Source organism: Dysgonomonas mossii DSM 22836 (genome assembly GCF_000213575.1).
Lineage (GTDB): Bacteria > Bacteroidota > Bacteroidia > Bacteroidales > Dysgonomonadaceae > Dysgonomonas > Dysgonomonas mossii.
The window spans coordinates 1-93,164 of the sequence record NZ_GL892013.1; the positions used below are offsets into that span (position 1 = coordinate 1).

Annotated in this window: 82 protein-coding genes, 1 tRNA gene and 1 pseudogene; 40 read left to right on the forward strand and 44 right to left on the reverse strand. The window is 40.2% G+C overall.

The features are described from left to right. Positions 1-108 precede the first annotated feature (108 nt). The 4 genes from HMPREF9456_RS15880 to HMPREF9456_RS15895 are packed head-to-tail and all read left to right on the forward strand — an operon-like array spanning position 109 to position 4,603. Positions 109-3,060 carry a hypothetical protein gene (locus HMPREF9456_RS15880; RefSeq protein WP_006844585.1) on the forward strand — a complete coding sequence of 984 codons (2,952 nt, stop codon included), beginning with the start codon at positions 109-111 and terminating at the stop codon, positions 3,058-3,060. Positions 3,061-3,114: 54 nt separating this feature from the next. Next, positions 3,115-3,618, forward strand: coding sequence for a phage holin family protein (locus HMPREF9456_RS15885; RefSeq protein ID WP_006844586.1), 504 nt, complete (start codon positions 3,115-3,117; stop codon positions 3,616-3,618). A gap of 14 nt (positions 3,619-3,632) precedes the next feature. Then, positions 3,633-4,154 carry a glycoside hydrolase family 108 protein gene (locus tag HMPREF9456_RS15890; RefSeq protein ID WP_006844587.1) on the forward strand — a complete coding sequence of 174 codons (522 nt, stop codon included), beginning with the start codon at positions 3,633-3,635 and terminating at the stop codon, positions 4,152-4,154. Beyond that, positions 4,151-4,603, forward strand: coding sequence for a hypothetical protein (locus HMPREF9456_RS15895; RefSeq protein ID WP_006844588.1), 453 nt, complete (start codon positions 4,151-4,153; stop codon positions 4,601-4,603). Before HMPREF9456_RS15890 ends, HMPREF9456_RS15895 begins: the two co-directional genes overlap by 4 nt. A gap of 105 nt (positions 4,604-4,708) precedes the next feature. On the opposite strand, the gene HMPREF9456_RS15900 is transcribed toward HMPREF9456_RS15895, so the two are convergent. The 9 genes from HMPREF9456_RS15900 to HMPREF9456_RS15940 all read right to left on the reverse strand — a co-directional run bounded on the left by HMPREF9456_RS15900 (position 4,709) and on the right by HMPREF9456_RS15940 (position 18,266). Continuing rightward, positions 4,709-6,007 carry a tyrosine-type recombinase/integrase gene (locus tag HMPREF9456_RS15900; RefSeq protein WP_006844589.1) on the reverse strand — a complete coding sequence of 433 codons (1,299 nt, stop codon included), beginning with the start codon at positions 6,005-6,007 and terminating at the stop codon, positions 4,709-4,711. A gap of 285 nt (positions 6,008-6,292) precedes the next feature. Then, entirely contained in the window at positions 6,293-6,463 is a 171-nt protein-coding gene (locus HMPREF9456_RS17430) for a hypothetical protein (protein ID WP_006844590.1), read from the reverse strand. A 186-nt stretch (positions 6,464-6,649) separates the two neighbouring features. Continuing rightward, positions 6,650-7,054, reverse strand: coding sequence for a barstar family protein (locus HMPREF9456_RS15905; RefSeq protein ID WP_006844591.1), 405 nt, complete (start codon positions 7,052-7,054; stop codon positions 6,650-6,652). Positions 7,055-7,066: 12 nt separating this feature from the next. Then, a complete protein-coding gene (locus HMPREF9456_RS15910) occupies positions 7,067-7,969 on the reverse strand; it encodes a ribonuclease domain-containing protein (protein ID WP_006844592.1) in 903 nt (300 codons plus the stop codon). Positions 7,970-8,361: 392 nt separating this feature from the next. Beyond that, positions 8,362-9,273 (reverse strand): hypothetical protein, encoded by a 912-nt coding sequence (locus HMPREF9456_RS15920; RefSeq protein ID WP_245531041.1) that lies wholly within the window; start codon positions 9,271-9,273, stop codon positions 8,362-8,364. Positions 9,274-9,300: 27 nt separating this feature from the next. Then, positions 9,301-9,957 carry a hypothetical protein gene (locus HMPREF9456_RS15925; RefSeq protein WP_006844595.1) on the reverse strand — a complete coding sequence of 219 codons (657 nt, stop codon included), beginning with the start codon at positions 9,955-9,957 and terminating at the stop codon, positions 9,301-9,303. Positions 9,958-9,969: 12 nt separating this feature from the next. Beyond that, positions 9,970-16,203, reverse strand: a complete 6,234-nt coding sequence (locus HMPREF9456_RS15930; RefSeq protein ID WP_006844596.1) for a polymorphic toxin type 23 domain-containing protein — start codon at positions 16,201-16,203, stop codon at positions 9,970-9,972. 11 nt (positions 16,204-16,214) lie between these two features. Then, a complete protein-coding gene (locus tag HMPREF9456_RS15935) occupies positions 16,215-16,631 on the reverse strand; it encodes a T9SS type A sorting domain-containing protein (RefSeq protein ID WP_006844597.1) in 417 nt (138 codons plus the stop codon). Positions 16,632-16,919: 288 nt separating this feature from the next. Then, on the reverse strand, positions 16,920-18,266 hold the full coding sequence (locus HMPREF9456_RS15940; protein WP_006844598.1) for a DUF3329 domain-containing protein: 1,347 nt from the start codon (positions 18,264-18,266) through the stop codon (positions 16,920-16,922). Positions 18,267-18,596: 330 nt separating this feature from the next. On the opposite strand from HMPREF9456_RS15940, the gene HMPREF9456_RS17290 reads away from it, so the two are divergent. After that, on the forward strand, positions 18,597-18,848 hold the full coding sequence (locus HMPREF9456_RS17290; protein WP_147591778.1) for a hypothetical protein: 252 nt from the start codon (positions 18,597-18,599) through the stop codon (positions 18,846-18,848). Positions 18,849-18,858: 10 nt separating this feature from the next. Here HMPREF9456_RS17290 and HMPREF9456_RS15945 read toward each other — a convergent pair whose 3' ends face one another. Beyond that, positions 18,859-19,206, reverse strand: a complete 348-nt coding sequence (locus HMPREF9456_RS15945; RefSeq protein ID WP_006844599.1) for a hypothetical protein — start codon at positions 19,204-19,206, stop codon at positions 18,859-18,861. Positions 19,207-19,366: 160 nt separating this feature from the next. On the opposite strand from HMPREF9456_RS15945, the gene HMPREF9456_RS15950 reads away from it, so the two are divergent. Continuing rightward, the gene (locus HMPREF9456_RS15950) at positions 19,367-19,801 is read left to right on the forward strand and encodes a hypothetical protein (protein ID WP_006844600.1); all 435 of its coding nucleotides are present in this window, start codon (positions 19,367-19,369) and stop codon (positions 19,799-19,801) included. 33 nt (positions 19,802-19,834) lie between these two features. Here HMPREF9456_RS15950 and HMPREF9456_RS15955 read toward each other — a convergent pair whose 3' ends face one another. The 7 genes from HMPREF9456_RS15955 to HMPREF9456_RS15980 all read right to left on the reverse strand — a co-directional run bounded on the left by HMPREF9456_RS15955 (position 19,835) and on the right by HMPREF9456_RS15980 (position 27,889). Continuing rightward, on the reverse strand, positions 19,835-22,447 hold the full coding sequence (locus HMPREF9456_RS15955; RefSeq protein WP_006844601.1) for a hypothetical protein: 2,613 nt from the start codon (positions 22,445-22,447) through the stop codon (positions 19,835-19,837). Between the two features lie 86 nt (positions 22,448-22,533). Further along, a complete protein-coding gene (locus HMPREF9456_RS15960) occupies positions 22,534-23,706 on the reverse strand; it encodes a PBSX family phage terminase large subunit (protein ID WP_006844602.1) in 1,173 nt (390 codons plus the stop codon). A gap of 170 nt (positions 23,707-23,876) precedes the next feature. Further along, positions 23,877-24,014: a hypothetical protein gene (locus HMPREF9456_RS17295; RefSeq protein WP_157182008.1), complete on the reverse strand. Its 138-nt coding sequence runs from the start codon at positions 24,012-24,014 to the stop codon at positions 23,877-23,879. An 89-nt stretch (positions 24,015-24,103) separates the two neighbouring features. Beyond that, positions 24,104-25,828, reverse strand: a complete 1,725-nt coding sequence (locus HMPREF9456_RS15965; RefSeq protein WP_006844603.1) for a hypothetical protein — start codon at positions 25,826-25,828, stop codon at positions 24,104-24,106. 219 nt (positions 25,829-26,047) lie between these two features. Next, positions 26,048-26,512, reverse strand: coding sequence for a hypothetical protein (locus HMPREF9456_RS15970; RefSeq protein WP_006844604.1), 465 nt, complete (start codon positions 26,510-26,512; stop codon positions 26,048-26,050). A gap of 13 nt (positions 26,513-26,525) precedes the next feature. Continuing rightward, positions 26,526-27,074 (reverse strand): hypothetical protein, encoded by a 549-nt coding sequence (locus tag HMPREF9456_RS15975; protein ID WP_006844605.1) that lies wholly within the window; start codon positions 27,072-27,074, stop codon positions 26,526-26,528. A 122-nt stretch (positions 27,075-27,196) separates the two neighbouring features. Beyond that, on the reverse strand, positions 27,197-27,889 hold the full coding sequence (locus HMPREF9456_RS15980) for a hypothetical protein (RefSeq protein WP_006844606.1): 693 nt from the start codon (positions 27,887-27,889) through the stop codon (positions 27,197-27,199). A gap of 120 nt (positions 27,890-28,009) precedes the next feature. Between HMPREF9456_RS15980 and HMPREF9456_RS15985 the strand changes: the two genes are divergently transcribed. The 4 genes and pseudogenes from HMPREF9456_RS15985 (at position 28,010) to HMPREF9456_RS16000 (ending at position 30,535) form a co-directional block, all read left to right on the forward strand. Beyond that, entirely contained in the window at positions 28,010-28,747 is a 738-nt protein-coding gene (locus HMPREF9456_RS15985; RefSeq protein WP_006844607.1) for a hypothetical protein, read from the forward strand. Between the two features lie 207 nt (positions 28,748-28,954). After that, complete coding sequence (locus HMPREF9456_RS15990; protein ID WP_006844608.1) at positions 28,955-29,575, forward strand: DKNYY domain-containing protein; 621 nt, start codon at positions 28,955-28,957, stop codon at positions 29,573-29,575. A 478-nt stretch (positions 29,576-30,053) separates the two neighbouring features. After that, a pseudogene (locus tag HMPREF9456_RS17300) lies at positions 30,054-30,290 on the forward strand (DNA translocase FtsK); the annotation flags it as partial. Beyond that, the gene (locus HMPREF9456_RS16000) at positions 30,290-30,535 is read left to right on the forward strand and encodes a hypothetical protein (RefSeq protein ID WP_006844610.1); all 246 of its coding nucleotides are present in this window, start codon (positions 30,290-30,292) and stop codon (positions 30,533-30,535) included. The pseudogene HMPREF9456_RS17300 and the gene HMPREF9456_RS16000, both read left to right, overlap by 1 nt. A gap of 145 nt (positions 30,536-30,680) precedes the next feature. Here the strand turns inward: HMPREF9456_RS16000 and HMPREF9456_RS17585 are convergent, their stop codons facing one another. Continuing rightward, positions 30,681-31,070, reverse strand: coding sequence for a hypothetical protein (locus HMPREF9456_RS17585; RefSeq protein WP_245531046.1), 390 nt, complete (start codon positions 31,068-31,070; stop codon positions 30,681-30,683). Here HMPREF9456_RS17585 and HMPREF9456_RS16005 point away from each other — a divergent pair. Together HMPREF9456_RS16005 and HMPREF9456_RS16010 are read left to right on the forward strand one after the other, a co-directional pair. Further along, positions 30,978-31,817 carry a phage portal protein gene (locus HMPREF9456_RS16005; protein ID WP_245531044.1) on the forward strand — a complete coding sequence of 280 codons (840 nt, stop codon included), beginning with the start codon at positions 30,978-30,980 and terminating at the stop codon, positions 31,815-31,817. The two genes, HMPREF9456_RS17585 and HMPREF9456_RS16005, sit on opposite strands and share 93 nt — an antisense overlap. 162 nt (positions 31,818-31,979) lie before the next feature. Next, positions 31,980-32,522 (forward strand): DUF6712 family protein, encoded by a 543-nt coding sequence (locus tag HMPREF9456_RS16010; protein ID WP_006844613.1) that lies wholly within the window; start codon positions 31,980-31,982, stop codon positions 32,520-32,522. Between the two features lie 111 nt (positions 32,523-32,633). On the opposite strand, the gene HMPREF9456_RS16015 is transcribed toward HMPREF9456_RS16010, so the two are convergent. Beyond that, on the reverse strand, positions 32,634-33,407 hold the full coding sequence (locus HMPREF9456_RS16015) for a hypothetical protein (RefSeq protein ID WP_006844614.1): 774 nt from the start codon (positions 33,405-33,407) through the stop codon (positions 32,634-32,636). Between the two features lie 287 nt (positions 33,408-33,694). On the opposite strand from HMPREF9456_RS16015, the gene HMPREF9456_RS16020 reads away from it, so the two are divergent. After that, positions 33,695-35,902: a hypothetical protein gene (locus HMPREF9456_RS16020; RefSeq protein WP_006844615.1), complete on the forward strand. Its 2,208-nt coding sequence runs from the start codon at positions 33,695-33,697 to the stop codon at positions 35,900-35,902. A 221-nt stretch (positions 35,903-36,123) separates the two neighbouring features. On the opposite strand, the gene HMPREF9456_RS16025 is transcribed toward HMPREF9456_RS16020, so the two are convergent. Both HMPREF9456_RS16025 and HMPREF9456_RS16030 read right to left on the reverse strand, forming a co-directional pair. After that, complete coding sequence (locus HMPREF9456_RS16025; RefSeq protein WP_006844616.1) at positions 36,124-36,630, reverse strand: hypothetical protein; 507 nt, start codon at positions 36,628-36,630, stop codon at positions 36,124-36,126. A gap of 164 nt (positions 36,631-36,794) precedes the next feature. After that, positions 36,795-37,016: a hypothetical protein gene (locus HMPREF9456_RS16030; RefSeq protein ID WP_006844617.1), complete on the reverse strand. Its 222-nt coding sequence runs from the start codon at positions 37,014-37,016 to the stop codon at positions 36,795-36,797. Positions 37,017-37,786: 770 nt separating this feature from the next. Here HMPREF9456_RS16030 and HMPREF9456_RS16035 point away from each other — a divergent pair. The 11 genes from HMPREF9456_RS16035 (at position 37,787) to HMPREF9456_RS16080 (ending at position 46,355) form a co-directional block, all read left to right on the forward strand. Next, positions 37,787-38,953 carry an XkdF-like putative serine protease domain-containing protein gene (locus HMPREF9456_RS16035; protein WP_006844618.1) on the forward strand — a complete coding sequence of 389 codons (1,167 nt, stop codon included), beginning with the start codon at positions 37,787-37,789 and terminating at the stop codon, positions 38,951-38,953. 132 nt (positions 38,954-39,085) lie between these two features. Beyond that, positions 39,086-40,033 carry a hypothetical protein gene (locus HMPREF9456_RS16040; protein WP_006844619.1) on the forward strand — a complete coding sequence of 316 codons (948 nt, stop codon included), beginning with the start codon at positions 39,086-39,088 and terminating at the stop codon, positions 40,031-40,033. Between the two features lie 454 nt (positions 40,034-40,487). Beyond that, entirely contained in the window at positions 40,488-41,024 is a 537-nt protein-coding gene (locus tag HMPREF9456_RS16045; protein ID WP_006844620.1) for a hypothetical protein, read from the forward strand. Positions 41,025-41,331: 307 nt separating this feature from the next. Next, positions 41,332-41,895, forward strand: a complete 564-nt coding sequence (locus tag HMPREF9456_RS16050; protein WP_006844621.1) for a hypothetical protein — start codon at positions 41,332-41,334, stop codon at positions 41,893-41,895. Between the two features lie 247 nt (positions 41,896-42,142). Further along, positions 42,143-42,559 (forward strand): hypothetical protein, encoded by a 417-nt coding sequence (locus tag HMPREF9456_RS16055; protein WP_006844622.1) that lies wholly within the window; start codon positions 42,143-42,145, stop codon positions 42,557-42,559. Beyond that, a complete protein-coding gene (locus HMPREF9456_RS16060; RefSeq protein ID WP_006844623.1) occupies positions 42,556-42,759 on the forward strand; it encodes a cupredoxin domain-containing protein in 204 nt (67 codons plus the stop codon). The genes HMPREF9456_RS16055 and HMPREF9456_RS16060 overlap by 4 nt, the downstream gene beginning before the upstream one ends. Then, positions 42,746-44,629 (forward strand): hypothetical protein, encoded by a 1,884-nt coding sequence (locus tag HMPREF9456_RS16065; RefSeq protein ID WP_006844624.1) that lies wholly within the window; start codon positions 42,746-42,748, stop codon positions 44,627-44,629. Before HMPREF9456_RS16060 ends, HMPREF9456_RS16065 begins: the two co-directional genes overlap by 14 nt. A 1-nt stretch (position 44,630) precedes the next feature. Continuing rightward, a complete protein-coding gene (locus HMPREF9456_RS17435) occupies positions 44,631-44,798 on the forward strand; it encodes a hypothetical protein (protein WP_006844625.1) in 168 nt (55 codons plus the stop codon). A gap of 204 nt (positions 44,799-45,002) precedes the next feature. Continuing rightward, entirely contained in the window at positions 45,003-45,437 is a 435-nt protein-coding gene (locus tag HMPREF9456_RS16070) for a phage holin family protein (RefSeq protein ID WP_006844626.1), read from the forward strand. Beyond that, entirely contained in the window at positions 45,424-45,945 is a 522-nt protein-coding gene (locus HMPREF9456_RS16075; protein ID WP_006844627.1) for a glycoside hydrolase family 108 protein, read from the forward strand. The genes HMPREF9456_RS16070 and HMPREF9456_RS16075 overlap by 14 nt, the downstream gene beginning before the upstream one ends. Next, positions 45,942-46,355, forward strand: coding sequence for a hypothetical protein (locus HMPREF9456_RS16080; RefSeq protein WP_006844628.1), 414 nt, complete (start codon positions 45,942-45,944; stop codon positions 46,353-46,355). The genes HMPREF9456_RS16075 and HMPREF9456_RS16080 overlap by 4 nt, the downstream gene beginning before the upstream one ends. Positions 46,356-46,835: 480 nt before the next feature. On the opposite strand, the gene HMPREF9456_RS16085 is transcribed toward HMPREF9456_RS16080, so the two are convergent. The 3 genes from HMPREF9456_RS16085 to HMPREF9456_RS16095 all read right to left on the reverse strand — a co-directional run bounded on the left by HMPREF9456_RS16085 (position 46,836) and on the right by HMPREF9456_RS16095 (position 49,300). Continuing rightward, positions 46,836-47,036, reverse strand: a complete 201-nt coding sequence (locus tag HMPREF9456_RS16085) for a hypothetical protein (RefSeq protein ID WP_245531042.1) — start codon at positions 47,034-47,036, stop codon at positions 46,836-46,838. 356 nt (positions 47,037-47,392) lie between these two features. After that, positions 47,393-47,644, reverse strand: coding sequence for a hypothetical protein (locus HMPREF9456_RS16090; protein WP_006844630.1), 252 nt, complete (start codon positions 47,642-47,644; stop codon positions 47,393-47,395). Positions 47,645-48,562: 918 nt separating this feature from the next. Next, positions 48,563-49,300, reverse strand: a complete 738-nt coding sequence (locus HMPREF9456_RS16095; RefSeq protein ID WP_006844631.1) for a LexA family transcriptional regulator — start codon at positions 49,298-49,300, stop codon at positions 48,563-48,565. 285 nt (positions 49,301-49,585) lie between these two features. Here HMPREF9456_RS16095 and HMPREF9456_RS16100 point away from each other — a divergent pair, with 285 nt between their 5' ends. The 4 genes from HMPREF9456_RS16100 (at position 49,586) to HMPREF9456_RS16115 (ending at position 51,919) form a co-directional block, all read left to right on the forward strand. Next, positions 49,586-49,921: a hypothetical protein gene (locus HMPREF9456_RS16100; protein ID WP_006844632.1), complete on the forward strand. Its 336-nt coding sequence runs from the start codon at positions 49,586-49,588 to the stop codon at positions 49,919-49,921. A gap of 70 nt (positions 49,922-49,991) precedes the next feature. Further along, the gene (locus HMPREF9456_RS16105; RefSeq protein WP_006844633.1) at positions 49,992-50,591 is read left to right on the forward strand and encodes a helix-turn-helix domain-containing protein; all 600 of its coding nucleotides are present in this window, start codon (positions 49,992-49,994) and stop codon (positions 50,589-50,591) included. Beyond that, entirely contained in the window at positions 50,578-51,165 is a 588-nt protein-coding gene (locus HMPREF9456_RS16110; RefSeq protein WP_006844634.1) for a P-loop NTPase family protein, read from the forward strand. The genes HMPREF9456_RS16105 and HMPREF9456_RS16110 overlap by 14 nt, the downstream gene beginning before the upstream one ends. Before the next feature lie 148 nt (positions 51,166-51,313). Further along, positions 51,314-51,919 carry a hypothetical protein gene (locus HMPREF9456_RS16115; RefSeq protein WP_006844635.1) on the forward strand — a complete coding sequence of 202 codons (606 nt, stop codon included), beginning with the start codon at positions 51,314-51,316 and terminating at the stop codon, positions 51,917-51,919. 171 nt (positions 51,920-52,090) lie between these two features. On the opposite strand, the gene HMPREF9456_RS16120 is transcribed toward HMPREF9456_RS16115, so the two are convergent. Beyond that, positions 52,091-52,969: a hypothetical protein gene (locus HMPREF9456_RS16120; protein WP_006844636.1), complete on the reverse strand. Its 879-nt coding sequence runs from the start codon at positions 52,967-52,969 to the stop codon at positions 52,091-52,093. 572 nt (positions 52,970-53,541) lie between these two features. Here HMPREF9456_RS16120 and HMPREF9456_RS16125 point away from each other — a divergent pair. The 4 genes from HMPREF9456_RS16125 (at position 53,542) to HMPREF9456_RS16135 (ending at position 55,948) form a co-directional block, all read left to right on the forward strand. Then, positions 53,542-54,786 carry a hypothetical protein gene (locus tag HMPREF9456_RS16125; RefSeq protein WP_006844637.1) on the forward strand — a complete coding sequence of 415 codons (1,245 nt, stop codon included), beginning with the start codon at positions 53,542-53,544 and terminating at the stop codon, positions 54,784-54,786. A gap of 123 nt (positions 54,787-54,909) precedes the next feature. Further along, positions 54,910-55,188, forward strand: coding sequence for a hypothetical protein (locus HMPREF9456_RS17305; RefSeq protein ID WP_147591780.1), 279 nt, complete (start codon positions 54,910-54,912; stop codon positions 55,186-55,188). Further along, positions 55,185-55,466, forward strand: a complete 282-nt coding sequence (locus tag HMPREF9456_RS16130) for a hypothetical protein (RefSeq protein ID WP_006844638.1) — start codon at positions 55,185-55,187, stop codon at positions 55,464-55,466. The genes HMPREF9456_RS17305 and HMPREF9456_RS16130 overlap by 4 nt, the downstream gene beginning before the upstream one ends. Next, positions 55,466-55,948, forward strand: a complete 483-nt coding sequence (locus HMPREF9456_RS16135) for a terminase small subunit (RefSeq protein WP_006844639.1) — start codon at positions 55,466-55,468, stop codon at positions 55,946-55,948. The genes HMPREF9456_RS16130 and HMPREF9456_RS16135 overlap by 1 nt, the downstream gene beginning before the upstream one ends. A 112-nt stretch (positions 55,949-56,060) precedes the next feature. On the opposite strand, the gene HMPREF9456_RS16140 is transcribed toward HMPREF9456_RS16135, so the two are convergent. Beyond that, entirely contained in the window at positions 56,061-60,071 is a 4,011-nt protein-coding gene (locus HMPREF9456_RS16140; RefSeq protein WP_026177154.1) for a hybrid sensor histidine kinase/response regulator transcription factor, read from the reverse strand. A gap of 434 nt (positions 60,072-60,505) precedes the next feature. Between HMPREF9456_RS16140 and HMPREF9456_RS16145 the strand changes: the two genes are divergently transcribed. Both HMPREF9456_RS16145 and HMPREF9456_RS16150 read left to right on the forward strand, forming a co-directional pair. Beyond that, on the forward strand, positions 60,506-61,519 hold the full coding sequence (locus HMPREF9456_RS16145; protein WP_006844642.1) for a family 43 glycosylhydrolase: 1,014 nt from the start codon (positions 60,506-60,508) through the stop codon (positions 61,517-61,519). 217 nt (positions 61,520-61,736) lie between these two features. Then, positions 61,737-63,545, forward strand: a complete 1,809-nt coding sequence (locus HMPREF9456_RS16150) for a glycoside hydrolase family 2 protein (RefSeq protein ID WP_006844643.1) — start codon at positions 61,737-61,739, stop codon at positions 63,543-63,545. 294 nt (positions 63,546-63,839) lie between these two features. On the opposite strand, the gene HMPREF9456_RS16155 is transcribed toward HMPREF9456_RS16150, so the two are convergent. The 8 genes from HMPREF9456_RS16155 to HMPREF9456_RS16190 all read right to left on the reverse strand — a co-directional run bounded on the left by HMPREF9456_RS16155 (position 63,840) and on the right by HMPREF9456_RS16190 (position 73,837). After that, positions 63,840-64,370 carry a hypothetical protein gene (locus HMPREF9456_RS16155; protein ID WP_006844644.1) on the reverse strand — a complete coding sequence of 177 codons (531 nt, stop codon included), beginning with the start codon at positions 64,368-64,370 and terminating at the stop codon, positions 63,840-63,842. Next, entirely contained in the window at positions 64,339-65,052 is a 714-nt protein-coding gene (locus HMPREF9456_RS16160) for a DUF3800 domain-containing protein (RefSeq protein ID WP_006844645.1), read from the reverse strand. The genes HMPREF9456_RS16155 and HMPREF9456_RS16160 overlap by 32 nt, the downstream gene beginning before the upstream one ends. A 75-nt stretch (positions 65,053-65,127) precedes the next feature. Next, entirely contained in the window at positions 65,128-65,910 is a 783-nt protein-coding gene (locus tag HMPREF9456_RS16165; protein WP_006844646.1) for a Cof-type HAD-IIB family hydrolase, read from the reverse strand. A gap of 123 nt (positions 65,911-66,033) precedes the next feature. Continuing rightward, positions 66,034-66,456, reverse strand: a complete 423-nt coding sequence (locus HMPREF9456_RS16170) for a hypothetical protein (protein WP_006844647.1) — start codon at positions 66,454-66,456, stop codon at positions 66,034-66,036. A 271-nt stretch (positions 66,457-66,727) separates the two neighbouring features. Continuing rightward, on the reverse strand, positions 66,728-68,440 hold the full coding sequence (locus tag HMPREF9456_RS16175; RefSeq protein WP_006844648.1) for a SusD/RagB family nutrient-binding outer membrane lipoprotein: 1,713 nt from the start codon (positions 68,438-68,440) through the stop codon (positions 66,728-66,730). A 20-nt stretch (positions 68,441-68,460) separates the two neighbouring features. Next, positions 68,461-71,628, reverse strand: coding sequence for a SusC/RagA family TonB-linked outer membrane protein (locus tag HMPREF9456_RS16180; protein ID WP_006844649.1), 3,168 nt, complete (start codon positions 71,626-71,628; stop codon positions 68,461-68,463). 352 nt (positions 71,629-71,980) lie between these two features. After that, on the reverse strand, positions 71,981-72,763 hold the full coding sequence (gene lptB, locus HMPREF9456_RS16185; protein WP_006844650.1) for an LPS export ABC transporter ATP-binding protein: 783 nt from the start codon (positions 72,761-72,763) through the stop codon (positions 71,981-71,983). Between the two features lie 54 nt (positions 72,764-72,817). Next, positions 72,818-73,837, reverse strand: coding sequence for a branched-chain amino acid aminotransferase (locus HMPREF9456_RS16190; RefSeq protein ID WP_006844651.1), 1,020 nt, complete (start codon positions 73,835-73,837; stop codon positions 72,818-72,820). A 253-nt stretch (positions 73,838-74,090) separates the two neighbouring features. Between HMPREF9456_RS16190 and HMPREF9456_RS16195 the strand changes: the two genes are divergently transcribed. Further along, on the forward strand, positions 74,091-74,831 hold the full coding sequence (locus tag HMPREF9456_RS16195; protein ID WP_026177153.1) for a CPBP family intramembrane glutamic endopeptidase: 741 nt from the start codon (positions 74,091-74,093) through the stop codon (positions 74,829-74,831). Positions 74,832-75,296: 465 nt separating this feature from the next. On the opposite strand, the gene HMPREF9456_RS16200 is transcribed toward HMPREF9456_RS16195, so the two are convergent. Beyond that, complete coding sequence (locus tag HMPREF9456_RS16200; RefSeq protein ID WP_018075143.1) at positions 75,297-75,935, reverse strand: peptide deformylase; 639 nt, start codon at positions 75,933-75,935, stop codon at positions 75,297-75,299. A 256-nt stretch (positions 75,936-76,191) separates the two neighbouring features. Between HMPREF9456_RS16200 and HMPREF9456_RS16205 the strand changes: the two genes are divergently transcribed. The 3 genes from HMPREF9456_RS16205 (at position 76,192) to HMPREF9456_RS16215 (ending at position 78,363) form a co-directional block, all read left to right on the forward strand. Continuing rightward, on the forward strand, positions 76,192-76,680 hold the full coding sequence (locus HMPREF9456_RS16205; protein WP_006844655.1) for a sigma-70 family RNA polymerase sigma factor: 489 nt from the start codon (positions 76,192-76,194) through the stop codon (positions 76,678-76,680). 9 nt (positions 76,681-76,689) lie between these two features. Beyond that, entirely contained in the window at positions 76,690-77,298 is a 609-nt protein-coding gene (locus HMPREF9456_RS16210; protein ID WP_006844656.1) for a hypothetical protein, read from the forward strand. A 147-nt stretch (positions 77,299-77,445) separates the two neighbouring features. Continuing rightward, on the forward strand, positions 77,446-78,363 hold the full coding sequence (locus HMPREF9456_RS16215; protein ID WP_006844657.1) for a TraB/GumN family protein: 918 nt from the start codon (positions 77,446-77,448) through the stop codon (positions 78,361-78,363). Positions 78,364-78,456: 93 nt separating this feature from the next. Here HMPREF9456_RS16215 and HMPREF9456_RS16220 read toward each other — a convergent pair whose 3' ends face one another. From HMPREF9456_RS16220 to HMPREF9456_RS16260, 9 genes are all read right to left on the reverse strand, one after another. Beyond that, positions 78,457-78,840, reverse strand: a complete 384-nt coding sequence (locus HMPREF9456_RS16220; RefSeq protein WP_006844658.1) for a DUF2752 domain-containing protein — start codon at positions 78,838-78,840, stop codon at positions 78,457-78,459. Positions 78,841-78,875: 35 nt separating this feature from the next. Further along, on the reverse strand, positions 78,876-79,433 hold the full coding sequence (locus tag HMPREF9456_RS16225) for a CD225/dispanin family protein (protein ID WP_006844659.1): 558 nt from the start codon (positions 79,431-79,433) through the stop codon (positions 78,876-78,878). 28 nt (positions 79,434-79,461) lie between these two features. Beyond that, complete coding sequence (locus HMPREF9456_RS16230; protein WP_006844660.1) at positions 79,462-81,846, reverse strand: transglycosylase domain-containing protein; 2,385 nt, start codon at positions 81,844-81,846, stop codon at positions 79,462-79,464. Positions 81,847-82,029: 183 nt separating this feature from the next. Further along, entirely contained in the window at positions 82,030-84,468 is a 2,439-nt protein-coding gene (gene priA, locus HMPREF9456_RS16235; RefSeq protein ID WP_006844661.1) for a replication restart helicase PriA, read from the reverse strand. A gap of 9 nt (positions 84,469-84,477) precedes the next feature. Further along, on the reverse strand, positions 84,478-85,095 hold the full coding sequence (locus tag HMPREF9456_RS16240) for an outer membrane beta-barrel protein (RefSeq protein WP_006844662.1): 618 nt from the start codon (positions 85,093-85,095) through the stop codon (positions 84,478-84,480). 545 nt (positions 85,096-85,640) lie between these two features. Then, on the reverse strand, positions 85,641-87,422 hold the full coding sequence (locus HMPREF9456_RS16245) for a TonB-dependent receptor (RefSeq protein ID WP_245531043.1): 1,782 nt from the start codon (positions 87,420-87,422) through the stop codon (positions 85,641-85,643). 27 nt (positions 87,423-87,449) lie between these two features. Continuing rightward, positions 87,450-90,446, reverse strand: coding sequence for a tetratricopeptide repeat protein (locus HMPREF9456_RS16250; protein WP_006844664.1), 2,997 nt, complete (start codon positions 90,444-90,446; stop codon positions 87,450-87,452). Beyond that, a complete protein-coding gene (locus HMPREF9456_RS16255) occupies positions 90,443-90,964 on the reverse strand; it encodes an NUDIX domain-containing protein (protein WP_006844665.1) in 522 nt (173 codons plus the stop codon). Before HMPREF9456_RS16255 ends, HMPREF9456_RS16250 begins: the two co-directional genes overlap by 4 nt. 68 nt (positions 90,965-91,032) lie before the next feature. Further along, positions 91,033-91,620, reverse strand: coding sequence for a DUF3109 family protein (locus tag HMPREF9456_RS16260; RefSeq protein ID WP_006844666.1), 588 nt, complete (start codon positions 91,618-91,620; stop codon positions 91,033-91,035). Between the two features lie 206 nt (positions 91,621-91,826). Here HMPREF9456_RS16260 and HMPREF9456_RS16265 point away from each other — a divergent pair. Both HMPREF9456_RS16265 and HMPREF9456_RS16960 read left to right on the forward strand, forming a co-directional pair. Continuing rightward, positions 91,827-91,898: transfer RNA gene (locus HMPREF9456_RS16265), tRNA-Arg, on the forward strand. Between the two features lie 167 nt (positions 91,899-92,065). After that, positions 92,066-93,164, forward strand: a 1,099-nt coding sequence (locus tag HMPREF9456_RS16960) for a tyrosine-type recombinase/integrase (RefSeq protein ID WP_006844667.1), incomplete at its 3' end; no start/stop codon positions are given.

Below are 93,164 nucleotides of genomic sequence, written 5' to 3' on the forward strand. Positions count from 1 at the left end.
GAAGGAACACAACACGGAAGGTAACAGAAAAATAACAATAACTCTGACAAGTAGATATATCCGGTAATGTATTAACTCAAAATATAACATTTCAAAATATAACATAATATGGGAATCTTTGATAGTGGCTTTATAAAGGCTATAAATGCAACAAAACGATCAGTATTGCTGGATAAAGTAAGTTCGGTATCATCGGCTCTTACGATCACATTAGAACCCGATAAAGGTTTAGTTCTTGAAGTTGGTGTAGATGGGGGTGCTAATGGTGATATAACTCTAAGTTTTACAGGTAAGGACTTAAAAGGAACGCCAGGGTTTTTTATAACAAATTCCAGTTGGCTAATTGATAATCCTAGCGTAACGTATAATGCGTCAACAAACAAATTTTCACTTCCGGCAGGTATATCAAGATTTGTAATGGCTACCAATATAGCCAACCAATGGCAAACGGTTAGTATTTCGGTAACATTTGCCGGCGCAACTTCTGCCAAACTATCTCTATTTGAGAGAAAGGTCGCTGATATATTATCGTCTACTGTTGAAATCACAAATCCAATCCTAACGACTGTTACATCAAGGGAGAAATACACCGTAAGTGTAGATAGTAATTCTGTCACTCGAACACTAGGTGGTAATAAAAATTATAAAATTACTTGCCTATCTGCTACTGATACAGTTGATAATTATGTTTCTTTCATACCAAGATTAGCGGGTGGAGTATTTGATTTAGCGAGGATAATAAGTAATAATACCTCTCGTATAGATGCTTCGTCTTATGTGAAAGTCAGGTCAGGAGAAGTTTATTATCTGAAGGGTTTTTCGGTTCAAGATATAATATTCAGGGGTGTTGGTACAGGAGTAGGATCTTTCATAGTAGAAGAAATAGATGTCATTCCTCTTGATGGGAATAAATATACTTCAATCCTAAATACGTCAAATGCTGTAGGTGTATCGGGTATATATACCCGAAAGGAAACAGATAAGACTGTCATTATAGTTGTTGATACATATTTGGCATCAGGGTCACAGAGTGCAATCGTTATAACCCCTCGTGCGTCAACAGGAATCATCGAAACAGATGTAATCCCTCTTGGACGCACAGGATTCACACAGACCACATCGGGCAGAAGTATATATGCCGTACGTGTTGTCGATCTTCTAGACAATGTACATATAGCGGGAATAGTGACAGGGACAGGCAGGCTTCATGTAAATGCCATAGGGATAGACAAAAGCATTGCAGATACTATATTGAAAGCTCCATTTTATGAGGATAAAGATATTGTAGTTTCAGAATATAAGAAATCCATATCCTATTTTACCCGCTTTGAAAATTGGGAGGCTTATATAGACGCATACACTCAGTTAAATATTGAGAAAGACGGAGTTTCGTTAGGTAAACTAGCCCTGACATCTCTACCGGGGTGGAAATCAGGTGACATAATTGGAGCAATGGGTTTCATTCCTTATATGCAAGGTGGACCTCTATCTTCAGGATATTCAAGGGAGACAAGCACTAGATTATGTATATTCACTCGTGATGGTAATATATATCATAACTATGCTGCTGCGGATGCTGATGATAAAACTGTGCACGGTGTTCTTGATTTTGACTTGGGAGCTATATACTATCCTGCGTATACAGGTACTACAGCTCTTACATCTGAACGTATTCCTAAATCATCACTAGCAGAAGTTACAAATGAGTTGTTGCATCGTTATGAACCTGGATTACCTTCATGGAATTATTTGCAACATACAGATAATATAGGAGGTACAGGCTATGGGAATGGTGGGCTACCGCCAGTACTTACAAAGAATGATGTAGTACATATCCGTTATGCTCCCGCACAGCCGTACGGAACGAATACACAATCATCTTCTAATCCGTATGCTCTTGGAGGGCATCTTTCTTCAGCTTTTTCTACACATCCTAAAATGACAGTATTTACACCATATGTCGGAGTGAATGCAAAACGTAATATAGTGTTGGGTACTACTGATGGAGGTCGTACATGGTGCGTTTTGCATGAATTTGGTATCGGTCAAATGATGAGTGGATGGGGAAACAGTTTGAATCTACCATCAGGAAGCTACTCCAGTGGTGCGCTATCCGTTAGTATACGCGAATATAACCACCCATCTGAGGCAGATAAAGAGCCAGCTAATGCATTCAAATACAAAAGCCCTGTTGCTGTTACTTCTATATCAACATCAGGCGGTAAGACTATTATAACTACATCGGGTGATTATGGAAGTGGTGGTATAACGAAAGGGTATATAGCATTTAAGAAAAATAGTCCCGGAGACTATGACTATCTTGCTAATACAGTATTAGATGGTGTATCAACAGATACAGATACTAATTCGGTAGGCAATGGTCGCTTCTATGCTGCTAGATATATAGCTAACAACCAATTTGAATTATTGCAATGTATGGGCGGTGTAGATGAAAAGATAAAAGCCCACCACGTACATAGTAGCAATCTTATAAAAGATGGCGTAATAGTAGCAACAGGCGAACAATATCCTGACGGATGGATTTGTTATATTCCTATTCATCAGATAGATGATTTTGAGTCGTATGATATATGGAAACACAAGATAAACCATCCGTATATCATAAGACTTAACTCAACTCAACACTCTTGCCAAAGAGCTGTAGGATGTATATTGAATGATGACGCTGACCAATCTTTCTATTTTTCATCAGACGAAGCGCATATTGACAGAGGCGATGTTACCATATCGGGTCGTACAAGTCTTTTTAAAAGAAATTCCGCAGGAATATTCAAGGGAAGATTGTCGGAGATAGACGATCTTTCTAAGGCTGTATGTGTGCTAGAAACAAATGAGTCGTCATTAGGATTTGAACGACAAAACGGCATATCAATATTTGTTGGAATGAGCAGATGTACATATTTGAATGCTTCTGATGCCGAAGACAAAAAGAGGTGGGTGAAGCTTAAACTGCTAATACGTAAATATGGCGGAGCATCAGATAAAAGTATATTCTTCACATCAACAGACGGTATTGTTTACAAGGTAGATAAAAAATAATTTATAATTAAAAATATTATGGGAGAAATAAGACCATACTAAAAACTAAACAAAATGAATGAACTACTAAACAGAGCATTATCTCAATCATTTAAGATAATGCAGCACATAGGAAAACTATTTGATTCCGTTTACGGATATTTATTGTTTTGCATATCACTGGTTACAAGTTTTATGGCTGGTGAAAAAAAAGCTATAACAATAGTATTGTTAGCAATATTCGCTGATCTTATATTTGGAATATGGACTTCTATAAAACAGAAGAAGTTTGCCACGTCTCAGCTAATACAAGATACATTTATAAAACTAACTGTGTATGGTATTCCTTTGTTGCTTATAGGTCTTTCAGGACAAATGTTTAGTGAGTGGGGTATTGCTTTCTATGTTGGATGTGCTATAGCTGTTGCTTGCGAATTGTGGAGTATCTCTGCACATCTATTAATAATAGCACCTAAATTACCTTTTGTTAAGTTGCTAAGGTTTCAGCTACAAGATGAGATAAAGAGCAAAACAGGTAAAGATATAGAGGAATTAACGCAAAAAGAAGATAATAAATAATACATCGCATTGATATGGCTAATATAAATAAACTAATTCCGATAATATTAAAATGGGAAGGCGGTTTTGTAAACGATCCCGACGATTTAGGCGGTGCCACAAATAAAGGTATAACGATAGGTACCTATGAGTACTATTGTAAACTTAAAGGCTATCCTAGACCGACCGTGGAGCGTCTAAAGAATATATCTGACGAACAATGGAAAGATATACTTAAAACCCTGTATTGGGATAAGTGGCAGGCTGATAATATAAATAATCAGTCAATAGCGAATATTCTTGTTGATTGGGTTTGGGCATCTGGAGGATATGGTATTAAGCTACCTCAAAAAATACTAAACGTTCAAATAGATGGTGTTGTTGGCAATAAAACATTGCAAGCACTAAATAATTATCCGAATCAAAAAGAACTATTCGACAAGATAAAGCAAGAGCGCATCGATTATATTGATCGGATTATTGCGAGTAGACCGGCCAATAAGAAATTCCGCAATGGTTGGCTAAATAGGATTAATGATTTTAAATATACGCCATGAAAAAAGCAACAAAAATACAGATAATATGTATAGTCGTTTTATTGATTGTTTTGTGGCTGTTTACGAGTTGCAAGAGCAAAACGGTATATGTGCCTGTTGAGACTATAAAAACAGAGTACAAAGAACGCCTGCGTGTCGATTCGATATATAAATACGATTCTATATTTCAGGATCGATATATGAAGGGTGACACAGTATTCTTTACCAAAGAAAAGTATAAATATTTGTACCGAGATAAACTAAGAGTAGATACTGTCAGTAGAGATAGTATCGTTCAAGTTCCATATCCTGTAAAAGGAGATACCGTTTACATAAATAGGCTTAATTGGTATCAAGAAGCTTGTATTTGGTTTACCTCTCTAGTGTTAGTTGCTTTGGCTCTTTATTTAGGGATAAAATACAGAGGCGTTATATTCTCATTCTTTAGAAAGTTAATATTTAAGATATAGTGTTTTTCATATAGGTATTAGATTTAAGGTTAACTCGGAACCGCTTGTCTGTGAAGATAGGCGGTTTATTTCACAATAGCTTCTTCATGTCGTCAATTACTTTCTTTAATCCATAGATCTATTAACCGCATTTATTTGTAGCTGTTCCGGTCTTCTTCTATATCTATCAAATGCTTTTGAGTTTTCGGAATGCCCGGACATTGAGGCTACAACATGTATAGGTTCTCCGGCTTGACATAGTATATCTACAAACGTACGGCGTGCAAGATGGGAAGATGCTAATTCGTAAAGCTTTTTGTATTCTTCTATTTTTTTTTCTCGATTATATAATACTACAATCCTATTTAATTTCGCTTCTTCGAAAACTATTTTTAATGATGAGTTGTATTCTACTGAGTTCATAAAAGGCATTAGCAAATCACCTCGTGAATGTCCTTTATATTTATTAATAATATCCATTGCTCTTTTTGATAATGGTACAATTACCTTCATCATATTACCATCTATCTTTTTAGGGAAATAGATCAATTTGTTATCTTGAATATTAGAATATGTTAGCCTAAGAAAATCACCGACCCTACATCCTAAAGATGCCTGCAAACAAAACATATCTTTAATTACTTCTTTATGTCTATTGCTAGGGTTATAGTAATATAGTTTTGTTAGCTCGTCTCTTGTCATACATATAGGCTCTTGATATGTCTCTATCCCGATGTCCTTTGAAAATATAATATCATCAAAAGGATTATGATCTATTATCTTTAGTCTATTTTTACAATAATTGAAAAATGCTTTTATTCTTTTACTTATAATAACAAGTGTATTTTCAGATATATTTGATTTTGAAATTAAGAAATTCCTAAATTTCAGCACATCAAAATTATCAAAATTTATTTTACCGTTATTTTCGTCTATATAATTAGCAATTCTCTTTCTATCGCTTTTGTACTGCTTCTTCCTGCTATCTGATACATTAGACTCTATATAATATTTATCGTATGCTTCTAAAATCGATAATTTGGGAAATTCAATGTCTTCTTTATATTCTCCTAGTTCTATTTGTAGATATTTTTTTAATTCTTTTTTATCTATTGGCAAATCTTGATCTTTATAATATCGGTCAAATACTGTTTGTACGGCAAGTGCTAGTTTCTTTAATCTATTATTTATTCTTGTAGATGAATCGCCCGATTTATTAAATGTATTCTTTTTTGCTTGTTGTATGTATACAGTTTCTCCAGATAATTCTGTTTTTTCTTTTATAAAGTTCTTTGGATATATTCTGTATCCGGAGTAATAAAAATTTTCTATACCATCTATAGTATATACTAAGAATATTTGTTTTTCATCACTTTGCTTTCCTGATGAAATTAAGCTAAATCTTATCTTTATTTTAGAAGCCATAATTATAAGCCTAAGTACCTATCAAAAGTACTTAGAAAATATGTATTAACCAAAAGCAACTATAAAACATCAATAAAAACCAAAAATGCTGTTTAGTTATTATTTTATAATATATTGCAGTTGTTGTTTAGTGTAATATGTTTATTTATAACAATATATGAATATGCAATTATGTTCCCGCCAGGGTCACAAAGAGGAAAAATGCAATCCCCGTAAAAGCAGATACTTTTATGGGGATTGGTGTTATATGTACTTATTATATTGCAGAGGGTTTGTATTAGCCTCTTATTTTTTCTTATACTGTTTCTTTATTTGCTCTACATGTTGCATATAATTTTTCCAGTCTGACTCATTGCGCCAAATCCATTTATTTTCTTTTAGCCAATTGTCAGAAGAGGGGAGAGAGTCGGCTGGCGTAAAATGTAGAGGGGAGCCTTCTCTCCATGGACTTTCCATAGATTGACTATAATATTTATAATAAGTATATATGCTAATATTTTCATTAATATCCACATTTTCTTTATTGAAATAATTTCACTGGGTGAAGAATACTTTGGTTCAGAGGTTTCGTATGATCAGTAAAATCTATTTGTTATTTAGGGCTCATAGCAACACTCCTCATGTTATCGTCTACAATATTTATTATTTACTTTTAAATTTCTCATGCTTATTTATGACTTCCTTTAATAAGAGAGTTAAGATAGGTTCCTCACTTATCGGGAAGATTACTTCAAACTGATGCTCTTCATCATCTTTCCAAACTGTAATAGCATCAAATAAAACGTCCACATATATTTTATATAGCTCCACTCCAATAGCGAGAGAATAATCATGAACCAATATTATCCGTTTTTCCTCTATCCAACTAAAATCACACAAACAATCGTAAACGGCATTCCAATTAAAACCGAAGTAATCAGGAAATTCCAACTTTTTATATAATTCAGTAAATAATTGCTCTTCGTCTTTAATAGTACCAATATGAGCAATAAAAGCATTTGCATTTATATGCAATTTAGGTTTTTCAACATATTTAAATATATTCATAATTCTAATATTTTATTTTATTTGAATAAATGTTCTATAATGATCGGGAGTAAACCAAAAATTCGTTCCATTCGTTACTATACGCAGAGGTCCAACACCTCTCATTCCTGGAGTTGGAGGTACTACATATTCTTTATAAGTACCAAGAGGTCGATCTGGCAATAAAGGCTTCGTCTGGTTTCTGGGTATTCGGTTTTCAAAAACAGAACCATCATTTCTGTGGGGGTACGTTTCCCCAGATTGTATTCTATCCATAGTTGGTTTCATGTCATATGTAGAACCGTCTTCTGTTGTTACAAAACGAGTATTGATATTGGGTAGAGGCTCATTGCTATATTCTCCTGTCCATAAATTTTTGCCCTCTCCCCAATTTTTATACATCTGTCCTCCAGCGCCATAGGCGAATCCAGTTCCAAAGCCTAAGGCTGCACCTTTCCACATACCATCTATAGCACCGTCCCACTCTCCTGTGGTCGCGTATCCCATGCCTCCCCCTACTGTGACACCAGTTATTGCACCAGTAGTTCCATATGTCAGACCTTTCTGTAATACTTCATTAGTTACATTTCTAAATAAGCTTTCTACATACGGCGTAATAGCTCCTGAAAATTGGTATGCTAAAAATGCTGATATTCCTCCTACAATGGTGGACGTTCCTACTTCCCACCAATCAATAAACCCATTCGCACTGTATTGAGATATAGCAGAATTCGATCCCGCAGTAAAAGCTGCTCCCGAGATTATACCGATAGGTTTTCCGGTTGCAATAAGAGCCCCTCCTACTGCACCAGCCCCAAAATATTTGAGCCCCTCCATATTAAATTTAAAACCATTAAATCCCCAATTTATGATTCCTCCAGCTACAGCTCCAATGACGTATTGCCAAAACTCCCCATTCGGATCGGTAAACCTCAACGGATAACTAAATATTCTTTATTCTATTTTTATTTGCTTATATTTTTCTGTTTTTCAAACCATGATTCTGTGACTTTAAGAATATTGTTTTTATTTTTTAATAAGCTATCTGTTAACTGTCTATATTCATTTCCGAAAAGATATATAGTATCATTATCTAATGATATCTTTAAGTAGGTATTGATATTAGTCCTATTATTTATTACTATATCAAAAATATTCAGAGAATCAGGTTTCAATATTGGAGACTTTATTCCCATATTTTCAACTTGAAAATATAGTATCTTGTCTGTATCATTTCTTAAATAAAAGGTTGTTTTTGTCACACAACCGGAAAACAATAATGTTAGTATAAAAATATAGATTAATCTCATCACATAATTAATTAAAAATTACCAACTCCATATTCCTCTTCCATATTGAATCTTAGTAGCTACATCCTCATAGTTTCCAGGCAAATATCTCCCATTATATAATGGACTTGTACTTTTAAAGTGTCTGATTGAATTTATATAATCTTTAGCAATAGTTCCATAAAAACGAGCAAAGCCATCTCTTTGTTGTTGTCTCCAATGAGTGCCTTCATGATTATACAAAGCAGTTCCATCTGTTTCAGCTATATTAGCCCATGATGTACGTCCCCAAGAAATACCTACATTCTCTGGTGCTAAAAAAGAAGCGATACCTCCATTTCTATAAACAGGTTTAGATCCTTTGTTACCGAAAACAGCTAGATCATCATAATACTTCCCTGTCCCAAAGATTATATTAGTTGCAAGTGTTGTAGATGCTCCATTCATTGCACCACCTAAAACTTTTTGCCAGATTGCACTGCCTTTTTCATTCATTATTGTAACATCTGTTAATCCAGCAGCAAACCCTGAAACTGCTCCTCTGCCTACATTTATTCCAACCTCTGTAGCTAAATTCCTAAACCATCCTCCTTGTACTGCATTATAATTGGGCAAGAAAGATGAAACTAAGCCTCCAGCAATCATTCCGGGAATAGCTTTTATGGATAAATCATTTCCGAAAATAGCATTAGTTGCAACATTTCCTCCTGTCTGACTTAGGATATTATACCCTAAACTATTGGCAAAAGTGCCTCCAATACTGGATAAGCCTCCTCCGATCATACCTCCTATAGCTCCCATACCCACAGATTGCCAAAATGAACTGGAATTCCAACTGCCTGTTATAGTTGCAGATAATCCATAAGAGACAGCACTTGTTCCAGCACCAATAACAGCACCCCAACACATCGCATCTAAAACAGTTTCTAAATATATCCGACATTGCGTCAAGATTATACTTAGGGCATAAACCCCCTCTTATTTTTTCTTATACTGTTTCTTTATTTGCTCTACATGTTGCATATAATTTTTCCAGTCTGACTCATTACGCCAAATCCATTTATTTTCTTTTAGCCAATTGTCAGAAGAGGGGAGGGAGTCGGCTGGCGTAAAATGTAGAGGGGAGCCTTCTCTCCATGGACTTTCCATAGATTGACTATAATATTTATCATCTTCTTTTGATTTACTCCTGAAATAAATTAGCTTTATTGTATTTTTATTTATGATCTTATACCTCATTTCGCTTAGTGATAGAGGTACAAGAAAAGCGGGTTCGTCATAAGAATGCGCAACAATGGTATCATTTTTAATTTTATAAACGCCCCAAAAGACACCCCATCGTAATTGCTTCTTATTGACCCAGCTTTTAATGGATTTAGCCATATTCTTTTTTCTATCATTCTCCGAAATATCGCTTTTAAAGTGAAATTGAACCCAAGTTCCATCTTCAAAAAACATATAACTTGCGTATCTTAAAGAGTCAACGTTGGAATAGAATCCGTCGATATTGATCAAGTTGCGAATATTCGTGTTCTTGCCTTCAAATTTAATAGCTGATTTAGTGATAACATCTTTTTTTTGTGAAACACAAGAAAAAGAAAATAATAAGCAAATAATAAAAATAAAATATTTCATATGCAAATTTTATTATCGTTCCCATAAAGAGAACGGATCTCTGTATCCTGAATAAAAATATCCACCTGATTTAAAATTATCGTAATTTAAGAAATAAGGCGTAGGAGTTAAGTATTTATGTATAAAATTTTGTGATAGATTCTGAACTGTCGGATGGCTAAATCCAATACGGTTTATTTGTCCATTTTTACTTTTATATCCTATCCATGCTGGAGCAAAGTATACTTGACCTTTTGTCCATGCTTCTTTTTTGTTTTTACGCCATAAAGGGGCTGCTAAGTCAATGGTTTCTCTCTCGCTTTCTGTTCTGCCATCATTAGTATAAAGATATGTACCTAGCGAATATTTTCCTATATTGAGTTCGACTGCACTTGAACGCCAACGATCTTTTCCATCACCGAGCGCATCATTAGCAAAAGTGAAAGAATTATGATTGAAATATGTAGTGAGAGAACCCACTGTTTGTGCTCCAAATTTCTGTCCCATGACTTCTGATTCTAAATAAGAAGTTCTTCCATATCCGAGGCCCCAACCTTTATAAGTTCCTGAAGCATTCCATCCTTCATGATTGTTGCCCACTCCCACTCCAGCTCCGAACTCAAAATCCCCAGCAAGATAATGAGCTCCATAATTTAAACCTACTGTTAGTCCATTTGTTCCAATACCAATACCTGGGGAAATAGAAAAGTGAAAATTTCCTATAGGAGGAGGATTAAATGATGGCATGAACGTATTAGCAACCATAGACGCAGTAAAACGACCAAAGGTACCCCATGTTAAGTTCGCCCCTATATAACTAGAGGCTGCAACCCCCGTCATTACACCAGAGACAACAGCTGATAATCCCCAGTTTCCCGAACTAATACCATGCATTGTATAGCCTAGTCCAAATCCTATAGCAAAAGGTATCCAAAAGAACTCCCCATTCGGATCGGTAAACCTCAACGGGTTATTCAATGCATAGGTGTATCGATTGAAATTCTGGCTGAAATCCGGTGCTTGCACATACGGATCGGGAGATAAGAATCGCCCCGAAACAGGATCATAAAGACGGGCGTTCATATTGATAAGTCCAAACATTGGCAGATGTTCGTGCCCGGTATACCCACGTGCAAGGAATAAGACGGGCTCAGATCCTATAGCATAATTTTGTTGATTAGAAGGATCTCGTAAGCGTCCCCACGGATCGTAGCTTAATTCCTGCTTTATGGTTCCGTTAGTATTTATGAGGTGAGTAATACTACCCAGGTAATCTCTTCCTATGTAATATATCGTCCATGCTCCGGCACCCTCTTTTACGTATACTGCTGCTGCACTATAAGCGTCTCCACCCAGGTATAGCTTTTGTATAGTTTGCGAAGCCACAGAATCCATCTCATATTGCCCACCTATATAGTAGCGTACAAGGTCATCTATATTGTTCTTTTTTATGCTCATTTTCACCCTATCGCCATCGGCGTTGTAGGTTAGAGCAGAGGCATACGCATCTTCGATGATCGAGCTTGGACGCATCATGCCATTATAGGTTATGGTTTGCTCTCTAAGTGGAATTTCTGTTCCGTATGGAGTTATTTCAGTTACGGCGTACGGCTTCGCTGAATTTGTATACCCAAATTTACCGACTGTGGCAAAATCTGTTATATTACCCTTTACATCATAAACTATACTTTTTCCTCCAAATCCTGTCAGGCGATTAAGATTGTCGTAGGTAAAGTTCTCTTGTATATTCCGAGTATTATCCTTCCGCCAATTTAGGTTTCCTGTTGTAGCATTGAAGTTGTAGCCAAAGTTTTGGATAACGGTTGAACCATTTTTTATAACTCTGCTTGTTGGCAATCCATAAGCATCGTATCCATAGGTACGAGTCAGGATGCCTGTTTTTGATTCTAACGGCATTCCCAAATTGTTTTCCTGCGACAGTTTCCAGATCGAAGTTGTATTGTTTAGCTTCGTCTCCGACATGTGTCCGTTGCTATACGTATAGTTTTCGGTGGCAATATCTCCATTGTTTGATTTGTAAGCGATGGAGGCTATATTTCCATTAACATAAGTGTATACTTTTTGTAGCCATTTATTGTCTAATCCATTTTCTTTTTCAGCACTTATACGCAAGAGGTTGTCATAGGTAAATGTTTGGCCTGTGCCGTTATTCGATGATATTGAAGCTAAAAGACCATCCGTATTGTAGGCGTAAGTAGTGGTTAATTCTCCCACTACATTTTTGCTTATAATACGATTGTATTTATCGTATGTTGTTTTGGTAATTCTTCCTTCAGCATCTGTTTCTTGATTGATGTTTCCTGCGGCATCGTAAGCAAATAGCTTGGTTCCCGCACTAGGGTCTATAATCTTTGTCTGACGTCCGTAAGAGTCGTATTCAAAACTTGTAGTTATATCACCCGGAGCAACGACAGAGGATAGCTCCCCGTCAGCTCTGAAATTGTAGGTTATGGTTCCGGCAGGATCCGTTATACTCTTTGTTTTTCCCGAAGCATCGTAATTGGTTGTTCTTTCTACATTATCTATGATTGTTTTGACGCTATTATTGATATAATAGCAAGAGTCTTTTTTGCCTGAAGCATAAGATAGCAGGGTTAGTCTATTGTAACTGTCATAATTGTAGGTGTTCCATGCAGTTGGTGCCGTTCCTTTAAAGGGTAATGATTTCTTTTGTACTCTGCCTTTATTGTCGTACACTACATCGGTATATAGATAACGTCCGTCAAAGCGGAGTTCTCCTTCGCGTAATGTACGTCCCAATGCATCATAATGAGATTGTGTGGTAGAACTGCCGGTTTTCTTTATTGTAGTAAAATATAAAGGTACATTATATGGCGTTTGGCTTGGAGGAGTTGAGCATACGTTGGGGTCTATTCCCAAAATTAATGATCCTTTGTCGGCTGCCTTGTGCGAAAAACCCGGAGTCAGAGAAATAGAACGACACGCCATAAGGGTTGTTCCTTGTGACAATGGGGCTGCTATTTTTACATCTCCGTAATTTTTATTCGGATCGAGATCTCCTAAGCCGGCATCGTATGATGTCCACTCCATATTTAGTGATTCTACAGTACTGTCGGGATAAGTTGTCTTTACTTTGCGTCCCCAGATATCATACTCGTATTTGGTTTCGTGTCCTTTGTGATTCTTCACAGACGACAACTCTCCTTTGGTATTGTATGCATAATCGATATACAACCCCAACGGGTCGGTTTTACGTTTTACTCGCCCTATATTGTCATATTCATACTTTGTACTGAGCTGGTCAGCAGACGTATATGATTTCGTTTTAGATTCGTATAAATTGTTCTGGGTATCATAAGTATAAGTGTCTTCTGATACCTGAAGACTTTCATAATAATTTTTTTGAGATGTAAGCTGTCCTTTGGTGTTATATACCAAGGTCGTTTTTGTGGTGGATAAAGAACCGTTGCGTTCATTTGTTTCCGTTTTCTCAGCCAATTGTCCCAGAATATATGGACTTCCGGTGAGATTGTTGTACTTAAAATCTGTGGTTTTCTTTATTCCATCTCCCAAAGAAATTATTTCTTTGGTTGGGCTGCCATAAGTATCATAAGTATAACTTGTAGTTGTTGATATGTTTTTTAAAAAATCTTTTTCAGTTTTCTCTTTTAATGTTATGACTCTTGCCTTATTTGATGCTATTGTATTGGTATATTGATAAGAATTCTGAAAAAGTTTATAAGATATATTTCCCTGTGCAGGACAAGATTCTTCACTTTTTAAAACAGACCAATTCAATGGATCAAATTTCTGAACTTTAGATCGTGTATTGTCAATATTATCAGTTGATGTTACTTCTTCGAATCCTCTGAACCCTAGTCCTAGCATATGTACTAATCCATTTTTATACTGATAGGTCTGAGAACTTACTATTGTATTGTCAATACTAGAATTAAGCGATTTTAATAAAGCGACCGAGCTTGGTATATAAAACCAAGGATAAGTTGGAATGCCTGATTGGTTGTAGACAGATGTTGTGCTTGTAAAATTCTCGCTATTGACTTTCCCGTATTCAATTTTTGTAGTAGCACCCAAGCTTGATACCGATTTAGAAAGCAATAAGGAATTATTCTCCTGGTTTTTGTTATAAATAAGGGAGACGGTCGTTGATCTGACAAAGGCAATGCCTTTATTGTGTCCAAATCTGGAGGAACCCTTGCTTGTAACAAGTCTTCCGTCTTCATTCTGAGCTGTGTAGTCTGCGATAGTACTAAATGCCCCTCCTTTGTTGTAATAGATATCGAATTTTTTATCAATAGAAGAGTTTTTAATTAAGTCTAAGAACCCATCATTGTTAATGTCGCAAAGAATGTAGTCATCATAATTATTCCCATAATACTTGTTGTGCAGGAATGTAGAGGTAGTAAACGCATTTTTTCCGTTTGAAAAATAAACAGTCCAAGTATTACCGCCATCGTCCTTCAAATAATCTTCAACTCCAATAATTCTACATTGACTTCCCGGAGGACCCATATACACAGGGAAATTTCCCGTTCTTTCCAACTCTTCGGGGGTCGTTGCAGTATGTTCACAATAGCCATAACAGGTACCTGAATGCACGTAACGTTTGCTCTTTGTAGATGTACTGGGTGAAAACATTAAATCTGTTTTCCCATCATTATTAATATCTCCGATAAGTAACTTATTATACCTGAAAGTCGGATAAGCGAATGAGAAAGCTGCTAAAACCGGATATCCTCCCGAAGGAGACACCTTATATACTTTAACACCTGTTTGATTAATATGCAATAATTCTACAGATCCGTCTCCGTCAAAATCGATTAGCTGTAGATTATCTTCGGGTAGTATTGTAAAATAGTCTTTATTGATATGCAGTATTTTTTTGTTTTCTATATCCAAAAAAGCTACTTCTGTTTTTCTTGATGCACCACTAGTGCTTTTTCCGTATGATATTGCCATTATAATAGCTTTACCATTCCCCTGAAAATCTCCCAGCAAATAACGTCTGTTATCTGCTATCGGTATATCAAGGGAATACTCATATTTTCTTGATATAGTTTTTGGCCCTGAAATCAAAGTTAAAAATATAGAACTTGGTTTATCAGGATGTAGTTGGGTAATCCTTACAACATCTTCATTTGTGTCTCCATCTACATCACCAACCAATAAGGCCCGAAATAGTATGCCAGCAAGTCCATCAGGATATGATTGTGGAATTCTTTCGGAACTGATCCAATCCACTCCTATCCAGGATGAGTTTGGGTCTTTAAGTAATATTGCATAACCTTCGTTTGGAGACTGAGAATCCCAATTAACACCAATTGTTCCCGTTATTTCGTATCCTGAACGTCCTGATGGTAAGGTTTTGGATTCGCTTACTATTGTAGGCGTTGTTCCATCTCCATACTCAAAAGTCAGAGGATTGAGATATTTTCCGGATGAAGTACAATCCAGTTTACTTAAAAAATAATTGTTGTCATCCTTTTTATAATCAATTCTATATGATTTTAGTAGTGTGTTGCCAAAATAAGAATCGATCTTATTTATTCTCTTTGTTGTTTTTATCAGTTGTGCATCTATATAAGCAAATCTCTCGAAATCGTTAGTTGCATACGAAAATTTTATTTCTCCTATTTTTATATTTTGGTTCGAGCTGTATGATATTTGTTCTATATAAAACCTATTATCACTAATACTATAAGTGTAATCTATATAGTTTCCTAAAGGATCCACCAATTTAGTTATTGGATAAGAATATTTATGGGAACCATTGCCGTAATATGCAATCGTTCCATTTGGGTAATATACTTCAAATTTAGTATAGTCCGCATTCTTTTTTACATATATATGATTTTGTTCTGTCTGATAGGCATAATTTGGATTACTTGAATTTACTAATCGAAGTCCGTCCAAAGAGAACGCATTTATCTCTGCTGAGATTGGGGATGAATTAAGTACGTCGTCATAATAATTGCTTAGCTGACATCGACTTATTTCGGATAAACCTCCAAGCGACCAGCCTAAGCCGAGCACAGAGAATTGACTTAGATTTTGACTGTTATATACTAGTTGTAAATTCGGCTGTGTACCGTCCTTACCCGGATATATTTCGATGGGAATAGTATAGTTTAATGCTCCATTAGGAGATGGGGTTATACTATGTGGTATCTCTCCTACGTCTTTTGTCTTATCTACTGTTTGAGAGAAAAGAGCTATACTTAAAAATAGCGCACAAATTTGAGTAAAAGCATAACGTATTTTCATACTTTTATATCTTATTGTTTAATGATTTTCCATGATACTATTTTCCCGTCTATATTTATAACCATGATATAGAATCCATTAGGTTGGTTACTCAAATCTATTTCAGTTGTCGGAAAGGTTGCTTTCTTTCGAGTAATTAACCTGCCACTACCCAACGAGTTTATAGTTATTGTGCATGTGTTAATATCTGCATTGTTTGAAATTTCAACTTTAATCTGACCTTGGGTTGGATTCGGGTATACCTTTATCTCCCTTTCTTCAACCTGTTCTGTAATAATTTCCTGTACGGCCTTAGCTGATTTAGTTAAATTTATTACTGTACGTTTTTCTCTATTGCCAGATTTATCATAATCAAATACAATTTTTTTTTGACCATGAATCAATAAACAAAAAAGTAGAGATAAAAAAATAAAAATTATTTTTCTCATAGTATTTATATTAAAGTTCTTGTCTTTTAAGATGTTTCAGAAAAAATAACGGCTGTTGTCTCTAGTTAATGTTAAAATTACATGTGTTTCTTATACACATTTTATTCTAGAATCGTAAATTTAATTAAATTTTGTAAATATGGCTATGTTTCAGTTGCTTTTTATTAAAAATTTAGTTGTTTTATTCTTTTTGATCTGTTTTGGCAGTACCAAGTCTGGGTAATAGGTTTGTAATTTATAATGTGTTCATATACTCCCGTATTTACATATTTTTATCTATATGTTTATCTAATCTGAAATAACGGCAACCGAATTAATATTATAATATCTTGCATAGTCAGTATTCCACCAAACATGAGGGTCTGAACTTAAATCAGAAAATCCATATTTGGAATGGTATTGCTTTAGTTTATCTCTATAAACAATATCCCTCACACCCTTCTTTTTCTGATCTTCTAAGTAGGTAGTTCTTAATTCCCAGAAATCGTGAACTTCTTTTATTGTAATAAGCTTTCTAGCATAATCATAAGAGAATATACATGTCATAAAAACAATGACGATAGCGTATGTTAATTTAGAATATTTTATTTTTAGATTAATATTACAAACAAGGATCGCAATCGCAATAATGATAAGTATAATAGTTCCAAAAAGTGCTCGTTTAGGAAATGTAGGGGATAGAATCATTATAAAAAAAGAAAAAAGACCTGAAAGGATGAATAATAAGGAGTTTAGCACCATATTCTTTCTTTCACGACGATTGGTGAATAAAAAAATAAGTAGTGCAATTGCCCATATTATTAGTAGGGGTAATATATAGCTTTGAAAATGGTTGATAGCCACTTGTAGAATGTAAAGAGGGATGTCATGTTCTGCCAAACCCTGTTTGTTGTACTCTTGAATAATAATGTCAGCTCTCTTATAGTTGCCCGGTGCAAGGATCATAAAAGCGTATCCGATAATTGTTCCCGTTAATCCGATGATAGACCATTTCGGTATTTTAATTTTATAGTATTTGCACAAGATTATTGTTGATAAAATGAACATGATAAGTGCTATTCCTAAATTCTCATTAGTCCACCCTGCAACTATTCCACACAGAAAGAAAAGTATTGCTCTAACATTACTTTCTTTATATAATCGTATGTTTATATAATTGTAATAAGGATACATAAACATTATAACGATTAATGATCCCCACAGATAATTGGCACTTCCAGTTTTCCATATTACATTAGAGCAAAACTCAGGTTGTAGGAACCAAATAAAAACATGTATTAAAAGCAATAATGATATTGAAGAATATATGGTTAGTTTACTGTTCGTTATAGATATTCTATATATTGAGTATATTAATATTATATATGCCAATGCGTTAAAAATACTGGATATACGAAAGTCTATCATTAAAAGCAATTGAGCAATAGTATGAACAACTGTCCTTCCTCCCCATATTTCATAGTGATTAAGTTGTGAGGTGACTATATCAAATAAATTTTCTATTCTTTTATTTTCGTTAAATACAAATGAGTATGAGAAATCATCAGCTAATAAAGGATAGTAATAGTTGATTGGATATATAATTAAAAAAGCAATAAGGGCAATGAATGATAATGAAATATTTTTATTGTTCATTTTGTAATAGTTGTCATAAATGTGTTTGTCAAAGTAAATGAAATATATTTTACTTCGAAATATTTTGTCTTGCAAACGTGGTTATCTTTTCCAACAACTCACCCTTTCCGACAGGTTTACTCTATCTAAAATGAAAAATTAATATTTTTTTACACTTTTTCGGCGTTATGCAGCGAACTTTTTCGGAGGTGGGCTGTTTTATGTCTGTAGTTTTGTAAAGTTTGTGTTAAGGTTGGGAAGTCTGCGAAGTGATTTCGCGGGCTTCTTATTTATTTTATTCCTCTTGAAATTTTATTAAATTTGTAGCGAATGGCTTTCTAAATTACAAATATGAAAAAAACACTAACCCGAACTTTAATCCTATCTTTTTTTATCTCCCTCAATTCATGTATGGTAATCAATTCATTGCTTGGTATTAATCAGTGCAATTATCCGAATTGCGACAGGGAATGTGCACCGAATTGTAACTATTGCTCGTTTCATTGCGATAGTTATAACGTTCCCGATGATCTAACCTCCAAAACAGGGCAGTCAATAAATAAGCAGTTGGAGCAATACCGAAACGATCAGAAGAGGAAGTAATTTCGATACTTTAAAAGAAAAGAGCATACACAAATATCGTCAGAAGCATAGCCGATATAGTAACAAATGGGATAAACAAAAACTTATCCATCCTCTTGCTAATGAAAAGATAAACCAGAATATTGATAGAGACAATTAGCCCTACAATATATGCTTTCATGGTTTTTCCTACAACCACAAAAGGATTATATAATAAATACGCATCGCTCGATTGTTGGGGATAGCCGTATAGTTTTTCTACTATATACCCTATTATCAGATATAGAATAATAAGACCTAGAAGATATAAAAGGCTATATAAAGCACTGTAGGCAACTTTTTTCATAAAGCGATCGTCGGGTTTCTGTTTTTTTGTCACAATTTATTCAAAAGACGAAAGTAGCAATAAGAAATCACTTTTTGGTTAAACCGTTTCTCGATTATTACTTTCTCGATACGCAGAAATCCCATTTTAACAAAAATACTTGCTTGCTCAGCTATTTTCTATATCTTTACAGTCAAACAAACCGAGACAAAATATGAAGAAACTACTATCAATTATCCTACTACTCAGCCTGTTTGTAACCTTCTATTCGTGTGGAGGTGATATGGAAGAGGAAACGAAGAAACCCCAAGAATTTGTATGGAACGGCGATTGGAACGATCCGGACGACCCTAATTTTAAGCCCGAAGGATATAATCCGATAAAGGGGGTATGGAGGTTCAATTGGGATACCGATAGGGGAATATGCTTTTCTGAAGATTTCAAAGTATATAATGTATATTTTCATCCCAATGGAAAGTATACTATGGAATTGAGGTATGATAAGTACAGCATAAACGACAAGGCTTTTATGTATAATCCCCTTTCTTCAGATATAAGAAGGTATATAATAGAAGATGGTAGGCTGAAATATACTCATGAGCTTACAGAAGATAGAGGTTGGGGTAGTTTAACCAAAATAGAGAAATAAGACAGGGAGCTATTTAATTAGCTCCCTTTTGCTTCATGTTATTTTACGAATGAGTTTTAGTGTTGCCTGATTCTTACCCAAAGGGTCATAACCATCTATTTCAGCTACGTTATAAAGGTCTCCGTTGAATCGGATAAGCGATTTATTTAAATTTTTATACTCTTCCGCACTAAGTATGCAATCAATTATTGTATAATCGTTGCTGTTGTCAAGCAGGAAGAAGAAATTCTTCATAATCGAATCGGTTTTGTTTTCATAATCCAATATCATTTTATAAGTATCATTATATTCGTTAGAAACAAGGGCAACCTGTACATTCCTGTTCTTTATGGTTTCAATATTAAATATTCCTGACTTATACCAAAAACGTTGGGCTTTATCATAATATCTTTTCTTTAACATTTCTGCATAATCTCCATCCCAAGCTTCATATTCGGAAATGATAGGTACTTCAATGACGAATTCGCCCTTACTGTCAAGTAACCTCTTGTACCAGTTGTAAGAGAATGTCGATGTTTGTGTTATTTTATTTGTTTCATTACTGCCTGTATAATATTGTCCACCACCATTATTCCCCGAATTGGTGAGTTTTTCGTCCGTCTCCCTGCCGGTGTTTTCATCTATTTTATTTTTCATTGTCCGGTAATAACCTTCTTCGTTTGTATCAATTGTAAAACCCAATTCATACATATAAGGCAGTTTTAGCGATTCGTTCCGATGTTGTCGAATATTTGCATATCTATCGATATCTATTATATTATCCAGAGAATGAACAATTTCGTTGCCTTTTATTCTTAGTTCAAAATTAATATCCCCTTTATGAGTAAGCTTGAGGTTATAAGCCTTGCAGAAGTTGTCTATCCAATCATTGATTTTTATTCCGTTAGGTAAGAAATTAGTCAAATTTAAATTTCCTTCGTCAAAAGAAGCCGGGTCATTCCAATTCATTGGGATACCGGGTTTACTAGAGCCATTCTTCTCTACAGTAAGCCAACTTCTGTATGGACTGAATGGGGTAAGTGAGAGATCAAATTCAATACTATGATTGTTCCAGCCCCTGTTAGACTTTTCGTAAGTGGATGTGGATACTACGGCGATGCGTTCTCCTGCATTCAGCCAGACTATCTGAGATATATGTCCGGTTGCAGTACCGGTACTTCGTGCTGTTTTTGTTGCAGGTGCATTCTCCAGTTCTACTTTAAATAGGGATGCATCAGTTCCGTCCTTATAGATATAACCTGTACTTTTTACGGCTGAATAGAATCGATCTTTTATTGTGTTTTCGGGTAAATCAAAGCTCCATGACTCGCCACCGCTTATTGCCATTGGGTTGTGCTGTACACCATCTGTCACTGTAGGGTTTTTGTAAGTTGAGTATGAGGAAGACTCTCCACCCCATGAAAAACCGCATATCATATTCAGGTTTTGTTTCGGATCTATAAATGTCACCTCGTGAGGCTTTGGATATTTATTTCCGCTTTGTCCCTCCTTTTGATTAAGGTTATCCTCGTAAAAGGAATTATCGAAATGTTGTTTCGGAAGAAATGTTCCCTCAGTATATCTCAAAACTTTTACCTCATACATGGGGCTACCAAAAGTTCCCGGAATAATCTGCGGGCCTCTATCAGTAGAGAGCGAGGCAGATTTTATAGATAGATTAACGTCAAAATCAAGTTTGTAAAGCCCATCCTCTGGGACAATTATCTTTACAACTTTTGCTACTCTGCTGTCTTCCACACTTATATTATCGCCCGGGTCTTCTCTTTCACTTATTCTTATGTTCTGTGAATGAAACAAATCAGTGTTGATCGACATAAGATTTGTACCCGCTTTCTCTAAAGTATTATATTGTGTTTCCTTTTTGTTGATATTATCTTCCATATAGTTTCCCCAAGTGCCCTTGATTCTCATTCTGGAGGCGCTCCATACCATTCTGAATTCTTCCGGATTCTTGTAACTGACATACAAATTATTTATCCTTTCATCGTTCAGGGCATCTCCGGTAAGAGTATAGTCGGCATTCTTAAATATTTGCTTTAACATGTGAATACAATTAACAGAAGGAGGAATATCTTTTACATCCAATAATACCGAATCATCTAAAGTAACTTTAAACTCATCTGTAATGTTTTTATTATTAGTGTCCTTCGGCAACAACCCATACAGCACCAACGGAAATATACAAGGCGATATTTCTCCATATACCGATTTGTCGTGCCCCCCGGTATTGTATCGAGTGATATCGTCTACCCCTGTAAATGGGATAAGCCACTTCCCTGCCTGATTCATCATCGTTTCGCCAAAAATATCTTTTGCGGTGAGGGGAGCGGGCACTCCCAAGTTGCCTTTGTAACTGTCTTGCGTGATTTCACTCAGGCGGAATTTACCGTCGAGGATAAGGATACCATCCACATACAGACGAGCGTCTTCGTAGATGCGAAACTTGCCCTGTACCTCCTCCACATTCACATGGCTGAAAATCTCGTTGTTGTTCGGTGTGGCAGGCAGCGTTATCTCGTAAGACATCTGTGCGTCTTTCACGCTCAACTCGGCAGGATTGATAAACTGGCGTTTTAGCCGTATGCCGAGGCTCTCGGGACTGTTGATGTCGCAAAGGCGGTTTTTGATGTATAGTTCTATGCTCATGATTTGTATTGATTTGTAAATGTTTTATTGTTGCTTTTGTCATCCTGACTTTATGGAGCATGATAGTTGTTTCGTGACCAACATATCTATCTCTTTCCCTTTATGATCGAATAGCTCAACTCCGAACCACGTTTCATCAGCTTGTTGAGGCAAACATACCGTTGCGCATCTATCGAGTGGTTGTAGCGGTCGATGGGGCGGTTTGTAGCCTCGCCGTTGATGTCGGTCTGCCAGCGATAGTTGCGGTACTCGTTGATGATATTCGTGCTTCGCTGCGTGATGCGCTTGCGGTAACGGTTGAGTATCGAGATACCTGTAACGATGCTGTCTTTGCCTTTCTGTGCCGGCTCTACTCTCCATCCTTGCGACCTTATCTCGCTGATACTCTTCGGCTCTGCGCTATCGGCTACGATAGGGATGTCTTGCGCTATGCCGTAAGACCGCAGGGCGTTGGATATCATCATATTGTCGTAACCCTTGTCGTATAGCAATTCGTCTATCCACAGCTCGCCTTCCGACAGGCGTATGTCTACTATCGCCGTAGGGTCGTTGGTGAAGCCGAAATCTATCCCTATCCAGCGGTTCTTGTAAGTATGGGGCATCGCTTTCACTATCTCCCAATTTGTCATAATAGACCCTTTGAGCGAGCCTGTAAGCCCTTCGCCATACACCTGCCACCAGTTTTTGTCGCCTCGGTTCGATTCTATTTCTTTCACCTGAGCCTCCGTCAGATACTCGTTGTCTCTGTATGTGGAGTGGATAAGAATGGCATCGTCGTTTAGCAGTACTTTCTGGTCGAGCCAGAACTCAAAGCAGGGGTTGCAGTCCAAAAATATCGTATCGGTGGTACGGATAGCCAATTGCCTGAACACTTCATATTCTATGTTTATGCACTCGTTGATATACAATATATTTCGGCTCGGGCCATGTACTTTCGATGGGTTGTCTGCCGAGAAAAATTCGATAATACAGTTGTTTATCCTGTAAATCTTGTCCGTTGCGTTCCACTGTCGTGCGTTCCATTTATTCTCCTTTTGCAGAATTTCTTTAAAGTCTCTGATACAACCTTTTTTGAGGTGCGGCATCGATTCCGACACAATGGATATTACCCTCGGCTTATCCGAATATTCGGCAATGAAGAACAGTAATTGCAATAAGCTGTATGTCTTCGACGAGCGTGTAGAACCTTTGTTTACAATGTACCTGTAAGGGTAGTTGTAAGCTTTCAGATTTTTGTCAAATACGGTTGTTGTATTCATTGTTTATTTTCTGTTGTTTTCTGTCTCCCTTTCTTTCGTACCTTCTTCTCTTTTTTTCTTTGTCATTTCCGTCCTTCGTCTCTTCCGTCCTTAGGGGTTTGTAACCCCTAAGTCTTACTATAAGGATTTTAAAATCCTGATTGCAATAACTTTCGGATTGCAATTAGCAATCAACGGAGTGTAACGTAGTTAAATCCGAAAGAACGGCGAACGGTGTAGGTAGGGACAGTCGCTTGTCCCTGTCCTTTTATATGCGGGCGACCACAAGGGTTCGCCCCTACATTCGTTCCGTCCTTAGGGGTTTGCAACCCCTAAGCTCTACTATAAGGATTTTAAATCCTGATAAGAACAACTTTCGGATTGCAAATCCGAAAGGACGGTGAACGGTGCCTATTGGCTAGTTATACGAATCGGAATAATGATACTTCATCTCCACCCTGTAAAGCTCGTCCTTCGAATTTGGCTTTATATTCATTTCATCCACAATGATGTACCGCTGTGTTGCCAGCTCGTAAACCATACGTGACGCACTCATTTCCTTGAGCCAGTTGCATACTTCCCTGCGGAGAGGCATTGTTTGCACGGTGAACTGCTCGGTAACGGTTTTGCTATACACCGATTCGATGTCGCTGCTCGTTGTAAAATGAGGCGTTTGCGTTTTGAATATTGTATTTGCCTCAGCCTTGAAATCGGTATGTTCCGTTCCCGAAAAATTGAAACTGCTCCATCCGCCCAGTCGGTTGAGGAATGCAAAATCCTTTATCTTATACAAGCATTCGGGAAGTATGCCGAACGTCAGTTCGTGGCTTATCTGTATGGCTTGCGACTCGTTGCCCGAATAGATCAGATATGCACGAACAATGCCTGTGTTGGGGTATTGATGGAGCAGGCTGTCGATATCAAGCTTGATGGTGTTTACCATAAAAAAATCCTTGCGGGCTTTCAGGTGCTTAGTTTCTTTTGCAATCATTTGCCCCGATTGTGATAGTAGCTCATAACAGATGCCAAACCGATACTCCTCAGCAATGCTTTTGCTATGCTCGGCATCGGACAGTATGAAGTTGAAATACTGTGTTTGCCCCTTTATATGAAAGAGCTGAGGCTGATTTGTCAACGGCTTTACCTTCTTGATGGCTTCGGGATTTTTAAGCCTTTCTTTTGTATCGAACACATAATGCGAAAGGTCGTTTTTCTCCAACGTGCGGTTGTATCCGGCGATGGAGTAGAGCACAGGCGAATGATAAAACGGCGTGGTGTGAGAAACGGTTTTGTCGGTAATTACACGTTTGGCTGTAAACCGAAAATCTTTGATCGTTCCCGTGTCAACCCAGTCCTCTGCCTTCAGGAAGGTTGTGGGTATCGTATTGTTTTCCAGTATATTCGTGTTGAACCACAGCGGGGTATATGAATATGCTTTGGTAAGGGTTATTGCCTTTGTGCCCATATTGCTGTCCGAGGGGGTGTCGTCTTCGCCAAGGAATATGCCTGTGTCTTTGTGCATGTCGAGGTGTATCCCCACGTTGTCGTAACCGATAGCCAGTGTGTCTGTGCCTGCGGGATAGGTCTCTGCGGGATTGCCTGCGACATCGAAAAAAGTTCTGTTTCTGCCATTGCTGTTTTTTCGAAAAACAAACGAGAAGACATACTCTTTTCCGCTACCGTTGGATACTATGTTTATTGTTTTATTGTCATCGGACGATATGGAGATTGTGAAATTCTTGAAGAACTCATTTTTCTCCAAACCTTCTTTCAGAGCCAGTGCCGTGTTGTGATATTCGTATTGCCAGGCAGGACCCGCATAGTCATGGAATTTGCCCAGATAGAAAGCCCCGGGCTCGTTTAGTTTATCCGGGTCGGATGTGCCTTCAAACTTATGCTCTTTGCCCGATTCGGCCTCTATGATGCTAAACGAGGATATATTCTCGTATATCTTTATGCCGTGCACATCGGGTCTGATAAAGACATAGCCACACCCTGTGAGCTTGAGTTGTATCTCTACCGGCTTGCCTTTTGCTGCAATATTGGCTTCGAACTGTATATAATTGGGGTTACCCGCCAGAGAGACCTTTGCGGGTTTTATTGTTGCTTTGGCTATGTCGGAGCCGTTAATAAAGTATCCCATATTGTGTTGTTGTTTTAGTTGTATGAAAATGTTGATGTTTTATTGCTTTGTCATCCTGAACGGAGCTCCGCTCCGTCCTTCGGGGTTTGTAACCCCGAAGATTTACTATTAGGATTTTAAATCCTGATAAGAATGACTTTCGGATTGACTTTCGGATTGCAAATCCGAAAGAACGATACAAAATACCTGAATAACTATTGCTGATTACTTATCTATCCGTCAGTTGAAATATCTATTCAGTTCGTCGATCGTTGCTTCAAAAAGTTGGTCGTACCATTCGGTTTCAAACTTACGGTCTATCCTTTCCCCCAATGTTGCCAGTATGGGACGCCCTTCGTGTCCGTCTCGCCAGATGGCACGTGCGATGAGAAACAGAGTGCTGTTGTCGGTAGGGATGTTTCGCGCTAGTGCCCAGTCTCGTAGCTCGTCCAATGGCGGAAACTTGCCTTTGCGGGGTGCTCTGCCTTTTTCGAGAAAGGTGATATAGTTGTCGAAATAGGCTTCGATCACAATATTTCCGTTTGCCGCTCGCCACGATACATTCACGTCTTTCGCCTTCTCTCGCAGTGTGTTTTTATTCACCTTGGGGTTGTTGCTGACTTTGTCGTCTTTGAAAATATCGCCTGCAAGAATGGCTATTTCGTTCGTTATCTGATCTATTGCTTTTTTTAGTGCGGGAGTCATTGCTTTAGATTTATTACTTCTTTGTTTTCAGGTCAAAATCGGGAAACTTATTCACAAACACTTCGCAATTGCCGGCAGGCGACAAGTCGAAACTCTTTAATGCCCCACCTTTTTCGAACTCCTTGTTTGTATCAAACTGCTGATCGATAAGGCATAGGTTTTGCATGTTTGCCTGTGTAAAGCTGACCGAGAAACGGCAGCCCGCCGCATTGTCGTCGTAGTAATCGCTGAGTGTCATATAGTCCCAATCGGGAGTGATGGCGATGCCCAGCGTGTCACGCTCTCGCTTGATGCGCTCTATGATATTCAGCCCGGTAGAGAAGGCAAGGTTTTGCAAGTAGCTTACCGATTCTTCACTTTGCGGTAGAAAAAGGATTGAAAAGCTCACCGAGTTGGAGAATGTATTGTTTCGGTTGTTGCCCCGCAAAGGGTCTTCGAGCCAAAAGAGGGGATAGGCCTCTTTGCCGCTACCCAGCTCGTAATTGCGCCCATAATAGAAGGCTTTTATAAGCTTGTGCTCACGGGCTTGCTGTCTGAAAATGTCGATTATACTTTCTATCATTTCTAAAAATTTAGGATGTGTTTATTAATAGATAATTTTCTTAGAAAATGATGAAAAGAGGTGGGGTCACCTCTTCATCTGTCTCTCAAACTTATACTGGTCTTCTTCGGCGTGCGACTTGTCTATTTTGTAGAGGAGAAATCCGAACACTTCGCCAACTGTTTTTCGAGTGATCGTATCAAATAGGTGTATCTTATCCTCTGCCAGATCGGCAATCGTTTTATACCACCCCCATTTATTGCAAAAGTCTTTGTATCCTTTAGAAACCGGGCGGCTTGAGCCATTACCGTCGAATAGTGGTTCAAAATCGCTTCGTATTCTCTCTTTTTGGATAAAAAAAAACTGATCAGCGGCAGTGCCTTATCGCATGTCAGGTTTTTGAACATTTCGGTACGTTCGCCCAAGAGGTCAGGGTTGTACTTTTCTCCAGCAGGGCGGCAAAGTATAGCCAGCAGTTCGGAGAGTTTGCACTCGCTGTCGCTACCGATCACGTTTTCGGCATCGACCCATTCGCCGAGGGTGAGTTTGTCGGCAAAGGATACGAAGTATTCCGTGTCTGCCACTTTTACTGTGTTAGCAGGGGGCAGTTCGCTGTCGAACACAAAGTCAACAATCTCGACAAGGGCATTAAACACCTGTGCGGGCGATTCCAGCAGTACATTCGCATCGATGCCACACACATCGGCAACGAAATGCACCTGATCGAGCTTGGTCTCGGGTTTTTGCATGTAAAGTTTTTCGTAGCGTGATAGTTTTACGTCGCTCCAGCTTTCGGGGATTTCTAGTTTTACGTTGTTTAATTCTACTGTTACCATACGTTTTTTAGTTGTTTGTATAGTAATAGATAATTTTGTGGGAAGATGATGAATAGGGCGATTCTTTGTATATTTGGTGATGTGTTTTAAAATGTGAATATATATTAAAAACAAAATGCTATGAAAAAAACAATTCTAACAATTTTACTCTGTGTTCCTACGGTTATTTTATATGCACAAACTCAGACGATTGAAGGAAATCTTCAAGTTACTGCGAGTTTTACGGCAAGAGGAGAAATATGGACCGGGACTAGAGATATTCCCGATAAAACAGGTTTGGGTTCTAAACTAAATTTTGGTGGAATAGACTGGTCTGGAGACCCCGTATGGATGGCCAAATATGTAAAAACCAAAGACCAAACCGAACTTAGAGTAAATATTGGAGATGATGGAGGCAGTAGTGATATATTCTCTGTAGGCCATACTCATTGGAGTGATCTTAGTTGGCGTAGTTGGTTTGTGGCTTCAAGTCAAGGAGTCGGAATCGGGACTACAACACCCACAGCTAAACTAGATGTAGTTGGCGCAATCAAAGGTGACCAACTTGATATTAACGGTACTATCCGTAGCAAAGAAGTGAAAATAGAAGCTACCGGATGGTCTGATTTTGTTTTCGACGAAAATTACAATCTTCCATCACTCTCGGAAGTAGAGAGTCATATAAAAGAGAATAAGCATCTTCCTAATATTCCTAGCGAAAAAGAAGTATTAAAAGATGGCATAAATGTGGTGGAAATGCAAGCCAAACTTCTACAAAAGATAGAAGAATTGACCTTATACGTTATAGAGCAGGATAAGAAGATCGAAACCCAAAATAAAGAAATACAAGAATTGAAAGAACGTGTAAAAGAGAACTAGTTTTTTAGCTATCGGAGTTTTCAAATCTGATAGGAATAAAACCCTTTCTATTGTCTGTATCACAGAGGGAAAGTAAAGCAGGGGATTGCAAATCCCCTGTAACGAAGATTACAAATCCTCTGCGACGCAGCAGTTTTTCGTTTGAGACAATTAAACCTTCTCCAAGATTTATATTCTAATAAGAATAAAACTATAAATGTAAATGCCATGAAAAAGTTGATTGCATTATTTATATTGACACTTTTATATACTCATTCTGCTGACTTGTGGGCTATAGAGCATCATTCACAAGAGTCTGCCAAAGTGAGGGGTACTTGCCAAAGAAAGATAACATCATTGGGAGGCGGCTACTCAAAAGATAATTTTGACGTCTATTTTCGAGGACGGAAAATAGAAGACGCTTCGGCTAGCTCATTTAAGTATCTGGGAGGCGGCTATGGAAAAGACAACTGGAAAGTATTTTATCAGGGGAGGGTAGTCGAAGATGCTTCGGCTTCATCGTTCCAATATTCGGAGAACGGCTACGGCAAGGATAACTGGAAGACTTTCTTTAGAGGTAAAGCCGTTGGCAGTAAAAACCTACAGTCTCTGGGCGGTGGTTATTCAAAAGATAACTTTGACGTGTATTTCCGTGGAGAAAAAATAAAAGATGCTTCTGCTAATTCATTTAAGTATCTGGGCGGTGGCTATGGCAAAGATAGCTGGAAAGTATTTTATCAGGGGAGGGTAGTCGAAGAGGCTTCGGCTTCATCGTTCGAATACTCGGAAGACGGTTACGGTGCGGATAACTGGAATGTATTTTATAGAGGGAGAGTTGTAGAAAGATAAACTTTTTTTGGGGGGGTGTAAACTCAATATTTTCTAATATAAAGATTTGTAAATTAGAGAGGGTGGAGGAATATACTATAGTATTAATAAGTATTAATGTTAATTTTTTTTATATTTTTACGAAGACTTAAATAGAGATACTGTGAATACTTTAGTTTTTTCTTTAATAGTTGTAATTGTTTTTATTATTCTATTTCTATTGTTGGATAAAAGGGACAAGCGTAAACTTACTCAAAAAAAGGATCTTACGCCGGAGTGTAAACACAATTGTGATACTGTAGATCCAGACCCGTATCCTGAGATAAAATGCGAGCCCGAACCTGCTCCCGAACCCAAAAAAATAAAAGACATATTAGACGATGTAGATGTTGAATTTTATATAGGATCTATTGCTTTTGAGGAGGCAAAAAAAGAGCTTCCTTATATTCCTGTTAGATATAGTTTAGACGATTCTTTAATGTATTCTAATTATGGTATAGATTTAAATGATCGAGATCCTCTATTCGAGGAATCTGCACGCTTAATAGTTGTACATCAACAGGGTTCTACATCTCTAGTGCAGCGTAAATTTAGTATAGGGTATAACCGTGCCGGTCGTATTATGGATCAATTAGAGGCTGCTGGTATTGTAGGACCTGCGCAAGGTAGTAAATCTCGTGAAGTTTTGATTGCTACAGAATGTGAATTAGAACAAAAATTAAATAGCTTAATGTAATGGAAACCAGGGAACAAAAAATAAGAGAGGCTATAAAGTTACGTTATAGGGATCAAATAGAGGCTGAAAAACAGAGGATAATAAAAGAGGTTGAAGAGTTGATTGCTGAAGAGGAAAGGATGGAAAAAGATGCTATAAAAAGGAAGATAATACAGAAAGAACGCAAAAAAGAACTGGAACGCCAAGCCAGGGAGGAACTTATTAAAGAAGGTATTATTAAACGTGATGATAAAAATTTAAAATAATCTGATTCGTATTATTAACTATCATATATCTTTTTTTATCTCCTCTATCTTTTATTTCATACGAACTCCTCTCCGCCACACTAATTACCGAAGTATCTCGATTATTATAAAGAATCCCCCTCTTTTTCATCATTTTCTCCAATAATTATCTATTGATGTAATTGATAACATCAAAAACGATATGAGAAAAGAAGAAAAAACGTACACAGTAATTAAGCTGTCGGATACCGTGCGCACGTATCCCACTTTTACCAAAAACCACAAAGGCTGGATAAACTACGATCGTGACAACCTCCTGCCACAGCGCATTATAGAGCTCAACAACGAGTCGGCAATCAATCAGGCAGTGATAGAAAACAAAGTGACTTATATCTGCGGATCGGGAATTGACGGAGCAGAGTATTACGGTCAGCCCAATCCAAACGATAGCTGGGACGACCTCATCGAAAAGGTAGCCAAAGACTATGTCACCTTTGGCGGGTATTGCTTCCAGATCATCCTCAACGAAAACGGCAAGAGCATGAGCCTCTACCATACCGACTTTAGTAAGGTGAGGATAGGCGAGGTGAACGATTTTGGCATCAACCTCAGCTTCTATCTGTCTAACGACTGGCGACGCACAGCGGGCAAGTATGCACCCGTGGCGATAAAAGCCTACGGCAGCGAGGAGATGCAAAAGGGCGTCCCGTATCTGTACTATTACAAAGACTATGCACCAAGCCTCGACCATTACCCTGTACCGCAATACTACTCGGCGTTGAACTACATCGAAGCGGACGGATTGCTGGGCAAATTCTACCGCAACTCTATCCACAACGGCTTTGTGCCCTCTACCATTATCACCATGCCGAGCAACCCGAGCGAAGATCAGAAAGACCAGTTTCAGACCGATATAGAACGCAGCTATGCAGGCACAAATGGTGCAAATAGCATTGTGGTACTTTGGGGCGAAAGTCAGGAGGTGAAGCCTGTGGTGACCTCGTACACGGCAAGCAACAATGCCGACTTGTACAACAATGTGGATGAGATTATTTTTCAGAAGATTATTTCCGCGCATCGCCTTACATCGCCTACCTTGGCGGGACTGTCGGGCTCGGGCAATCTGTCGGGTAATGCCAACGAGATCATCAACTCGTTTGTGCTTTACAACCAGACCGTTATTCACCAGCTTCGCCGACGGATACTGGACACACTAAGCATTTTTACGATCAACAACGGATATAAGAAGCTCGAATTGCGTGACTTGGATATCGTAGAGCAGATTTCTGATAAGGCTATATAAGAATGTGCCAATAACTCAGTTCATCAGGATTTAAAATCCTTATAGTAAGACTTCGGGGTTGCAAACCCCTAAGGACGAAGGACGAAGTTGCAACCCCCTAAGGACAAAGAGAGGATAAAAGAAAGCATATCAAGTAAAAAAACAATTAAACAAAAACATAAAATGAACGAATACATACAAATCCCACTTATCACCGAGAGCCTCTTTAAGCAGCACTCTCCCGTGACAGCAAACACCGACATTACCGAGTTTGTACCCTACATCTGCATTGCGCAAGAGCTGCATATAGAGCCTGTGCTGGGCGAAGCATTGATGACTGAGCTCAAGGCACAGATAACCGAAAACACGCTCACAGCGCACAACAGCGACCTTGTGGTGCGTCTTGCGCCCGCCTTGTCGTTCTATGCCGTTTATCAGGCGTTGCCTTTCCATTGGGCTACCATCGTCAACAAAGGTATCACCATCCGTGAGAGTGACAACAGCAAAGCCGTAGATATCAAAGACCTGGCACAGCTTCGTCAGTGGATAAAGAACGATGCCGATGTGTTAAAAAATCAACTGATGGACTTTCTTTCCAAGTGTAGTGCCCACTATCCGTTGTGGCGTCCGCAAGATGGGTGCTGCGATAAGGTGATGGGCGAAGGCTCAGGCAGGAAATCGTTCGACAGCGGCTTCCACTTCAAAGGCAAGAGGAAAGGCTGCTGAGAGAAGAAATCCCCTAAACTTGAATGAGTTTAGGGGATTTTGTTTTGTATGCTAAGATGCTCCGTTCTTCGGGGTTTAACGTAGTTAAATCCGAAAGGACGTTAGAATTCCTTATGGTTTTTGTTTTGTGTATACAATCGGATTGGAGTTTTTATAGATGGTGAGTTTATCACCCGATAGAGTGTATTTGCTAATGTTTACTACTTTATTATTATTATATAACCATATTTTATCTACACTTCTTGTTCTGCCTTGCCATGTGTAAACATCTCTAAACAAATCATACTTTTCATAATCTGTATATTTTACAATTTTTCCTGAGGTTTTCTCATAAACATATTCTTTCATCATACCATTTTCGAAAACTAGAGCAACAGAATCTGTATTCATTGTAATAGACCATTTACCCTTTAATATGTTCTTACTAAGTCCTTCAGAACCCTCATATATTTCACGATAGAATGTATAGTCTTGATTATTAATAAAATTGTATAATATCAGTTTTTCATCTTTTAAAACAAATGGATATGTTACCCCTTTTGTATCAGAATAGGAAGAAAATTTTAACTTATCTCCATACACATAGCCATTTGTATAATATTTATATTTTCTTTGTTTTGACATATTCATATCTATCTCATATTCGGTTATGTGTATCCCACGGTCAGCAGGAATAGTATCTGGTAGAATTCCAAAGTTTATTCTTATAGAATCTTTTCCTATAGCCGAAACCCAAGTAGTGTTAGAAAACATTATTGAATATTTGCTAGCAGCACTCTGCTCTTTCATCCGTTCATCATACTCTTTTTCCCAATTATCTTTCTCACAACTCCAAAAACTCCCGATAAAACCTATTATCAGGATCCAAAAAAATGTATATCTCATAGCTTTTTGATTTTTTAATTGATTTAACACATTTGTAGCTTGTATAGGTAAGACTAGCTAATATACCAAAGGTTTAAAAACCATCATCAGATCTTTCCAAATTTCCTCCGTCCATCGGGGTTTAACTACGTTACACTCCGTTGATTGCTAATTGCAACCCCGAAGCTTTACTATAAGGATTTTAAATCCAAAAGGACGTTACATCCGAAAAAGCCTGAGAGAAATCTCAGGTTTTTTTATGATTCCTCTCCAAATTTATCTCTATATATACTAATAATTAAAATATTATGGCAGATAAAAGAAAGTATGAAATCGAAATTAAAAGTGATGTTGAGCCTGTAAAAAAGCTTCTTACAGCTGTAAAGTCGGTAGATATAAGCAACAAAGACTTGGGGGAGACATTAAAGGATGTAATAAAAATAGAACAGGAAGCAATAAAAACCGGTAAGGAAAAATCGGAGAAAGATGAACAAATAGCGAAGCGACGAGCCAAAAACTCTGAAAAAGTGACTGAGTTATATCGTGCTATAGCCACTCAAGAGCATAGTCATATAGAGAATGCGGCAAAGATGCTTGAGCAGTCGCATCAGGTAGCAGCTAAAGTTTCAGAAATAAGCGACCTGAATAAAGAATCGTACAAACTATTGATGAAAAATAATCAGGAAAAGGCAAAAGCTATTCAAGAAGAGATAGATGGTCTGACAAAGAATGCCGAATCGGTAGTTGCTGTTACCGAAGCCTATAAGAAAAAGAAAGAGATTATAGAAGAACAAGCCGTTATAGCCCAAGCTGAGGCAGAGGCTTCATATAATGTACAAATAGAGCAGGCAAAACTGGCGGGCAAAAACGTTGTGGCACTCGAAGAAGCAAAGGCAGAGCAAGTAAAACGTATTAACGAACAACTGGGAAAAGACCTGAAAAAGAATTCGGAAGAGTATTCTGCTTCTTTTAAGGGTGTATATAATAAGCTGGTAAGTAGTCTTAGCGAGAATGCAGAAATCTTCAAAGACACGACATCTAAGAGTACAAAGGAGCTGATGAAATCAACGGCAACCGAAGCTGCCGAAATGCTGGGTATAAGCGATGAGACAACACAAACTATCATTAAGGCGGCAATAGAGGCACAAGAAAAGGCGAAAGAAGCTACCGCAGAAGTAAAAAAGACCGAAGAGACAGCCAAAACTGCTACCGCAGAAGTAAAAAAGACGGGTGAGGAAGCAGCCAAGACCGCTGAGGCTACAAAAAAGATAGTGGACATAGATGCTACCAGGAAAAATATAGAAAAGATAAGGCTGTCGCTCGAAGAATACCGATCGATGTTGAAATATACAAGTGAAGAAAGGATAAAAGAATATGACGAAGAACTGAAAGCTGCGGGAGACAACGCCGAAAAGCGAAAAGAGATAGAAGCCCGCAAAGCGCAGTATATAGAACAGTTTACGCAAGAGATGTGGACTCTAAGCCAGACAAAGAATAAACTGGAAAAGAAAGAGCAAGATCTGGGGATAGTGCAATGGGTACAATATGCTCAGAAAATAGAAGAGATAGCTAACAGCATAAAGGGAGTAACAGACCAGATATCAGGTGCACTAGGGTCTGCATTTAGTGCTGTAAGTAAAGCTTACGATGCGGAGATAGCTTCATGGGATGAAAAAATAAAACATCTGAAAAATAAAAATGCAGAAGTCTCAAAAGAAATTGAAAATCAAGGCAAAAAAATAGCAGCATTAGAAGCTGCACAAAAAAACGCATCTGCTGCCGGCTTAGACCAAAGAGCGGAGGAATTAGCGAAAAGTTTAAAAGCAGAAAAGGAAACATATCAAGAACAATTAAAAAACAAAGAAGAACTCGAAGAAAAAGAAAGGGAATACGAAAGGCGAAAAGCAAAAGAGCAAGCAAAAAAAGAAAAAATAGAGAAACTAAATCGCAAAGCCACGTTAATAAAAAACATTGGAGAAGCGACAGCCAATGTCGCCCAAGGGATAACCAAGACTTTAGGAGCTTATCCATGGCCGTTAAATCTGGCACTTGCTGCTGTTGTTGGTGCTGCAGGTGCTGTCCAGATAGGGATTATGACCAAGCAGCTAGCCAAATTCCAAGACGGCGGTCTTCTCCACGGCAAACGCCACTCACAGGGCGGTATGCGTATCGAGGGTACAAATATGGAAGTAGAGGGCGGCGAATTTGTTGTCAACCGGGTGTCTACCGATAAAAACATGGGATTGGTAAAATATATCAACGAGCAACGGCGCGAGCTGAAGCCAAAAGACCTCGATGCCTTTTTCGCACGTTCGTCTCAGGGGTTGGAACCGTCCTTCAAGCGGATGTTTGCCCAAGGGGGGCAGTTACCAACCATCGAACCCGCAACCAATGTGGACAACGACAGCCTGATAAAAGCAATTCAAGCTATAAAAATAGAGCCTAAAGTTGCCGTTACCGATATTCACCGTGCACAAGACAATATGGTAAGTGTAAGCGGTTGGTCGGGAGTGTAATGGATCAATAGGGAATGGATTTCATCCCTTTGTTATAAAAGCGTGGCTCATGAGTCACGCTTTTATTATATGCAATCATTTCAATTTACTTTTTTTCTTCGTTTCCTCGTTCTTCGGGGTTTGTAACCCCGAAGCTTATACTATCAGGATTTCAAAATCCGAATAAGAATAGCTTTCGGATTGCAAATCCGAAAGGATGTTTGCAACCTTCATATTGTGTATTATTTACTGACGTATATGAGAACTGTATTTAGTTTCTTTTTTTCATCATACTGTTTTTTTATTCCGACTAAACCCTCCGGAGGTTTGCTCCATGCAAAATCTATTTTTCCTTCTTTGCGTAGTTTGGTTTCTTTATTTGGCTGTATGCCATAGTCCTTTTCGAGTATAGATACCAACTCAGTAAATTCTATAGGATTCTTATTATTCTTATCAAACTCTTTGATATATGAGATTAGCCGAAGCCCACTCTTATTAAATGTTAGAAAACAAGTGTTGAATACATATCCGGCCAATTCCATATTCGTAACTTTTATCACGTTTTCCAACAGGGGGATGATTTGTATGTCTTCTGTCTTGATATCGATTAATATTTCGTATGCTTGTTCGATAGTCATACCCAGATAGAATTCACCTAGTCCGGTTATCGGCACGTCTGTTTTTACCGATTGAGCAAAAGATGTAGTGGCGGATAGTAATAAAATAAGAAGGATAATTTTTGTCTTCATAATCTTCGTGTAGTTTGGTGTATAATAATAGGTTGCTTCTGCCTCTTCGTCTCAGGGGATTTGCAATCTGCTCGTTCTTCGAGGTTTGCAACCCCGAAGCTTATACTATCAGGATTTTCAAATCCGAATACGAATAGCTTTCGGATTACAAATCTGAAAGGACGTTAGCAATCAACGGAGTGTAACGTAGTTAAATCCGAAAGGACGTTGGTATCTAACTTAATGATTTTAGTATTACGTGTTTTGTGTTTTTTGATAGCATTTTGCCCTTGTTTCTTTGTCATGCCAAATTTGAAATGTCCGAAACCTTCGATTGGGGGTGTTGAATTTTGAGCAAACGTTGCTAAGCTAAGCATAAAAAATGCCACGATTGTAATTCTTCTCATAATTATTGTGTGTTTGTATTAGTCCTTATCTTTAAAGATAACCTTTTTTATCCAAAAACAGCTGCAATTCCCATTAATACTGGGAATGGAAAGGTTTTTCACTTGTCTTTTACAAGATACTTGCTATCGTCAGTATGAGAAAAAGAGGGCGTTTTTTGTTGGTTGCAGGGGATTTGTAATCCCCTGTTTTTTCCTCCCTCTCCTCTCCCTGCGTCCTTTCGGATTTAACTACGTTGATTGCTAATTGCAATCCGAAAGTTATTTTTATCCGGATTTCAAATCCTTACAATAATGTTTCGGGGTTGCAAACCCCGAAAGACGAAGTTTTCTTTCTTGTCATGCTGAACGATAGTGAGGCATCTCCTCTCTTTTTATTTGCTAACAACGTTAAGACACTTAGTTTTCTTCATCATCGAAAAAGAGGGTCTCTTTACCCTAAAAACTCCTGCAAAACATTCCCCATACAAGAGTGTATAACCCCAAGCAAACCTTCCTGCAAAATATTAAGCATAACCGTAAGCCTTATATATAAACATAAACAAAACATAAACTATAAAAGAAAACAGTAAAAGAAAAAGCCTGCCGCTTTTTGCACCTATCATTCAAAATTGAAGAGCTATTTTATTTTTTATTCATCCTTTGGCGAGTAGGGGCGATGCTTTGTGCTCGCCTGTATATGAACGGGCACGGACAAGCCACTGCCCCTACATCTATTTGCATTTTATTTTTTCAAAATTATCTCATAGTACGAACTCACAATTAACAACAAAATGAATACACCTATTTACGATTGCATGATCGACGAAAGTGCCGACGACCTGACGGGCATCTATGCCATTTCGTTTGTAGACTTTCCGGCAAACCAAGTCGATTTTATCGCACTCGACAAACAACAGGAACTGCACCTCAGCCGAGACACCGCAAAGCAAGTACTCACAGGCGTTGTGCTCAAACCCGGACAACTCATCTACCGCCATTCGCCCCAAACGGGTGACTATTACATCCGCTTTTCGGAGGAGCAGGTAGAGAAAATTGCCCGCAAGATGATGAAAACAGGCGTTGCCCTGCATAGCACCACTCATCAGCACCGGTCGCCCCTTACGGGCAACTACCTCACCGAACTGTGGATAGTAGAAGACCCCGAGAACGACAAATCGAAAGCACTCGGATTTAACGACCTGCCAAAAGGTACACTCATGTGCAGCTACAAGATAGAAGACAAAAACTATTGGGAAAAGGAAGTGATGAGCGGGCACGTAAAGGGATTTTCCCTCGAAGGCTTTTTCTCTCAGCAAGTTTCCCTATCCCGCATAAATAACAAAAGTATGAATAACAAAAAGAAAAAAGTAAAACAGACATTGCTTGGGCGCATTGCAAACATGCTGTTCGACATCGATGCCGTAGAAAAAGCAGATACCACTGCCAGCGGCACGGCCTATGTGGTCTTTGTTCTTGCCGACGGCAAAGAGGCGTACGTGGATGCCGATGGATTTGTGACGCTCGATGGCGAGCAGATGGCGGCGGGAGAACACAACCTGTCGAACGGAAACCTGCTGGTAGTAGACGAGAACGGACAATTTGTGGAAACACGAGAGCCTTCCGACGATAAAACCAACCCCGAGGATGCCAAAGCCAAACAAGCATTGCGAAGCAAGAAAAGAGGAGTAAGGCTGTCCGACTTTGACGGAAAAACGGCAGAAGCCCTCAAAGCCAAGATTGCCGAAATGCAGGCTACCATCGAACAGCTGTTGCAAGCTCTCGACGAAGCAAACGGAATGCTCGAAGATACCAAAACACAGGTGGAAGAAATGCGCCGCAAGACACCGTCGGCATATCCTGCCGTACAGCTTTCGGGCACAGGCAAGTCTCCCGCCGAGATGAGCACAGCCGAGCGGATGGCAGCGGCTCTTAACCAAACTATCAACAGAAGAAAATAACCCCCCTCTCTTTTGTCATGCTGAGAGAAACGAAGCATCTCGACCCTTTTGTGGAAAGAGATCCTTCTCTGCGATCAGGATGACAAATTGAGGCAAAATAAAAAACGACATATTAATTTAATAAATAAAATTATGGCAAACATTTACGACATTTCATCACTTACTTATCAACCGTCGTCTAACATGGATTGGTTTACAAAAGCCATCTTCGGCGGAAAGCTGATCGAAAAAGGAAAAATCACACCAGTCATCGGGGTGAAAGACGCTACACAACTCAACCTGATCGACCTCGAAGGGAATATCCTTCAGGCAGACTCACGCGATTGCTCGTGGACACCAAACCAGATCGCCAAACTGAGCGAAAAGGAACTGAAAGTAAAAACCTACAAAATCAATCTCGAGCAGTGCATCGACGACCTCGAGCGCAAACGCACCGTATGGATGCTTAGCCCGGGTGCCAAGAATCAGGAATTGCCCGCTACCCTCGAAGAGGCAACAATGACAATCCTTGCTTCGGAACTCAGCAGCGAGATCGAAACTAAGATATTCAAAGGCGACAGTTCGGCAGATGCAAACGACTTCGACGGAGCCGTAAAAGTATTGACCGACAGCACACAAGCTGTTAAGTTGACGGGTGTGGCACTAACAAAGGCAAACGTATTGGCAGAAGTAGAAAAGGTATTCGCTTCCATTCCCGAAGATGTAATGGCGATGGGCTTGGAAAACGGCTCGCTGAACATCTACGTTTCGTACTCGGCATATATGAAGGTTAAGATGGCGTTGGGCGGCATCTGGGGCGACAATGTAGTGGTTAGTCCAAACTTTGCGGTAGAGGGCGACACGGTGCGCTATATGGGCGTGGAGATTGTTCCTGTGAAAGGTCTGGACGATAACGATATGATAGCCGCCGATTCTAAAAACTTCCTTGTAGGTACAGACCTCGTTCGCGACTTGGAGGAAATCCGCTTAGGGCAGTTTGCTGCTCCGAACGATAATAAGATTTTCATCGACGGACGTTTGCGCCTTGGCTTTGCTATCCCTTTCGAAGACGAAGTCGTGTTTTATAGTCCAAGCAACTAATCGGCTGTTATATCTACCGACTTCTTGTTTGCTGTTCTGGTCCTTTTTTCGTGTTATGCTGAGGAAACCCACCGTCCTTTCGGATTTAACTACGTTACACTCCGTTGATTGCTAATTGCAATCCGAAAGTTAGTCTTATCCGGATTTTAAATCCTAATAATAAAGCTTTGGGGTTGCAAACCCCAAAGGACGAAGATAACAGAAAATATATCCAGTTTCGTGATTTTAGTGCGATTCATAACAAATAATTATAACAAACCAAAAGTAACAAATAAATCCCACCGTCCTTTTGGATTTATAATCCAAAAGCTATTCTTATCCAGATTTTAAAATCCTTATAGTATGAGTTTCGAGGTTGCAAACCCCGAAGAACGGAGAGGATAAGAACAGAGAACAAAAGAAGTCAAAAAAAGAAAAGCGACAGAAAATTAACGAATCAAAAAAAATAAAAATTATGTCTTGCAAATTAACATCAAATATTACAAAGAAAACATGTGTGTATTCCGTTGCCGGTATCAAGTCGGTTTATCTGATCAATCACGATTCGGCTAACGAATACGAATTCTCGTCCGAAGGAGAAATCAGCGCCATCACGCTCGCCGACAGTGCAAAAGCCTATAAGGTAGACTTTATAGACAATACGGCTTCTTTCTCCGACGAACTGGCACAGAATAGCAACGGCGGTAAATATCGTACGCACACCCTAAACTTCACTCTCAGCGAGTACGACTATACGATTCTTAATCAGGGTGATGCCCTCAGCCTTGGCAAGTTTACGGCTGTGGTGGTGGATAAGAGCAACCGTTCGGTGGTGCTGGGACGTATCAACGGGCTGAGCTCAACAGCGTTCAATTACGCTTCGGGTGCTGCTGAGGCTGATGCCAACGGCTGGACGGTGACAATGGCAGGAACAGAGATGGAGATCGGTCGCTTGCTCAAGGGGGAAGACGTGGTTACTGCCATTGTGGATAAGACAGTTGTAACTCCATAATCTGTTCTGCGATGTAGTTGTGATATTCGCCTCCTTGTTACCCTTTGCTCTGTCGTCCTTTCGGATTTATAATCCGAAAGTTAGTCTTATAAGGATTTAAAATCCTTATAGTAAAGCTTCGGGGTTGCAAACCCCGAAGGACGATAGGGGTTGCAATTAGCAATCAACGGAGTGTAACGTAGTTAAACCCCGAAGGACGATTGATAGAGGAGAAAACATCACATCATAAGTTTAAATAAAACATACTTGATAAAGCGGTATTCAGCTTTGATGGCGGTTGCCGCTTTGTCTCAAAAAACAGAATAATATGAGTTGCAGATTGGTGCAGAATATAAAACACACATGCGGATACAATTCGGGAGGTATAGCCGAGATTTACCTTTTGGATATAAAGGATTTTGCAGCATATTACTTCAAAGATGATGCCTTGTACGATTCTTGTTTTGTAGATCGCATCCTCAAAGACATAGACACCCCTTACACCATGCTGTCGGAAGTCGGCGAAAGCAATTTCACCGAAACAAACGATGGTGCATTGTACAGGCAGCAACTGACCACCTTTGTGAATACCCTCAAGTCTGACAAAACCAACAATCTGCTCAAAGCCCTTGGCAACAAGTATTTGGTGGCGTTTAGGAATATGCAGGGCAATATTTACTCCTTTGGTTCCGATGGTGGGGCTACGCTTTCCTTTTCGCAGGTGTCGGGGCAATTGGGCGAAACAGCGGGATACAGCATCACCCTATCCAAAGACTCTATCTATCCTCTCTTTGAGGTGAATGCCGAGAAGTTTAACAAAATATTTGCGTTGGGAACAGAGAGCAGGAGGGTGATAGTTACCGAAAACGGAAAGTTCGCAATATTGATATAATGCGATGATCTCTCTTGTTTTTCGGCTTTTGCCTTTCTTGTCATGCTGAGCGGAACGAAGCATCCGGTCCTTTTGGATTTACAATCCGAAAGTCATTTTTATTCGGATTTTAAATCCTGATGATAAAGCTTCGGGGTTGCAAACCCCGAAGGACGAGCGTATAAAAAGAGGAATAAAATAAATAGCATAAGAAAAGAGAATCGGAAGAACAAAGAAGATTTTAGAATAAAAACAAATCAAAAAAAATATGGCAGAAAACACTAAAATAGCAGCTATCCCCTTGTCGGAGCTTCCCGAAATCAAAGACCCGAGCGGTTTCTGGATATTCGGTTCGAAGAAAGATAGCAACGGTGCGCTCAGCTCGGGCAAGTACCTGTTCGAGAATCTGGCAGAATATGCCAAGCAGTTGCAGCTGGAGCGTCGCATGTCGATCAATATGGGGCTTGCCTCGCCCTACGAAATGTTTATAGGCGAGGAGATGACCATCTACCGGGTAGAAGCGATGAATGTATCCAAACTATGGATAGACGGCAAAGAAGTGCCTTTGGATAAAACCGTATCGGTGAAGATAAAGGCGAAGTCGCTGGTGGAATTTAAGGTCGATAAAATCGGTACAGAGCCTACCGGCTACTTATTTATTTACGCAAAAGCTACATTACCATGATATACGAAGTAAAGAAAGACGAGGTCGTGTTTGAGATCGATGATAATCTGCTGTTTGATAGTCAGCCGCAGACATTCAGGCGATTGTATAACGATCTGAAAGAAAATGACAGGGCAGACTTTGACAATTGTAATGTCCTTGTACTGGCTACAGGACGAGTGATAATAACCGAAAAAACAGAAGACGATGGGCAAGTATAATTTTAGAGATAAGTATGAAGGGCTGGATGAAAGTATCGATAATGTTGCTTTCTTTTCTGCGCTAAGTGCTACAGCCTACGATCAGAGAATCCGTTCGGTATACACAAGAACAAATCCGGCAAAGTCTCATGGCGTTGTAGATTTGAAGAGAAACTCGGGAGTGACCAAGAATGTCTTCTCCGGCGGTATTCATACCGGCTCTATTGTTACAGAGGCGAGTGCAAATAACAACTATTTGCATATGGTAGGTAGCGGCATGGATAGCACGATATGGAATAAAAGTGTAAATGCTTATGGAGAAGGCTCTTCTTGGCAAAACAGTCTCTACTTCTATAACATGACTGTAAATCAGATATCGCAGTCTATATATCGTACCGGGTATACATTTGTAAGATGTGCTATCTATTCAGACCTTTTGGGGACAAAGCATAGTTGTAAGCTCTATGCCAAGACACATACCAACGGGGGAAACTCATTCATAAATGTACCCGATAGCGTGTTATCGAATACCAATCTGGATTTGTACGACAACAGCAAGGTAACCATCTTGAGTTCTCATGTATCCAACTACAGGAATAATTTTGTGGCATTCAACGATTGCGAATTCAAGATCGGAGCAGAAACCGAGTATAAGGCACTGAAAGGTAACACGGAAGAGGAGCTGAGAGCTGATTTTGTAGGCCGCTGTGAGGCGCAATCTATTGCCGTGGCCAATGTGACAGACATGGGCGAAACGATGAAGCAAGGCAAATGGATTTTCTCTAAAAACTCGTGTGTAGACGGTCTTGTGAAAAAAGATTCTGCGTTGCACAATTACGAAAAAAGGCATTTGGTATATTTCGGTTATTCCTTCGACAGGAGTGACGCTATCGGTATCACATCCGACAAAAGCAAGCCGGCAAGCTTTTCGCCTGCCTATGGCAATAGCTCGCTTACCATAACAGACGGCTCTATAGCATTGGCTTCCAATATCGACGTTTCGCAGGCTGTAGCGGGGGAGTGTGCTACAAATATAATTTGGCTGGGAGGTAAATATCAGCTCAATAAGTTGAATATTATAAACAATCTTCCTGTAGATCAAGGTGTATTGATCGACAGCACGCTATCACTTTCGTCTGTTGAGGTCAATAAAGACGGAGGTGTTGTACCTTACAGCAATGGTGTGCATCGTGCCTACATTGTTCGTTCGAAGGATGATCAGGAGGCAAAGGTGAAATACAACGGAGTGACGTATAGTTCGGCTATAATTTCCCGCAACAATATTTTTAACGGAGTGGCAGGTGTCACCTCGTTTGTGCCCGAAACGTCTAACGCCATCGTGTATGAGGTGCTGGATAAGGTGCTGCACCCTACCGTTCAGATGCGTATTGTAAACAAGATACCTTCGGGTGCAATTGCTTCGGGAAGCCTGCAAGCCGGCTATTGGTATTTTGTAGAGCCCAAATTGGTGAGCGACGCTTCGGGGAGTCTGACATACAATGGAATAACCTATCCGGCATATTCTTCGTTTGTCGCAGAGGCGGGAAAATCTACTTTTTCGCTCACAGGCAATGTGCAGCTTCGAAGATGCTGGAAAGACCTCTATAACGAGAATGATTCTGATACTACGGATAAAGCTTTTTGGCAGAATGAGCAAAAGCCCAAATGGTTTGATGTATTGCCCAACGACCTGCGTTGCCTTATGAGCCTCAACAATGCGCAGCAGGCTGAAATGCAGCGAGACAAGGCTGGCAATTACATTGCATCGGGACATCCCGACTTCTACAACTCGGTGCTGGCAATGAGTGGTAACCCCGGCGAATTGGCTTTTCCTATCAAAGGGGCATTTATGCAATTGAGATTGAAAATAACCACACAAAACCCGATATAATATGGCAGACTTGAACAATAGGGACGTAGAGACAATGTCTCTGCAAAACAGTAAGATCAGTTTGATATTGATCGAAAAATCAGAAACAGGCGAGAAGAGCCGTAGTAAAGTGGAGGCGGTATTTATTAATAAATCGCCCGCCGGACTCAACTACGGTACATTCTTGTAACCTTGCTGCAGGGTATATCAAAAATAAGAACCCTCGCTACAGGGGATTTGCAATCCCCTGTTTCGTGAATCTTCGGGATTACAAATCCCGAAGGACAGCGGAGAACGGGATTACAAATCCCGAAGGACGGGAGGGACGAGCGAAAACAATCCGACATTTTTTATTCATCACAAAAGCAACAAACAAATAAATAAAAAATAACTTATGACATACACCGATAATTTTTTAGTAGGGCTTCTCGATTTCTTTATCTGGGCTAAATGGCTCTTGATCTTGGCGCTCACACTAACGCTTGCCGACCTGAGGTTTGGAATAGCCGCCGCCAAAGCAAGAAAAGAAGACGTGAAGAAATCGAAGGCGGTGCGCCGTACAATCGACAAGATTACCAGCTATATCATCTGGGTTATACTGGCGTACACCTTCGGACAGGCATTTGCCTTGCCCTTTGGCGTGGAATTGCTCCCTATGCTCATGCTTGTGATTATCTACGGCGTGGAATTGGAAAGCATTTATGTGAATTACTTTGCATCGAGAGGTAAAAACGTGAAGGTGAATATTCTAAAGTTTTTTGGAAAGAAAACCGATATGATAGAAGTAGAAGACGAAAAGAAAAATGAAGACAAAGATGGCAAAGGTTGAACTGCTTATTCCATTTATCCTCCGATGGGAAGGTGGCTTTGTAGACGATCCCGACGATAGGGGCGGAGCCACCAATAAGGGGATAACGATAGCTACCTATAGGTTCTACCGCCGCCAGCGAGGATACGCCACAACTACCGTTGCCGACCTGAAGAACATTTCGGACGCAGAATGGGCGGATGTACTCAAAAGCCTCTATTGGGACAAGTGGCAGGCGGATAAGATCGTCAATCAGAGCATAGCCAATATCCTTGTCGACTGGGTATGGGCTTCGGGCAGTTATGGCATCAAGTTGCCGCAAAAGATGTTGGGCGTTACTGCCGATGGCATTGTGGGCAATCAGACGCTGGCTGCTGTGAATAGCTATACACCTCCCTGTGAACTTTTCGAAAAAATCCGTCAGGAGCGTATCTCTTTTGTGAATAGGATTGTGGCGGCACGTCCTGCCAACCGAAAGTTTAGGAGAGGGTGGTTGAACAGGATTAACGATTTAAAATTTGAAGAATGATTCTAAAATCTGTACTGCGATATGCAGCCGGCTTGTCGGTTTGTTTGCTGCTTGTGATACTGGCGTCTTGCAAAGCCAAAACGGTGTATGTGCCTGTAGAAAGCCTCAGGGTTGAATATCGGGACAAGCTGTTGCGTGACTCGGTTCACCTCTACGACTCGGTATTGGTAAAGATGAAAGGCGATACCGTGTGGCTCGAGAAGTACAAATATCTCTACCGCGATAAGGTGGTAAGGGATTCTGTATTCAAAACCGATAGCATAGCCGTCCCCTATCCGGTGGTAGAGGTGCAGGTGCAGGAGGTCAACCGATTGACTTCTTTCCAATCTTTTCAGATCTGGTGCGGCAGGATTTTATTGGTGTTTTTGCTCGGATATTTTGTAATGCGGAAGTTTAAGGTAAGCGGTTGAAATTTTTTTACAAAAATTATAATATTTTATTGCGTATACAATACGTTACATATTAATGGTTTACTCTGTTTATGCCCTCTGCGAGAGGATTGTATGTGCGTTTTTTTGTAAATTAATTTTTCTAATGTGTAAAATTGACTATCTTTGTGGAAACATTACAAATACAACAATAATAAGTTATTTAAATAATCTCATACGAAATGTCAAAAAAGCAAAATGATTTTATAAGTCTTGTTCTTTTTGAGAAAAAAATATAAAGTTTTATTAATCTGTTTTTTTATTAAAAAATATAGGTTTTCGTATTTTTTAATATATTAAGTAGTTTGTAAAGTTTGTGTAAGTGAAAGGTCTACAAAGTGATTTTGTGGACCTTTCTTAATAAATAAGAATGATCTTAAGGATTAGGATTTTTGAATGGATGAGGCTTGTGTTGGGTGTACAGCCTCTTCGGATTTATATAAAGACAAATTTTTATCATGTTTAGAGAGATACAGAATTTAATATTTTACAATATCTATCAGCATATTCCTTTAAGTCACGGTTATACGTTCCAAAGTTTTTTACAATCATGTCAAATATCAAGAAGCTGCGCTTTTTGATCAGAATATCCGGCTCATTGATCGCATATCGCCCGGTGTCGATGTCCTCGGTGTGCTCAATGGAGATATAAAATTTAGACATAATCATATACATAAAAGGAAAGGTGATATCAATGAATTCTATTGCAAATCTAATGATAAGATGAGTCCTTTTTTATCATTTTTTGTGCGATATGACTTTTTGTACCGATATGCTGATAATAATATTTTTTATATCAGTTGTTTAACCCTCTTCTGTAGGGGGCTTTATATGACTTTTTTGAAGAATGTTTATGGGGGTTTTTGTCGTTTTCTTGCACAAGAATAGCCTTCCGGCAGTAGTAATCTTAACGTGTAAGCTCGAAAAAACACCTAAAAAGCAATCTTTCCCTTTGCTTTAGATGTAGAGGGGATGGCGATATAAGGCTACGTTTATTGTAAAGTTTTCTGTTCTTGTTCTTACTCCGAAAATAGATAAGCCTGCGAACTGGCAACTTGTAAGAAGTAGATGAAAATAAAGCCTAAAACCGAGAGCAATACAGCGATACCTACAAAGCCGGCAACATAGAGGAATCTTCCTACGCCCGTTTTGTTCGATTTGATGTAATCCCAGTCGTCTAGCAATAGTTTAATGTTTTTCCATCCTGCAAAAAGAAAGAAAACTGCAAATATCAGAAGCGATACGATAAATAGATAGTGGATTGTGTTCATTCTGCGTGATTTATGGTTTGTTTTTTTCTTAACATACTTACTGCCATGTGAATTACTTATATTGTATACTACATTTATTCCTTTGTTTATCAAGCAATAATATTAATCTAGGCTTTAATTTTAATGTCAATCCTTTATTTCACAATAATTTACCTCTTTCTGCACATTTAAGGCACAAGATTCTAATGAATTATCGTCAGAAATATTGATTTGTATTGTCCGAACTCCTTTCAATTCATGTCGAAAATGAGGTCTTGAGCGTTTTGTGTTGCCTGATAATATGCTATTTATGATCAAATATACATCTAATTCTGTAACAGAATTATAATTTTGATATTTATTTTTGTGTTAATAGAAAAATAATTTTTTAGCATAATTTTACACTCATAAAAAAGTCATATTTTGGGTTGTAGGGTGCATGTCTAAGTGTCTTCTTTTTAATGTGTTGATGTTTGTTTTAACACATAAAAAGTCATATTTCGGCATTCCCCTATTTTATAATATTTATTTATTGTTATATTGGCATGTCTTTATAGTTGAGTTTTAGAAAACTCCCCATATTTTATGATTCTTTCCTTTCTTTCACTCTTCGTTCTTGGAGGTTTGCAACCTCGAAGTTTTATTGTAGGATTTAAAATCCGGATAAAATAACTTTCGGATTGCAATTAGCAATCAACGTAGTTAAATCCGAAAGGATGGTGTCCTATAGGTAGGGGCAGTGGCTTGTCCCTGCCCGTTTCTATCGGGGCGACCACAAGGGTTCGCCCCTACGTCTCTTCGTTCTTCGTGGTTTGCAACCCCGAAAGGATGGTGTCCTATAGGTAGGGGCAGTGGCTTGTCCCTGCCCGTTTGTATCCGGGCGACCTCAAGGGATCGCCCCTACTGGTCTAATATCCCCCTCTTCTGCTGCTCGAAAAGCTACATCATATTCGATACCCTTTGTATAATATTGAACATCTGTCGTATATCGTTGAAACTCAACTCGAAGTCTGAATACTCGGGCGAGGTGTTCAGCGAATGGCAGGTGATTGTCCCTTTCTCTATGTCCTGATTTATGATCTGTTTGCAGAGGATGGTGTTGTCGAGCACAATTATCCAGTTGGGATACTCATTCGTATGCAACTTGTCTCTCCAGTGTTCCGATCCCAGTTCACGCCCCAGCACGATGTCGCCGTTTGCGAGGCTTTTGCGTGTATCGTCGTCCATACTATCGCCCTTTATCTCAAAGGCCATGTATTTTCCGTGCCCTATCTGGTCTACAATAAAATTGTACTCGTCGAGCGAACCGCTAAATTCGGCATCACGATAGTCGTCTATGTACTTGGCATAGGCTTTTATCGGTACAAAGGGAACCCGCATCAGGTATTTTCCGTTTGCCAACTCAAAATATTTCACCCCCGCCTTTGTTATCAGGTATGGCTCTTCCTTGTCGGCGTCGGCTTTCATCATCGGTCCTTCTTCGGTGAGTAGCCAGCTTGCATTTATCTGCGGTAGGCGGGCAAGTATTTTCTCTATCACTTCTAGTCCGATCTTTCGGTTTCCGCTTATCCAGTTGCTTGTTGTATTTGGTTTTTCGTCTATCGATCTGGCGAATTCGATGTTAGACCCTTTAAACAAATCTTCCCTTATTTTCTTTATTCTCTCATGTATTTCCATTGTTCACTAATCTGTGTATTGTTAAATGGGCGTGTAATGTGATTATTTTGCTTTTCCTTCTTATTTTCTTTCTTCTTAAGTCTTTACTAGAAAATGATTACTGTGCTATCTTGTTCATTCTCTAGGGTGTATTGCCTTCTCAATAATAGTTAACTATAATTAACTATAATATTCACATATCCGTGTATTGTATATTCACAAATATGTGTATATTTGTATTGAAAGTATTATTTACTATCAAATTAAAGAAAATAAATACAATCTGGCAATTAAAACGAAAGAAAAATGGGAGCACTGAAAATTGACTGCTATTGCAATGAAAAACAGATGGCAAGCTTAGTGAAAGCCGTTACCGGCCATTTGTATGAATCCGACAGGTCGGAAATATCCGATTTCGACGATGTGATCTGTGGTGTACGGGTGTGTGTGGAGTTTGAAACATTCATGGATGCCGTACAGCTCAAAACCTCTGAAGTACTCGACAGCGACTGGGATTTGCTCTACGAAGACTCGGCTGTGCTGACCTCACGCCTGCGAGCTATTGTAGATGAATACAACCGCAACGAGAGTGAAGCATGTGAGCAATCGCGGGATATACTTTCCGACAGATACACAAGCTGATGAGAGTGCAATGTGTGCCTCTCCCAAAAGAACGAACCCAACACCTGCTGTAAAATAATTAATCGTTTGTATGAACTACATTGAACTCATAAATCTATTTTGGCAAATCCGCCGTAGGGTGCGGTTGAGCTCCAGCGAGGCTGATCTGTATTACTTCCTGATGCAGGAGTCGAACGCTCGCCAGTGGGAAAACCCTTTTGAGTGTACCAATGGCATTATCTGCGCTACTATCGGCTTTAGCGAAAAGACCATGATAGATGCACGCAACAGGCTGAAGGAGAAGGGGCTGATAGACTTTGAGGCAGGACAGCGCAGACTGCGTTCGCCCGTATATACGCTGTTGTACAACAAGAAAGCGAGCAAGCCGACAAGTAAGAAGCACGTAAAACCCGAAGGGGAAGGGTTGCCCTTTGCCGGAGATGAGAGTAGTGCAAAATCTACCTTTGTAGTGCCCACCTTCGACGAGGTGAAGGCTTACTGCACGCAAAGGGGCAACAGGGTAGATGCCCGCAAGTTTATAGACTTCTATACAGCCAAAAACTGGATGATAGGGCGCAGCAAAATGAAGAACTGGCAGGCTGCCGTCCGCACGTGGGAAAAATCGGAGGCTTACAAGCATCCTGCTGCCGAGTGTAAACAACAAAAAAGCTTAGGAGATGAACGATTTTAATGAGATATGCAGCCGAATGAAAGAGCACGATATGCCTGTGCCTCACAGCCAAGTGATGGTGCGTGTGCCCGAAGCTCGCACGGTGCTCTATCACTATATGAAAGACTGCCTGGCGCAGAAAAGGAGCGAACTGCATTGGCTGCCCGAGTACGAAGAGGTGGCAGACTGGCTGGCAGACAATCGGGGGAGGGGGCTTTTTCTGTATGGCGACTATGGCCGTGGCAAAACGGTGCTGGGCTATCATGTGCTGCCCGCTATCTTGCTGAAGTATATGAACAAGGTGGTGAATGTATACGATGCTCAGAAGATGAACAGCGATATAGACAAGCTGCTGAGGAAGCATGTTATAAGCCTCGACGATATTGGTACGGAAGATACTTTGGTAAGCTATGGCAACCGCCGCCTAGCCTTTGCCGAAGTGATGGATGCCGCCGAAAAATATCGAAAGCTGGTTATCGTATCCACCAATCTCAACGGCGATCAGATTGTGGCTCGTTACGGTCAGCGGGTGATGGAGCGCATTATTTCGGTTACCCGCCGCATCGAATTTAAGGGGCAGAGCCAAAGACGCTGATTAACAAATGATTTGTGGTAATTAACAATTGTCGGGATTTTCGTCTCGATGGGCATCGCCTGCTCTCTTTTGTACGGTGGTCTTTATCTCAAATGTGTATTCAACGTATTTATAATCAATTATTAACCATTTTTTATCTAATTATATTATGCTATTATTCAACGTAAGCAAAGGCAACAAAGGGAAAAAGTATTTCAGTAAAAAACGTGATATGTCGGATGTCGTTTTTGCCGAAAAGGCAGAAGCTTTCAACCGTTGGTTTGCCGACAATAATAAAAAGCTGACTCAATATCTTGAGGTACGCCGTTCGTACAACAGTGATGTTTTTAACGACAGCTACCTGAAAATGTATGAGAACATTCTCTTCTCGGGAAACAAAATCGAGAATTATATGCACTATTTTATCCGTTCGTATTATACCAATCTGATGGCGGAGGGCATTAAGCAAAACAGATATTGCGAGCTGTTGCCCAACTACGACAAGTCGGATGTAGATAACGGCTATTTTCGTGAAATAGAAGCCAAGCAAAGCAAGTTGGAGTCGGATATAATGCAATATGTGTATGATAATTACGATATTCGAGATTTTGAGCTGTTTAAGATGTATATCTCGCTCAAGCCTGCGATAAATTATACTTCGCTATCCGAAATTACAGGGGTTAAGGCGCATAATATACAGCGGGCTATCTCACGTATCAAGAAAGGTGTACTTGCCAATAAGGAGTTTGCTGAAAGGCGTAGAGAGTTGGTGTAGATGTTTTTACAAGTTATATATTCTTACCGGCATAAAAAAATGTTCTGTCTTGTATTGCAAGACAGAACATAAGAGTATAAGGTTGGGAAGTCCTGATTTTTTGCGTAAAAAAACGATTTTATATTCCTTTGTAAGGATATAATAATGAGATGTAAAGTTTGCGGTGCTTATTTATAATTCTTCTATCAGTAAATAACTACCTATCGAGCTCATGTATTTGGCATTCAGAGGGGTGGATGCCGCCATGCGTGTCGTTCGGTCGTTTATCGGTCCGTTAGCTATCATTCTTATCAATGAGCCTTCTTTTCCGGTGTGTAGTATACATATTGGGTTTGTAACACCTCCATCGTGATAAGCTTCTGTAGAGGATTCTGAATATCCCCATGTAGATATTGGTAGCGATTCTACAGTCGGTTTGCCATCTTTTATAAGGTAAAACCGGCTGGCTATATAGGTTGGTTGGCCGTCGTTGTTGACGGAGTTGTTGTAAATGCCTACATAGCCCGTTATCTTGAAGTCTTTGAGTGGAGGTAGATATATATCTGTGTTGTTTATAATTTTTATGTCATCTGTATTAATTCCTTTTATCGAATCCCATACAACATCTGTTGTCACAGGATTTGTTGAATTATTCGTTCTGGGCAAGATGGTCTGTATGCTGTGTTTGACAACAACAGCCAGCGTCTTTTCCACAACCGATATTTTGGTTCTTAGGGATATCCATTGGTATATAGAGTCGCTTAGCTGCCATGTGTATATGCCTCGTCCGGTTGAAAACTTAGGGTTGGTGTTGTATACCGTTAGGCCTTCGTTTATAGTGTCTTGTGCGATGTTGTATCCATCTGCGAACATTGGAAACAACTTGTCTGCCTTTGATAAAAATACCCTCGGAAAACCAAACCCTTTGGTGGCATTCGTGCCCCTCGAATCGTTTTCTTTCAGTTGCAGGATGGAACCATAAACCGGTTCGCTCGCACACCCGATAGTTACCTGCGCTTTTGAGAAAACGCTGATATTGATGAGTAATAATAAAATTATATATTTAGTCATAATGATTTATTGTATGATAAGTAGTTTGAACTGCTCTCACAGTAGCCTACTTTAATTTATGATTGTCCTTGTCCTTAAATTCGTGACAAAGTTAGCATATAAAAAGGGAATAAAATAATTTATCTCTTAATATGAGGTGTTTAGCAATGTTTTGTGTGTTGTTCTTACCCCGTCAAGAGGCTCTGTAAAAGCAGACATGGTGTATTAAGTACGTTATCTGTAATATGTTATATGTTTATAGTTAAAATATACAATAACCTCTATCTATTAGTTATTGAAAAAAGCAATATGGTTGTTTTTCGCACAATTTTCCTTGATAGTTTCTCTTAGGAGGAATAAAAGACTATCTGATAAATGTTTGAGGGGAATTTTTATTGTCCTGTATATTGCTCGCGGCTATAATCCTTGTCTGCCGTACTGAAGAGCGAAGTATTTCGCTATTTCATAAAAAAATATCATCCCAATCGTGAAAAAACCGTCATCTTTTTTCTTCAATATTATCTTATTGTGCACATGTGTTTATTGAATTCAAAACATTTCTAAAAAGAATTATTAAACTAATTATTAAGCTTATGAAGAAAATTTTATTGATGATTTATTTATCATTATTTACATTGTTGTCTTTTGCTCAAAATACTGTTATGATAACAGGTGAGTCTAGACCAAAAGTAAATCAAACGTATAATTATCGCATTACTTCTGGTTTTCATGGTGTATCAGGAACAAAAGCCACATGGAAAGTAACAAATGGTAAATTCCTGAATGGAACTACAACTCTGTCACAAGACGTTGATGCTATGTCTGCAGATGTGATATGGACAAATGCAGGACAATCCGGAACACTTTCTTATTCATATACGAATGGTAGTAGTTCTTATTCTGGAACATATAATGTATCTATTGATAGTAATGATTCAGGTGGTGGCACAGGTGGTGGTACAGGAAGTAGCTGTGACTATAAATTAGTTGGTCCAGGATCGGTTTATTCTGGAGATACAATTAGTTATAATCTTCATGTATCAACAGATGACTTGTATATATATAGTGATCTATCTTGGACTTATGATGAAAATTATTTAAGAAGAATAGACAATAAGCCAAATGATGATTATCGAACGATAACCTTTATTGTTAAATATAGTCATAAGGATGTTGGGTTAAATGTACAAGCTAAATTTCGGATTAGTTCGGGAGCAAATGCCTATATTCAATGTCAGTCAAAGAAATCAAGTACTTTAAAAGGTAAGCCAGCCAAAATGATTCCGAGTAGCTCGGCAGTTTATCAAGGGAATAAAATTACTTATACATTAGATATTCCTTCTAATATAAGAGACCAGGTAGTAGTAAATTGGGAAGGCTCAATGCTACTATCTCTACTATCGGGACAGGGCACATGCGAAGCTGTATATTATGCTGCACGTGAAGGTAATGCCATTGCTAAGGCAACAGTCTCCTATAATGGACAAAGCTATGCAGTTGAAGACTCCAGTGTTCGCATTATTTTAGATCCAAACCCTAGTACCATTTCTTACAATGCTATCAAGAACTATACCGATATAAGCCGATACGATAGGGTTGGGTCGTTAACATTCGGTAGCGAAATAAGAGGAGCAACCAAATTTCAATGGTATGGAGGTTTTCCGGTCGAATATAAAGGCAGTAAGACAAGTGCATCTGTTACAGTAGATAAGAAGCATATTATAAGTAAGGGATTTGGGATGACAATATGGGTAACAGCAAGTAATGATAAAGAATCTGTTACTATTTATTACTTTGTATCCGTCGATGGCGTAGGTGGATTAGATCCTACGATATAGTAATAAGATCTTATATAAATAATTTTATCTATCCACCTCCCTTTTTCAAAAAGGGAGGTGGATATTTTTCTCTTTCCTCCCCCAAAAACTGCATTATTTCTCTACAAAATTATCTTATTATATATGGATGCGCTAACTATCATTATTACGATGCTGTGTTGCATTGTCACCTCCCTTTATTGCGGAGTGGTGCTATCGCTAAGGCTTCCCGAAGTGTCGGCTTTTCTCGACCGAAAACCGTTCAACTGTCGTCCCTGTCTCACCTTTCACCTCACATGGGTGCTGTTGGGGATATTTGCTTTTGCGAGGCAATCGTGGACTTTGGCAGGTATCGGCATCGTGGTTGCGTTCATCATATTTTTCCTTGTAAAATATATCGACAACAAAAAAATAATAAAATGACAAATCTAGCATTAAGATCAGAAGTAGAAGCATTGGTACGCGAAGTAGAAAAAACACACCGTTACTCGATGAGCCGTATCTATGGATTATACAATCGGGTTTTCGGCACAAACGAAACCCCTCAGTCGTGCGCCAGTTGCCTGATACGCAAAGTAAGAGAGTTGAAAAACTGGCTTGCTAAAAGCTCCGATAACGAAAGTGTTGCAGATCGAGAAACTCCCGCACTACAACCCGCATCGGCAAAGACAGCAAAGAAACATTTGAAAAAAGATAAATAATGGCTGCCCGCAAAACCTGTTACAAAAGCCGTGAAAACAACGGCAAGGAGATAAGGTATGAAAGCCCGGGTAGCCTTCTCGCACAGGCATATAAATACTTCGAATGGTGCGACTGCAACCCTTGGCACAAAGCTGAGCTGATCCGTTCGGGAGCCAGGGTAGGAGAGGTGATAGAACTTCCCGTGTCACGCCCATACACCATCGAAGGCCTGTGCGTTTTTTGTGGAATAAGTCTTGCTACTTTTGCACGATATGAGTCTGACCCTCACTTTGGTGAAGCTATAGAGCATCTCCGATTGACAATCCGCCAACAGCAGCTCGAAGGCGAATGTATTGGCGTATACAATGGCAATACTCTGTCTAAGGTTACAGCCGTAGAAAAGAAAGAGGAGGCAGACCAACCTTCCGAATTGGTTATCAATGTGCTTTCTCACGATACAAAAGAAAATTTGGAGACATTGAAGAAAAACCTATCAGGGTAAGGGTGTTATAATATGAGAGAAGGAGCTCTTTTGAGAGAAGAGCTCCTTTCCTCCGTTTAGGATAATAAAAAAAGATAATATTTTTTCGTTACGTATTCCCCTACCAAAAACATTACTCCCCGTTTTTCATCTTATTTACAAATTCCTTTGGCGACATACCATAGCTTTTGAAGAATGCCTTGGTGAAGTACGATGCCGAGTTAAACCCTACGTAGTAAGCCACCTCGTTTATCCGCATGTCTGTCTCCAACAGCAGCTTGCATGCTCTCTTCAGACGATAATTGCGTAGGTAGTCGCCCGGAGTAACCCCGCAGATGCTCTTTAACTTGCGTTGCAGATTCGAACGACTGATGCTCAGTATATCGGTTAGCGATTCCACGGTGAATGTTTCTTCCGAGAGGTGTTTTTCTATCTCTTCGTTCAGTTTGTTGAGGAATGTTTCGTCACCCTTATTGGTTACCAAACTTGAGTATGACGATAGCGGCGAACGGTTGAACGCTTCGAGTATCGCCTTCCTGTTTTCCAGCAAGCTTGCTATCTGAGCTCTGAGGTACGATATCGAGAACGGTTTTTCGATAAACACATCAGCCCCCGATAACAACCCTTCTACCTTCGCCGTATTTTCGGTTTTTGCCGATAGCAGTATCACAGGTATATGGCTGTAGCTGAGGTCGGCTCTCAGTCGTTTGGTAAACGATATGCCATCGATGCCCGGCATCATAATATCCGAAACGATGAGGTCGAAGTTCTTGTCTTCGAGCAGTTTCAAAGCTTCGGTAGCACTCAGTGCCGTGTCTACCGTATATTCGTTCTGTAGGCTGTTTTTTATAAATTGTATCATCTCCGGATTGTCGTCTACCACAAGCACGCTGTTCTTGCCGTTGATTGTAGTCATTCCTCCATCCTCCAAGGAGGAACTTTCACTACTTGCCGTTTCGCTTTGGTGGATAGAAAACTCTTTGGATATATCAGAAAAGGTGAACGTAAACAATGCGCCACCAGTTTTGCTGTCTTTTACTTCAATCTTGCCTTTTAGTATCTCTGCCAAATGCTTCACCAGCGAAAGCCCGATGCCTGTGCCTACCTTGCTGTCGTCTTGCTGTACCTGATAGAATGGGTCGAATATCAACTCTTTATGATTGTCGGATATGCCTCGCCCGTTGTCTTCTACAGTGACGGTATAGGTCTTATCACTGTTCGGTATAAGAGTAAGGATAATCTTGCTTCGGGTAAATTTCAAGGCATTGGTCAGCAGGTTACCTATTATTTTGGTCAGTGCATCCGGATCAGACACTACATCTACAACCGGTTGGGCAGGTAGATGCAGCTCAAAATCTATCTTTTTGTTCTGCGCCGTTTTCTTAAACCGTTCGTACAGTTCGCTGATATGCTCGGTAAGGTTTATTGTTTCGGGATTTACGATATATTTGGTCGAATCCATCTTGCGGAAATCGAGCAATTGATTGATGAGCACCGTCAGCCTGTCGCAGTTTTTCTCTATCATCGAAAGGTTCTGATGAGTCTCCTTGCTGCCTTCGCCCGACGAAATCACCTCTTCGAGCGGTGCGCTGATAAGGCTTAGCGGTGTGCGTATCTCGTGCGCAATGGTGGTAAAGAAATCGATCTTCGATTTGAAGGCAAGTGTTTCCTGTTCGGCTTTGTAAGCCTCAAGATGTTTCTGCTGCTTTATCTTGCTTTTCTTTGTATAGTACGACACCAGCATATAAATCAAGAATATAACGAGTGCAAAATAAACGAGCCGTGCAGGTATCGACAGCCAGAAAGGCGGCAATATTTCTATCTCTATCGCTGTGCCCGTTTCATTCCACAGTCCATCGTTGTTCGAGGCCTTCACCCTGAAGGTATATTTGCCCGGCGAAAGGTTTACATAGGTCACGCTCTTGTTGTTGCCCGCATAGTTCCATTCCTCGTCCGTTCCTTCGAGCATATAGGCATATTGGTTTTTAGTTTGCGATATATAGCTGAGGCTAACGTACGATATGGTGAAAGACGAACGGTTGTAGGGTAATTTTATACGTTGTTTTTTATTCAGACGGGTTTGTATCTCCTGTTCCTTTTCGGCACTGATATTTCCCAACACACGTATCTGGGTGATCTCTATAGATGGGATGATGCCGTTTTTATTCTCGCTCAGGTCTTTAGGGTAAAAACAACTGAATCCGTTTATCCCTCCGAAGTAAAACTTGCCGTCTTTGGTCTTGTAGCTCGACTTGTAATTGAACTGGTTGCTTTGCAGTCCATCTGCTTTGTTATATATCCGATGGCTTTTTGGGTCGGATGTATTGAAGGTTACCAGCCCCTTGTTGCAACTTACCCAGAGATTGCCAAAAGGGTCGTCGAGCACGCCGTAAATCACATTGTTGGGCAAGCCGTCGTCTTCCGATATATTTTTGAAGTTATCCGTTTTGTAGTCATATATAAAAATGCCACGCCCTTCGCTCGAAAATATCACCCGCTTCGTATTGTCGATGTGTATGCTCGTCAGCTTGCTGCCCACAATGGGGTTGCTGCGCCCTTGTATCGTGTCGTAGTGTACCCATTTGTTGCGGGTCATATCCAGTTTTATCGCACCCCTTCCGTATGTTGCTACCCAGAGGTTGCCATAGTCGTCTTCCTTCATGTCGTATATAAAGCCGAAGGCTTCGGGGATACGCTTAAAGCTATTGTTGCTTCTGTCAAACTTATTCAGCCCTACAGGAGTACCGACGTATATATCTCCATTCTTGGTTTTGTAGAGCGAGAAGATGCAATCGTCATTCAGCGTGCTTTCGTCTCTGATCTTGCTTCGGTGGTTGACCAGCGAATGGCTGCGTGTATTATATATGTCTATCCCGCGCGAAAATGTTCCTATCCACAAGTTATCGCCATCCATCATCAGAGCATGGGTATTGTGGTAAGAAGTTTTTACGGGTTGCGAAAACACCTTTGTCTTGGAGTCGAAGTAGTTGAGCCCGCCATCTTCGGTGGCAATCCAGATGTTGGATAAGTTGTCTTCCAAAAACTGGCTGACCGCCTTCCCCGAGAGCAGGTTGTGCAAAACATCGGGGTAGTAAGTCTCTATATTGAGCAGCGAGGTATTCAGGTAGTTTACGCCTCCAAAGTAAGTGCCTATCCATATCCCGTTCTCCTTGTCTTTGGCTATCGAGTATACATTTTGGTCGCTGAGGCTGTATTTCACCTGAGGGGCATCGAGCCGTTTTATCGATTTGGTGTCCGTATTAAAGAGGTACAGCCCGTCATCGGAACCGATAAGCAGCGAGTTGTCGGTATATTGAAATATAGAGCGCACGTGCGTAATATAATACGACTTAGAACCCAGCCCGAAGAAGGAGGTGTATTCGTTGGTTTGCTTGTTGAACAGCCTGATACCATCGTCCCACGTGCCCAACCACAGATTGCCCTTGTTGTCGTCGAGCATGCAAAGTATTTCGTTTTGCGAGTTATCTTGTATGCTAAACATGCCTTTGGGCGCTTCCAGCTTGCCTTTGTCGGGGTTGTACCTGAGCAGCCCGAGCCTTGTACCTACCCATATCGATCCCGATTTGTCGGTTACGATAGACCACGTAGCGTTCATCCCCAGCCTGTATTTCTCTATCTCTATGGCTTTCAGTGTTTTTTTTGCAGGGTTGTACATAAATATGCCTTGCGCCATTGTCCCTATCCACAGATTGCCGTTCTTGTCTATATACAGCGCATTTACGGCTGAGGTAACCTCTATGCCGTTGGCGGTCTTGGTATTTATCTTCGCAAAGCTCTCGTCGGTCATATCCATTCTGTATAGTCCGGCATCTGTACCTACATAGAGTATGTTCTCTTTTCCTTCGGCAATGCAACGGATAAAGTTGTTGCCCAAAGACTGGTTGTTGTGATTGTTTTTTCTGAATATGCGGAAGTTATCTCCATCGTAGCGGTTGAGCCCGTCTTTGGTTCCAAACCACATGAAGCCTTTCGAGTCCTGTAGGATACAGTACACGGCGTTTTCCGACAGCCCGTCATCTACCTGAATCTTACGGAAGTGAAAATTGGAATTTTCCTGAGCAAAAAGATTTATGGTATAAAAAACGGTCAGAAAAATGGTGAAAAGTAGTCTTTTGTTTTTCATTTTTGTAAAAATACAGTATATCTGCGAACATACGAACTCTTGGGTAAGCTTATTTTGTGGTAAAAAATAACCAAAGACTTGTAATAATTGAGCAATTGCGTGTTTAGACTCTTTTTTATACTTTGTTCGTTTAAAAAGTACGCTCCTTGTCTCTTGTCTCCAAAGAGATCCTTCCCTTTGGTCGGGATGATAAGAATCTAAAACAAATCCCCGTCCATCTCCAACCCAATATGACAACCTTAATGCAGAGTGGGGCGAATGATAAAAATTAGTCAAATAGTAATAAAAACGAGTCAACAGCCGAATTTGGCTTATTTTGATACTCTTTTGGTTGAAAAGTATACCTATCTTTTATTCTTGGCATGCTACCTTAGCAGTGCAGAACGCTACGAAAAGCATGTCATAAGATAATGCAATAAAATTTGAATAATACCATGAAGAAAAATTTTATATATATGTTCATTCTCCAGTTGCTTGTGGCAACGGGATGTAACGCATGTAGCAGTTCTGAAAAAGGAGCACCTGTAATTCCAAATCAAAAATATACAAATCCTGTGGTGGCTCTGAGCCTGCCCGACCCAACAATCATAAAGGCACAGGATGGGCATTTTTATTTGTATGCAACAGAAAATACACGAAATACTCCTATCTACAGATCGGATAATCTTGTAGACTGGACATTTTTAGGAACGGCATTTACGGATGCTACACGCCCCACCTTCGAGCCCAACGGAGGTTTGTGGGCGCCTGATATTAATTACATCAACGGCAAATATGTGCTGTACTACTCCATGTCGGTATGGGGTGGCGAGTGGACATGCGGCATTGGCGTAGCTGTTGCCGACAAGCCCGAAGGACCATTCACCGACAAAGGAAAGCTTTTTAGAAGCAACGAGATCGACGTTCAGAATTCCATCGACCAGTTTTATATCGAAGAGGGAGGCAAGAAATACCTCTTTTGGGGCAGCTTCCGTGGTATCTATGCCATAGAGATGAATGACGACGGACTGTCGGTAAAAGAAGGAGCGCAGAAAAAGCAAATAGCCGGAACAGCCTTTGAAGGAACATATATCCACAAGAAAGGAAATTATTACTACATGTTTGCATCTATCGGCAGTTGTTGCGAAGGTGCAAACAGTACGTACGAACTTGTTGTTGGTCGTTCCCAATCATTGTTTGGCCCTTATGTGGATAAGACTGGCAAGGATATGATGGACAACGGCTATACGGTGGTGATAAGCAAAAGCTCCCGCTTTGTAGGCAACGGACACTGCTCCGAAATAGTACAAGACAAGGCAGGCAACGACTGGATATTCTACCATGGCGTAGACCTTAACCACCCGAATGGGCGTATGCTACTGCTCGATCAGGTAAAATGGGATAACAATTCATGGCCTTATATAGAGGGAGGCAAACCGTCTTCTTCGGCAGATAAGCCTGTTTTTTAAAGATATAGTGATTGTAATAGATAGGAGATTGCAACCTAATTAATGATTGGTATTTACTGCCCCGGACGAAGCGAGCCCAGAACATAAGCTTCGTTCGGGAAGTAAAGAAATAGGAACGTTTTCTTTCTCTCACTACACGAAGAATAACATAACATATCGCTAATTTTTATAGAATAAGCTTTATTCTACAAGGAATCATTAACTCAAAATATAAGATATGAAGAAGAATTTTTTATTGTTAATTTTATTTATCACCAGTATTGGTCTTTTTGCCCAATGGAAACCAGCGGGAGATAAGATAAAAACAAAATGGGCAGAATCGCTTGATCCCAAAAACATATTGCCCGAATATCCACGTCCGATAATGGAGCGTGCCGAGTGGGCAAACCTAAACGGACTTTGGGAATATGCAATCTTACCCATCGGACAAGCCGAACCACGCAGCTTCGACGGACAGATACTTGTTCCGTTTGCTGTAGAGTCGAGCCTGTCGGGAGTGCAAAAGGAACTTGGAGCAAAAAACGAACTTTGGTACAAACGTACTTTTTCTGTACCATCTTCGTGGAAGGGTAAGAATGTAATCCTTCACTTTGGTGCGGTAGACTGGAAGACTGAGGTTTTTGTTAACGATATAAAAGTAGGTACACACAAGGGCGGATATACTCCGTTCAGTTTCGATGTTACTCCTTTCCTTACATCGGGCAGTCAAAAACTGGTTGTAAAGGTTTGGGATCCTACCACAGACGGCTATCAGCCTGTCGGCAAGCAGCACAAAGACCCTCACGGTATATGGTATACCCCTGTGTCGGGTATCTGGCAAACAGTGTGGCTAGAGCCGGTGAATAATAAACATATTGCGAACATTAAGGCTATACCTTGCCTCGATACGAAGAAAATAGCATTCGATGTATGTGCGGCAAATGCTTCATCTTCAGATGTTGTAGAGGTAGTAGTAAAAGATAAGGGGGAAACTGTAGCTTCGGGAAAAGCCGTTGCGGGACAGACGCTCGAATTGCCTATCGCCGACCCTAAATTGTGGTCGCCCGAAAGTCCGTTCTTGTACGATGTAGAGGTAACGCTATTCAGTGCAGGCAAGGCTCTGGATAAGGTAAAGAGCTATACGGCCATGCGTAAGGTTTCGTTCAAGCGTGATGATAATGGCATTATGCGTTTGCAACTCAACAATAAAGATTATTTCCAGTTTGGCCCGCTCGATCAGGGTTGGTGGCCTGATGGCCTGTATACCGCACCTACCGATGAGGCTTTGGTATACGATATACAAAAAACAAAAGACTTTGGATTCAATATGATACGTAAGCACGTGAAGGTAGAGCCTGCACGCTGGTACACACATTGCGACCGTCTAGGGATATTGGTATGGCAGGATATGCCTAACGGAGACCGTTCGCCACAGTGGCAAAACAGAGATTACTTCAAAGGATCGGAGCTGATCCGTAGCGCCGAGTCGGAAGCAAACTATCGTCAGGAGTGGAAAGCGATTATGGATTATCTGATCTCTTATCCTTCTATCGCTGTGTGGGTTCCGTTCAACGAAGCTTGGGGACAGTTCAAAACACAGGAGATTGCCGAATGGACAAAAGCGTATGATCCTTCACGCCTTGTAAACCCTGCCAGTGGCGGTAACTTCTACCGTACAGGCGATATGCTCGACTTGCACAATTATCCGGGCCCTGACATGTATCTCTACGATGCCGAGCGTCCTACAGTGCTTGGAGAGTATGGAGGAATAGGTCTTCCGCTACAGAATCACTTGTGGCAAACAGACAAAAACTGGGGATATGTTCAGTTTAAGAATGCCAAAGAAGTGACAGACGAATATGTGAAGTATGCCGAACAGTTGAAAAAACTTATTAAAGCCGGTTTCTCTGCTGCTGTCTACACCCAGACTACAGATGTGGAAGGCGAGGTAAACGGTTTTATAACATATGATAGAAAAGAAATAAAAGTGGACGAACCACGCATAAAAAAGGTGAATTTGGAGATATGCAATTCCTTGTCTAAATAACGAGGAACAGTATTTCCTGAATTTAGGTGATTTTAGGTTTGAAAAGAGGTGGAAGGGATTTTCGCCTCTTTTTACTTGTTGTTATTTGCTGTATATTGTCATGATTTTTAATCAGATTTATCTTATCATATAAATAGTCAAGTCTTCATTATTAATGAAGTAATTATATTGATACTATGTGCGTTTTGTAATATTTAACTATATATGCATTGTTAATAAAAAAACAAAGTGTTACTTTTGTATCATCTCATTAACCTAGATGTTAAAGGAGAAAAGAAGCCGTATTAGAGTAATCTATACGGCTTCGGCATTTTTTATAAATTCATTATATTCTTTTAGAAGTTTTCGTTTTACATTATTGTAAGTTATAGGATATGCTGTCCATGGTAAAATATAACTGCCCATGTCTGCTAATACTACTAGATAATTTTCTTCTTCGTGATAAATTAGAATTCTTTTTTTAGTTCCTCCAGTGCCAGTTCGTTGATTTCTCCAAACTTTTAAGTATGGATGAGTTGATTTGTCAATCATTATTTTAGGAAAACGTATTCTTTCCATACGTCTAAAGTCAGGAATCCTTTCCGTCTCTATATCCCCTTCATGTGTCATGTGATAAAAAGTATATTCTTTATCTAATATAAGAGGATACTTTTTTAAGCCTAATCTAATTCCTCTGAAATTTGGTTTATTGTCAACAAAATCGTTTTTGAATATTGAATATACTGCTTCAAAATATTTTATTACATTTCCGTCGTATTCTTCTAAATATATTTTGGTTGGAAGATTCATTACTTCAGGCATTCCTATACCCTCCTTTCCATACAAAGATATTCATTTTGTTTTCTTTGAATAAAGTTGATTTTGTTAATGAATATCCAGATAGAGATCTGATCAACTCGACTATTTCAATTTTAGCATTACTTGTTGTTAATCCCCTGTTTATATAACCTACTGCGCCAGTAAGGAAATCGGAAAGTTGGATTAATTCTACTTCATGTGATCTTACTTGCTGAATTTTTTTTACAATAGATCTATCAAAATCATAGTGTTTATTGCATAAATATTCGTGGAGTTTTGATATTTTTTTCGATCCTCTTGTATCTTTGATGTCGATAAAAACATTGTATGAATAATCCGGATCAAAAATAGTTTTCAATAAATCGAAATACATTTTATAATAGAATTCATCATGAGTCTGATTGAAACGATTGTGATCCAATTCATTTTTATTAGAAACAACTAAAGCTCTAAAGTGGAGATTTGGGTTCAAAAAATAATATTGAACTAGCTCTTTATAATAAGATAATCGTTGAGGTGATACAGCATTCCATTTAAGTTCCCAATAAGGAGCAAACCCATGTTTTTTCTTCAACGCTTTAAGGTCTTCAAATATATTTTTCTTTTCTGTTTCAGGACACCATATTGCACCTAATATCATAACATTAATACCATCATTTTCAAGATGGCAACTCTCATCACAATATATATTAAATATTTTACTATTCATTTCACTAAAATAATATTAAAAATAATAATAAAAAAATATAAGCAGTGATCTGTTTTATAGATAGGAAGTATATTCTTACTTTACCAACCCAAAGTACCGCAATGCGTTTGCCACGCCATTTTCGTCTATGTCGTCGGTAACGTAGTCGGCCGCCGCTTTCACATCGTCGCCGGCATTTCCCATCGCTATGCCGATAGCCACGTGGCGGAGCATTTCTATATCGTTGCCTCCATCGCCGAAAGCCATCGTCTCCGACTTGTGGATGCCGAAATGTTCGAGAAATTTATCTATCCCTGTGCTCTTGTTTATCCCCTTGATGTTTACATCGGCAAATGTAGGATGCCATCGGCTGGCATGACAACTTACCAATGCCTCGTTCATTATTCTTTTTTCCAACGCATGGTCTACATACAGGTTTACTTGTAGAACCTCTTCATCGATCATTTCCTCAAGGTTTCTTACTGGAGGCACATTTACCTTCACAAGGTTAGCTATCTTTTCCACATTGCTGTCTACATAGTTTACAAACGAACCTTCGTTGAGCATGAAGGCTAAAGGAAATTTCACCTCGTTTTGTTGATACTCGATCAGTGATTTCAGCTCTTCTTTGGGGATCAGCTTTTTGAAGATAACATCATGGTCGGTAGTTACACAATACGCTCCGTTTACGGTTATAAAGCCGTCAAACTCCAAGCCGCCCAGATTTTGTATCTGTTTTCTCAAGCGACCTGTGGCAAGGAAAACCTTCACGCCTTGTCTCTTTACTTCGTTGATAGCATCGATTGTCGATTGTGGAACCGTGTGTGTTTTGAAACTTAATAGCGTGCCGTCTATATCAAAAAAAATAGCTTTTGTCATAATGTTTTAGGATAGATTGCAAAGGTAATGTTTTTGTAGTGATAATAAAATCGGAGGGTAGAGCCGTAACTAAAAAAGCGCCTGAATATTCAGACGCTTTTGATCTTGTTTTATGCGTAAATTTCAATAATAATTTGCGAAAACAATTGGGCGGGTACTAGCTGCAACTCCGTTTACTTTGCTGAGTAGCATTATTACTGTAGGGTAATTCGTTAAATAGATCTCGATAGGAGAGTATCCCTGAGGCAGATTTACAGTCATGTAAGTAACCATCGTACTCGTATTAGGCACATAGCAGCTCATGTAATTTGACCAATCTATCACCTTATATCCGGCTGCACTGTACGAAAAAGAAGGATGCTTGCTTGTTCTCAATTCGAAAATAACAGTTGACGGCTGGCTGCTATAAACATCAGCAGTTACCTTCGATTTGTCAGAATTCAGCTTGTCATTTGTGAAAAATACGTCGACTGACTGGGCTTTCAGACTACTGCATGTAAGTGTAAATACAAAAACAGCGATTAATGTGTACAAAGCTTTTTTCATGATAACATAATTTAGCGTTAAACATAGAAATTTATGTGTCTTGAAATTAGTGATAATTGTCTGAAAATAAGGCTGGTGTAAGCTCTGATATGACTTTTTATAGGGTGTGATTCTTGTTAAAATATTGTCGTGTAATTGTTTAGTAGTCTTTTGCTTGTGTTGTAATATGACTTTTTTTTAGAGGAGTGTGGGGGAGAGGGCAAAAAAGAAGGGGCTGTTCTTTTAAGAACAGCCCCTTTTTACTTCGTTTTTAAATAGTTATCGGCTAGCCTTATTGTTTATCCCACCATACACGAGAAGTCATCTTATCTCCGTCCGAGAGACGACTTACGGCATCATTGTAATTGGTAGCATTGTATTGAGACTCGTTGCTTGGATAAGTAAAGCGGCGAGGTATCTCTGTACTGATGCTGTTTGTATAAGCCGGGCGGTTGTGTGGTGCAGCATACACTGATTTTATTTCAGGATATCCTGTTCTACGCCAGTTGGCAAATGCTTCGTATTCGTCACCAAATGTAGTGATATAGTACTGCCAGTTAATTTCTTTTAGCGGATTGGCATCAAATCTTACCAACGCATCTGTTAGATATTTATCCACATTTGTTGATGTCAGGTAAATATCATACAATGTTTTAGCCGCAGGGTAAAGTGTAAACTGCTCCATAGCCGCTTTCACTCCTTTTTCGAAATATTCTTTTGCTTTTGCTTCTCCGCCGGGAATAAATCCACGTGCAGCAGCATCAGCCAACAGCAGGTTGTTTTCGGTATAAGTAATCAATACCGAAGGTACATCCGGGCGAGAGTATGTCAGACGGTTAGGAAACGCACAGATGCTTTCCCAGTCTTTCCATTTCTCAGCATTTGCTTTTATAGCATTTTCCTTTTCTTTCGGATCTGATATTTTATCAGGGTCTATGTAGTCTGGGAAGAATGGACGAACTTTTTGCTCTTTTTGGATACCCCATGTCGTTGTTCCTTGCTCATACCCGATAGGGAATCCTATTAGTTCGTCACTATTGGTACTGTTTCCAAAGTCAAAACCTTCTGCCCATTTGGCTCTAGGGTTTGTTGTTTTTGTAGCGATGAGGTGAATACGAGGGTCTTTTGTTGCCTTTAGTTCGTCGATAAAAAATTCGCTGATGTAATATTTTCCTGCATCTTCGTTCGAATGAATTTTTCCGAATGGTTCGGCCGAGTCGTTCGTTACTACTGCATCCGAATGTTTTAGTATTGCATTGTCTGCCGCACTGTCAAACAAACCATTCGCCAACGCTTTTGTTACCCATGTTTTAGCTTTTTCGGCATCCACTTTCGATAAGCGCATTGCAGCACGAAGCATCAATGAATTGGCAAACTTGCGCCACTTCTCGGAGTCTCCGTTGAAAATAACGTCAGCCTTGAACGAGCCAGCATTTGAGATGTTGGCTTTCAACGCCGTATTCACTTCATCCATTTCTTTTAACAGATCGTCGTAAATAGCTTGTTGAGTGTCGTATTTCGGATAACCGGTAACGCTAGGGCGTGCGGCTTCGAAGTAAGGAACATCTCCGTACAAGTCGGTCATGCGCTGAAACATATATGCTTTCATCACACGAGCATACTGATACTCGTTTGCATATTTGGGTTTTTCTTTCCAGTTCTCCATTACGTCCACCACATTTCTGATAGCGGCTCTTCCCCCGGTGTAATAACCATCCCAATATGCTGCGTTGTAACCTTCCGACCAAGTGTAGAACACTCCGTAGCGGCTTCTTGCCGAAGAGGTATGCTGTATCATATTGGCAGCGTATATAACAGAGTTTCTCCAGATATCCCAGTCAGACCCTGCTATCTGCGATTGTACTTGTGTAAATACCAAACTGTAATCCATATTACCTTGGTTCAGGTGTTCGGGATCGATATTCACATCTCCAAAGTCATTGCAGCTAGTAGTTGCCCCCATAAGGCAAGCTGCTGCGAATATATATAGAATTCTTTTTTTCATTATTTCTGTGTTTTGTTGGGTTAAAACTTAACGTTTACATTAAAACCGATACTTCTGGTAGCCGGATATCCGTTTAGCTCCAATCCCTGACCGTTAGAGTTGTTGTATGCAGCCTCCGGATCGATATTGTCGGTATGTTTTAAGATAGTCCAAAGGTTGCGCCCTACTAAGGATACAGATAACCCTTTTACTGTTTTGTTACCTAATATCGATTTAGGGAAAGTGTATCCGATAGACAGTTCACGAAGCTTGATAAAGCTGGCATTGTAGATAAATTCTTCGGCGATACTGTTTGATGCTATTGCCTGCCAGTATTTTTCGGCAGATACGGCTACAGTATTTGGCACATATTTGTCTCCTGAGAGCATAACTCCGTCACCTACAATTGTTCCTTTTCCGTCAGTTCCACGTCCTTCAAGTGTATTTTTGTGAAGACCATTGCTGTATAATGAATAATTTGTTCCTGAGAATAGTTTGGCTCCGAATTTGAAATCTAATAAGAACGAAAGTGTAAAATCTCGGTATGTTAGTTGGTTGCGCCATCCTCCGGTTAGTTTATAAACACCTGATCCTAGATTGTGAAGTTCGTCCGAACGCTGAGCAACACCATCTTTGTAGACAATCTGTCCGTCTACTCTCTTGTATTTGTAACCTACCAGTTCGCCGTACGGTCTGCCCAAAACATTCTGAATAGATACGTTTCCGCTACGTGATGTAGCACCTGCAATACCTATCGCCTCTACTAGTTTCCCTTGGTTCTCACCCAGATATTTCACTTTACTGTCGTTGTAAGAGATATTGAAAGTAGAATTCCACATAAAGTCTTTCGTTTGTACAGGAACCGCATCTACCATAAATTCGAAACCATTGTTTCTGATTTCACCTACATTCATGATTGTAGAGTTGAAGCCCGAAGCGCTACTGGTGCTTATGGTAACAATGTCGTCTTTTGTGGTTTTATTGTAAAAAGCCATATCGAAAGACAAACGATTTTTGAAGAACGATAGATTCAAACCTGTTTCCCATTCAGAGATGCGAACAGGTTTCAGGTTCGGATTGGGATAAACATCATTATTGATGGTTCCGTTGTTGAGCCCGTTTATGATATAATCATTCAGTTTGTAGGTCAGTAGTGTCTGATACGGACTTGTTCCGTTGGATGCTGAGGCATAGGCTACACGTAGTTTACCAAACTCCAAAGCTCCTTTAGACGCAAATGTATCAGTGAATACCCATGATGCACCTACAGAAGGGTAGAAGTAACTGTTGTTGTCGGGGTTCAGTGTCGAGAACCAGTCGTTTCTACCTGTAAGATTCAAGAATATTTGGTTTTTATATCCAAAATCGGCAGTCGCATAGATCGAGTTTACACGATATTCGACGTAACTTTTGGTCATCGGGCGATTCCCTACATTATTTACCGATTCAAGCCCCGGTACTAAGAATGGACGAACGCCATCAGCCATCCATTGTTTGGTGATATTGCGTTGACGGTTACCCCCAAATGTAGCGCTGGTACTCCAGTCTCCAAATGTTTTGTTGAATCCGATGAGGTAATTTAAGTTTATTTCTGCGAAATTTTTTGAATATTCGGTCATAAAACCTTGCGGATCGGCTGCTGCACCCATTGGTTGCACCTGTTTGAAGTCCATGTTGTAACCATCGCGTGTAATAGCTCCTTGGGCATATAGCCAGTCGAAGATATCATACTTGAGCGTCATTCCGCCGGTCAGACGGTTCTTGTTTGTTACGTTTGTTTTTCTGTATTGTAACCAGTATGGGTTGTTGAAGTATACGTTATCTCCTCCTAGCAGCTCTTTTCCATCGGCTGTAGAACCCCATCGAGAATCAGCATCACCACGCTCCAGCCAACGTACATCGAACGAGTTGGCACGGTAAAGTAACGATGCATTCGTATTTCCGTTACCATCCGACAGGTTAGAACGTCCTTTGAATTTTTCAAATACATAGTTGGCATTTACGCTCAACTGTATCTTATAGGTAATGTCGTAAGTGGTATTCATATTTATACCTTGCTGGCTGATGTACGAATTAGGGAGAATACTCTTGTCGTACATATTGGATACTCCAAATCGGTAGAGTATCTTATCTGCTGCTCCGCTTACCGACAGGGAAGTGGCATCGTTAATCCCGGTGCGGTAGAAGTTGTCCCAGTTGTCTACGTACGAATATTTGTATTCGTTGCCTAAGAAGTTTATTGCTTTACCTCCGTCGAGTGGAGCTCCCCAGCTTGAAGTCTCGGTGCTTATGGCATCTTCTTTCGACATGGGGCGAGCACCTTCGGTTCCTTGTCCGAATTTTTTCTGAAAGTCGCGATAGTCGTAAATTGTGTTGAATGTTAAACTATTGTTGAACTCGATACTTACCGGCTGTCCTTTTTTTCCCGATTTGGTAGTGATCAGGATCGCTCCGTTACCTCCACGATATCCATAAAGGGCAGATGCGGCAGCACCTTTCAGTACCTGGATGCTTGCAATATCATCGGGGCTGATGTTGGATAGTCCGTCTCCCATATCCATTCCTCCCCATGTACCGGCACTTCCCAAGTTGCTATTGTCGAATGGCACGCCGTCTATTACATAAAGGGGTTGGTTGTTTCCGGTAAGGGAAGCGTTTCCACGAATTATCACACGGCTGCTTCCTCCGGCTCCGGTTGCATTTCCTGCAACAGAAACTCCTGCTACCTTACCCGACAGGGCATTTCCGATATTGAGGTCACGGGCTTGGGTAAACTCGTCGCCGCCGACAGAAGTAGTTGAATAGCCTAACGATCTTTGCTGTCTCTTGATGCCCAGTGCGGTGACAACAATGTCATCTAATACTTTAGAATCTTCTTTCAAGGTAATGTTTAATGGTTTTCCGTCCCATCTAACTTCTTGAGGGATATAACCTACAAAGCTGATGCGGATAATGTCTCCAACCTTAACGTTGGTCAATGAGAAATCTCCATCTACACCGGTAACTGTTCCGTTAGTTGTTCCTTTCACAACTATCGATGCTCCGATAATGGTTTCTCCTGCTTCATCTTTTACTATTCCGTTACATGTTTCGGCTTGGGACACAGTGCTGATTTCTGTATTTTCTTTTACAGATCCGGCATAGATTGTCCCTGTGCTTACTGTACACAACAAAAAGAGTAAACGTGCTGTCTTTAGTGATTTTAACATAGGTTTAGTTTTTGTAAAAATGGATATAATTCTGTGTATTCTTCTTTAGATTGGTATCTATTTGATTGTAAAAATACCCATTGTGATGTGAAAAAGCAACTTTTGTGTGTTTTTATCCCCTATTTTTAATTTTATTTGTTTTATTATGATAGTTTAGCAGGGGTGTAATGGATTGGGTATAAGAGCTTTCTTGGAGGTAGTGTTTTTTTTATAAATTTTATTTATATTGAATATCAAAAAGCTATTTCTGTGTGTTAACTTATATGTATGTCGTTCTTATGTTATCTTATTTTTCAGCCATAAAAAAAGCGCAGATTATATCAATCTGCGCTCTCTGTTATTTCTTATTCTGCTATTTCAAATGTTCAAAATTGCGTCGTTTCAGCTGGAAGTCACGTCCGAGATATTTCTCTCTTACCGTTTCATTTTCAGCTAACTGCTCGGCACTTCCTTGGAACAATACCTTGCCTTCGAACAAGAGGTAGGCACGGTCGGTGATACTCAGTGTTTCGTCCACATTGTGGTCGGTGATGAGAATCCCGATGTTCTTATATTTCAGCTTTGCCACAATCTCCTGAATGTCTTGCACGGCAATAGGGTCTACTCCCGCAAAAGGCTCGTCGAGCATGATAAACTTAGGGTCGATAGCCAAACAGCGGGCAATCTCCGAGCGGCGGCGTTCACCCCCCGATAGCCTGTCACCCAGATTTTTGCGAACCTTGTGCAACCCAAACTCATCGATGAGGCTTTCCAACTTCTCTTTCTGATACTCGGATGATGTTTTTGTCATTTCCAGTACCGACCGGATATTGTCTTCCACAGTCATCTTGCGAAAGATGGAGGCTTCCTGTGCCAGGTAGCCGATACCATGCTGCGCCCGCTTATAAACAGGGAACTTGGTTATCTCCGTGTCGTTGAGGAAAATCTTGCCTTCGTTGGGCATCACCAATCCTACGGTCATGTAGAACGTTGTGGTTTTTCCTGCACCGTTGGGGCCTAGCAAGCCCACAATCTCGCCCTGCTTCACATCTATCGAGACGTGATTTACAACAGTACGCGACGAGTATCGCTTTACAAGGTCTTCGGTGCGTAGCACCATCCTCTCGGTGGGTTGTATATTGTTATCTTCTGCCATTATTCAATTCGTATTGTAGACAAGCAAACAAGTTGTTAGAGTATGGATACCCCATCAGTCGAGAACTGTTACCCAGCCGTGTGTGTCGGGTTCGTCTCCCTGCTGTATCGCTCTCAGCTTGTTGTACAGCTTGGTGCTTATAGGGCCTGCGTTACCATCTTTAGATATCACATACGACTTGTTTTCGTCCAGATCATCTACTCTTAGTATCGGGCTGATCACGGCAGCTGTACCCACTTGTCCCGCTTCTTCGAATGTCGCCAATTCTTCTTCCGGTATCTGACGGCGTTCTACCTTCATTCCCATATCTTCGGCCAGTTGCATCAGGCTCTTGTTGGTGATGGAAGGAAGTATCGAGCTCGAAAGCGGTGTGATATATGTATTGTCTTTTATTCCGAAGAAATTTGCAGGGCCGCATTCGTCCAGATATTTCTTTTCTCTGGCATCGAGATACAGAACGGCAGAGTATCCCATTTCGTGCGCTTTGTGTCCTGCCACGAGGCTGGCAGCATAGTTGCCACCTACCTTGATTGTACCTGTACCCAGCGGTGCAGCACGGTCGTATCCTCGCAAAATGGCAACCGGAGTAGGTTTAAACCCTTCCTTGAAGTATGGGCCTACAGGGGTAACAAATACGAGAAACATGTATTCGGCAGCAGGTTTTACGCCCACCTGCGCACTTGTGCCTATCAGTAGCGGACGGATATATAAAGAAGCTCCGCTTCCGTATGGCGGAACAAATTTTTCGTTCAGTTTTACAGCTTTTAATACTGTTTCTTCAAATACTTCGACAGGAAGCTCGGCCATCATAATACCATGACATGAAGAAATCATACGCAAAGCATTATCGCGCATTCTGAAAATTCGGATTTTCCCGTCTTTTCCTCTAAAAGCTTTGAGCCCTTCAAATGCTTCTTGTCCGTAGTGGAGGCAAGTGGCAGCTATATGAATGTCAATACTCTCAGAAGTAGTTTCGGTTGGTGTACTCCATTTTCCATCTTTGTAATGGCTTCTTACATTATAATCTGTCTTCATGTACCCGAAAGACAAATTAGACCAGTCTATCCCATTCATGTCGATAAAAGTTTAAATCAATACTTTCGATAAATTGTTTATATCACAAAAGTACAATTTTCATCGATATTCAGGCGATGTTTTTTCTTATTAAGTAAATATTTAAGCTCATTTTTCAGATTTTAGGGATTTCTTCTTTTCGGGATGATATTTAAAATGTATTTTTATTGCCATGCTCAGAAGTGAAGAATCTTATGTCAGAATAGAAAAAGATACTTCATTTATACTTTCAATCGTAATACTTATTTTAATAATGAAATCACTACACAAAATATGGTCACAGTATTTCAAATATAATTGGCCGTTTGGTCTTGCGCTAATTCTGCTGTTTGGTGTTCCTCGTTTTATTCTGGTGTTGGATGCTAACATGTCGGGCGGATATGGCACAGCTTTTATCATCTTTTTCATCATGTGGTTCACCCCTTTTATTTTTCTCACTCGCAAGGGTAGGAGAGAAATTGGCTTTAAGCGTCCTAACAATTACCTGCGTTTGCTTTATTCTTTTGCCTTGGGTGCCTTGGCGTGCGGAGCTATATACGGGCTGTTTTATCTTTTCTATGGCAACACAATCAGCAATTCGCTAGTCTATATTTCCAAAGCCAGTACATCGGTTGTATTGGATGATAGTCATCGGCTTATCTTCTTTCTTATTGCCGCTGTGCCGAGTATGCTATTCAGTCCCATTGGCGAAGAATTTCTATATAGAGGAGTGATACACGGCAGCTTTGTTCCCAAGTTTGGAGAAACGAAAGCTTCTATCTTCGATAGCCTTGCTTTTGCATTAACGCATTTGGCTCATTTCGGAATCATTTTTGATGCAGGGGTGTGGAAATTGCTTCCTGTTCCGGCACTATTGTGGGTAGTGTCAATGTTCTTTTTGAGCCGATTATTCTTTTTATGCAAGCAAATGTCCGACTCTATATTTGGGGCTGTAGTGGCACATGCCGGATACAACTTTGCGATGATGTACTTCATCTTTTATCACATCCTATAGCTTGTTTTTTTGTCGCTATAAATTCAATACGTCAATAATATTTCTTTCTCTACGTGGAGACATCCAAATAGCAGAAACTCTTTTCCAATGCCCTTTCTGCTGTAAATATTTATAAATGTTTACACCTTTTGTCGCGCTTTAGAGGAGCTTTCGGAACATAGGAGGATGATTGCTAAATTTTAGTAAACAGTTTTTATTCCCAAAGAATACATTCGAAAAAATAGCTTTATATAATTTGCTTGTATTTGGAAAAGTTGTGGTCAGGATTTATAATAGTTAACATAAGTACAGAATGAATACTATACTTTTGTTTGACGGTCTTATTTTAGACGACGATTATGTTAACTTCCTAATCTTAACACAAACTAAACAAAACTACATTCATCAAAAAAAGAGTAAATCATTTCCTTGATTTACTCTTTTAGGTTTTTATGTTATCGATTATTTTTTCTTGAATGGCAGGCTTTAATCCTCTTTCTGAAGCTTGGGAGAAACGGCACTAGCCAGCCTGTCGGTAAACAATATACCTTGAAGATGGTCGTACTCGTGCTGAAATATCACGCCCGTAAAATCTCCTCCACGCGAGCCGCCGCTTAGTCTTTCTTTTATAAGCGTTCCGTTGTCGTCGTAATACTCCACATCTACCCATGTGTAGCGATTGGTTGTGCCCGATAGTTCGGGTACGGAAAGGCATCCGTCTCTTTCGAAGAGGAACGTCTCAGCCGAATGACCTACAATACGTGGATTGATGGCTACTTGCACAGGCATCCCTTTTTGGTCGATACGCAAGAAAAGGAAAAGGTTGCGCCCGATACCCACTTGCGGAGCTGCGATGCCTACTCCCGACTCTACGGCAAGTGTCATTTGCAGGCGGTCGATAAGGAGTTGCAGGTCTTTGTTGGTTGCAATGTTCTTCGCATCCAGATCGATGCTTTTCTTTCTGAGAAAAAGAGAATCTTTTTTGTTGTCGGTTTGCAATACTCTGAACGGAGTATCTGCACTTCCGCTATTTATCAGTGATTTTTCGTTACTTGTCATAAACTTAACAGATTTACATGCGGATATGCTAAACAAAATAATCAACAAGTATACTATCTTTTTCATTCTATCCGATGTTTGTATTTTTTTGCAAAGATATGAAAAATGGATAGTACATAACAAAAAATATATCTTACAGTAGAGGCTATTCTTCTAGTTCCCCGAATTGAGAACATGCCGCAAGGTACAAGCCTTTACATCCATTTTTTTGGTTACCACTTCATATTTTCATCATCTATTCGTGATTAAACATTAAAAAATTCCTAATATTGTGACAAATCGCACACTTTTGCGACATATATAATAAAGCGACTTCTAATAAATGAAAGAAACGAAGGAAAGGGATGAACAATTCTTAGAGATGATACGCCAAAACGAGGGTATTATCTTCAAAGTAGCCTCCTTCTATGCCGACAAAGAGCATCCGATCGGCGATCTTTATCAAGAAGTCGTACTCAACCTATGGAAAGGGTATCCGTCGTTCAGGGGCGAAAGCAAGTACTCGACCTGGATATATAGGATTGCGCTCAATACCTGTGTGTCTTTTTATCGCAGGAATAGAATTAATGTTTCCTATGTAGATATATCGACAGATATTCCCGACGTGGTAGACAACAATGAAGAAATACAAGAATTGTACAAATTAATCAACCGTTTAGGGAAAATCGAACGTGCCCTAGTCTTACTCTATCTCGACGATAAGCCTTACAAGGAGATAGCAGAAATCACAGGGCTTTCTGTGACAAATGTGGCAACAAAGCTGAGCCGCATAAAAGATAAATTGAAGCAGATGTCGAATGGCGAAAACTAACCAAATTATATGGATCTCGATAACATAAAAAAAACGTGGCAAGAAGCGAATATAAAACCGACAATCGATGAATCAAAGATTCAGAAAATGTTGGATAATAAGGGGAAAAGCGCTTATGCAAATTTATTGAAGTATGACAAGTGCTTTCTGTGGCTGCTCATACCTTGTGTGTTTGCAGGAGTCTTATTCTATTGTATGCATCCTCTGCCCGGTATCCTTTATTTTGCATTGCTTATCCCGGCATTTTTCTGGCAGCTGTATAAGATCAGCTACCTGAAGAAGGCGGATGTGTCTAAAATGGGAATACTGGAAATATCGAAGGGGGTGACACGCTACAAGAAATTCTTGGTGTACGAAATTATTATAGGAGCTGTGTGGATAGTCGCTTTCTCGGTGTCGTATATATATTATGCTCTGCCGAGTATGTTTCCTAAGCTGATGGGGCGATATTCGTCCGACGGCGAGTCGTCGTTTATGCTCTTGTTGCTTATCTTTATGATTGCAGCTACGATGGTTTTCTCTTTCCTGATCTATAAATATTTGTACTTGAATAATATAAAGAAAATACAAGATTCGATACGGGAAATAGAAGATTTTGAGAAAGATAATGTTGACTAAATAATAAGAATATCCTCTTTGTCATTTTGAAGGGAGTGAATTGAAAATCGGCAGAGCCAAAAATCTCTTGCCATAAGAAATGCTTCTAGTCGTCAGCATGACAAAATATAAATAACCTTTGTAAGAAACTTAACGAATAAATGTAATATGAAAAATCTGGTCGCAACATTTTTTGCACTGATACTATTTGTAGCTGCTACCACGCTCACAGCTCAGAACGAAACGAAGTATGATAACGCTTTGCTTTGGAAGGTTTCGGGCAATGGGCTATCAAAGCCTTCTTATATACTTGGTACGCACCATCTGGCACATGTGAGCTATGTAGATAGCATTCCGGGGCTAAGAAGTGCCATGGACGCTACCGAACAAACGGTGGGGGAACTTCTGATGTCTGATCAGACGGCGATGCAGGCCAAACTGCAACAGGCGGCGATGATGCCGGCAGGCGAGAGCTATGCAGCTTTGTTGTCTCCCGACGATTATACCAAGCTGGATGATGGGCTGAAAAAGCTTTTCGGTGTTGGCCTCACTCAGTTTGGGCAACTCAAACCGGGCATGCTTTCTATGTTGTACACCATTACGTTATATACAAAGTTTTATCCCGAGTTCAACCCGATGGCACATGAAGCTATCGATGGATATGTACAACGCATAGCTACCGAGAAAGGAAAAACCGTTGTTGGTCTCGAAACTGTCGAAGATCAGATTTATGCCTTGTTCGATGCCGAACCGTTGAAAGATCAGGCTGTTTCATTGGCATGCTATGTCGTGAATAGCGACAAGGCAAAAGATATGTTGGATAAACTGAATGCATACTACAAGGCAGGGCAGTTGACAAATATGTACAATCTTGCATTTAATAATCCTGACGATCCGTGTGGTGTATCACAAAAGTCGCAAAACGCTCTGAATAAAGACCGTAATGATAAGTGGATCGCAAAACTTCCTGAGATAATGAAAAATAAATCGAGCCTCATTGCCGTAGGTGCATTACACCTTGCCGATAAGGATGGATTGCTCGCTCAGCTTGCTGCTAAAGGATACACAGTAGAAGCTGTGAAATAAAAGATATACTTTATTTTCTTCCCCCTTCATAGATTCACTCTTTTCTATTGGAGGGGGAAATTGTATCCGGTGGCTTGCTATCTCTGTTATATATTATGAAAAGCTGATATTCCTCCCTATCCAGAATAGTACAATCAGTATAAGAACTAGAATGATAGCCCTTTTTCCGAATAATGCCTTCCGTGCGTTCGGAAATTTTTCTTTACCGCCAAAGTATTCGAAATAAATTCCTAGGATAAGATAAGGGATTGCCAGTATTAAGAGGGAGTTACTTGCAAATGCATCTTTCAGCCGAAAGTGCAGTAAATGATGTATAGCTCGTTGCGAACCGCAGCCCGGACAGTCGAACCCTGTGAGCCGATGAAAAGGGCATTGTGGAAAATATGCCGATTCTGCGGGGCTGAACACAAAGTATATAATTGCGGCAAGCAGTAATACGCAGCTTATCACAATAACTCTGGTCAGATATTTCGGCATTGTTTCCGGTTTTTAAGTAATATTCCTTTTATAACTTAATACTGCAACAGAGCTGTAAGCAAACCTAAAATGAACAATAACATATACATAACAGGCAAGAATGCAATACCCCATAGCGTCCACAGTTTGGCTTTGCGAGATGCTTCTTGCGAAGCTTCATATTCTCTCTTGCTATACAGGGTCTCTACCTTCACGGCATAAAATATCCCTACAAGGCTTATCGGCGAACAACAGAATATAGTAAGCAATATCGATTCTATAAGCCAATTTTTGGGCATGGGTATTATGCCATCCCACTTATGCTGGTCGTCATATTGGTATCGTTGCCCGCTATTATATGTCGGGTTTTGCCTATCCTGCTGCGGTCTGATTGGAGGAGGAGTCTGCTGCTCTTCTCTACGGTCTTGCGGTGCAGGAACTTTTGTGTCGAAAAGGAAATTCAGCTCCTGCAACGTTCCGGCTTCAGCCCAGTCTGCCATCCCCGAACGCCAAACGATTGTTTCGGGGCGGATATTCTTCCGAAGTAATTCGTTTGAGGTAAACGGGCCGCATTGCAACTTCGATATATCATCGATGTAGTAGTATTTCAGCATAAGGTTTTTGACGGTTTATAACCGGTTTTTACTTAAACATTTCGTCTATCTGAGCCGGAGGCGGTGCATCCTGAACTTCTTCGTCGCTGCTCTTGTCGCAAACGCCATATCCCGGTACACTCTCAAACTGGTCTCCCTGACTATAACCGAGTCGCTTGTCTGCAAATACTTTTTTGAAGAATAGACCCACTATCGGCAGTGCCATGCTGGCTCCCTGTCCGTCAGTCGTACGGTCGAAGTGTATAGAGCGGTCTTCTCCACCTACCCAGCATCCGGTAGAAAGTTTAGGTGTGAATCCCATAAACCATCCGTCGGAGTTATTTTGTGTTGTTCCTGTTTTTCCTCCCATTGGCGCTGTGATGCCATAGTTGCGTCTGATACGTCCGCCTGTACCGCCATCCACTACTCCGCGAAGCATGTCGAGCATCTTCACATACGTGCCTTCGCTGAACACCTCGTCCATCTTCGGAGCGAAGGCTGCATCGGCTATTATATTGCCAAAGGCGTCTTCGATGCGGGTAACATATACAGGGTTGGAACGTATTCCTTTGTTAGCAAAAGAGGTATAAGCGGCAACCATTTCCGACACAGACACATCGTGCGTACCCAGTGCCATAGACACCACAGGGTCTATGCGTCCGGTGATACCAAACGAGTGCAACATACGTGCAAAGGCATACGGTGTGGTACGCCCCATGAGGTAAGCCGTAACAAGGTTGTCGGAGTTTTGCAGTCCCCATTTGATGGTGACCATTTCGCCAAACATAGATGCTCGCCCTCCTCTTGGAGTCCACTCTTTACCTGTTTCGGTAATGAGGGTTTGAGGCACATATAGCATTTGGTCGCAAGGCGTCATTCCGCTTTCCATCGACAGGGTGTAGAGGTATGGTTTGATGGTCGAACCTATTTGTCGGCGTCCCATGTTCACCATATCATATTGGAAGAATTTGAAGTCTATTCCTCCCACATAAGCTTTTACATATCCGTTGTGGTTGTCCATCGCCATAAAGCCCGAACGCAGGAAGCTTTTGTGATAGCGTATAGAGTCCCAAGGAGTCATTGTAGTATCTACTTCTCCTTTCCAAGAGAATACTTTCATATCTACAGGCTTCTTGAATATCTGTAGTATTTCTTTTTCAGACATGCCTTCATTTTTCAATGCCTTGTACCTGTCGGTAATCTTCATGGCACGATACAGCAATGTGTCTACATCTTTGGCTACCGAGTACGAGAACGGAGCATACGAGCGACCTCTCTTTTCTTTATCAAAGTCGGGTTGCAGTTCCTTGCTGAGGTGCTCTGCCATCGCCTCTTCGGCATACTGCTGCATGCGAGAGTCAATCGTTGTATATATTCTCAGTCCGTCGGTAGAGAGGTTGTAATTAGAGCCGTCCGGCTTTTTATTTTTGTTACACCATCCGTACAGCGGGTTTGTTTCCCAACTAATAGAATCGAGTGTATATTGTTCCATTTGCCACGAAGCGTAATTCGATTTCTTCGGCTTTTTGGCAGTCATAGCCATACGCAGATACTCTCTGAAATAAGGGGCAAGACCGTCTTTGTGGTCTACCCGTTTGAAGTCGAGTTTCAGCTCTGTTTGTTTCAGCGAATCGTATTGCTGTTCGGTAATGTAGTCGCTTTTGTACATCTGTTCCAATACCACATTTCTACGACCTTTTGTTCTGTCGGGATATCTTCTCGGGTTGAAGTACGAAGGGTTTTTACACATCCCTATCAGGGTAGCGGCTTCTTCTATCTTGAGCTCTTTTGGTGTTTTGTTGAAGTACACCTGTGCAGCCGACTGGATACCTACAGCGTTGTAGAGGAAGTCGAACTGATTGAGGTATAGGTTTACTATTTCTTCTTTTGTATAATATCTTTCCAGTTTTACGGCAATAACCCATTCGATAGGCTTGCGTAAAAACACACGTTGAACCCAGTTTTCGGAAGGAGGAGAATAAAGCAGTTTTGCAAGCTGCTGAGGAATGGTACTACCCCCACCGCCACTTTCCTGCATCAGGATACCTCTTTTCACTACGGCTCTGAGCAATGCGTATGCGTCAATACCCGAATGTGAATAGAAACGTGCGTCTTCGGTAGCTACCAATGCTTGTACCAGATACGGAGAAAGATCTTCGTAGTTGGAATATATACGGTTGTTTTTTGCAAGGGAATATGTGCCCAACAGTTGCCCATCGGTAGAATATATCTGAGAGGCATATTTGTCAATCGGATTCTCCAGCTCTTCTACATCAGGCATATAGCCGATTGCTCCTATACTGATAAGGGCAAATGTGATGGTGAGTACTCCGATGAAGCAGGCAAACCCGATCCACATCTTTTTTATGATGGTCTTCGGGGTGCGTTTTTTATTTGTCTTATTATTCCTTCTTTGTTTTTCCTTCTCATTCATAAGTGTATGCAAGTCTTTTAACTTGGCGCAAAGTTATATAAAACGTTTCAATAATGCAGATAAAAAAACTTAAATGCTTTTCAATAATTCTTGTTATGCTCAGTAGCGGAAAGCGTTTTTTATATTTGGCGGGAAAAGATACTTCATTCTGTTCAGGATGATAACCTAACAGCGGGCGTAAACCTACATCGGATCAACATCGTAGTGCAACAACAGTGACTTGAACGCCGGGTTGGCAAATACAAGGGACTGGCATTGGAAAATACCTTCACGAACTTTCTGTATCGATGCCTGATTTTCGATTTTGAGCATGATGTGACGGATATACAACGACTGTATACGTGATACCGGCGGCTTGCCCGGTCCCAACACACGCTCGCCAAAGGTGGTGCGCAAGGCTGAGGCAAACTCCCGTGCTGCACTGTCGGTCAATAGCTCGTCTCTGCCACGTACTACAATGTTTATCAATCGGAAGTAGGGTGGATAACGGAATATTTTTCGTTCTTCGGCTTGCAGTTCGTAAAACGATTGATAGTCGTTTCTCCTTACAAAGCTGATCAACGGGCTACCCGGATGCGAGGTTTGAAGGAAGACCAAGCCCTGTTTGTTCTTTCGTCCGGCACGTCCGCTTACCTGTGTCATGAGTTGGTATGCCCGTTCGTATGCCCTGAAGTCGGGATAGTTGAGCATATTGTCGGCGTTGAGTATCCCTACAATGCTTACATTATCAAAGTCTAAGCCTTTGGATACCATCTGCGTACCGATAAGTATATTGGTTTTGTTTTGTTCAAAGTCTGAAATAATACGTTCGTACGACCGTTTCCCTCGTGTGGTATCTAAGTCCATGCGGGCAACCGAAGCTTCGGGAAAGAGTTCTGCAACTTCCTCCTCTATCCGTTCTGTGCCATAGCCCAGCATGTCGAGCGTAGGAGTCTTACAATCGGGGCAAACGGTAGGCACTTCGTACGTTGCTCCACAGTAATGGCATACCATCATGCGTTGTCCTTTGTGGTAGGTGAGGCTTACGTCACAATTTCGGCAATGCAATGTCCACGAGCAGGTTTTGCATTCCAGCATAGATGCAAATCCACGTCTGTTTTGGAAAAGTATGATCTGTTCCTTTTTGCTCAAAGCCTCCTTCATTTTGTCGATGAGGGGAGGAGAGAGGAACGATTTCATTTGCTTCTTCCTTCTTAGCTCTTTGGTGTTGACGACCGCTATCTGTGGCAACTCGATATTCTCATATCTCTTATCCAGCCTTACCAGCCCGTACCTTCCCATGAGGGCGTTGTTGTATGTTTCGAGCGAAGGGGTAGCCGTACCCAACAGCGTTTTGGTGTTGAACAGTGAAGCCAATACAATGGCTGCATTGCGTGCATTGTAGCGGGGAGCAGGGTCTTGCTGCTTGTACGAGCTTTCGTGTTCCTCGTCTACAATCACCAGATCTAAGTCCGTAAAGGGCAGGAATATAGCGGAACGTGCTCCTAGGATAACCTGTGTGTCGTTGTTTCTTAGCAGGCTGTTCCACACCTCGGCTCGTTCGTTATCGTTAAACTTGGAGTGATACACCGCAAGCTTATTGCCAAAAACGGCTTTTAGCCTGTCGGTAATTTGGGTGGTGAGGGCAATTTCGGGCAGAAGGTAAAGCACCTGCTTGCCTTTCTCTATTGCCTCCTTTATAAGTTGTATGTATATTTCTGTCTTTCCGCTCGATGTGACGCCAAAGAGCAAGGTGATATCTTTTTCCTTGAATGAGTCTCTTATCTCCTCAAGGGCTTTTCGCTGATATTCGTTCAGTTCCGAAGCGGCATCTATATTGGTATCGCCGTAGTTGAAGCGGCTGACTTCGTATTCGTATGTTTCGAGGAATCCTTTTTTCAGCAGTTCGGACAGTACGCTAGCCGAAGTATCGGCTTCTTCGAGCAATGTTTTCTTTAGCACAAGGGGAGCCTCGTCTTTCATAAACAGAAATGTAGAAAACAAGTGCTGCTGCTTTTTTGCCCTGCCCAGCTCGTCCATTATCGTATTTAGCTCATCTTCGCTGTATGGGCGGGTGAGGCGTATGGCTGTTTGGCTCTTTACGGTGTATGTGTCTTGTATGTTTTCGCTGATGTATGCCGCTTTTTTGTCTACCAACGTTTTTATGGCAGTGACGGCATTCGATATTCCCGCTTGCTTTTCTATCTCGGCTATCGTTTTGGCTTTGTCGGGCGAAAGGCAGTAGAATACTTTCTGTTCGTTGGCAGTAAGCGGTTCGGAAGTCTCAAAGTCGGCATTGAGCAAAACGTGCGTTTCACTTTCCAGCTTTAGGGCAGAGGGTAATGCCGCACGATACACATCGCCCAGAGAACACATATAATACATAGCCACCCATTCCCAGAACTTTAGCTGGAGAGGGGTGGCTATCGGATATTCTTCGAGCACGGTAACAATGTCTTTTACCGGCTGTGATAATTTTTCTTTTTCGTATATCTGAAAAACAATGGCTGTGTAAAACTTCTTCTTGCCAAACTGTACAATAACCCTACTCCCTGCGTATACCGATTTTTTGAATTCTAAAGGAATAGCGTAAGTGTAAGTCCCTTGTAGCGGCAAGGGTAATATTACATCAGCATACAACATGTTTGTTTATCAGAAGTAGTAATTGAGCCCTACGGTCCAGGATTGGTTTTTCTTGTTTTGGAACGTATCGGCATCCATGTATTCTTCTTTATAATTGTCGGTCAGATCGCCACGGAAGTACATTCCCAAATCGATATTTCTGAATAAAGTAACTCCTGCTCCTGCACCCAATCCGAAGATAAAGTTTTTGTGCTTGAAAGCGTTAACCACTTCATTTGCATTTTTGGCATTGTCGTCACCCACTTTCACGTTGCCATATACTCCACCTGTAACAAACAAGCCTAAAGGACCTAGCTTGATGCGTTGCTTTAAGTTGATAGGCACGCTTATATAGTTATAGTCGGATAGAGAGGCATTGTCTTGCTTTTCACTGATCTTATATTCTTTATGTCCGTACAGAACAGAAATGTCTCCCCCGAATCCCGAAATAGGAACTACAAATTCGGCGGTAGGGCCTATCTGGAAGCCTAATCGGTTGCTGGCTTTCAATATATCAGTCTTCAGCTTGTTGCTGGCTACATCTACACCTCCTCTTACACCTAAACGAAACTGGGCTGAGGCAGTATTAATACTCAGTACACAAATCAGTACAAAGAGTGCTAGCGATACTAATTGTTTTGTTTTCATACGTAATACCTTTTATTAACTCTTTTTTTATAACACATAAATAGAGAGAGAAGTTCGTTTGTGCCCGATTGTTTTATAAAATGTTTTCTGAACAAATAGGTGGAATTTCTGATTTTCGAAAGTATTCTGATATTCATTACTCGCATTTTACAGTTTACGAAAATAGTTAAAATTTACAGACAAACAAATAATATGCAGATAATTTTTAATGATTTGTTTATAAGTTGATTACATGCCCTTCGATATGCGATGTTTAGTATGGCTTTAGATCAACTTTTGGATATAAACTGCACAGTATAACCGTTGTTATAAACTATCTTTCGGGGAAACATCCTAAGGTCTTCTCATTTTTATAACGCTATTCGAACCGGCATATTGTTTTTTTGTAGTTAAAGAAAGGATTAAAATGTATTCTCACCTTCTCTCATGCTCCATAACTTCTGAACATCAAAAATACAGTAACTCTACAAAGAAAACGGAGTGAAACAATCCGTTGCACGAACGGGGTCTCACTCCATTTATGAAGATTAATGGATTTTCTTTTTTTAGAACTTGAGGCTTACACCTGCCATGAAGTTAAAGCCTTGTAGCGGATATCCGTATTGTAACTCATACTTTTGGAATAGTATGTTGTTCAATCGTCCGTTTACGGCTATGTAGTCATTTATCTTATATTCGGCTCTGAAGTTCAGTTCGTTTATATCCTTCATGTTGGCAATCGTCCATGCAGTGGTACTTGCGTTTGAGGCAAGAGCTTTGCGTCCGCCGGCATATAGATAATTCACCGACAGGGTAAGATTGTTGATCGGATTCACGTCAGCGTTAAACTCGGCAGTGAATGTAGGACGTCCCCAAGGTTTGGTGTCGGGTAACGTCTCGGCATCTATTACCTGCACATACGGTTCGTGATACTTCACATTGTAGAAGTATGCGGTCATACGAGCCGAAAGGTCGGTGTATGGTATCAGGTTGGTTTTCAGCAACCCGCCTATTTGTCCTGTAGATATATTGGCATATACAGGGCTTCCAACATTTCCCCATCCTTCTTCTTTATAATAGTTGTATACATATAGGTGATCTCTTCTTACGTGCTTGTATCCGGCAAAGAGGTCAAACTCCAAACCACTTACTACACCCGAACGGAATCCGATCTTGGCATCGTAATATGTTTTTGAATATTCGATGCGGGTGCTAGGGTCTGCATAACGGTTTTCTTGCAAAATGTCGAGGAATGTATTGTTGTTCACCCCTCCGCCCACTTCGGCATAGAGCGTGTTTACTTCGTAGAAGCTGACGCTAGCTTTTACATTTGGTGAAATGGCAAAAGCCGTTTTCACGTCAAACAATGCACTCAGGTTTGCGCCTAAATCGGCATTCCAGTTTGCTCCTTGAAACTTGATATATGGCGTACCTGTAATATTTGTATATCCATGATACGCATTGGGTAGGTAATCGGTTTTGTTGCTGAACGATTGGTTCAATATCATTCCCTTTATCCCTACTTGCTGATCGGCTCCAAATTCTGTATACAGGTTTAGGTCGGCATTGATAATGCCCCCTTTTACTCCGTCGTCGGCTTTTTGGCGACCATACTTATTTGTGAAATAATTGTAGCTCACATTTCCGTCATACTTGATCGGGCCTTCGTTCTCTTCCTTCGATTTCAGTCCTGCTCCGATCTTAAACACATTTACGCCTTGCTTGCTATCTACATCGAACGGATACACCGCAGACGATGAGATCGGAATAAAGCTGTTTCCATAATAATTGTAAGATGTATTATAGAACGATGCCCCCAGCGAAAGTACAGAAGGGTCGAACGTGTGTTGATATTTCAGGTTGCCTCCTGCATGCATATACTTGGCTTTTACATCTTTGCGGGCATAGTCGCTACCGTTGATATAGTCTACTGTAGAGCCTGTTGCGCTATATGTGCCAAAAAAGTCGAGGCGGTCGTTGTCTCCGTTTACAAGTCTGTACCCGAGAGCTCCATCTATATTTCCACCTGTGCCTAAGCCCAATACAGCATAGCCCCGTTTCTTGTCGAAGGCTACATCTGTTTTGATGTCGCCCGATGCCGAAGCTCCCAGTTTGTTGTTGTCCAACCTGATCTGAGGGGTATTGCTCTCGAACTTGATTTCTTTCGGTTTGATAGTAGGGGCGTAAATATCGGGTTGTGTATTTACTTTCGATGCTTCTTGCATTGTAGGTACATAGTCTCTTTCGAGCATCACCTGACGAGTGATGGTAGAGTCCTTTTGTGCCGAAACTGTCAGGCTTATTATTCCCAGTCCTATGACCAATAATGATTTATATGTTGTTTTCATACGTTTTAATTCTGATTTGTTCATAAGTTATTTTAAAGCTGACAAGCGTTCGTCTATCATTGTTTTTATATCGGCTTCACCTCCTTTATAGTTTGCCTGAAGGCTTTCGAGATACTGACGTGCCGAGAATTTATCACCTTTGGCAACATAAGCGTCCGACAATACCACCACCGCACGTGCCATCCAATATTGGTATGGTGTACCTTCTTTCATAAAGGCAAGCACTTGTTTTTCGGCCTTGTCGTACGATTTCCATTTGTAGTACATGTCTGCCAGTAAGAACTGAGCTTCGGCTCCGAATGCGCTGCGAGTATCTTTGGCTACTGCCTGCAAGTCTGTGGCTGCTTCGTCGTTCTTCTTTAGGTTGATATACGATTTTCCTCTATAGAATCTGGCTTCGTTGGCTACGGCAGGGGCTGCTTTTGTTCCTTGCAATATTTTGCTTGCGGCAGCTACCACTTCGTTATCTTTTTTGAGGAGATAAGCACAACGCAACATACCCAGTTGGGCAATGTCTTTGTTTTCGGTATTGGATGCCACCATATTCAGGTGCTCGTAAGCGGAATAAGCTGCCTCATAATTTTTGCGGTCGAACTCTATTCCCGATGCAAACACCAAGGCGTTGGCAATGTATTTCGGGTTGTTTGAGTTTATAACTTCATTGAAGTGGGTGAGTGCTTTATCGAAATCTTTGGCTTCGAATGCCATATCGCCCAGATAGAAGTGTGTATCGCTGGCAAATACCCCGTTAGGATATGCTTGCAGGTATTTGTTGAATGCCGTTTTCGACTCATCTTTGCGGCCTTTCATATATATGTTTTCGGCAGCCAGATAGGTGAGTGAGTCCTGACGGTTGGACGAAAGGATTGTGCCTTTACCCAACGAGTTGACGTATGAAGCATAAGAGCTGATGTCGTTCATATCCTTATAAACCGCTTCAAGGCTTTCTATGGCTGTACGTGCTTCTTCCGAATTGGGATAGTTGGCAATTACCTGCTTGTAGGCTTCTGCCGACTTGCGAGGGTTGTTGGTGTTGAAATATAATTGTCCGAGTTGTACTCCGGCTTTTTGTGCCAGATTGGATTTCGGATGGTCTTTCAGCATTTTTTCAAGCACCGAGATTGCTTCCTGTTCTTTGTTTTGCATTACCAATGCACGGCTCTTTTCGTACAGTGCATCGTCTATGTATTGCGAGTTCGGATATTTTGCCATCATGCTGTTCAGTGCTGTTACTTTTCCCGAATAGTTGCGTTGCAATCCCAATACAAATGCTTTTTGGAATTCAGAATAATCGGCATTCTCAGGGTTTGAAGATACGGCTTGCGCATAATATCTTTCTGCCTCAGAGAAGTTTCTGTTGTAGAGGTTTATATCCCCGATGCGGTTGAGGGCATCGGAATAGTTTGGCGACTGCTTGTTGCTTTCTGCCGAAATATATTTCTTGAAGTTGTTCAGAGCAGAAGAATAAACTTTGTCCTGAAACTGTGCGTAAGCCAAGTTATATAACGCTAGCGGATAATTCTTTTGCGAAGGGGAAGCCTGACCGATGTAAGCCGTGTAATCTCTGGCTGCTGTGCCATAGTCGGCACTGCGATAGGCTATGTCTCCCCGCCAGAAGTATGCTTCGTTGCGCACTTCGGCATTGTAGCTACCCATATTGATGGTCGCATTGAAATCGTTGGCGGCAAGGTCGTAACGCTTGTCGATGAAGTTTTGCACACCCGACTGGAATAGTATGATTTGCTTAGCTTCCAATATCTGACGATCGGGCGACTTGATGCTGTTGATGGCCGCTAGGGCAGTACTATAGTTTTTGGACGAAAGCAATGTGGAAGCCAGTGCTCCGCTTACCGCGCTCGTATATTTCGAATTTGGATACTGAGCAAGGAAACGTTGCGATGCTGTGATAGCTTCGCCAAAAGCACCTCCTCCGTCTCGGTTGCGTATCATTACGTTGTTGTATAATGCGCCTTCGCTGATAGAAGGGTCGAACTCGGAGCGTGCGGCTGCTTCGAAAGCCATAACGGCATTCTGCGTGTCGTTTAGTTTCAGATAAGACTGTCCCAGAAGCATCTGTCCTGCCTGTCCCAGTTTGTCGGTTGTAGAAGCTACATCTTTCAGCGCTTCCACGGCATTGCCATACGCACCTGTTTGGTAGTATGCTTCTGCCAGTTGGTACATATCTTCACGGAAAGGTGTAGATGTAGTGGCACGATATTGCTCATAGTTGCGGATAGTACTTTGTATGTTGCCAAGGCGGTAATAGCTGCTGCCTAGCAGGCGATATACTTCTGCGATGTTTTTACTGCCCGGGTATGACGAGATAAAGTCTTGTCCTTCGCTTATTGTTCCGTTCATATTGCCTTGCAGAAACTCGCTTTGTATGAGGAAGAATGTTGCATTCTCCTTGTATTCGGGTTTGCTTTTCAGCCTGCGGAATGTAGCGATAGCCTGATCGTATTCTCCTTCCTTAAAATTGGCATAAGCCAGATAGTAGGATGCCGGCTCTGCATATTTTTTGCTATTGCGAGACAATAGTCCGAATAGGTTTTTAGCTTCTTTTCTGTCTCCCTTTTGAAGGCTGGCATACGCCATGCGGTAGCTGTAGTCTTCTTGCTCGTTTACCGATAGGTAATCGATATCCACTTGTGAGAACCAATGAAGGGCTTTGTTCCAATCTTTTTGTTGAAAATGAATTGATCCTGTAAAGAAACTGATCTGGTTGCGGTGATAAGATTCGGGATAATCGTCAAGAAAATCTTTCAAAATTGTTCCGTCACCGGCTTTGCCCTGATAAAATAAGGAGCTGACAATCATATAGTCTGCTTCTTCCATCAGTTTTATATCTTTCGACTGATTCTTAAACTCTTGTAGTGTATTGATACATCCTACATAGTTATTGTTTAAGAACATTTCTTTGCCTTGCGAAAATAGCCTTCCGGGCAATTCTGTGTACACTGACTTCTGAGCGTGAGCCAAATGTAAGCCCGATGCAAGGGTGATAACTAATAGCAGTTTTCTCATATTTTCATTATTTTGATTTCCTGTATTACTTCTTTTACCGAACGTAGCCCAAACAGGTCGGGGTTAAGCTCTGATATTTTTATAAATTGAAGGCTGGCGACATCGTCCTCAGCTTGCATGTTCCCCATATCATCTACTTTGCATAGGTAAACCAGATCGAGGGTATGTACCTCAAACCCTGAGTATACGTATGTATTGGGGATGGAGAACATATATTTTGCTTGCGAAACATGGAGCCCTGTTTCTTCTTTCACCTCTCGTATAACAGCCTCCTCTCCTGTTTCGTTCATGTCTACAAATCCGCCGGGCAGGTCGAATGTCCCTTTTGCAGGGTCGTGAGCCCGTGTTGCAACCAGCAGCTCATCATTACTATTGATAATAATGGCTATTGTGGAAGAACTGGGATTGAAATAATAAACGAAGCCACAAGTCTCACATCTTTTCGATTTGATATTGTTCTCCACAAAGTGACTTGAACCACATTTTGGGCAAAATTTGAATTGATGTAGAGGATGCATGTTTTGAGTTTAAAGTTATGAGTTTAAGTTATATTGTAAACCGATACAGACCATAAGCTCTTTACAGATTATTGCCATTTGTATCCTGCTTTTTTGTATTCTTCTGCTACCAGAACAAGTTCGTTGTACCAATCTTCTCCGAAACGACGGATAAGCGGTTCTTTGAGGAACTCGTAAACTTTCAATCCTTCCTTCTTACCCAGTAATACAGCCGCTTTGCAGATCGACCACCGATGATAATTAACGGCGGTGAAGTCTTTATATTTTTGCAAACGGATGGGGTATAGATGGCAGGAGATGGGTTTGTAAAAGTTGGTACGCCCTTCTCTGTATGCTTTCTCGATGGCGCATTTACAGATGCCTTTTTCGTCGTAATAGGTAAACACACAGTCTTTTCCGTGCACGATAGATGTTACCATGTCTCCATCGTGATCGCGGTAGGCTACTCCATGCTCTTTTATTACGGCTTGGGCAGCGGGCGACAGATCGTCCCAGACCTCAGATAAGAGGTCTTCTATTATTTTTACTTCGTCTTCCTCGAGAGGTGCACCGGCATCGCCTTCTACGCAGCATTCGCCCATACAGGCTGAGAGGTCGCATAGAAAATTTTCTTCGATTATATCTGATGCGACTATTGCATCGCCAATTTGAAACATTTATTTATTGTTATGTTTTTAAAAAAATATTTAGCAAATATAGATGTTTTTATAGCAGCACACAATTGGCTAAAGTCCTATTTCCCGAAAAAACAGGGTTTCTTTAACACTATTTGATTAAATCGCGGAATGTATTTGCCTAATGTCGGAAATTCTCTTATTTTTGCAGTGATTTTATCGGAAACAATAGTGACGATAAGACATATGGCGCAGTAGTTCAATGGATAGAATAGAAGTTTCCTAAACTTTAGATTCGGGTTCGATTCCCGGCTGTGCTACAGGGAAATCCGCTTTAATAGCGGGTTTTTTTATTGGAATCATCTGTGTATAACGTTTTGCGAATGCTTCATTATACTATGCAATCCGACACAATCCAATATTATCCGTCATATTTTCGGACTTTTTCAGGACATTTATTATATTTGCTTATTAATATGTCCGAAATATGAATAATATTAGCATAAGATTTAGGTTTGATAAGCGAAACGAAGCATCAAAAACAAAACAGGGATTACTCCATATAGAAGTAAGGGAAATTGGCACAAATGACTGTGTTCTTATTCAAACAGGTATAAGACTATATAAGAATCAATTTTCTGATAAAATGGGATTCACTTGCAAAAACCATGATCTTGCTGATGCGATAACCAAACAAGCCAATGATATATTTAATGAAATCCATCAATTTGCAATTTCTGACAAATGCAAGGTACTAAAAGATGTGAAAGGTTGGAAATATAAAGAAAATAAGCAATTATTAATACCATTTATAGAATCAGAAATGAAACTCCGAAACATGGAGTATAACACTTTAAAGGCTCATGTTACATTAGTAAACAAATTGAATGATTTTAAGAATATTAAAACATTCGCAGATTTGACATATACAAATATAGTTGCTTTTGATAAATACATGCGCGATAAAAAAATAGGGAACATATCTATAAATAAGAACCATTCTTTATTTAATATGTACATAAAAATTGCAATAAATAAAGAACTTATACAAAAATCACCATACGATTTATTTACTCCACCCAAAGGTAAAAATAACGATCCAGTATTCCTTACTATTGAAGAAGTGGAAAGGATTAAGAATTTATCCGGATTAAATGAGAAACTAGAAAGAACAAGAGACTTATTTGTTTTTCAATGCTACACCGGTATGGCTTATGTCGATATGCAATCATTTTCTAAGAATGATATACAAATATTAAATGAGCAAGAAATAATAAGGAGTAGTAGAACAAAAACAGACGAATCGTTTATATTGTTATTTTTACCGGATGCAAAAAAGATAGCTGAAAAATATAACTATAGTTTACCGAAAATAAGCAATCAGAAGTATAATGACTACTTAAAATTGCTTATCGCTCACCCGGAAGTTAATATTAATAAAAAAGTAACTTCTCACACAGCTAGGCATACATTTGCAACATATTTACTAAATAAAGGCATATCACTGGAAACAGTTTCTAAAACGCTAGGACACTCAAATATAAAGCAAACACAGTTGTACGCAAGAATACTATCCAAGAAAGTCA

What these genes read in the sequence shown, in the direction of transcription:
- HMPREF9456_RS15880 (WP_006844585.1), top strand. Translation starts at nt 109, where the DNA reads ATGGGAATCTTTGATAGTGGCTTTATAAAGGCTATAAATGCAACAAAA.
- HMPREF9456_RS15885 (WP_006844586.1), top strand. Translation starts at nt 3,115, where the DNA reads ATGAATGAACTACTAAACAGAGCATTATCTCAATCATTTAAGATAATG.
- HMPREF9456_RS15890 (WP_006844587.1), top strand. Translation starts at nt 3,633, where the DNA reads ATGGCTAATATAAATAAACTAATTCCGATAATATTAAAATGGGAAGGC.
- HMPREF9456_RS15895 (WP_006844588.1), top strand. Translation starts at nt 4,151, where the DNA reads ATGAAAAAAGCAACAAAAATACAGATAATATGTATAGTCGTTTTATTG.
- HMPREF9456_RS15900 (WP_006844589.1), bottom strand. Translation starts at nt 6,007, where the DNA reads ATGGCTTCTAAAATAAAGATAAGATTTAGCTTAATTTCATCAGGAAAG.
- HMPREF9456_RS17430 (WP_006844590.1), bottom strand. Translation starts at nt 6,463, where the DNA reads ATGGAAAGTCCATGGAGAGAAGGCTCCCCTCTACATTTTACGCCAGCC.
- HMPREF9456_RS15905 (WP_006844591.1), bottom strand. Translation starts at nt 7,054, where the DNA reads ATGAATATATTTAAATATGTTGAAAAACCTAAATTGCATATAAATGCA.
- HMPREF9456_RS15925 (WP_006844595.1), bottom strand. Translation starts at nt 9,957, where the DNA reads ATGAAATATTTTATTTTTATTATTTGCTTATTATTTTCTTTTTCTTGT.
- HMPREF9456_RS15930 (WP_006844596.1), bottom strand. Translation starts at nt 16,203, where the DNA reads ATGAAAATACGTTATGCTTTTACTCAAATTTGTGCGCTATTTTTAAGT.
- HMPREF9456_RS15935 (WP_006844597.1), bottom strand. Translation starts at nt 16,631, where the DNA reads ATGAGAAAAATAATTTTTATTTTTTTATCTCTACTTTTTTGTTTATTG.
- HMPREF9456_RS15940 (WP_006844598.1), bottom strand. Translation starts at nt 18,266, where the DNA reads ATGAACAATAAAAATATTTCATTATCATTCATTGCCCTTATTGCTTTT.
- HMPREF9456_RS17290 (WP_147591778.1), top strand. Translation starts at nt 18,597, where the DNA reads ATGAAAAAAACACTAACCCGAACTTTAATCCTATCTTTTTTTATCTCC.
- HMPREF9456_RS15950 (WP_006844600.1), top strand. Translation starts at nt 19,367, where the DNA reads ATGAAGAAACTACTATCAATTATCCTACTACTCAGCCTGTTTGTAACC.
- HMPREF9456_RS15955 (WP_006844601.1), bottom strand. Translation starts at nt 22,447, where the DNA reads ATGAGCATAGAACTATACATCAAAAACCGCCTTTGCGACATCAACAGT.
- HMPREF9456_RS15960 (WP_006844602.1), bottom strand. Translation starts at nt 23,706, where the DNA reads ATGAATACAACAACCGTATTTGACAAAAATCTGAAAGCTTACAACTAC.
- HMPREF9456_RS15965 (WP_006844603.1), bottom strand. Translation starts at nt 25,828, where the DNA reads ATGGGATACTTTATTAACGGCTCCGACATAGCCAAAGCAACAATAAAA.
- HMPREF9456_RS15970 (WP_006844604.1), bottom strand. Translation starts at nt 26,512, where the DNA reads ATGACTCCCGCACTAAAAAAAGCAATAGATCAGATAACGAACGAAATA.
- HMPREF9456_RS15975 (WP_006844605.1), bottom strand. Translation starts at nt 27,074, where the DNA reads ATGATAGAAAGTATAATCGACATTTTCAGACAGCAAGCCCGTGAGCAC.
- HMPREF9456_RS15980 (WP_006844606.1), bottom strand. Translation starts at nt 27,889, where the DNA reads ATGGTAACAGTAGAATTAAACAACGTAAAACTAGAAATCCCCGAAAGC.
- HMPREF9456_RS15985 (WP_006844607.1), top strand. Translation starts at nt 28,010, where the DNA reads ATGAAAAAAACAATTCTAACAATTTTACTCTGTGTTCCTACGGTTATT.
- HMPREF9456_RS15990 (WP_006844608.1), top strand. Translation starts at nt 28,955, where the DNA reads ATGAAAAAGTTGATTGCATTATTTATATTGACACTTTTATATACTCAT.
- HMPREF9456_RS16000 (WP_006844610.1), top strand. Translation starts at nt 30,290, where the DNA reads ATGGAAACCAGGGAACAAAAAATAAGAGAGGCTATAAAGTTACGTTAT.
- HMPREF9456_RS17585 (WP_245531046.1), bottom strand. Translation starts at nt 31,070, where the DNA reads ATGGTAGAGGCTCATGCTCTTGCCGTTTTCGTTGAGGATGATCTGGAA.
- HMPREF9456_RS16010 (WP_006844613.1), top strand. Translation starts at nt 31,980, where the DNA reads ATGAACGAATACATACAAATCCCACTTATCACCGAGAGCCTCTTTAAG.
- HMPREF9456_RS16015 (WP_006844614.1), bottom strand. Translation starts at nt 33,407, where the DNA reads ATGAGATATACATTTTTTTGGATCCTGATAATAGGTTTTATCGGGAGT.
- HMPREF9456_RS16020 (WP_006844615.1), top strand. Translation starts at nt 33,695, where the DNA reads ATGGCAGATAAAAGAAAGTATGAAATCGAAATTAAAAGTGATGTTGAG.
- HMPREF9456_RS16025 (WP_006844616.1), bottom strand. Translation starts at nt 36,630, where the DNA reads ATGAAGACAAAAATTATCCTTCTTATTTTATTACTATCCGCCACTACA.
- HMPREF9456_RS16030 (WP_006844617.1), bottom strand. Translation starts at nt 37,016, where the DNA reads ATGAGAAGAATTACAATCGTGGCATTTTTTATGCTTAGCTTAGCAACG.
- HMPREF9456_RS16035 (WP_006844618.1), top strand. Translation starts at nt 37,787, where the DNA reads ATGAATACACCTATTTACGATTGCATGATCGACGAAAGTGCCGACGAC.
- HMPREF9456_RS16040 (WP_006844619.1), top strand. Translation starts at nt 39,086, where the DNA reads ATGGCAAACATTTACGACATTTCATCACTTACTTATCAACCGTCGTCT.
- HMPREF9456_RS16045 (WP_006844620.1), top strand. Translation starts at nt 40,488, where the DNA reads ATGTCTTGCAAATTAACATCAAATATTACAAAGAAAACATGTGTGTAT.
- HMPREF9456_RS16050 (WP_006844621.1), top strand. Translation starts at nt 41,332, where the DNA reads ATGAGTTGCAGATTGGTGCAGAATATAAAACACACATGCGGATACAAT.
- HMPREF9456_RS16055 (WP_006844622.1), top strand. Translation starts at nt 42,143, where the DNA reads ATGGCAGAAAACACTAAAATAGCAGCTATCCCCTTGTCGGAGCTTCCC.
- HMPREF9456_RS16060 (WP_006844623.1), top strand. Translation starts at nt 42,556, where the DNA reads ATGATATACGAAGTAAAGAAAGACGAGGTCGTGTTTGAGATCGATGAT.
- HMPREF9456_RS16065 (WP_006844624.1), top strand. Translation starts at nt 42,746, where the DNA reads ATGGGCAAGTATAATTTTAGAGATAAGTATGAAGGGCTGGATGAAAGT.
- HMPREF9456_RS17435 (WP_006844625.1), top strand. Translation starts at nt 44,631, where the DNA reads ATGGCAGACTTGAACAATAGGGACGTAGAGACAATGTCTCTGCAAAAC.
- HMPREF9456_RS16070 (WP_006844626.1), top strand. Translation starts at nt 45,003, where the DNA reads ATGACATACACCGATAATTTTTTAGTAGGGCTTCTCGATTTCTTTATC.
- HMPREF9456_RS16075 (WP_006844627.1), top strand. Translation starts at nt 45,424, where the DNA reads ATGGCAAAGGTTGAACTGCTTATTCCATTTATCCTCCGATGGGAAGGT.
- HMPREF9456_RS16080 (WP_006844628.1), top strand. Translation starts at nt 45,942, where the DNA reads ATGATTCTAAAATCTGTACTGCGATATGCAGCCGGCTTGTCGGTTTGT.
- HMPREF9456_RS16085 (WP_245531042.1), bottom strand. Translation starts at nt 47,036, where the DNA reads ATGTCTAAATTTTATATCTCCATTGAGCACACCGAGGACATCGACACC.
- HMPREF9456_RS16090 (WP_006844630.1), bottom strand. Translation starts at nt 47,644, where the DNA reads ATGAACACAATCCACTATCTATTTATCGTATCGCTTCTGATATTTGCA.
- HMPREF9456_RS16095 (WP_006844631.1), bottom strand. Translation starts at nt 49,300, where the DNA reads ATGGAAATACATGAGAGAATAAAGAAAATAAGGGAAGATTTGTTTAAA.
- HMPREF9456_RS16100 (WP_006844632.1), top strand. Translation starts at nt 49,586, where the DNA reads ATGGGAGCACTGAAAATTGACTGCTATTGCAATGAAAAACAGATGGCA.
- HMPREF9456_RS16105 (WP_006844633.1), top strand. Translation starts at nt 49,992, where the DNA reads ATGAACTACATTGAACTCATAAATCTATTTTGGCAAATCCGCCGTAGG.
- HMPREF9456_RS16110 (WP_006844634.1), top strand. Translation starts at nt 50,578, where the DNA reads ATGAACGATTTTAATGAGATATGCAGCCGAATGAAAGAGCACGATATG.
- HMPREF9456_RS16115 (WP_006844635.1), top strand. Translation starts at nt 51,314, where the DNA reads ATGCTATTATTCAACGTAAGCAAAGGCAACAAAGGGAAAAAGTATTTC.
- HMPREF9456_RS16120 (WP_006844636.1), bottom strand. Translation starts at nt 52,969, where the DNA reads ATGACTAAATATATAATTTTATTATTACTCATCAATATCAGCGTTTTC.
- HMPREF9456_RS16125 (WP_006844637.1), top strand. Translation starts at nt 53,542, where the DNA reads ATGAAGAAAATTTTATTGATGATTTATTTATCATTATTTACATTGTTG.
- HMPREF9456_RS17305 (WP_147591780.1), top strand. Translation starts at nt 54,910, where the DNA reads ATGGATGCGCTAACTATCATTATTACGATGCTGTGTTGCATTGTCACC.
- HMPREF9456_RS16130 (WP_006844638.1), top strand. Translation starts at nt 55,185, where the DNA reads ATGACAAATCTAGCATTAAGATCAGAAGTAGAAGCATTGGTACGCGAA.
- HMPREF9456_RS16135 (WP_006844639.1), top strand. Translation starts at nt 55,466, where the DNA reads ATGGCTGCCCGCAAAACCTGTTACAAAAGCCGTGAAAACAACGGCAAG.
- HMPREF9456_RS16140 (WP_026177154.1), bottom strand. Translation starts at nt 60,071, where the DNA reads ATGAAAAACAAAAGACTACTTTTCACCATTTTTCTGACCGTTTTTTAT.
- HMPREF9456_RS16145 (WP_006844642.1), top strand. Translation starts at nt 60,506, where the DNA reads ATGAAGAAAAATTTTATATATATGTTCATTCTCCAGTTGCTTGTGGCA.
- HMPREF9456_RS16150 (WP_006844643.1), top strand. Translation starts at nt 61,737, where the DNA reads ATGAAGAAGAATTTTTTATTGTTAATTTTATTTATCACCAGTATTGGT.
- HMPREF9456_RS16160 (WP_006844645.1), bottom strand. Translation starts at nt 65,052, where the DNA reads ATGAATAGTAAAATATTTAATATATATTGTGATGAGAGTTGCCATCTT.
- HMPREF9456_RS16165 (WP_006844646.1), bottom strand. Translation starts at nt 65,910, where the DNA reads ATGACAAAAGCTATTTTTTTTGATATAGACGGCACGCTATTAAGTTTC.
- HMPREF9456_RS16170 (WP_006844647.1), bottom strand. Translation starts at nt 66,456, where the DNA reads ATGAAAAAAGCTTTGTACACATTAATCGCTGTTTTTGTATTTACACTT.
- HMPREF9456_RS16175 (WP_006844648.1), bottom strand. Translation starts at nt 68,440, where the DNA reads ATGAAAAAAAGAATTCTATATATATTCGCAGCAGCTTGCCTTATGGGG.
- HMPREF9456_RS16180 (WP_006844649.1), bottom strand. Translation starts at nt 71,628, where the DNA reads ATGTTAAAATCACTAAAGACAGCACGTTTACTCTTTTTGTTGTGTACA.
- lptB (WP_006844650.1), bottom strand. Translation starts at nt 72,763, where the DNA reads ATGGCAGAAGATAACAATATACAACCCACCGAGAGGATGGTGCTACGC.
- HMPREF9456_RS16190 (WP_006844651.1), bottom strand. Translation starts at nt 73,837, where the DNA reads ATGAATGGGATAGACTGGTCTAATTTGTCTTTCGGGTACATGAAGACA.
- HMPREF9456_RS16195 (WP_026177153.1), top strand. Translation starts at nt 74,091, where the DNA reads ATGAAATCACTACACAAAATATGGTCACAGTATTTCAAATATAATTGG.
- HMPREF9456_RS16200 (WP_018075143.1), bottom strand. Translation starts at nt 75,935, where the DNA reads ATGAAAAAGATAGTATACTTGTTGATTATTTTGTTTAGCATATCCGCA.
- HMPREF9456_RS16205 (WP_006844655.1), top strand. Translation starts at nt 76,192, where the DNA reads ATGAAAGAAACGAAGGAAAGGGATGAACAATTCTTAGAGATGATACGC.
- HMPREF9456_RS16210 (WP_006844656.1), top strand. Translation starts at nt 76,690, where the DNA reads ATGGATCTCGATAACATAAAAAAAACGTGGCAAGAAGCGAATATAAAA.
- HMPREF9456_RS16215 (WP_006844657.1), top strand. Translation starts at nt 77,446, where the DNA reads ATGAAAAATCTGGTCGCAACATTTTTTGCACTGATACTATTTGTAGCT.
- HMPREF9456_RS16220 (WP_006844658.1), bottom strand. Translation starts at nt 78,840, where the DNA reads ATGCCGAAATATCTGACCAGAGTTATTGTGATAAGCTGCGTATTACTG.
- HMPREF9456_RS16225 (WP_006844659.1), bottom strand. Translation starts at nt 79,433, where the DNA reads ATGCTGAAATACTACTACATCGATGATATATCGAAGTTGCAATGCGGC.
- HMPREF9456_RS16230 (WP_006844660.1), bottom strand. Translation starts at nt 81,846, where the DNA reads ATGAATGAGAAGGAAAAACAAAGAAGGAATAATAAGACAAATAAAAAA.
- priA (WP_006844661.1), bottom strand. Translation starts at nt 84,468, where the DNA reads ATGTTGTATGCTGATGTAATATTACCCTTGCCGCTACAAGGGACTTAC.
- HMPREF9456_RS16240 (WP_006844662.1), bottom strand. Translation starts at nt 85,095, where the DNA reads ATGAAAACAAAACAATTAGTATCGCTAGCACTCTTTGTACTGATTTGT.
- HMPREF9456_RS16245 (WP_245531043.1), bottom strand. Translation starts at nt 87,422, where the DNA reads ATGAAAACAACATATAAATCATTATTGGTCATAGGACTGGGAATAATA.
- HMPREF9456_RS16250 (WP_006844664.1), bottom strand. Translation starts at nt 90,446, where the DNA reads ATGAGAAAACTGCTATTAGTTATCACCCTTGCATCGGGCTTACATTTG.
- HMPREF9456_RS16255 (WP_006844665.1), bottom strand. Translation starts at nt 90,964, where the DNA reads ATGCATCCTCTACATCAATTCAAATTTTGCCCAAAATGTGGTTCAAGT.
- HMPREF9456_RS16260 (WP_006844666.1), bottom strand. Translation starts at nt 91,620, where the DNA reads ATGTTTCAAATTGGCGATGCAATAGTCGCATCAGATATAATCGAAGAA.